Source organism: Mariniflexile maritimum, assembly GCF_009746565.1.
In the GTDB taxonomy this organism is placed as follows: domain Bacteria; phylum Bacteroidota; class Bacteroidia; order Flavobacteriales; family Flavobacteriaceae; genus Mariniflexile; species Mariniflexile maritimum.
In genome coordinates this window covers 1-106,838 of the sequence record NZ_WRPN01000011.1, presented here as the reverse complement: position 1 = coordinate 106,838, position 106,838 = coordinate 1, and the positions used below count along the sequence as shown (strand labels likewise).

The window sequence follows — 106,838 nt, the reverse complement described above, 5'->3', positions numbered from 1 at the left end:
CATGCGTAAAAAATTGAAAAATAAATACTAAATTTAACCACAAATGAATCGATTTTGAGCGCTTACTTAGCTATGCTCACTTTCATCCGCTGCAAGTGGTTCACTTTGCCCGCCCTATCCAAATTTAGTAAACATATTAGAAATTAAAAACACTTTAGAAGAAACAAATTTTGATGTTTATCTATATACTCAAGTAAAAAAACTAAACTATAATTTTGATGACCATCAAAATGAATTTCCTAATATCAAAGTTTCTTTTATTTACAAAAACACACACCTTTTTAAAGGTGGTTTTATAATTAATACACCACAAAGAAGTAGTAGTTTAAATGCAAAGCCAATAGCTATGGGTTTTTATTTAAAACATAAGTTTATGGATACTAAATAATATATTTAGTTATAGCTGTTTTATAACATTTGTAACGATTCCCCAGATAATAAAATCGTTGTCTTTAGTTACTTTTATTGGTTTGTAGTCTTTGTTTTCTGCCATTAACCAAATAACATCTTTTTCGATGTTTATACGTTTTACTGTGAATTCGCCATCAATAAAACAAACTGCAATTTTATTGGTTTTAGGCTCAAGACTTTTATCAATGATTAATAAATCGCCTTCGTGAATACCTGCATCCATCATTGAATTACCTTTTACTCTACCATAAAATGTGGTACTTGGGTTTTTTATTAGGTATTTATTTAAGTCGATATTAATATCTAAAAAATCATTTGCTGGAGATGGAAAACCTGCGCTAATGCCATTTATTACAAAAGGTAGTTTTAGTTTGGTTGTAACATCCGCTTTAAAAAACGTGATTGTATTTGTGGTATATAGTTTTCTTAATTGCATTTTACAAAGTTATAGAAGTTGACGTTTTTTTAATTGACCGTTGATAACTTTATTTGTTAATAAAATGATACTAACGGAACCCTTAAACTTTTCTACTGTTTCAATTTAGACGAAAATAATCTAAATACTACGGAATTGAGCGTGGGGGAAGTCGGATATTTTACATAATACCAGTTATAACTATCGCCCGAAATATTAGAACGCCCGATAGGGCAACCATAAAAGGGAAGTATTATAACTTGTATTATGTAACTTAGCTTTGGGTTGGTTTTTATGGCGTAATAGTTGTTTGAGCGTTGGCAATGGCTCTTTGCTTTTTTATTGTACCAATTTAATAAAAATAGACACTTTTAAATAAAAAAGGAATGTGCCATTAGAGCGTTGGGTACAAGTATTATGACATAAAAACCAACTATGCGGTGGGGCGCGGAACAACACAAAAGACAGAGGTTTTTTTTAAAAACACCACTGTTAAATTTTATTAATTGTTTTTAAAAATAACTGGGTTTTGTGTTGTGGGGAACTTCTAATAAATTATTAATAAAACTGCAACATTTATACTAAAAGAGTGGTCTATGTTGATAAGTAAAGTTTTAATCACCGATTTACTTGATTATTTTCAAGAATCATTATAGGATTTTCGATTAAAATATGTCTATTTAAATGATTCATAAAACCATATTCAGGATTAGTTGAATCTTGAAGGTTTGTGATTTCAATAGCAGTATTGTTCAAATTCAAATAATATGGGTTTGAACCTGTTTCGTAATATTTATTTTGTGAATCCATTATTTTACAAAATTAAACTAAATTTTCGTGTTTCCAAGCTTCAAAGGTTCTATTATCACTTACAGCAATCTGCCCATTCTGTAGATTTTGTTTGGTCAATGCTCCTTGACTTAAAAACACATCGCATCCACCTTCTGTACTTTCAATTAATGCTCGTCGCATAGAATAATTATAAGGATTAGAAGTTGCTAATAATACATTTGGGTTAAACGGAACTTTTAATTCCATTTCTCCTTCTATATCTTTGTAAATTGCTTTTATGACTGAATATAATTCATCATTAGGTTTTTCAATATTTAACCCTAATACTTCTTTTGCCTCTTTTCTATAAATAGTATAGTCATGACTACCTGATTCGGAGCATAAAAAATTAACAACTTTAGCAATATTTTCAGGCTTAATATCATGGTAACTGAGTAGTTTTTCTGCTAACATTTGTATTTGTGCTTTTGATTTATATACATCACCTAAAGAAAGAGGGTGAATTTTATCAGTTAACTTCAAATATACGTTACTCAAATCTTCTGGTTTTGTGATATTAAAATCTTGTTTAGCCATTTCAAGGTAACCGTTTATATGTTCAACACTAACCGGAACTCTAATATTTTGCCCGTTAATATTTATTTGAGGGTTCATTAGTCCGTTAGTACTTGGATCAATTGGACCCAATGTGCCTTGTTTTGTCATAACAATTCTATTAGCTCCAAGACTTATTAGAGTAGCTGCACTTTGACATCTGAAAGGTACGATTACCTCAAAATCTTTACAGAAACTTCTAATCAAATTTGCTAAACTCCAGCCGGCTAAAGTACTACCCCCATTTGAATAAATAAAAAGAGTGATTTTTTCAACATCTCCTATTTTGTCTAAATGGTCAGCAAAAGGCCCTAGAATGTCGCTTCCAATATTTGTTTCAGCTTTTGGTCTATCACTTGTGCAATAAACAAGCAATTTAGAATTTCTTAACTCCTCTAACTTTTTGTAATTTTCAATTCTATCTCTAAGCATAGTTTTATTTTTAAAGTATCTTGTCCGTTAAAGCAGTAACAATATACACATTTTTCAGTACATAAATTATATGAATATTGAATTGAAAATAGATATTGTCCTTAAACCCTTGATTCCTTGATATTCAAATTACAAGCCGAGTTTGTCTATTATTTCTTGTACTTTTTGTTCTGTGTTGCGTAGTTTTTCTTGACAGAGTTTTGATAGTGCTGCTGCCCTAGTAACTACCTTTTCTAATTTATCAATACTTACTTCATCATTTCTTAATTTTTCAAGAATTGATTCGAGTTCACTTGAGGCTTCCTCATAAGTTAATTCTGAAATGGGTTTATCTTCCATGATTATTCCTTTTTAACGTATTTAGTTATTATTACTGCATCTTTAAATTCTAATTTAATTTCTGTGTCTTTTGGTAATTCTTCGCCATTGTAAAGATTTCCATTTACTCTAGGTATTGTAAATCCCCTATTTAAGATTGTTTTAGGGCTACTTGATGATATTAATACAAGTGCATTAGTAAGGTAAGCTTTTTTATTATTGATAACTTTCTCAATTAAAATATAGAGTATTTCAGATTGCTTATTTATATGCTCTTTTTGATTATTAACTATGCGTTTACTGTGTTGTAATTTTTCTTGATTAATTAACGATAATTTATTATTTTCTTGATTAATCAAGACATTTGTGCTTGATAAGATACGATTCATGAGCTTATGTAATGAACCTCGACGTAATTGTGTAAAGCTATTAGAAGCATTAACAATACCTTCTGTATATAATCTTAAAACACTATTCTTCTTTTCTAATAGTTTGTGATACTTTTCAGTAATCAGTGCGTATTGACTAATTATTTTTTGTTCAAAATTATATGATTTATTGACGATGTAATTTGAAACTTCCGTTGGTGTTTTGAATGATTTATTTGCTGCAAAATCTATAACCGTTATGTCTGTTTCATGACCAATACCTGAAAATACAGGACTTTGCATTTGGCTTATTTGTTTTGATATTTCATAAGAGTTAAATATATCTAAATCGATTTTAGAACCACCACCTCTTATAATAACAACACAGTCATATTTTTTTTGATTAATTGTTTTAAGTCTGTTTACTATTTCTATTTCGGCAGTATTGCCTTGTACGGATGATGAAAACAATTCAATATTAAATTTGTAACCATATTGATTTTCAGTAATGTTCTTTACAAAATCTTGATACCCTGAGGTATCTTTTGATGCTATAAGTGCAATCGTTTTAATCACAAGCGGAATAGGAATTCGTTTATTTAAATCGATAAGACCTTCTTTTTTAAGTCTATCAATTGTTTCTTGTCGCTTCTTTTCTATGTGACCAACAGCAAATTCTAAATTAACATCGGTTATTAAAAGACTCAAACCATAAGCTAAATCGAATTGAATACTTGTGTAGCATAATATTTCATTACCTTTCTTAAGAATGTTGTCAAAGTCCTTTCCTAAAGCTTGTCTTATTTGTGGAATTTGATAATTCCATATTATTGCTTTACACTTCGCAATGGTATTACCATTTTGATTTTCAGCTAACTCAAGATAAACATGACCGGATCTATGAAAATTGATACTTGCTATTTCAACCTTTAACCAAAAACAATTACCTGCAACATTTGTATCTATAATAGTTTTTACACGATTAAGAATTTTAGATAAAGAATGAAACGGTGGTAGTGATGACAATTATAATTCCTTTTAAATATTTGACACTTATATTTTAATTAAAAGAAAATAAATGTAAGAAATAAAGGATTATAAATTATTGGTTTTTATTAAATCTATTTGTTTGAGAATTCAGTAAACATAAAATTAGGTATTTAATATTACTTATTTTTGATTTTAGCAAAATTAAGTTTGTTTTTATTGGTAACTAGATATTTAGCGAATTGTGAACAGCTTTTTCCTTTTTTTAAAAAAACAAAAATCAAATTATTAACCTTTTTAAAAAAACAATGTGCTGTATAACGTTTGGAACTGCCCACACAAAAAGATGACAGTTTTAAAATGGCGGCAGTACCATAGTATGCGCTGAAGCGTTGGCATTGTGCGGTGAGAGTGCATAAGCCATGTTTTGTGCAGTGGTTGGGTGGGATTTAATAAATTTGTGGCTTTGCCATACCTATTAAAAAGGGTGCAAATTTACTAAAATCTCGGTAAAAAACGTTATCTTTGTTGTGGCAATATTAACAAAATAAATGGATTATTCAGCACTTGCAAGGTCATACAATACACTAAGCTATACCCATCAGCTTAGAGACCTCCTTGCTGCTTTTTTCCAAACAGATAAATACAAAGATTGTAATAAATTTGAGCTTGCAAAAACGGTAAATGACGTTGTTTTTAAGAATTATGACGGTGAACAAATTTTGAAATATCAACTTGCAAAGGAGTTTATAACCAAAAAATATGTTGCGGCATTTGAAGTAAAAGCAAAAACAAGTAGAACCGATTTTTTAGTTATCAATGGAGACACCAAATCATTTGAGGTAAAATCAAAAATTGATACCCTTAATAGACTTAAAAAGCAAGTCGAAGACTATGGTGATGTATTTGAATATAACACGGTTGTAATTGATAAAACTCATCTTGAAAAAGTGATTGAATTAATACCTGATTATTATGGAATTTGGTATTATGAAAAATCTAAGAAAGTTGTTTATCGAGAAGCAAAATATAGCCCTAAAATTAATGCCTCTGAACAGCTTACTTTAATGAACAAAAAAGAACTGCAAAAGTATTTTGGCAGCACGAATAATGAACAAATCTTAAAAGAGTGTAATTCTGCACAAATCAATGATACACTAAAACAAGCATTAAAGGGCAGGTATGATAAAAGATGGTCATTCATTCAAACTAATTGGAATAGTATCTTACCAATTGATTTGCAATTCTTTTTCAATACAAATGTTAAGCCCGAAATAATTTATGGCAACTGATTATTAGTTTGATGTAATTTATTAGAATCAATATTTACTTTCATACAATACAGATAATGTTCCATAGCTATTTTTTTAAATTTAGCTTGACTTTTACCACTTTCTCCGCCCGAATTGATGTTTAATAAAGTTGAATAACCATTATTTGTTGGAGATAAATAAGGAGGTATTTCTGCCAACATTCGAGTAGTAGAATCTGAACTTAATATATCGGGGACAATTTTATTTTCAAACTGGCTTAATTCTTTTATATCAGCTCTATAACCGTAGTATTGATTTTCTGAAGCATCATAATAGATAAACCCAGGACTTATTGTACCACCAGCTGTAAGGTCATCTTTTTTAATACCCACAAAGTCACCAGTAGCATTCACTCCAAAATCAGTCATAATATCTACATCTATATGACTATTGTCTGCTTCAAATACAACTTGACCGTGATCAAGTTTAACATTTTGTATTTCAGTATTAATCGCACTACGCAAGAGGATTTTACAGCAACCTTGAAAAGCTTTAAGAGCATTTACAATTGGTCGCAAAGGCGGACTTTTTGGATATGGAGTAATTTGATCTAAGTCTATTATTATATAATCATTAGGTCTTACTAATCCTTGAACAATTGGGAAATCAACACTAAATGAAATGGGGAAAAGCCTATATGCCAATCTTTCAAAATTAGGTTGTAAAAGATTTGTTTGTCTTTCAATACTATCAGTTTCGCCTGTTTTGAATAAATAAGATGAAATAACTGGGATTGCTTTAGGGCTTGATACACTTAATCTATTGATGTACTCACTACGTTTTTCAATATCATTTATAACACTGAATGAAAATGATACCACTTCATCCTTTACTGAGCCTGATTGTTTTAAGTAAATTGGCAAGTCAATAAAAACGTGTTGAGCTGTTACTTCATTTATCAATTCATTATGAATTTCTTCAAATGACTTTTGAGTATCAGCCTTTCTTGCTCTATCGTGCTCCTTTACAATTTCTAATAAAGGGTATATATTGTTTCCAAAATCAAAAGATTTTAAAACAATTGTTTCTTGTTGCCTAACTCTTAAAGTTGGCATATATATTAAGTTATTGTCCATAAGATACTTTTAGTTGTTTTATTGATTCGATATACTCTTCAGTTGGGTCAAAATTTTCATCATAAAATGCTAAAGTTGATGTGTAGGTTTCTATAAATGAATTAAATTCATCTGCTAACCATTTGTATTTAAGAAATATACTTTCAGAAACGGAGCTGGATAATAGGTTTTCAGAAATGTAATGATTGTATTTCTCAAAAAAATATTCTTTGTCTTCTACTTTAAAAATATGATTAAAAACGTTTAAATATTGTATTTCGCAGCTGACCTTTACCAAACTTGAATTTAGGATTGATTCAATTTCGTACTCATCAATTGCAATATGGTTGCTTAACTGTTTTACAAAGTCTTTGGAAAGGATAATTCTTGGGAATACCGCAAGCGAAGATTCCATTTTGTATGCTGTAGCTAATGGAACACCTAATGCAATTGAAGCCTTATCGATAAATAAACCATGATCAATACCTCCTCTTAGAAAATAGCCTTTTTGAACAAATTCAAAATACAATTCTGAAATTACTAATAGAAGTTCAACAAGTGACTTTTCCCCATCATTACTAATGTTTTTTGCTGTAATGCAAATATTATCACTAAATAAGTAATAGCTAAATTTATCATTATCAAGTTTAGAGATAGCCTTGTTAAACGTCTCAATAAAATCAGTAGCTTTTTGAGAATAATATACCCGACCACCAACTTCATCTTCATCTGTATCGTCATCCGAATTAGCTGATACAAAATTATCATAGTATTGTAGGGCTTCATTTTCAAATTCTTTTAACTTATTTTGAAAGCCAAGAACGTCCAAAAATGCTACTGCTCTATTACCATATATGTATTGTGAAATCATAAACTAATTTGATATTGATAACATAAACATTGAAAAGGCTAAAAAGGCCATTATGCCAAATATAGCCAACCAAGTGAATGGTCTTGTGTGATTGGGTGAAAAGATTAAAGACAGCATACAGCTGAACGAAAACCAAAGGTTTCGTTCTATTCTTTGTAAAGGTGTATATCTGCTTTTTCTTGCCATATTATTACAAAACCTGCTTTATTAAACTCATTATATATTCTAAATCTTTGTCGTTTTCTATTTGGATTTGATAATCTCCATTACCTCTATGCCCAATATTTGAAACATCTTTTACTAATCCTTTTGGGTCATCAAGACTTCCTATTTTGGCATTAATGAATATTTTCAATGACTTCTTTTGAATTTCAATATCTGAAATGTTTGAACCTTTCTTAAAAGCTATATAATACTTCTGTGGTAATATTTCTATGCCATCTGTAAGGTTGAGTATTGAAGATTTAAACTTCTCGTATAACTCTATAATGTAATCCGAACCGTTATTATAATGGTCTTCCTCTGTATAAACCTTAATGTTTTCTTTTACTTCTTTTAGGTTGTCGCTGTTCTCTAACAAAGGTTTTATACTTGGAGCACCACTACTCTTTTTAATTGTGTTGATACTTATTGTATTATTTTCAAATTGCTTAATCTCCCATAATTCAATACCAAAGTCTTTAAAATCGCTTGCTGATATTTGGTTATCGGTAAAACTTGGAGAAACAAAAGCAACTCTTGATTGAGACCAGTCAACATCTTTGCTATGCAAAATGTCTTTTAACGTTTCATTGTAGGTTAGAATAAACTCTGCTTTGTTCTGGAGCATTAAATTTAAGTAGGTCAAACCTTGATCAACGACACTATAATTTTTGTCTCTCTTATACTCTATGATTATAAACGCATTTGTTTGCTTATCATAAGCTAATGTGTCAATTCGTTTATTTTTTATTGAAAACTCTGATTTCACTAATTGTAAACCCATAATCTCATAAAGATTACTTTCAAATATATTTTGAATTTCTCGTTCAAGTTTGAAAGGTTTAACTTTTACTTGGTTTAGTATATTAGAGTTATTATTATATAAAATCATAAATAATTTTTAAATATTAATACATATAAATAAATTAAGTAATATTAAACCAGAAGTTAAAAAAACAATCATCAATACATTAAACCATTTAGTGACTAAATTATATTTTTTAGAATGTTTATCACTATTATGATCAATATTCTCAATCTTATAATTAATTGCTTTCAATGATGTGTAATGCGATATAACATTAATTAATATAACAACACCAAAGCTAATCCAAGACAATAATAATAAGGCCTTATTTGAAGCTATATTAAGCTGAATAATATCTTTAATAAAAGCTAATGATATACCTAAAGCACCAGAGGCAACAAAAAGTAATTGTTTATCAAATTGTGATGCGCTTTCAAAATATGCCTTATTAAGCAATTCCAAATATTCTTTATCTTCTTCTTTCATTATTTTTTAGGAGGTTTAGGTTTACTCGGTAATTCCAATCCATCAATAATTACAATTGTTCTTTCAAAATCATCACATAATTGGTTTAAAATATCTTTTGTTTCACGTACAAAGAAATCGCCTAAGTCTTTGTTCTTGATGGTGTATTTCCTGTATAGTTTTGTGAAATCTAAATAAATCTCGTCTTGTGAAAAGGCTGAACCATCATCTTTTATTTTAGCAATTAATCTTTGGCCGTTATCATCTGTTTTGATGAAATCAAAAAAGGAGGCTATTTTCTTTTCAAACTCTGCAATCAATTCTTCAATTGCTTCTTCTTCCTGGTTACGTTTCTCTATTACTTTGAGAATATTGTATTTGTACTTATTGGGTTGGTCTGTACCTGTTGGAGATGGATTTTTAGGCTTATTCCCTTTATCTTTAGGCTCGATTGGTGCGATGATACCTATTCTGTTATCAAAATAAATTTCTACATCATCTATAACCTCAGATTGCTTATTGATTTGGTTGTAAAGCATATTGTATTTACGCCAAAACTCAATAAATAGGCTTTCACTAAATTTAGGTTCTAAGTCTATTACAAACTCAATAAGATTAAGGATTTTAAAGTACTGTAAGACTTCATCTTTGATTTTCTTAGCATCTGCCTTTGAACCTTTAATAAACGCATCTAAAGCATCCTCAATACCTATTATTAGATTAATATCTGGGTTTGAGGTGTGGTAGCTTTTGAATGTAGGGAAATGAGATTTGAAAATACTTTTGGTAGAAAGTGTTTTTAATAATTCAATTAGTTTTTCTTCATCTCCTAATGGGTCAAAATCTGATACTACCACATTACTGAAATGCTCAAACGCTGCTTTGATGTTTTTAACATTTACATTCTTATAAGAGAAATCAACTATTTTACAATCGTTCTTGTATTTGGCGGTTCTGTTTACTCTTGAAATAGTTTGAATGGCGTTAATACCTCTTATCTCTTTATCCAAAAATAACGTATGTAGTTTGGGTTCATCAAAACCTGTTTGTAGTTTATCAACTACTATGATGATACCGTTTTTGTCCTTTTTCTGAAAATTTTGAAGGACTGTTTTTTCATTTAAGCCATTATTCAAACTACTACAACTTTTATGTTCTTGACTGTCTGAATAAACGATATAAATTGGAGCTTCTGCAAACCTTTCATATTTCTTGTCCTTTACTAAATCCTTGTAATATTTGTCAATAAAACCTTTGTACTTGATAGCTGCTGGAATGGAAGATGCGGAAAGCATTGCTTTTGCTGTACCTCTGATATTGTGGTAAACACTACTTACCAAACGTTCTGCGATAAACTTTGATATTGCTTCAATACGCTGTGTGTTTAAGTAGATTTTCTTTTTCCTAATGGCATATTTTTTACCTTCTTCATCTATCCCGGTATCTGTGTTGTCTGGAATTTCATCATAACCAAAATCATTTTCAAAACCTTCTAACTCATTTTCAGGAATCTCAAAATACATTTTAGCCGAAACCGGCACTATCCCTTTTATGGGATTTAGAATATAGCCATCTTCAATAGCTTCACGCATTGTGTAACTATCAAAAGGAATCCATATTTTTTCCGCTTCTGCATATTTATTAAACTCACCGAACCTTGCTAATGTGTGGTCGCTTGGTGTGGCAGTAAAACCAACAATTAGGTTTTTCTTTGTTTGGTTTGATTGGTACTCCTTGCTATTATCAAAACTACTTTGTAGTTCGTCAAAAACGCTTATCATTTCTTCGTGTTGTGTACCGCTGTTGCTTCTATGAATTTCATCTATCAGAAATGCAATACGAAGTTTTGCCAGTTTCTTTACTGCGGTTTCATCTAAAATATTATCAACTGCTGAGAATTTTTGAAGATTGACAACTACTATTCTTTTATCGCTACTTAACGCATCAATGAAACTTTTACGGTCGTTGGCTTCTATGAACATTCCCTTTTGAATATTCATATTGTGCATTTTGGAATCTAACTGGTCACGAAGTTGCAATCTATCAACAACAAGCATTACTTTATCATAGATATACTCTCCGTCTTTTCTAAGGTCTTTGAGTTGTAAGGCAGTCCAACCAATGATATTACTTTTCCCAAAACCTGCTGCATATTGAAGTAATAAGGAATAGACTGTTTTGTTGTTTTGATATTTGAGCCTTTTATTTATCAAATCTTGGGTTTGAACGTCTCCTAATCCTTTTGCCTTTAGCTCCTTCTCCAATTTCTTGATAAAATAATCTGGGTCGTTTTCGTGAGTTAAGAACTCCTCAATCTTTGCTAATACTTTATCTGTTCCAAACTTTTGCTTTGGTCTTGGACTGATTAAGCGACCATCATTGTGTTTGTATTCTTTGGTTTTGCTTCCTTCTTTTTTGATTAGATCCCTTTCGATGAAATTATAATAAAGAATCTCTTTTTCAATCATCTTTTTATCATAAAGAGCCTTGAATACTTCTTCAAAACGCTCTGTTTTAGATGCTTCTTTGTTTCTGATTGGGTATGTTTTAAACTCCTTTATAAACTTCTTTTCGTATTGCTCAAAATCATAACTGCCGTTGGTTACTCCTGCTTTGATGTCGTCAAATAATGTTGAAATATTACGAATCACGAAAGTTTCTGAAATGTCTGTTGCTGTGATGTGGATTGCCTTTTCAAAAACCTTTAGGAAATCTTTTTTAATGGTTTGAGATAAATCGTTTTGGTCTGCTATTACTAAATACTCTTGTACTGCGTTTAGATAATCTTTAGACACTTTCTTTCTGCCGTTTTTATCCGCTGTTTGGTTTGTCCAGTTGCTTTTCAATTCGCTATATCCTAAGAATATACCATTTAGGAAAAATGAAAGGTCTGGACGAAAGGAAAAACGCTGCTTACCCTCATATTTAAAGGTATAGGGTAACTCTTGAACTACTGAAAACACATTTTGAGCAAATAGTTTATCTTCTTCCATTTCGCTACCGCTTGGGTAGAAAAGATGCAATTTTACCCCCTCAAAGGTTACTGATTTATTAGTATTGATAAAGATTGCCATATTCATAGATGATTTTATCTTTTCATCTAAGAAGTCTGTAAATGCTTCTAATAAGGCTTTTTCAGAATCAAACTTTTTGAGTAGCTTTTTGTAATTACTTTTATTTAATGAAGTTTCTGAAATGAATTGTTTTAAATCCTCCATAACAAAGAAGTTGGAAGAAACCGTATTTGCTTTTGCTTCTTTGTACTGAAGACCGTCAGGTCTTTCACAAAAGAAGTTGATTAAGTATTTATCTTGTAAGTCTAATTCTTTCATTCTACTACTTTTATTTTACCTGTAACCACATCATTAATTAATGTTTTGCGTAGCTCTTTTAAGGTGGTTATTTGGTTTTGGATATTGCCTACTATCTTGTCAATGGTCTGTGTTTTATGGTCTAAATAGGAAACTATATCAGATTGCTCATTTAGATTTTTAGGTAGATATACTTCAAAATCATTAACCTTCTCCATTTTTAAATTGATACGAGTAAACCCTTTTCCCTCAACAATTAAAATTTGTCTGTAATAGTCCGAAAGTAAAAGATAATTTAGGAAATATGGGTTGCAATGTTTCTGTTTAATTCTAAAGCCTTTACAAAAACTATTTAGATAAGTATCATCAATATTCTCAGCTAATACTGCTGATTTGCCAATATCTTCATACCCCTCTGAACTCATTAAAAAGAAAATATCACCCTCTTTTACCTTGTTCTGTTTTTCTCCATCAAAAACGACAACAGTACCTAAATGGTCTTTCTTCAAATAAGTGTTATTGGCAATATTTGTAAACGGTATAAATCCTTTGTTATTAGGGTTGTCGTCTTGATTAAAGTCATCACCACTTTTGCCTGACAAACCACTATAAAGAAAGCCTAAGTCTTTAAGTCGTTTTTTTGACCAAGTTGATGGAGTTTCAAAACCCAAATCATTTTCCTGCAATGCTGCTGATTTATCTAAACCTTTTGTAACGGTTTCATTGATGATGCTTTTTCGAAGCTCTTTGTAGTACCCAATTTTCTTTTCTAAAAGATTTGCTTTTTTATCTATGGCTTTGGTTTTGGAATCGAGGTATTGGGCTATTGCGGTTTGTTCATTTTTGGTAGGAAAACATATAAAAAGCCTTTCAAGTACGTTCATACCAATATTAGGTTGAGTACCAAACGACCAGAAAACTTTAACTTGATCTTGAAATATGGTAGATTGAAGTAAATAATAGAAATATTTTGGATGGTAAAAGTTTTGCAATCTAACCAATGCTAAAGGAGACCAAATATTAAAGTCTTTTTGTTCCTCTACTATTGCTATTTTCCCTGTTGTCGAACCCGATTTAACTATAAAAATATCTTCAACTTTTGGCTTACATTTTTTAGAATATAGATTGTCTAAGTCTTTAGATATATAACCCCTGCAATAATTAAAATCAATTCTGCTATCTTTTATTGCCTCAGCTGAGATAAATGGGACACCTTCATCAATAAATGTTGGTGTTTCGTGCGGACCATCTGTTATTTTAATTTTAACTACTCGTTTTAATGCATTAACGTTCCAATTCTCAGGTATTTGACCAACCCATTCAATTCCGCTATCCTTATATGAATCATACTTTCTCATAATCCCAATTCATTTTCAAGGTTAGCTAATTCATTTTCTAAAAACTCTATTTCAGCCTGTATGTCTGTAACCGTTCTTAGTTTTTCGGGAACATAAAACACTTTATTAAAATTGACTTCTACACCTATAACATTATCTACATACTCAAAAGGACGAGTAATGTATTTCGCCATAAAATCGTCAATGGTTTGTTGGTTTATCGCTTCATCTGGGCTGTATGGAATAATCTCATAATCTTTCTGTAAATCTTTGGTCAACTCAACCGTTATTACAATACTGGCATCTTTGGTTTTTGTGGCTTTTTTAAAGGCAGACTTGATTACAATTTTACCACAACCTAATTCGGTTTGTTCTCCTTTTATTTCCTCAATTATTGTCTCTTTGTCTTGGTCGTACCAGTAGGTTGCTTTTTTTGTAAATACCTTTACATCTTGTTCTTTGTAATCAATTGCGTTGATGGTTGGTTTGATGTCATCATTGAAATAATCTTGTAACGATTTATGTTTCGATTTATCAAAAGATGTGATTTCAAAATCTGTATAGGTAGTTGTATTGTTGTCTGAAGTAACTTCAATTTTAGTAGGAACTAACTTGATGCTTTTTTCTTCAACTGTTTCGCCTGCTCGGTTTACTTTAGTTGGCATTTCAATATACTTTCCGTTTTCATCAACATTGGTAAGCATAATACTTTGCTTGTTGTAGTAGAAATGCCATTTGTCGAACACCTTAGAAAAGGCATTGTCTTTGAAATCGGTAAACGCCTTAACAATTTCCTTACGGTTGTCAGGGTTCATTTGTTTCCGTTTCTTACCCTTGCTCTTCTTTAATGGCTCGTATAAATCACTGGCATTGATTAGGATAACTTTGTCTTTTCGGTCTGCTGGTTTATTTTTATTAAATACCCATAAATAAGTGTAGATGCCTGTATTGAAAAATTCATCCGTAGGCATTTGGATAATAGCTTCCACCCAATCATTATCAAAAAAGTGTTTACGGATATTGCTTTCTCCACTACCTGCATCACCACTAAAAAGGGTTGAGCCGTTGTGAACAACAACTGCGAAACCATCTTCATTGAGTTTGTATAAAATATGCTGTGTAAAAAGGAATTGCCCATCAGAAATAGAAGGTAAAGCGATAAATCTTTCTGTACTGTCGTTTTTTACATCTTTTTCATAACCTTTCCAATCCACACCATAAGGCGGATTTGCAACTGCTATATTGAAAAACTTATCGTAGAATTTACCAATTTCGGTAATAGTATTACCGTACTCGATATAGGTATCTTTTCTAAATCGGCTTTCAATTTTAGCCAAAGCAAATAATGTATCGTTCCATTCTTGACCATAGGTTGCTGTTGGTCTTGAAGGTAAATCCGATTTAATTTTATCTTCTACGCCAAAAAGAAGGTTTCCTCCACCACAAGTTGGATCATATATGGTTAAGAACTTGCCATTATCTTCAAACTTGGTAACAATTAACTCTGTAATCAAAGAAATAATATCATCAGGGGTATATTGCTCTCCTGCTGTTTCTGCTGAAATATCTGCCCATTTTCTTTTGATGTGTTCTTCAAGAGTTGTTATCTCGGAGTTGTCAAAAGGCGTTAAATCTATTTCACTCCATACTTTAACGGTTTCAAATAAAATACGCTTCTTTTTAAGCAGTCCACTTATTCCTGATATGTCTAGGAATTTTTCTTCTTCTGTACCTTTATTTACACCTAATAAATATTTAGTTTCTGGGTCAAAAGACTCTAAGTAACTTTGAAAATCAACATCAAATGTTTTATCGTTTTTACAGATGTCTTTTAATGACTTGTTTTTACGAATTACATAATCATTGTATCCTAAGCCCTCTAACTGGAACATTTCTACAAAGTCCTCAATATTGTCTCTGCCAATTTCTTCTTCTAATCTTTTGGCTTCTCTTATTAATCTACTTTCAACCATTAAAAGTGCAAAGTAGGGCATCATGTATTTTGGAAAATCACTTTCTTTAATTCCTGCACCTCTTAGAAAATCGGCTGTTTTCCAAATGTCTGATTCGTATTGTAATATGTTTATGTTCATTGAATTGTTAAATGTGTTTTAAAGGGGTTTAAATGTAGGAAAATTTTAATGTATAATAAATCTAAATTATAGTATATATAACTATAAAATCAAATTGAAAAGGTAAATATACAATGATACATTGATATTTTTTTTATAACATCAACTTATTAGTATCAAGTATCACGGTATCATTTTACATAGGGGATTGATACTGTTGATACTTGATACTAAGTGTTAATATTTAAGTTTTTTAGCTTAGTGTTTTGGTATCAATGTATCAACAGTATATAAGAATTGATACATTTGATACTGATACTAAAAAGGAACATCGACATCATCTTCATCGTTATCTAGATTATTATCATCTGATGACTTTTCTTTAATTCTGTAAGCTCCATTGCATTTTTCGATAATTTCGAGTTTTACTAAATTAGAGTGTGCCCTTTTTGCGGTTGGTACACTTTTACCTGTAATTTGACAAAACTCTTTAACAAAATTACCATAGTTTACTACGTTATTTTTAAAAATAGCTTCGGCTATATCAACTAATTCATTGTACTTTTCATCTTTATTATTTAATTCTGGTTTTGTTCCTAGTTCTGCTGTGGGAATTAGTTTTCCTGAATTAGTGAATAAAAATGATTCTTCGGAAAAATCTAATTGAAGAGAATTTTCCTTGTACATTTTAGGGCAATAGTTTCCTTTAACAACTGTAAAGTATCTTGTATTACCCTCGCCTTCTGATAAAACAATAGCTAACCTAACTTTTTGAACTAAACCAGCACCTCCTTGAATGTGTTCTTGCCCTGGGGCAACTCTGTAAGCCGCTTTATTAATGTGATGCACAAAAAGAACTAAACAATTATGTTCTTTACCAATTTTATCAAAGGTTTTAACAGTGTTTCTCATTGCCATGTTATTATTGCTGTCGTTACCTTGAAAAATATCGCCAAAACTATCAATTACCACTAAATCGACTGGTTGTAATGATAATTGTTCATTGAGATTTTTAATTATTTCTTCTTGATTCATTGTATCTGCAAAAATGAAGCGTAAATTTTCTACCGCTTGTTTTTCTAAACCATTAAACTGTTTGTATAATAAAAAGCGTGTAGCATCTTCATTGTCTTCTGTAGCCACATAAATGGAACGATTATGAACAGGATTAAGTTCGAAATCAATAAAATTAGTTTCACCTAATGCTATTTGAATGCATAATTGACGCGCAAATTGACTTTTCCCTGTGTCGGGTTTACCTGCTAAAACTGCTGAGCCTTTTTGTGGAAAAATGGGATGCATTAAATAACGCTGTTCGATTTCTCCTCTAGCTAATAATTCGACAGCATTATACACAGATTTTTCGATATCCAGTTCTATAGGTGGTGTGGTTTTTAGTGTTTCTTCAATTAAATATTTAAGGTTTTCTAAAGATTCACCTGTGGCAAAATAATCTGAAATATCTTTACCGTTGTTCTTGATAGTTGGAAGCACTAAACGATGTAAGCCATGAGCAACCGCTAATAGATTTGAATGTTTTAAACCTGTATCATCATTATCATATAGTACCAAGATGTTTTTAAAGCGAAGCTTTAAATTATCAATAATGCTTTTTGGCATTGTAGCAGTTTCGCTGTTTAGTGTTATAGCATTAAAGTTTTTTGCTGATAATGCCATAACGTCTTTTTCACCACCAGTAATAATAAGTAATTCGTCATTCTCTGGTAATTGTTCCCAACCAAAAATAAATTCTTGGTCTTTAGTACCTAAATAATGAAATTTATACTTTTTATCGTCTAAAGGTTTGTATAATTTTACCCAATTAGTGTTTTCATAAGCAAAAATAAAATTGTCTTGACTGCTCCTGATAGTATATGGATTACCGGATTTACTTGTAGTACTAAATTCTGCTAAGCTAGAAACATTAAACCTTTTTAGAGTGTGAACATCAATACCGTATTTTAACCAAAATTGAATTTCTATTTGATCAAAAGGTTTTGTTTTAACTCGAAAAGTTGGTTTTTCAACTACGGTATGTTTGTTAGAATTATCGAACTTTTGAGATGTATCTAGCATTAAGTTTAAATCTGAATTTATTTTTTGCAATGCCTCAGGAAATTTAAGGTTATTCAATTTCATAACTAAATCAAAGCAGCTACCTTCATCTCCAGTTGCAAAATCTTTAAAACGCCATTCACCAGAACCCATAGTTGGGAAAATATTAAAAGAAGGGGTTTTTTGGTTTTCAGCTAAAAATGGATTACTTATATTTTTACCTGCTAATAACCTGTCTGTGTTATGATATGGCTTCAAATAGTGGTTTATTATATCATAACTATCAACCTTTTTTAATAAATCTTCTTTACTAAAACTCATAACTATTTATCTATTTTAGGATTATAGTTTTCGTCTAGTAAAGCTTTTATATCTGAAAAACGATAATATATTTTATTGCCTAATTGGGAATAACCTATATAACCATTGTCTCTCCATTGTTGAGCAGTTCTTTTACTTATGTGCATGATTTGAAGGAATTCTTGATTATCAAAAAATACATCATCAGGGTTTTGGTTAAAACCACCTTTCATATTTGCTAGAACTAATGTTAATTTATCTTCTAACCTTATAAAAGCCTTTTCGGCATCGTCATAGAAATTGCTCATAGCTTACTTTTTTAATAAGGTTAAACATTCCATTAATTCGCTGCGTTTATAGTAACGTCTTGCACCGATACCATAAGCTTTTACCTTGCCTTTATTGGTCCACGCCCATAAAGTGCTTGAATCCACTTTTAGGAATTGACAGGTTTGTTCTCTGGTTAACAATTCTTCTGAATTGTCTTTGTTTTGAATTTCATTTTGAAGTTCTTGAATTCCGTTTTTAACGGATGTACCTATAAGTTCTTGAAGTTCTTCAAGCGATAGGTTTTGAAGTAAAATTGCATTGTTTTGCATGTCCTGTATTTTTTAATGTTATACAGGGCAAATGAAAGCAGGTATATTCGTGGGTATTTTTGAGGTATATACCTTAAAATACCTGAGTTTTATTTGTAATAAGTATTTAAATATTTAATGATGTTTTCATCATTTTTTGATAGTTCAATTATTACATTTTTCCAATTTTCATTAAAAAGTCTTTTAATATCAATATTACTGTTAATGTTATCTTTTAGGTCTTTAACTTGTCTGTAAAATCCTTGTCCTGAATTTTTACAACGCTGTCTGCCTATTTCTTCTATTTTAGATTTTATAAAAGCACCTTCAAAGTTTGTTGGAATATCTTTTTTATATACTTCAACTTCAATAAGATATAAAAGCGCATGCCATTTATCTGCAATTTTTTTAATTTTAGTAGTATTTATTGTTTGGGTTTTCAAATTTGATGTAATTGTATCTTTATTTAAAAAATTCGATATTTTACTTGATAAAACAACATTTTTCAAAGAAGAAACCTTTTCATCTACATTTTTATAAAACATTATAATAAATTCTCTTATATTTTCCTTTGGCATCGAATTAAAGAGGGATTTTAAATCACTTTTAGCTTCTAATGCTACATGATTTACAAATGCTTGTATATCCTCTTCACTATTAATATTCTTTGCTTCGTTTTCTAATTGTTCATTTAAATACCCAATTTCATTTTTAAGAGCAATTATATTGTAGTAAATAATTTTGTTTTTAAAGTCAATTAATATGTCTTCGTTTTCTTTTTCCCAAATATTAGCTTCTTCATTTGTGGCATTTGGATCTAATCCAAATGCGATAAGATTGTCTAAATTTAATTCAACTGTTTTTAGTGTGTTTAGTTTATCTTCTATGATATTAGCATCATTAAGACTAATATTAATTGTTTTTTTTGATAGCTCGTTTTTTCTATCGTTTAAAAACTCAATTATTTTATTTGTGCTAATACTTAATTGACGAAAACCAATAGCTTCAACTATTTTTATTAAATACAAAAAATTTTGAATGCCTGTTACAGAATAGCCATCATGTGAAGCTTCAGCATTTTCTATATCGTAAATAGAATTTTCAAAATATTCTATTTCTTCTTGAATAAAATCTAATTCTGTGGCATCATCTGTATTCGCTAAAAAATCATCTATTCGTTTATGATAATTGCTTTTATAGTTGGTGAGATTGCAGCCATAAAAAAAAGTTTTATTTTCATTTAGCTCTTTTATTTCGTTTTGAAGGATTGTATTTAATTCCTCTAAAGATTCCCTTTCCCATTCCTCAAATTCATAGTCGTGTTCATGTATAATAATGTCATTATCCGTTTTTATATGCGCTGTTCTTAATGCGTAATCTTCTTTATACTTCTTAAACTTAATATTGTATTTTGGGAAAGGGTATATATTAATTTCCATTATTAAAAATAGTTGGTTAATTCCATCGCAATATCTTTGTTGCTTTTGCCAATATAGGTTAAAAACATAGCTTCTGTAGTATGCCCAGTGATGTACATTAAAAAAGAAGTTGGAATTTTACCATAATTATTGGTTGCAAAAGAGCGACGACCTATATGCGAAGATACTAATTCCCATTTTTCATAATCTTTTTTAACTTTCTTTTTTGTTAGCTTATCAAATTTAACCCCAGGAGTTGGTTTGTTTATCTTGGCTTTTTCACAAACGTTTTTAATGTGGTCGTTATAGCGTTGGTCTGATATTTTTCTTGGAAAATCTCCATCATATTTTTTTAATATTTCAATGATTTTTGAGTGCAAAGGTATTGTCATAATCTTGCCTGTTTTGACCTGTGTAAACTCAATTAAAGGCTTTAAATCACCTGATTTATTTTTTTCATACCTTATCATAGATTTATCAAAACGCAGGAAATCTGATACTCTTTGACCGCAAAAACAACTTATTAATAGCCAATCGCGTGCATTTTCTAACCCTTCGGTTAAATCATTGTTTTTTATATTCTCAATGGCTTCAATTTCCTTTTCATCTAGATAAATATTATCGACTTTATGATATTTAGCTTTGATGCTATCTAATTGATAATGCGTTTCAACGCCATTTGCTTTTGCATGTCTGCAAAATGTTTTTATAAAACGAATATTTCTAGAAGTTGTATTTGGTGCATAACCAACTTTAATACAATACTTTTCAAAATCTAATTTAAACGTTGCATCAATATCACGAATATTTAAAACTGAATTTGTATGTTCTTGGTAACGTAATAGCAAATTTTTAATAACATTACACTTTTTAACAGTGCTGTTTTTTACATCACTTTTCTTAAATTCAATAAATGTATCAATATAATCTACCAATTTATTAGTATGCTTAATGCTTTCTTGTTTTGGATTGATGAAATCTTTTAACCATTGAGCATCTATAATTTTTTTCCCTTTACTACTGTTATACTCTTTTAATAAGTCATTTTTTAAAGTTGCTAAATCTGTATTTAAGTTTGCAATATTTATATCTTTCAACGCTTTTTTGGTAGGGCGTTGTTCTTTATCATCCCAATTTATTGGGTCAATATGAAAATTGGTTTTTGATTTGATGTCGAGATTTCGACCATCACGCAAACGTAAGTATATTGCAGCTGGACTTTTTTTGGTCTGAATAATTAAGTAAATTGATGCCATAAATTAGACTGATTTTGTTATATAAATATACAAAAACTAGCCCACATTTAGCCCACATTTAGGCAAAAACATCCAAATTTATACAAATTTATACAATGGTTTTTATGTATTATCAAAACATAAGTAATTTATAATCAATTAATTATATTAATTTTAGATTTGCTTTGGTTTGTATAGGTTTGGAAATAGCAGTCCCATCTTCTCCACCAGGGAATTTTCAATGTACGCTAAAAGCCCAAAAACAGAATGTTTTTGGGCTTTTTAAATTTTAAAATCGGGTGTTGTGTATTATTCCCCCGGAAAATCAGCTTTCCGTTTTTGAAGGAATGCTGTAGTGCCTTCAGCAAAATCGTCTGAACCAAAACAGTTTCCAAATTCCTGTATTTCAATATCATAGCCATTTATGCCGTCTTTAAAATGGGCATTAATGGCTTTAATGGCAGAGCGAATGGCAACCGATGAGTTAAGGGCTATTTTGTTCGCTATTTTTTCGCAAAGTGGCAGTAATTCTTCTTGGGCTGTAACGTGGTTTACCAACCCATAATTTAGGGCCTGGGTTGCATCAATCATGCTGGCGCTCATAATAAGTTCCATGGCGCGCCCTTTCCCTATTAATTGCGGTAAACGCTGGGTTCCGCCATAACCTGGAATTACGCCAAGCGATACTTCGGGCAAGCCCATTTTTGCATTGGCGCTGGCAATCCTAAAATGGCAAGCCATGGCGAGTTCCAAACCGCCACCTAGTGCAAAACCGTTAACTGCCGCAATAACGGGCTTTGATAGGTTTTCCACAAAATCGAATAGCAGTTTTTGGCCGTTGGCAGCTAGTTTTGTGCCTTCATTAACGTTAAAGTGGGCAAATTCGCTAATATCGGCTCCCGCAACAAAGGCTTTTTCTCCGCTTCCCGTTACAATTATAACTTTTGTGTTTCTGTCGTTTTCTAAAGTTTTAAATGCTTCGTGCAATTCTGCAATGGTTTCAATGTTTAGCGCATTGAGTTTGTTCGGGCGATTGATGGTTATGGTAGTAATGTGGTTGTTTGTATTTAAAAAAATGTTGTTGTATGTCATGATTTTATTTTTTATTTAATTGAAAAAGTGCACTTTAGGAAAGGTTACTTTAAATATGGTGCCTTTTTCTTTATTTGAAATGAACGTTATGGTGCCCTTATAGGTTTCAACAATGTTTTTTACCATGGCAAGCCCCAAGCCCATACCGCTTGTTTTTGTGGTGAATTTGGGCTCGAAAACCTTGGTTTTATTTTCTTCGGAAACCCCTATGCCATTATCGGCAACCGTAATAATGACGTTTGAAGCATCGGTGCCAACATGAATGTCTATTTTTGGTGCTTGGTTTTCTGGCATGGCCTGAATAGCGTTTTTTACCAAATTTGTAACAACACGTATTAATTGGGTGCGGTCTAGTTTTGCAATAATTTCATTCGATTCGGCAGTAAAGGCAATGTAATCTTCATTAAAAATCTCAAGTGCCAGTTTCACGATACTTACCACGTTTAAGGTTTCATTTTGTTGCGCGGGCATTTTGGCGAAATTTGAAAAGGCCGATGCTATGGCGCTCATCGTATCTATTTGCTGAATGAGTGTTTTACTGTATTCATCTAATTTTGAATGGATGTGCTCGTCGTTAGGATTAAACTTCCGCTGAAAATTTTGTACCGTTAAGCGCATGGGCGTTAGTGGGTTTTTTATTTCGTGCGCCACCTGTTTCGCCATTTCCCGCCATGCCTGTTCGCGCTCGCTTTTAGCTAGTTGGATGGCACTGGCTTCCAGTTCATCAATCATGCTGTTGTAAGAAACGACCAAATTTGAGATTTCTTCACTTATATCATCAACCACAATTTTTTGGTTGCGTTTCTCTAAACGGGTGGCAACCATTTTATCGCCAATGGTTTTTAACGATTTTGTTATGTATTTTGATAACCAAAAGGCAATGCCCATGGCCATGAGCAGCACAAAAATAAAGGCAAAGGCAATACGTTTTAAAAATTCAAACAGCTCTTTGGTCAAAAAATCGTCTTTCTCTAAATAAGGAATATTCAAAATGGCCAATTCCTTCGATTTTTGGTCTAGTAAATAGGTGTATGACGACTGGAAGGTTTCACCGTTCTCTAAACGTTTATCAACAAAACGGTGGGTTGCAGTATTTGAAATGGCATTTAAAATTTCGGCATCCAAACATTGGTCGGCCGCATTGTTTTGTATCCCTGCCTTCGAGGAAATGAGCAAGGAGCCTTCTAAATCGTATAAATTAATTTGAAGTTTATGAATGTCGGCAATATTGAAAACTTCTTCCTTAAAAATAATGGGGATGTTTTCGGTTTTTACTTCCCAAGTGTTTTGCCTGCCGTTTAAAACGCGCCTTAAATGGGTTTGGATGTTTGCTTCCTTGCTCTGTAAACGGTCTCTATGATAATTTTCGCTCTGTTCTTTATATTGGTAAATGGCAACCGTTGAAATAAGTATGGATGCCATGAATACCAGAAGGATCATGGCAATAAAAATACGGGTTCGTAACGACAGCTTTTTAAGTTTCATGCTTATTTTTGATAGTTAAATATAGCAATAATTGCACCAAAAACCCTAATTGTAAAAATCTAAAAAGAAATGAAATTCCAAATCCCAAATCCAGTATCTTGGCATTTGGTGCTTTATAATTGAAATTTCAGTTAGGCATCCGGGTTTTTGTCGCGTATGTTTTTATAAACCTTAAATCCTAGCATGATTAATATGCCCAAAACAAAAAGGCCAATAATGCCCCAAACCCAATTGAAGGCGTTCTTTAGCATCACCAAAAAAATAACGGCAAACAAAATAAAGGTGGCACCTTCATTCCAGATGCGCATAAAACTTGAGGATTTTTTAACAATGCCGTTTTGTAATTGGGTGTAATATTGGTGCGTTTTTAAATGGTAAAAAATAAGTAAAACAATGAAACCTATTTTAACTTGCATCCAATCAAAATAAATCAAACTCGGGTTTATGTAAAATAAAACCAAACCAAAAAGCAATGCTAAAATAGCCGATGGCCACGTAATGATGAACCAAAGGCGTTTGGCCATAAGTTTTAATTGCTTACCCAATATTTCCTTGTCGGGCATTGGTTTGTGGAACGCTTCAATTTGGTAAACAAACAGGCGCGGAATATAAAAAAGACCTGCAAACCAAGTAATTACAAAAATAAGATGAAACGCTTTGATGTAGTAGTAAAACTCCATATCTATACAGGTTTATTGATTAAAGTGGCCTTTACTTCTTTATTCAGAAAATATGCTGTAACTAGGGTAGAAAGCACATCGGAAATAGGGAAGGATATCCAAACCCCCAATTCGCCATAAAACTTAGGCAAAATCAATATCAACGGGATAAAGAAAATGCCTTGGCGCGTCAAGGTTAGCAAAAGGGCAGGACGCGCTTTCCCAATAGATTGAAAATACGCCGCTCCAATAAGTTGCACAGCAATAATAGGTGTTGCTGCAAATACCCAGCGCATGGCGTTTGGCGTTTGTTGGATAACGTCCAAATTGGTAGTAAACATGTGGGTTATTGCAACGGGGAATACCATTAAAATAATAAATATTACGGTGGAAAGAACCGTGGCATATTTAATGGCCTTATTGATGCTTTCCCGAACCCTTGCATAATTTTGTGCGCCATAATTATAACCAGCAATGGGCAAAAAGCCTTGTGTAATGCCCAGTACGGGAAACATGGCAAACATAAGCATGCGCCCCACAATGGCGTAGGCGGTAACCGAGGTTTCGCCACCAAGGTCGAATAAAATGTTGTTCATAAACAGGTAAGTAATGCTTACCACCGCTTGTCGCGCCAAGGTAACAAAGCCCAAGGAACCAATTTCTGAAACAATGCCCGGGTTTAACCCAAAATGTGTGAAATCAATTTTTAATTCTGAATGTTTCGATAAGAAGTACCATACTATAAAACCAAGGCACAATACATACGAAAGTGAGGTTGCCCAAGCAGCGCCTTCCATTCCAAAATCAAGTAGATTTATGAAAATGTAATCCATAAGCAAATTGCTTACCGACGGAATCATCATGGCATACATGGCAAACTTAGGTTTTCCCTCGGCCCTAATAACGGTATTTCCCATCATGCACAAGGCTAAAAACGGCACCCCGTACAATACAATGGTATAGTATATTTTAGCAGGCTCAAAAATAGCGCCTTTACCTCCAAACGAATCGATGATGCTGTTACGAAACACCAGGCCCAAAACGGCCAAACTAACGGTAAGTATTAAGGTAAGCGTAATTTGGTTGCCAAAGGTTTTAAGGGCTTTTTTTGAATTTTCGGCACCCAAAGCCCGCGATATTACCGAAGATCCTCCAATACCAATGGCCATTCCCAAAGCACCGATAAAAAAAGAAACCGGCAATACCACATTAATGGCAGCAATGGCCGTGGAGCCTATCCAATGGCCTACAAAAATGGTATCGACCAAAATGTTAAGCGACATCACTAAAATGCCAATGGAAGCAGGTACAGCCTGTTTTATTAAAATCTTTCCAATGGGTTGCGATCCTAAATCCTCTGAAGCCGTTTTTGCCATTATACCGGTTCTGTGTTTGACGTTGCCCAAGTATCTATCCATTTTGAAAGTAAGGCGACCCAGGCATCATCATCGTTCAAACAAGGGATGGTTGTAAAGTCCTTTCCGCCCATTTCATGAAAAATTTCTTCACCTTCCATGGCTATCTCTTCCAAGGTTTCCAAACAATCGCTCACAAAAGCAGGGGTTACAATCGCCATTGATTTGACGCCTTGTTTTCCTAAGCGCTCAATGGTTCTGTCGGTATAAGGTTGTAGCCAGGGGTCGAACCCTAACCGCGACTGGAACGATGTGGAATAGGTACCTTCCTGTAATTGAAGTTTTGCGGCAACCAATCTGGTAACTTCCAAGCATTGGTGCCTATAACAAAATTCATGTGCCCTACTGGGGGTTATGCAGCAACTACCATCAATTTTGCAATGCGATTTGGTAACATCGCTTTTGCGGATATGGCGTTCTGGCACACCATGATAGGAAAACAATAAGTGCTCATAATTTTTATCTTTCAAATGATTTTTTATCGCATTTGAAAGCACTTCAATATAATCGGGCTTGTTGTAAAACGCTGGCACCGATTCTATTTTCAGATTTGGAAAATGCTGTTGGCGTAGTTCTTCTGCCAATACCGTTATGGTTTCGGTGGTTGCCATGGCAAACTGCGGATAGAGCGGAAACAAAAGTACATGCTCAACGCCTTTGTCAACCAATTCCTGAAGCCCTCTTTTTATGGTCAAGCTGCCATAGCGCATGGCCAAGGCTACGGGTAAAGGCGTTTGTTTTTGTAATTTTTTTTGAAGTCTTTCCGATAGAACAATAAGGGGCGAGCCTTCGTTCCACCATATTTTTTTATACGCTGCCGCTGAAGCTTTGGGGCGTGTTTTTAAAATAATGCCTTTTACAAGAGCGGTTCTGGCAATAAGCGGTATATCTATAACGCGCTCGTCCATTAAAAATTCGCCTAAATATTTTTTAACGTCTTTTGGTTCCGGACTATCAGGAGAACCAAGATTTACTAATAAAATGCCCTTTTTCATAGTGCGAAAATACGATACAAACTTTTAAAAGCCGTTTATAAATTGCTAAAATTATTAAAGTTGAATGTTTGCGAACTGCTTCAATAGAAATTCCAATGATGTTTGAAACATGAAGTAACGCCGCATTTAACGCCGTTTATCGCCTTCGCGTTCGCGCATTTTATCCAGATTCTCTTTGGTAAGCATATAGTCTTTCATGTTTTTATCTTTCCAACGGTAATATGAAAACAATGGGAACACGATTAAAAACAGGCCGCATACGCCAAAACCTATAAGTTTTTCAGAATAGGGGCTGTTTAAAAAATAACCTGCAAGCATACTTCCAAAGGAAGCTAAAAAAAGGAGCAATATTAGGGTTTTCATTAGAAATTTGTTGTTTTTCAGGTTCACTTAACATGTTTAGAGCCGTGTTTTGTCCACAACCTAAACCTCTTTTGTAAAATTGATGAGCTGTCGTCTATAAGCTGTTAACAGTTTCGATTTTGAAATAAATCCAATATACACATTATTTTTTACTACGGGTAGGTTCCATGCGCTACTGTCTTGAAACTTCCTCATAATATCGGTCATTTTATCTTTTTCAATATCGATGATCTCGGGTGCGGGCTGCATAATATCGTGGGCAACCACCTCACCGTATAAATCTTGGTCGAACATAATGGGCCTTAAATCATCTAAAAGGATAACGCCCACCAGCTCATGTGTTTTTGCTTTTACCACCGGAAAAATATTTCGGTTCGATTTAATAACGGCGGTGTGTACAATTTCGCCCAAATTCATGTTGGATGTTATGGTTACAAAATTATCTTCAATAACTTTATCAATATCCATAAGGGTTAAAACGGCATGGTCTTTATCATGGGTTATCAATTCGCCTTTTCTGCCCAGTTCCATATTGTAAACCGAATGTGAACTGAAGAATTTTGTCAATCCATACGAAATGGTTGCGGTAAGCATTAAGGGGATAAACAGTTCGTAGCCACCTGTAAGTTCTGCAATTAAGAAAATGGCGGTTAAAGGCGCATGCAAAACCCCTGCCAATAAGCCGGCCATTCCAACAAGGGTAAAATTACTTTCGGAAACAGGGGCATTAAAGAGCCCGCAATGGTTTATGATCTTAGCTAGGCAATTGCCCATAATGCTGCCCATAAAAAGCGTAGGTGCAAAAATACCGCCAACGCCACCTGCGCCAAAGGTTAATGCACTAGCTATAATTTTAAAAATAACCAATCCAGTTAATAGCATTACAACAATCCAAATATTGGAAGTGTCCATTTGCATAAAATTGTTTTCCAGGGCTTTTTCGGCATTTCCAACAATAAGATTATTGATAACGTCAAATCCTTCACCGTAAAGTGGCGGAACAAAATAAATAAGGATACCTAAAGCAATGCCACCAATAAACAAGCGTTTAATGGGCGAACTTATTTTATCAAAAAAGGTTTGGAACTTATCATAAACCTGTGTGAAATAAATAGAAACAATGGCAGCAAAAACGCCAAGTATCATATAGAACGGCGCATCGGCAATGGAAAATTTGTCCTCAATCCTAAAAGGCAAGATTACATCGTCGCCAAAGAAAAAATACGAGGTTAAAATAGCCGAAAGCGATGCGAGTAAAAGCGGCAACATGGAGGCGATGGTTAAATCGAGGCTAAAAACCTCTATGGCAAAAATCAATGCGGCAATAGGGGCCTTGAAAATAGAGCTCATGGCACCCGCAGCAGCACAGCCAATCAATAAATTGCGGGTGGTTTGGTTCATGTGGAACATTCTTGAAATGTTCGAGCCAATGGCGGCACCCGTGGCCACTGTTGGACCTTCCAAACCCACCGAACCACCAAAGCCCACCGTTAGTGGTGCCGTTAACAACGAACCAAACATTTGGTATTGTTTTATAATGCCCTTACGTTTTGAAATTGCAAACAAGGTAGAAGGAATACCGTGGCTTACCTTATTACGAATGATATATTTTATTGAAAAATAAACAAGAGTAAGCCCAATAATAGGGAACACAAAATAAAATGCATGGTGGTAGTATTTTATAAGGTTTCCTTCCAACAGATGCTGGATAAAGTGGGTCAAGTTTTTTAAAACCACCGCGCCAACACCAGAGGTAAAACCAATAATAATGCTTAAAATATAAACAAATTGTTTATGGGAAATGTGTTTTGCCCTCCAGATAAGAATTTGTTTTAAAATTGTTTGTTTTGGCATAATGTATTTTGGTAATAAACTAATAAATTGAACGCAGATGCTTAAATCTGTCGTTCAATTTTAATGTTTTTTCAAGTGTTTAAATAATCAACCGAACGCCTCCTAAATCTTGAACGCGATAGGGAAACTTATCACTGGGCGAGCCAATAAACATAAAATTAATGGGGATGTTCCATTTTTTTGATAAGTTTCTTATTAATTCTGGACTGAATTTCCCTTGTTCAACCACAAATTCAACTTTAATATCGGGGTATTCCCTATCTAAAAAATCAATTTCTTGCGGTAGGTTTTTGGGCACAACATCATCTTTGTCCAACGCTAAAACTATTTTAAGTTTTTTTGTATGCTCGTTTCTGGTAATGTATAACATAACCTTATTAAGGGTTGCTATATTGTCGCCTTTGGTAAAGAAAACAAATTCCTGCGAATTTATTTTATTAATGGTTGAAAGTATCCTCTTGTCGGTTCTTAACACCAAACTGCGCACAGGGTCGAAAACGCTATGGATAACATTCAATAGGAAATTGAGAAGCACAATCCTGTTCAACATAATAATGATGAAAATGATGGTTGGGATAAAATACTTTAAAAACACAGAAAAGTTGCTGGGGTTACCTGGTTTTGGAGGCATGGTAATGTTTCCCACCAAAGCAATAATAACAGCCGTTATGGCAAGTAGTACTGCGCCCCAAGTGGCTTTCTCTGGTCGTGGCAACTGGTTTCTTCGCACTTTAAGCAATATGTTTCCTATGCCAAATAAAACCATGACCGATAAAAACGAAATGGTATAAACACCCGCCAATAAACTCACGTCGCCATTGGTGATAATTAATACCGAAATGCATAAAATCAAAAACATGATTATGATTCTATAAGAACTGCCTCTTGAATTTCGTTTCAAAAAAAACGGTGGCAAGATGCGGTCCAAGGTCATACGTTCCAATAAACCAGAAACACCAACAAAACTTGTTAATACCGCACCGCTTAACACCAAAAAGGCATCGATGGACACAAGGGTAGCAATCCAATTACCACCCACATGGTCGCCCATTTTAATTAATAAGGTATTTTGAAATTCACTGCCTTGCAAAACAGGTAATGTAAATAAGGCCAAAGCGAAAATGGCCATAAGCGGGTTAATAACACTTACAACCATCCACATGTTTCTAAGTGTTTTGGGAAACACGCCTTTTTCTTGTTCCTCTACAAAATTTGCAGAACTTTCAAACCCAGAAACACCAAGCATGGAGGCCGCAAATCCTAAAAATATGGCAATGGTAATGCTGCCATGTTGCGCGGGCATGTTCCAATTTTGGAAAAACACGCCAATACCGTTATAAAAAAGAAAATATATGATAAAACCACTCAATATGGCTAAAGAGGTAAGGTGAAATAAAAAAATGCCAATGGCTACTTTTGAAGACTCCTTAATACCCCCAATGGTAAGCAAAGCAAAAAACGACAGCAACCCAACCGTTACCAATATTATGGGCATTGATGGGATTAAATGATGTAAATAATGAATGGCCTCATTGCCCGAAATGACTGCCGTTGCCATATATGAAAGCAAGGTTAATGTGGCTGCAAACGAAGCCATTAGCTTACTGGTGGTATTGAGCAACGCATTATAGGCACCACCGTTTAAAGGTAATGCTCCCACTACTTCCCCATAAATTTTCCGAAACAAGAACAGGACGACAGAAACTATTAACAAGGTTATCCAAGCGTACTGACCAGCAAAAGCGATGGCCAGTGCCGATACATATAGAACCGAAGAGCTTATATCGTTGCCACAAATGGCTGTGGCCGCTAGTTGGTTTAATTTGTTATGAACCTTATTCCCCATTGTTTAAAGTTCGACCTTTAGATGAAGTTCTTGCAACTGTAAATTATCGATGGCCGCCGGAGCATCGATCATAACATCACGACCCGAATTATTTTTTGGGAAAGCAATAAAATCCCTAATGGTTTCCTGCCCACCTAAAATGGCCACCAATCTATCCAGCCCAAATGCCAACCCGCCGTGTGGTGGGGCGCCATATTGAAAGGCATCCATTAAAAAGCCAAATTGAGCTTTTGCCTGCTCGGGCGTAAACCCAAGATAGTCAAACATTAAGGCCTGAGTTTCTTTGTCGTGTATCCTAATAGAGCCACCGCCAATTTCGTTTCCGTTCAATACCAAATCATAAGCATTGGCCTTTACGGCGCCTGGGTTTGTTTTCAACAATTCCAACTGCCCTGGTTTTGGCGATGTAAAAGGGTGGTGCATGGCGTGGTAGCGTTTGGTGTCCTCATCCCATTCCAATAACGGAAAATCCAATACCCAAAGGGGCGCAAATTCGTTGGGTTTTCTAAGGCCTAATTGCTCTGCCAGTTCCATACGCAAGGCACTTAATTGACTGCGTACCTTGTTGGTGCTTTCCGCCATAATAAGCATCAAGTCGCCTGCTTTGGCTTTCATTTCTTCTGAAAAGTGCTTTAAAGCAGCTTCATCAAAAAACTTGTTTACAGATGAGGTTAAGCTACCATCTTCATTATATTTTATCCAAACTAGGCCGTTTGCGCCAATTTGTGGGCGTTTTACCCAATCGATTAGGGCATCAATTTGTTTTCGAGTATAGTGTGCACAACCTTCAACCGTAATGCCTACTACCAATTGGGCATCATCAAAAACAGGAAAACCAAAGTTCCCTTCTTTGGGGGTTAGGGGACAAAATTCCATTCCAAAACGAATGTCTGGTTTATCGTTTCCGTATAGGCGCATGGCATCATCGTACAACATTCTGGGGAATTTTTCCACTTCCACACCGTTTACCTCTTTTAATAGGTGCCGGGTTAAGCCTTCAAAGGCATTTAAAATATCTTCTTGCTCGATAAAGGCCATTTCGCAGTCTATTTGCGTGAATTCCGGTTGTCTATCAGCACGTAAATCTTCATCCCTAAAGCATTTTACAATTTGGAAGTATTTATCCATACCGCCCACCATCAACAATTGTTTGAAGGTTTGTGGCGATTGTGGTAAGGCGTAAAACTGACCCGCATTCATGCGTGAAGGCACCACGAAATCGCGTGCACCTTCGGGAGTTGATTTTATTAAATAAGGTGTTTCAACTTCAATAAACCCTTCTTTTGAAAGGTAATTTCTAACGGCCTGGGCTACTTTGTGCCTAAAAATCAAGCTGTTTTTTACGGGGTTTCGACGGATATCGAGGTAGCGGTATTTCATGCGCAATTCTTCACCACCATCGGTTTTATCTTCAATGGTGAAGGGTGGCAACAAGGCTTCATTTAAAATGGTTAATTCTGAAACCAACAATTCAATGGCTCCCGTTGGCATGTTTGGGTTTTTTGAAGCACGTTCAATCACAGTTCCTTTTACTTGTATAACAAACTCCCGCCCTAGGTTTTGTGCTTGTTGCAACAAGGTTTTAGAGCTGCGTTCCTCATCAAAAACCAATTGCGTGATGCCGTAGCGGTCGCGCAAATCGACCCAAACTATAAAACCTTTATCCCTTGATTTTTGAACCCAACCTGCTAGGGTTACTTTGGTATTGATATGTGATGCGTTCAACTCACCACAATTGTGACTTCTGTACATAATTTTATTTAATGAGAGTATCTCAGCTATGAATAATTCCCTTTATTGTATATCGTTTTTATTTTCGTTCTATGGTAACCCAAGATTTATCAAATCCAATGGTGTCAAGTATTTTTTCCTTGTTCAATCTTTCAGGTTGTTTAATTTTTAAAATCAATGTATGTTCTGGTACATGTTCGTGAATAGTACCGTGTGGTTGATACCACGTTAAAAAATTCATCAATTTTGATTATATCTATTTCGTTCAATTGGAACTTCGCCACACATAGTTATTTCACCGTATTTATAATGATAGGATAATCTATGTTTATGAACATTTTTTTGACTAATACATTTATCAGAACATATTTTGCAAATGGGATGAAAATTTCCCAAAAAACCAGAAACTCTTTCTTCGAATGAAAACTCATCAGTACACAAATAACATTCCCACTTTTCGTTCATAATGAAGACGTATAGTTGATTTGTGTAACTTGAGTTTCAATTCTCTTAAATATCAAATTACTGGCTAAAGGATTGAAAATATATTCGTGAAAAGGCTTTTCAACAAAATTTTTTACAACAAAAAGGCAAAATCGCTCGTTGTAGATTTCTGCCATTTTGAATTCTTTTTCAGTAAATAAAATATTTCCCGAAGATTTTGAAAGACCTTTAACTTCAACACAATAAAAATCGGAATCATTTGACATTTTAAAATCAAAACCGCAACCTAAATTCGTAGTTTGTTTTAACTTGTAACCATTAAAATTAGCAATAGAATTATAATTATTTATAAAATATTTTTCAGCTGCATTACCAGTTAATAATCTTTTTGCTATTGCATTCATGTTTTCGCATTCATCAGTCTGAGCTATTATTTCTTGAATATCATAATTTTCTATTGTAAAAGATTTTATTAGTTTTTGAAAAGATAAAAAATCTAAGTTTGAATATTTATCATAAACAATTTTACAATAATCTCTGAATTCTCTTTTATGCCAACCTTTTCTGTTATTCGGAAAATATGGGTCAAATTCGTCTCTATAATTTTTTATAGAAGCAGGTTTCGCTCCTATTGTATAAGCCAAAATATTAAAAGCTTCAGTAAAACTTTGTAAGCCCAAAGATTCAATACCTTTCTTGTCAAACTTTGAAAGAAACAATCCTGCGAGTATCGATTTTTCACGTACAGATTTTATCATAATCTATAAGCAGTTTGTTTTTTTGCCTCGATTATTCGTGCAATATCAAAAAAAAGTGTTCCTCTTGTATCGTCTAAACCTTTCATTTGCCCAATAATACTAAAGGGCTGACAGGGAAATCCACCGAAGAGAATGTCGTGTTCTGGAATATCATTTTCATCTATTTTGGTAATGTCGCCAAATGGCTTTTCACCAAAATTTTCTTGGTAGCTTTCTTGTGCATAATTGTCAATATCTGAAGAAAACACACAATCTGGTTGAATATGGTTTTCCTCACAAGCTTCCTCAAAAGCTATCCTAAAGCCACCAATACCGCAAAAGAGGTCAATAAATTTTAGTTTTTCTCTGTACATCTTGTAAAGATAATTATCTAATTAAATGATTTTTGTCAAATTAAAAAAATTAATCAACAGACAAATGTTAATCAAGGTATGTTAACAGCATTACAAATGCTATTGCATGGCAATTTAAACTTGCAAATTTAATGAGTTATCTGTTTAAATGTGGTATAAAACACATTATTTGTTAAAAATACAAAAACCTCCAAACCTAATGTTTATTAAGTTGGAAGTTTTTGTAGCTAAAAAAATAGGGTGCTATTTGCCTAAAGGCAACTTATCGTCTTTGGCATATCTTATTTTGGCACGGTTGGATAAATAAAACATGGCTGGAACCACTACCAGGGTGAGGAAGGTTGCAAAAATCAACCCGAAGATAACGGTCCATGCCAACGGGCCCCAAAAGATAACGTTATCGCCACCCACATAAATATTGGGGTCGAATTTGGTAAACAATCCGAAGAAATCGATATTCAATCCAACCGCCAACGGAATTAACCCTAAAACCGTTGTGATTGCCGTTAAAAGCACGGGGCGCAAACGCGATTTTCCGCCAGCGATTATAAGGTCGAAATACATTTGTTTGGTGAGGTACTGTTCGGTGTCGACACCCAATTCCTCTTTTTTGCGGTCGATGAGAATTTGGGTATAATCGATAAGCACGATGGCGTTGTTTACCACAATACCTGCCAGCGAGATAATGCCCATCATGGTCATAATAACCACAAAATCCATCTGGAAAATAACCAAACCTAAAAATACGCCTGCTAAACTCAATACCACCGCACTAAGAATGATGATAGGTTTAGAAATGGAACTGAACTGTGCCACCAAAATTAATAAAATACCACCTAGGGCAAACAATAGGGCTTTTAGTAGAAAGGCTTGGTTTTCGGCCTGTTCTTCTTGCTCGCCAGTAAATTTATAGGTGATGCCCTCGGGTGTATCGTAATTTTTTAAATCCTGTTTTAGTTCGGTTACAATTTCGGTAGCATTGTAACCACCTATAACATTGGAGTACAGTGTGATAACGCGTTTTAGGTCTTTTCGTTTAATAACGTTAAACGCTTCAATGTTTGTTTTTTGAACCAGTGGCGAAATAGGGATTTGCACCAATTGCCCTTTGTTGTTCCTAAAGGTGATGGGCTGATTTAAAATGGTGCTCTCATCGTACCTATTGGCATTGTTGAAGCGCACGTTTATTGGATAATCATCCTCACCGTCCTTAAAAGTAGAGGCTTCTTGCCCGAAGATGGAGCGACGGATGGTGTTGCCTATTTGTGCGGTTGAAACACCCAACTGTCCTGCCTTCTGGCGGTCGATGCGCAAATCGAGTTCGGTTTTCGATTTGTTCACATCAACTTTAAGTTCTTCAATACCAGCAACGCCTAGTTCTTCAATATGCGCCCGCATCCTTTTTGCTTCCACAAGCATTTGGTCGTAATCTTCACCTATAATCTCAATGTTTATGGGATAGCCCGTTGGTGGTCCCGCAGCGTCTTTTTCAACCACTACCGAAGCACCCGGAAAGCCTTTTACGGCGTGCCTTACTTCTTCTAAAACAGTGCTACTTTTTACGCCACGTCGCAACTGGAAATCGCGCATGGAAAGCGTCACTTTGGCCCGATGGGGCATATCACTTTGGTTGCCGCCATCGGTTTGCGGGTTTCCAGAACCTTTGCCCACTTGCGATACGGCCGATTCTACCATATAATTATAACCATTGGCATCTTCATATTTTTTGATGGCCTTGTAAACGCGCTCCTCGATTTTTTTGGTAAGCTCGTTGGTTTTTTCAATGGCGGTACCTTCGGGATATTCAATATAAGTGATGATTTGATTGGGTTCGTTTTCAGGGAAAAACAATACTTTAGGTTGTGCAATGCCTGTTAAAATAAACGAAAATATCAGCAAGATAAAGGTGCCAATCAACACAACATAGGCCATTTTGCCGTTTATGAATTTACTAAGGGTTCTTTCATATAAATCCTCTAATTTTTTTAGGGCATCATATTGAAAATAATCAATGGCGTCTTTAAGGAAGTATTTATAGGCCCAAAGCATGATAGCGGTTAGAATGGCCAAATTTCCAAAACCTACCAAAGCTCCGGAATTGATGCTCAATCCACTGGCCAACAATAAAACGCCAACAAAAAGCATGATCAAGCTCCACCGGATTAATTTGCGCTTGCTTAAAGGCGCTTCTTCGGTTTTCATAAAATGGGCGGTAAGCATTGCATTGATAAGCAGCGCCACAAACAATGATGAGGTTAATACCACCGATAGTGTAATGGGGAAATAAATCATGAATTTACCTATGGTTCCGGGCCATAAACCAAGCGGAAAAAACGCTGCTAACGTGGTTGCGGTTGAAGCGATGATGGGCCATGCAATTTCGCCCATGCCCTGTTTGGCGGCCTTTAACCTTGGCATGCCTTGCGACATGAGTGAATACACGTTTTCTACTACCACAATGCCATTGTCAACCAACATACCAAGCCCCATAACCAAGCCAAATAAAATCATGGTGTTCATGGTGTAACCAAACGAACTTAATATGATGAGCGACATGAGCATAGAAAGCGGAATGGCAAACCCAACAAACAAGGCGTTTCTGAAGCCTAAAAAGAACATCAATACGCCCACTACCAAGATAACCCCAAAAATGATGTTATTTACCAAATCGTTTACTTGGTTTTCGGTTTTGATGGATTGGTCGTTGGAGGTTGTAATTTGCAAACCTTCAGGGTAGTAATTTGCTTTTTCTTTCTTGATGATTTCCTTAATTTGCTCAACGGCTTCAATCATGTTCTTGCCCGAGCGTTTTTTTACATCCAGCATCACCACGGGGTCGCCATATTCCCGCGCATAAGTGGTGGCATCCTGCTCCTTAAAGGAAATCGTTGCAATATCCTTTAAATACACATTGCCGCCATCTTTTTTTACAACAATGTTTTCAAGCTCCGATGGTGAATCGATTTCACCAATAATACGGATGTTTTTTTGAAAATCGTCATTAATGATGTTGCCCCCCGAGATGGTTTTATTTTCATAATTGATGGCATTGATAATATCATCAAAGCTTACCATGGCGGCACTCATTTTATAAATATCAACCGCAACTTCCACCTCTTTATCGTCCACACCGCGTATGGTGGCTTCCTTAATTTCCGATAATAATTCTATTTTATCTTGGAGGTGTTCTGCATATTCTTTGAGTTGTTCCGACGTGTAATCGCCCGTTAGGTTGATGTTCAGGATGGGAAATTCTTCCGAAATGTTCATATCGAAGGCATTGGGTTCGGCCTTGGAGCCGTTGCTTAAAGTAGGCCAGGTAACATCGGTTTTTACTTGGTCAATTTTATCCTTAACGCGTTGTTTGGCTTCGGCTATGGGTACATCTTCTTCAAATTCTACCAAAATGGTTGAGTAATCCTGAAGGGTTTGCGAGGTAATTTCCCGCACATCGCTTATGTCCTTAAACTCTTCTTCAAGTGGTTCGGTAATGAACTTTTCGATATCTTCGGCAGAATTTCCCGGATTGAGCGTGCTTACATAAATTTTGGTTTCAACAATCTCGGGGAACGATTCCCGGGGCATGCTAAAATAGGCCATGGAACCACCAACCATCACAATGAGGATGATGACGTAAATTGTCATTCGGTTATCAATAGCCCATGTTGAGAGCTTAAAATCGTTGTAGTTGTTTTTAGTGCTCATTTGCTTTGTTTTTAGTGCTTACTTCTTGCCCATCGCGCAGCGTTCTGGCGCCTTCAATAACAATCATATCGCCTGGTTTTAAGCCATCCAACACCTCAATACTGCCATTTTGTTCTTTACCGGTTTTTATTACGGTTTGTTTTACAGTGCCCGAGTTGTTTTGCTCTGGTGTATAAATAAAGATTAAAGACTCGTTGTTGCTGTTTTTTTGAACAATGCTATTGGGGATAACAATGGTATTGTTTGAAATGTAATCGTTCAATTTTATGGTTGCTATTAAATTGGGTTTCAATATATTATCCTTATTAGGAAGTGCTACTTGAATGCTGAAGCTTCGGTTGTCTGGATTGATGTAGTTGGATACTTGGCGAATTTTTCCGGTATAGGTTTTTCCTATTGAAATAAAATCGACCAGTACCTCCGAGCCTTTGTTTACCTTGCCCAAATAGTTTTCGGGCACATCGGCCTTTACATACATGTCGCTGGTGTTTACTATGCGCATTAACGGACTTTGCCCTATGTTTACCAAGCTACCTTGGTCGGTAATAATTTGGTCGATGGTGCCATTAAAGGGTGCTCTTACGTTGGTTTTATCCAATTGTTTTTGCAACTGTGCCAACGAATTTTTTGCTGCTTGGTAATTGGTTTTAGCTTGTAAAAATTGAATTTCGCTACCAATTTTTTGTTCCCATAAACGCGATTGGCGCTCAAAGGTGGTTTCGGCCAATGCCGTTTGCGCCTGTACTTGTGCCAATTGGCTTGAAAGGCCGCCATCATCAATTTTAGCGAGTAGCTGCCCTTTGCTTACGGTTTGGCCTTCTTTCACGTAAATTTGTGTTAGGGTACCCGAAAACTGTGGGTAAATGATGATGTTTTGGTTGGTTTCCACATCGCCCTGTACTTCAGTATAATGCTTGAAAATAGTATCTTTAAGCGTTAAGGTTGTTACAATGGTTTGATGTTTGGTTTTATCCAGTTCGTTAATCTTGTTTTCAATGATGCTTAACTGGCGTTTTAACTCGGTTTGCTGTTGGCCCAAGGCTTGTTTTTTAGCCCGCAATTCGGGCAAATTGCCTTTTGCCGCTAATTCTTCAACAGACATTTCTTTTTTTCCGCAAGAAGAAAAAACTAAAGCAATACCGATGATGGTTATTATTTTTTTCATAGGTTCAATTTTTTTATTGATTTTAAAAGTGTTATGCAATTTGCAAATCATTACTGGTTTTTTCCAATTTTCTGAAATGCTCATTTCATAGGGCTAGTTGTTTATGGTGATGGTGTTTAATATGGTTTCCAAAGCGGCTTTTTTGTTAATAACATCCAGCATCGCTTGTAAAAATTCTTGTTGCGCCGTATATAATTGTGTTTGTGCCTGCCTTAAATCGAAACTCGATGAGAGGCCTTCAAAAAACTTGGTCTCGTTTTTTTGTTCAATGCGTTCGGCAAGGTTTAGGTTTTGTTTTTTATTGTCGTAATCTTCAATGGCAAATTGGTAATCGCTTTTTGCCGATGCCGCTTGTAGTTGTAATTTTTGTTCGGTTTCCAATAAATCGTTTTCAGATTTTTGAAGATTGATTTTCGCGCGTTGTGTGGCGGCGCTTCTACCTAACGAGCTAAATATAGGAATGTGCATATTGACTCCAAATAGCGAAGAGCCAAACCATTTTTGGTCCTTGTTTGTAAACTCAAACTTGTTGCCAAACGCATTGTAGCCACCGTTAATAAAAGCGTTTAGGGTAGGTAGGGCTTTGCTTTTTTCGAGCTTGAGCAAAAGTTCTTTGGAGCGTTTGTCGTTTTCGGCAATTTGGTAATCGATGGAATTTTCAAGGTTTAACTGCGCGTCAACAAGTTCCAACGTTATATTTTGTACCGTTAAGCTTTCGAGGCTATCGGTTAAAACGGTGCGGTTGTAAACATCCAAACCTAGTGTTATATTTAGCATTTGGTAGGCTAGGGTTTTTAATCGAACGGTGTTTTTTAATGAGCTTTCAACCCCCGATAAAGTAATTTGTAGTTGCTCCACGCTTTCTTCTTCATCCAGCCCATTTTCATACATTTTTGTGATGTCGTTTAGGTTTTTTTCAAGGATGGCCCTGTTTTTTTCAAGAATGGCTACACTTTCTTCGGCAAGCAATACATTGCCGTAGGCATTTATTACCGCTTTTCTAATTTCCAAATCGGTTTTTGTCTTGGCGTTTTTCGAGATTTCCAGAAACACTTTCGCCGATTGCAAACCAACAAGGTACGAGCCATCAAATAGTTTCTGGCTTAAGGTAGCCGTGGCGTTAACGCTTTGTTTGGTGCCAAAGGCAATTTCGGCAAACTCGCCAGGGTTGCCTCCAAAAAACTCGGCAGGAATTAAGGACACCTGTTGCTTTAAGAAATTTTGGTAGCTTATATCGGCCGAGATTTGCGGCAGGCCCGTAGAAGTGGTTTCCCATTTTTGCTGTTTGGCGGCTTCAATATCCAAGGAAGCGTTTTTGGCGGTTCGGTTGTTCTGCAAGGCAAAATTAATGGCTTCCTGTAAACTGAAGCCTTGTTGGTTTTCTTGGGAAAATCCTACGATTGACAACAGAAAAGTAAAAATTATAATTAGTTTGTACTTCATATTTATGATTGATTTGTTGTTATAAACGTGTTCAATACCAAAAGCCCTTTTTCGGTAACAATGGCCCTTAAATGGTATTCTAGGTAGCTTTCCATCAAGTACTCGGTAGCGTATAGGGTTTTAGGAAAATACTGTTCGTCTTTTATCCCTATCATGCCGTTAAAGTACATTCTTGAAATAAAATCGACATTAATGGTTGGGCGAAACAATTCGAGCTGGATTCCTTTTTGAAGACTTTCCTTTACCGATTCGTGCATTTTTTCAAATTGTTTCATGTGCAAACGTTGGTAAATTTGCGGGTAATATTTTTTTAGCTGGTATTGTGGCGAGGTTTTTTCATCTTTCAAATGCTGCATCACAAACATTTTTATGTCGTATAGCTGTTCTATGGGGTTTAATGAGGTGTTGCTAATGCCATCAATTCCTTCACAAATAGTTTCAAAAACCTCGAATGTTACGGCTTCCACCAATTTGGTTTTGTTTGGAAAATGCACATAAATGGTTTTTTTCGATATGGCCATTTCGTGGGCAATATCGTCCATGGTAACGCTTTTAAAACCTAGGTTTAAAAAGAGTTCGGCCGATTTCTGTAAAATTTTTTTTCTCATAACAGGGTGCAAATATACTCAGGAAACTTTAAAAACCAAAAAAGTTTCCGCAGTAGAGCCAATTTTCTTATTAAATTTTATTTTCAAACTTATAAATAGACGCAATTAACTTATTTTTGTTTCATGCAGTCCATAGAAACATATCAAAAAGCCTTTGTTGCTTACCTTCAAGCGTATGCAACGGTAAAAGAACCCTTGGGTTTGTACCAACCCATACAGTATATTTTACATTTAGGAGGCAAGCGTTTGCGCCCGGTGTTAACATTGTTATCGGCCGAAATTTTTAATGCCGACTATAAAAATGCCCTAAATGCAGCGTTAAGTGTTGAGGTGTTCCACAATTTTTCGTTGGTGCACGATGATATTATGGACGATGCACCCTTGCGAAGAGGCCAAAAAACCGTTCATGAAAAGTGGAATGTGAATACCGGTATTCTGTCTGGCGATGCCATGTTAATCATGGCCTACCAGCTTTTTGAAAACTACGAACCCGCAACGTTTCAAGCGTTGGCTAAACTGTTCAGTAAAACCGCTTTGGAAGTATGCGAAGGGCAGCAATACGATGTCGATTTTGAAACCAGAACCCATGTTTCGGTAGCAGAATATTTAAAAATGATTGAATTTAAAACCGCTGTTTTGGTGGGGGCTGCCATGAAAATGGGCGCTATTGTTGCCAATGCTTCGGAAGAAGATCAAAACCACCTTTACGAATTTGGCAAAAATTTGGGCATTGCGTTCCAGTTGCAAGACGATTATTTGGATGCCTTCGGAAACCCCGAAACGTTTGGCAAACAAGTGGGAGGCGATATAATTGAGAACAAAAAAACCTATTTGTACATTAAAGCTTTGGAGTTTTCAAATGAAGAAAACAGGTTGAAACTTATAAAACTTTTTAGCGAGACCCCTAAAGACAAGCATCAAAAAATTGAAACCGTAAAGCAAATTTTTGTTGAAAGTGGTTCGGCCCTTGCTACAAAAGAAGCCATTCAAAACTTTACCGATAAGGCATTTTCAGGGTTGGCTTTTTTAAATATTTCAGAAGAAAAAAAGCACTTGTTACGGGCATTTGGCACTAATTTAATGAACCGAACCGTTTGATGCAGTTGCCAACCACTTTTGAAGCCTTAATTGATGAAGCCCATGAACTGGAGTTATATAAAAAACTCATCCACCAACTTAACAAGGATTTTTTGCTAGCAAACATCAATCTTGGGTTTGATGAAGAAATTCTTCCAACAAGCCTAAAATATTTGCTTCATGAAACCGTTTTTAAGCTCATTCAAGAAAAATTTACCGATTACCTAAACCTGCTTTACATTATTGATGTTTCAGAAAAAAGCATCAAAGCCTTGGATGGGAGCGATTTGCTTAAACTATCAGAAGAGGTTACGTTCTTGATTTTAAAGCGCGAATGGCAAAAAGTGTGGTTACGAAATGCCTATAAATAAATAGAATAAATTTAGACACGAATTATATATTTCTTTGATTGAAAGTCTTTGGGATTTTATAGATTTGTGTTGTACCTATGTTGTAAAACATTTGAGAGAAACCAATGAGTAAAGTTTATGATTACGTTTTTTTTAGTATTTATAGAAATACGAGCATAACAAATAAATCTATTCCTGACTGGTCAACGATTATTGCCATCTCAATGATTTTAGCTTTTAATATTTTTTCTATTCTGATTTACATAGAATACGATATTGAATCAATTGGGGAAAAAGGATTTGGAGCTATACCATTGATTTTGATTGGAATAAATTATTTTTATTTTTTAAAAAACAATAAATATGAGATTATCTTAAACCGATTTGAAAACCACCAGAATAAATTATTTTTGGACTCAATAGTTTTGACCTATGCTTGTGTTTCTGTTATGACTCTGTTTTATTTTTTGAAAATTGAATTAGAAACGACATTGTTTATGACTGGATTTATTGCTTTGAGTGGTATAATTCCTTATCTGTTTAGGAAGAAAAAAGAATGAAAAACGTTTTACAACACCGTGTAAAAAACATTGCTTATTTTAGTTCAACCGTTTGGTCGTTGCTTTGTTTGCACATAAACGTTTACCATAAATTTAACAAAACGCTGATTTTTCAGAACATAAAATTCATGGTCGGCTCACATACATCAACGTTTCCCCATAAAACATCAAATTTATACATTCGTGGCGCATTAAAAATTAATTCGGATAAATTTGTCTTAATTAAAAAATAGTTGTATATTTGCATCAAATATTGAGATTTTATGTTTTCAAAAGCTTGTGAATATGGCATCAAGGCCGCCATTTTTATCGCTATCAATTCGTTTGAGGGCAAACGGGTAAGCCCCAAGGAAATTGCCGAAGAAATTAATTCGCCACAAGCCTTTACCGCCAAAATTTTACAGGCTTTGGCAAGAAACAACATTGTTTACTCGATTAAAGGAGCTCATGGTGGTTTTGAGTTGGATAAAAAAACCATTGGGGCCATAAAATTGGCGCAAATAGTAAAAGCCATTGATGGCGATAGCATTTATAACGGTTGCGGTTTGGGCTTGCAAAAATGCGATGAAAACCACCCATGTCCTGTACACGACAAGTTTAAATTGGTAAGGGACGAGCTTAAATTTATGCTAGAAAACACAAGTCTTGAAGAGTTGGCGCTCGACATTAAAGCGGGCGGCTCATTTTTAAAGACCTAAAAAAATTTGAATATAAATAGGATAAAAATATCCGAAATAAATTGTTTAATAAAAAAGAAACACCTTTTTTTGAAAAAGGTTAGCAGATGACCATGGAAACATTAGAAAAAGATTCACAAAAACAAATCGGACAATTTGTGGCCGACGATTTTAGAACCGCTGCCGTATTTAACAAATATGGTATCGATTTTTGCTGCAAAGGCGACAGAACCGTTGCAGAAGTATGCGATAAAAAAGGTCTTAGCCCACAAACGCTAATAGATGAACTGGAAGCCGTTTTGAACTCAAAAACAGACCAATCTATCGATTATAAATCATGGCCCTTGGATTTGTTGGCCGAATATATCGAGAAAAAACACCACCGTTATGTAGAAGAAAAAGCACCGGTATTGAAACAATTTTTAAGCAAATTGTGTGCTGTTCATGGGCAAAGGCATCCGGAATTGTTTGAAATAAACGAACTTTTTACGGCATCTGCCGGCGAACTGGCTTCACACATGAAAAAAGAAGAGCTTATTCTATTCCCGTTTGTAAAGCGCATGGTAAAGGCAAAATTGGACAACGTAGCCATTCAATCGCCCCAATTTGGAACGGTTGGAAACCCCATTGCTATGATGATGGAAGAACATGAAAATGAAGGTGAACGTTTTAGGAAAATTGCTGAATTAACAAACAACTACAACCCACCTGCCGATGCTTGTAACACCTACCGTGTAACCTTCGCAATGTTGGACGAATTTGAAAAGGATTTGCACTTGCACATTCATTTAGAAAACAATATTTTATTTCCTGCGGCTATTAAATTAGAACAGCAATTTGGTTAATAGCAAACATAGATTGATTTTATATTTCCCTATTTAACAGCCAATAAAATTCCAGGAGCATGCTTTTTTGTCTTCTGGAATTTTTAATTTTGAACCATCACTAGCAGTCAATGCCATTTTTTTTAAACTGCGAAGTTTCATATAAACCATTTATAATGCCTAAAAAACTTGTTTTGGTATGCTTGCTCAACTTTTTTGTGGCAGCCCTTTTGGGTTTGGCGTTGCGCTATTTTTTTGTACAACCAGCAGCTTATAATTACAGGTTTTTAACGCATGCCCATTCGCACGTGGCCATGTTGGGTTGGGTGTATTTAATGCTTTTTGTGCTTATTGTACATTATTTTGTTCCAGAAAAAAAGCCCCTATACAATAGGTTGTTTTGGCTTACCGAATTGGCGGTTTTAGGCATGTTGCTCAGTTTTCCGTTTCAAGGCTATGCGGCGGTTTCCATTACTTTTTCAACCTTGCATATTTTTTGCAGTTACTATTTTGCCTACCTTATTTTTAAAAATCACAGCACACCATCCAAGGTCACCAGCTATTTGTTAAAAACCGCCTTGGTTTTTATGTTGGTTTCCACCGCAGGTGTTTGGTGTTTAGGGCCAGCAGTAGCAACGGTTGGGCAAGCCTCGGCATTTTACCAAATAGCCATCCAGTTTTTTTTACATTTTCAGTTTAACGGGTGGTTTTTAATTGCGGTTCTTGCTGTATTGTGCCATCAATTGCAACTGCATGATTCTAAAGAATTCCGTTTGTTTTTCGGCCTTTTAATTGTTGCCACGGTTTTAACCTTTGCTTTGCCCGTAAACTGGTTTGTACCGCACGTTTCGTTACTGTGGATAAATGGTTTGGGTGTTTTGTTGCAACTAGCAGCCTTGTTTTATTTTTTAAAAATGGCAAAACCGGCACTACAGGTTTTACTTAAAACACAATCACAAATAACCCAATGGCTCTATTGGTTTGCGTTGCTGTGCTTTATTTTGAAAATTGCATTGCAATCAGCATCCTTATTTCCTGAAATTTCAAATATGGCTTACCAATACAAAAATTTTGTTATTGGGTTTATCCATTTAACCATGTTGGGCGTGGTTTCGGGGTTTTTATTTGCTTTTTTACTGCAAAACAATTTAACAAAAACCAACAAAACCGTTGTTTTTGGGCTGTATGCTTTTCTTTTGGGTTTTGTTTTAACAGAAGCTATTTTGTTTGTTCAAGGCTGTTTTTTTTACTTCGGAAAAGGGTTTTTGCCAAATTATTATGTTCTGTTATTTTTATGTAGTATCTTATTGCCATTAGGCATTGGATGCTTTATACTTTCAATTTTAAACACCAAAACCCATGTCGCATAAACCCATGAAACGCCATAAAGCGCTACAACCATTAAGTAGGGAACATCATCACGGATTGTTATTGTCTTGGAAAATCAGGGCAGGTTTTAGCAAGAATATTGAACCAAATCGAATAAAAACCTACGCCGATTGGTTTTTTAAAAATCATCTTATTCCTCATTTTGATATGGAGGAACAGCATATTTTTACCATTTTGGAGGCCGACAACGAGTTGGTAAAACGCGCCTTGGCAGACCACAGACGTTTAAAACGCTTGTTTTTGGTAGATGAAGATATAGCAGCCGCATTAAGCAACATTGAAGAAACGCTGGATGCCCATATAAGGTTTGAGGAGCGTGTGCTGTTTCCGGAAATACAGAAAGTGGCCACCGAAGCGCAATTGGAATATATAGAAAAAATACATCAGGAGGCTGATTTTGTGGACAAGCTGGATGATGAATTTTGGAGATAAATACGGTAACTAAACGGCATGTGCGTTAGGGATTGAAGCGGCATCCTTTTTAAAACTAGGGAGAACAAACTTTGGATGGAACTGAATATTGGCAGATTGCTTCGTGCTTCGTACTCGCAATGACGTTTTAAAAAGATACAGCGTAAAGCCCGACCCTTGGGTAACGCCCAAAAAAGAGTTTGAGGGCTACTTAATGGCCCATACTATAACCGTAAAAAGCAGCACAAACCCAACAACCATCACCTTCCAAAAGGGGTTTGCTTTTTTTAGTTCCATAAATTGAAACGCGATTGCTATAAACTTGAATACGGCGAGCAGCAAAATAAGGAGCGCTACATACGGTGTGCCCAATTTTGAAAGTAACGCCGATGTGATGGTAAGCGCTATTAATATGATATAGGCGATGGTACTTGTTTTGTGCATGCTAAAAAAGTAAATAAATGATGGGGAACAGTAAGATCCAAATTAAATCGCACATGTGCCAAAATGCGGCACTGGCCTCGACATCTTCAAGGGTTGTGGTGCTGTTTTTTTTGCTAATGCCGAAGTAAACCGAGGTTAGAATAACCAATCCAACCAGCACATGGATAACATGAAATAAGGTAAGCATCCAGTAAAAAGTGAAAAATGTGTTGTAACCAATAGCAAAGCCCTCGTGTAGTTTTGTGGCATATTCGAAGCTTTTTAAACCCAGAAAGCACAACCCAAAAAACATGGTTACTAGGAGTAGTTTTTTAAATTTATCTGTGTTTTTTAGCTTTAATGCTTCTACAGAAATAGCCATAAAATAACCACTGGTTAACAGAAATAGGGTGTTTACCATACCAAAAGTGGCATTTAATTGAAGCCTTGAGGCATGAAATATTTCAACCGCTTGTTTGCCATAATAAACCATGGCAACAAGAGCTGCACCAAAAGTGAACAGTTCTAAAAATATGATAATCCATATTAAGATGCCACCGGGTGGGTAAAAAATATTTTTATAGTTTATTTCTTGTGTTTCCATGCTTTAATCCCAATCTAATAGTCGTTTTTCGCCTTGTAGTTTTTGAATGTCTGTAATATCTTGCGACATTTCAATCACGCCTTTGTATTGCTTGTTGTTATCGCGAATGGCAAAATACCGAATATGGATAATCTGACCTTTAAAGTTGAACCAGAATTCGGCAACATCTTTGGTGCCCGCCCTAAATTCATCTACAATACGCAATACCATATCCACACTTTTTGGCGGATGGCAAAAACGCACTTCACGGCCAATAATACCTTTGCTACGTGCAAAAACACGGTCGTCGCCACGGTTATAAAAAATAACTTTGTCGTTTTCGTCAACATAGGTGATATCGATGGGCAGGAAACGGAGTAAAAGGTTAACCTGTTCGGGGGTCATGTAACCTTCATCGTAATGGAAGGTGTTTTCTAGTGAAAACGATAGATCGCGGGTTGAAAAATCTTGACTTGGGTGCACATAAGTTGCTTCAACGGGCGGGTACGGACATGGTTTTTCGGGAAGCATCCAGCCAATTTCCTCGTCGCCTATATAAAATTCTTTCCATTCATCTTCCGAAATTAAATCCATGGCATTTGGAAACAAGCGGCCATCTTCAATGGTAAGCAAACGCGTTATGCCTTCAACCAAATAAGGAATGTTTTCCGTTATTTTTGCGGTATTCTTTTCTGAATTATAGCCGTTTAGCAACCGTATTTGCTCGCGTAAATTATCGTGAAACGACCACATGCCTTGCGATGGCCCGTGCCAATTATGTTTTTCTAAATAGGGAAACAATTGGTTTTCTTTTCGTTTGAAACGTTTTTCGATGGTGGTTAATTGATTGAAAATGTTGAAATATTTCTGAAAGTCTTCAACAGGGTTGGAATCGTTTAGTTCTAAAATCAAATCTTGTATTAAGGCGCTTTCCTGGTAATATACTTTTATAGGATGCCCTTTTGGTAATTGTTCTACTGTGGGTAAAAATGAGTTCATTTTGATGGGATATTATGCTAAAATTTTAATTTATGATTGATGCTTAATTTTTTCATACAACTTCACCATAGACTGTAACAGTTCAACGGGCGTGGTAAGAATTTGATAGTGGTTTTGCCCGAACATTTGGGGCAAATAGTATTTGGCTTGTGCCTCAATGGCCAAAGCATACGAGTTTATTTGGCGTTCGTTAAGTTCGCGCAAGGCTTGTTTTACATCGTTAACACCGTATTTGCCTTCGTATTTATCGTAATCATTTGGTTTGCCGTCCGATATTAAAATGACCCATTTGTTTTTGGTTTCGCGCTTATCCAACAAGGCTCCAGAATGGCGCAGTGCCGCACCAATACGGGTATAACCACTGGGTTCTATGGCGCCAATGCGGTATTTGGCGGTATCCCAATGCTCGTCAAAGTTTTTTAGGCCTAAATAGGATGAATGGTTGCGTGTTTTAGAATAAAAACAATCAATAGAGAAATCGATGTTAAACTCATTTAAAATTTCGCCAAACAAAATGGACACTTGTTTCTCGACATCAATAACGCGGTTTCCGGCGGCGTAACCATCGCTAGAAAGGCTAATATCCAACAGCAATAAAATGGACAGGTCTTTTTCCTTTTTACGTTTGGACAGATATATTTTTTCTGAAGGAGTATGGCCGGATTTTACATCGATAAACAAATCGGTTATCGCATCAATATCAAACTCTTCACCCTGTGTTTGCCTGCGTTGTTGCTGGTATTTGTTGTTTACCGTGGTAAGCATTTTACGCAAACCTACCAATGTGGAGCGGTTTTCGTTAAGTGTTTTTTTATAATAGGAAACATCTGTTTTTAGCTGTGTTTTTGGATATACTTTGCAAAAATCGTTTTTGTAGGCACGTTTGGTATAATCCCATTCATCGTAATGGATAAAAGGGCCGTTGCTCTCACTTTCTGCACTTTCCAAGATGGTTGTGTTTTCGGTAAATTCGGCTTGATACACCGAGTGTGCCGTATCGTCCACCCGAACGGTGTGCTTCATTTGAACCTCGTCGAGCGCGTTGGAATGGTCCTCCAAATCGTCGTCACCGTCCATATCCCTAAAATTACCCCCAAACTCTTCGGCAGTTTCCACTTTTTCAAATCGGTGTTGAAGCACAGAGTCCTCTATTTGTTTTTGGTCTATTTGAACCGAGATGATTTCTTCAACGGCTCTCGATTTGATAGTAGTTTTTGGTTGTTCTTGATTTGCCGTTTTTACTTTTTCCGAAAAGTTTTTAAGTTGGTTTTCGGCATCGTCTTCTGGCGTGTTTTTCATCCATTTTCCATAAATAAACGAGAGGTCGGCCGGTTGTTTTTCGGTGGCCTTATTTTTATAGAAGGAAACGAATTTTTGATGGTATTTCTCGGTTATGGGAAATTGATTGAACAGTTCTTTTAAAACTTCTTCTGAAGTTTCTTGAGCTTTTTGCTGCGATTCGGAGGTGTTGTGCTCTGCGGAATCGTTCCAATTAAAATCTAAATTTTTTTGAATGGCGAGGTAGAGGATCCTGAAGAGATAAAACGAGAGGTTTTCTTCCTCGGTTTCAAAATCGGAAAATTTTGTTGGTAAAAAAAAGTTATTGTTTTTATAGCCACCTTCACGTTCGGCCTCAAATAGTTCAATGGGTTCACCGGTAATGGCACGGGCAAAAATGGAAAGCCTGGGTTTGATGTCGCTTAAGTTTACGGCATGTTCGAGTGCTGCCTCTTTTTTCTTTTTCCGTTTTTTGAAGAAAAAGGCAAACTTGGTAAATATGTATTCATCTGGCTCGAATTCAAACATTCTTTTCAGTTTATGGTTTCAAGTTCAAAGCTTCGCGCCTTTGCGTGAAAAAAACCTTTTCATATCATTAAATCGCTTAAATCTTTAAGTGCTTGAACCACTTCCAAATCGTCGGTTAAAGGCTCAATAACGGCCACATGCACCGCTAAACGTTTTGGCAGCCCAGTATGGATTAATTTTGCGGCATCTACCAATAAGCGTGTTGAAACCGTTTCGGTAAGCCCAAGTTCGGTAAGGTTCCTAATTTTTGTGGCTATGTTTACCAATTTTTTAGCAACATCCATGGGAATGTTTGTTTCTGAAGTTAAAATTTCAGCTTCAATTTTTGCTTCAGGATATGCAAATGAAAGTGCGACAAAGCGTTGGCGCGTTGAAGGTTTCAACTCTTTAAACCCGCGTTGATAGCCGGGGTTGAAGGATGCAACAAGCATAAAGTTTTCATGTGCTTTTACGGTTTCGCCCAACTTATCAATAAACAGCTCGCGCCGGTGGTCGGTTAGGGAATGTATGGCAACAATAACGTCGGGTCGCGCTTCGGCAATTTCATCAAGATAGAAAATAGAGCCATTTTTAACGGCGGTAGTTAAGGGGCCATCCAGCCAAACGGTTTCGGCACCTTTGATAATGAAGCGCCCTATTAAATCGGTTGATGATGTTTCCTCATGGCAGGAAATGGTAATTAAACCTGATTTTAATTTATGTGCCATGTGTTCTACAAAACGCGACTTTCCGGTGCCTGTGGGCCCCTTTAGCAAAAGCGGGATTTTACAGGTATGGGCATGCTCAAAAACATCTAATTCCTTATCGATGGCGTAATAATACGGTACATTCATTTGTTGCTTATTTTAATAAAAAACCAGAGCTAAGAATCTGTGTGAAAGTTAACCCTGGTTTAGTTTATTTGAATTAATTTAATGAGGTGTTGTTTCTAAGGCTTCATCGGTTGGTGTTCCGTGTTTATAGAAATCTATCATGTACATAATGATTCCGGTAGTAAATAACGTAGCGCAGATTATTAAAACAATGAAGTGGATTTCAATTTCCTTTTGAACTGCCATAAACTCCATTTTCAATTTCCGCTCCAAATACACTTGAACAACGCCAGCAACCCCAAAGGCAACCGTCATTCCTAAAATTCCAATATTAGAGAACCAAAAAGCCATTCGACCTAACGAACTGTCGTATAATTTTCGCCCAGTAAGGTTAGGCAAACTATAACTGATGATGGCCAAAACGATCATGGCATAAGCGCCCCAAAACGCTAAGTGACCGTGCATGGCGGTAACCAACGTACCGTGCGTATATAAATTGGTTTGTGGCAACGTATGTGCAAAACCTAACAGGCCAGCGCCTATAAACGATACGATGGCAGCACCGAGGGTCCAGTATAAAGCCAAGGTATTTGGGTGTTTTTTTTCACCTTTTCGGTACATATTAACCGCAAATAGTGCCATGGCCAAAAAGGCTAAAGGCTCTAACGCAGAGAAAATACCGCCCACGATTAGCCAAATTTTGTTTACCCCTATGTAGTAGTAATGGTGGCCAGTACCTAGAACACCCGATAAGAAAGTTAACCCAACAATAACGTACAGCCATTTTTCAATAACTTCCCTATCAACCCCTGTAAGTTTGATTAAAAGGAAAGATAAGATACCGCCCATAATAAGTTCCCAAACGCCTTCAACCCATAAATGCACTACCCACCATCTAAAGAATGAGTCTTTAACTTGGCTGTCAAAAGGGAGCATTCCCGGTAAGTATAAAAGTGCCGCGAAAAGAAGCCCCATAGAAAGCACCAAAGCGGTGGTGGTTCGTCGTTTTCCTTTAAAAAGCGTTACTAAAATAAGTCCTAAAAATAAAAGAACGTTTACAACCACCAGGTAATCCAAAGGTCTTGGGATTTCTAAAAACTTGCGTCCTTCCCAATAGTTAAAATGATAGCCAACAATGGCGACCACGCCCACAACCGCTAAACTTATTAACTGTACATAAGCCAATTTTACGCTTACCAATTCGTGTTGCGCTTCTTCTGGTATTATATAGTAAGCAGCACCCATAAAACCAGACAATAACCAAACCACCAATAAATTAGTGTGTACCGCCCTTGCTGTGTTAAACGGAATAACATCGTGCAAACCATCCATACCGGCGTGTGCAAAACCCATTATAAAACCATATACTATTTGAAGCCCAAACAATAACATGGAGAGCGCAAAAAACCAATACGCTACTTTTTGTGATTTATATTTCATTTGTATAATTTTTAGTTTAGTTTTCGTCTTTTGATAATGGTGATACTACGCGGTCGAAGCCATTTAGGTCAATTTTGCCAATCCATTCAAAAAAGGCAATCAGGTCGTTGGCTTCTTCTTTTGAAAAGCCGTAGGCAACCATTTTCCGTCCGTTAGGCTCCCAAGAAACGGGGGTCATTAAAACGGCTGTAACGTAACCTGCACCTCGTCGGTCGATTACTTTTGTCAATTCTGGAGCATAATAGGCTCCTTCGCCTAATACGGTATGGCACCCCATACAGTTATTGGCTTCCCAAAGATCTTTTCCGCGAACAACTGCTTCCGTTATTTCTTCATCATTTGATTGGTCTTGGGCTTTACTGAACGAGTAAATGGTAAGGCCAATAAATATTAAAAAAGTAACGACAGTTCCCCCAAGAAAAAAGGCACGTGCTTGTTTTTTTGATAACATATTTATTTAGATTTGATTAGTATTCTATGTTTTTGTTACGTCCAGGATGGTATGTACGGTTGTTTCGTTGTTAACCCCCAAACCTTCCTGTTGGTGCACCAATTCACCTTGTGGGTTAAACACGCTGATGATGTTTGAATGTGAAAAATCGATGGGTGAAATTTCTTTGTATTTTACCGATAGCACGTTTGCAAACTCACGAACACCGCTTTCGGTACCTTGCAAGAAGGTCCATTGTTCACCATCCATAGCGTTTTCTTTGGCAAAGGCTTTTAGTTTTTCTGGCGTATCAACTTTTGGGTCGATACTAACCAATACAAACTGGATGTTCTTTATTTTTTCATCTGGAATTTGTGCCTCAATGTGGCGCATATCTGCGGCCAACCGTGGGCACGCCGCTTTACAGGATGTGTAAATCATCACCATTACCAAGGTTTTGCCCTTTAAGTCTTTAAGCTGAATGGTTTTGTCGTTTTGGGTATGCCATAGAGAAGTTAAATTGAATATGGATTCTTCGGAAATGGCACCATCATTTTCTACTTTTGAAGTTTTTTCAACCGCTTTTAAGTCCATGTTACAAACGGGGCAACTTCCGGGTTCAGTATAGGTTTTTTCGCCTTCACATTGCATGGGGCATTGATAGACTTCAACAGTGTCGCCTTTCGATTTTTTTTCGGAATTGCAACTTTGAAATGTAAAAACGGTGATGAATGTTAACAGAATGTATTTTATGTAGTTCATTGTTGTTGGGTTGTTGGGTTATTGAGGTAGTAAGGCATCACCTTAATAACCAATAACTATTTCACTAATTTACTATCCTTTACACATCTAAAACCAAGGTTTTTCATGGAATATTTGGCTTTCAAACTACCCCGAATGGCATAACGCATAAAGGCGGCGTAATTCATTAAATTGGTGGCGTTTAAGGAAGCGCTTCCACAAAACAGCTTACTGTCCTTGTCGGAATCTTTTCTGGATTCGCCCGTTATGAGAACCGAATTGAAATCTTGTGTCCATTCCCAAACCAGTCCGTGCAAATCGTAAACGCCCCACACATTTTTTGGATGGTTCCCAATTGTGTTTTCGTTAGATCGGGGCGCTTCGTACCACGACAAGATTTGTGCATTGTAGGAAGGTTTGATGCGTGCATCTTTGGTGGTTTCATCGGCCATGGCAGCATATTCCCATTCATCGACCGTGGGTAGGCGTTTGCCTTGACATTCGCAGTATTCTTTAGCCGCAAACCACGAAACATAGGTTACGGGGCTGTTTGGTTTTTCAGAATCCTTCAATTCTAGGTCGTTTTTCCAGTTGGACAAATAACTGTTATCGGCAAATAGTTTAATAACTTTCGATTTGCGCCATTTTGGATATTTTTTTACAAAATCTACATAATCCTTGTTGGTAACAGGATAGGCGTCCATTTCAAAATCCGAAACCTCAACTACCGTGGAATCGCGACCGTAAAGCGGGATATACCGACTTCCTTTAATGGAAACCATGCCTTTAGACTGCGCGAAAAGTAGTGGTTGAAGCACTAAAAAAGCAACTAAAAGTTTAAAGGCGTGGGTTTTCATTGGTATGATTTATTTTTTGTTCTTTACTTTTTCAACCATATCGGTAGTTACTACTTTTCCTGAGTTGCCCCAACTGTTATAAACATAGGTCAATACATTGGCGATTTCAGCCGAAGAAAGCATTTGTTTGGTCATTACACTATTGTATTTTTGACCATTAACGGTGATTTCTCCTGTTTTTCCGTGCAAAACAATGCCAATGGCTCTATCAACATCAGCATTCAAATAATCTGATTTTGCCAATGGAGGAAAGGCGTTCGGTATGCCTTGGCCTTCTGCTTGATGACAGGCAAAACAGGTTTGCATATAAATATTTTTACCAAATTTTATTTGCTCTTCAATCGATTTGGCGGGTATTTCAGAAGCTACAACTTCACCTGTGGTAGGCATGGTTTGGATGCCTGGGCCTTCTGGTAAATAAACGTCGTCGCGCAATTCACCTGAATAAATTTTCTTGTCTTTTTCGCCTTCAACCTTCAACATACCCAAGGCTCCTTTATTGAAGGCTCTAAAAATAGCGTGATCGACTAAAATGAAGGTGCCCGGAACTTCAACACGAAACTCTACAATGGCTGCGCCTCCTGGGGGGATGACGGTGGTTTGTACATTTTCGTTTATTTTATCGCCACCTTCAATGTGAACTTTATCGAATATTTCCCCTATAACATGAAAGGCCGAAGTTAGGCCAGGGCCACCGTTACCAACAAAAAGCCTAACGGTTTCGCCCACTTTTGCAGTAATGGCATTATCGCCGGTTAAAGCACCTACTTTTCCATTAAACACTACATAGTCTGCTTTTTCATCCACGGCTTTTTGCATATCGAAAGGTTGCAAACCACGTTCGCCATTGGCACCTTTGGTATAAAAATCGCCTTGCATGATGTAGTATTCTTTGTCAACTGGGGGCAAACCACCTTCTGGCTCAACTAAAATTAAACCGTACATGCCGTTTGCAATGTGCATACCAACCGGAGCTGTGGCACAATGGTAAACATACAAACCAGGATTTAAGGTTTTGAACGAAAAGGTTTTTTCGTGCCCTGGGGCTACAAATGATGATTCTGCTCCACCACCTGGGCCGTTTACGGCATGCAAATCGATGTTGTGCGGTAATTTATTATTTGGGTGGTTCTGTAAATGGAACTCTACCTCATCGCCCACGCGGGTTCTTATAAAACTTCCCGGAACCGTGCCGCCAAAGGTCCAATATACATATTTAACGCCATCGGTCATCTCGCCTTCTTTTTCAAGAATTTCCATTTTAACGATAAGTTTTTTTGCTTTTCTTTTCCCAACGGGGGTAGGTACATGGGGTGGCGAGGTTAACTCAGCAATCATTTCTTTGTTTACGGGAATATCTTCGGCATTTTCATATTTTTTTTCCTCATTATTAAAACATGATGTAAAAAAAAGCATGAAAGCCACCGATAGTCCGAGTGCATATTTTAACTGTTTCATTTTAATTTTTTGTTTTAGTGTTATTAATTGGTGCATTGGTTTTTAAATAAGACAAAAATATCTTTTTTACAGGTCAAAAATATATGTTGCGCCAGTTTAAGAATATGATATTTGTCATATAAATTGAAATATCAATAAAATTAAAACTTTTGAATTAGAAATCCCAGAAATGTGGGTAGTTTAAAGTTTCTTTAAGATTTTAAAACCGATAAAAACAGGTGGTTTTATGCTTGTTAGTGCTTACTATGGCAATAATTTCACTACAATTGAGAATGTAGAAAATCGGCAGTATCTTTCAACCCCCTATTTCTTAAAATATCCAAAACTTGAAATTCATCCAAATCTGGATTTCTTCTATTTAGTACCAATTGCTTAAAAGCTTTGACTGCTTGCTCTGGATTTAAATCAATTATGTCTGTTAAAAAATCATCAGCCGTTTTCACTGTTAATCCAAAAGAAGCTAAATAATTTTTTGGAAAATCTTTAATATTATTAGTAACAATGACATTTGCGTTTGTCTTAATTGCTGCTGCAAGAACGTGTCTATCTTTAGGGTCAGGTAATTCCAAACTATTAATCAAGCCAGAATAATTGCTAACTAGAGCATCTGGAAAAGCTATATTTGCTTTTTCAACTCTTTTATTAGCTTCATCTTCGCTTATACCCTTTCTTATCATTACATCTCTCCACTCATCAAAAATATGTTCACTCCATTTTGGAGTGAACAATTCATAATAAGCAAACCAAAATAATAAATCCCTAATTTCGATTGGATAAATTACATTAGTATCTAAAACACATTTAAATCTTACACTATGAATCATAAATTCCTAATTCTTCGTCCGACTTCATTATATCAATAATATTTTGTTTCTGAATTTTCTTCATTCTCCTTTTATATCTCATAACATCTTCAAACTTAACCCTTCTATGTTTTCCAACTTTAGTATATTCTATTTCACCTTCTTCAAGTAACTTAACTAAATGAGGTCTTGAACAACCAATTATTTCTGCGGCTTTTTGAGTTGTAACTTCAGTAGCTACAGGAACTAAAGAAAATGGTTTTCCTTGGCTCATTGTCTTTAATATATCACCCAAAAATTTTAAAGCACTTAAAGGGATTTTAATCCTCTCCTCTGTCTCTTCGATTTCAATCTCTGGGTTTTCTGACTTCAACTGTTCAATTACAGAAGCTAAGGTATCATAGGATTCTAGAGCTAGTTTTTGCTCATCTTTTGATGGTTTATTAATATTATTATAAGTTTCCATTGTCGCTGTTTTTAGTTAACTCTATACAATATTAAACGAAATAAACGAAACGACCTTACAATTTGATGTTAAATTTTAAAAACTATTGCCGTATATAATTTATTGCTTGGTTCTAGCCTAATTACGAGAATCCTCGTGGATTTTCTAATCGGTTTTTATTTGCTACATTAGGTTCTTAATCTATGCAAAAAACCGTATACAAACACGTTATGGCAGCAAAAAAGCCCAACAACAATGGCACGAAAAGCATTTGGTGTTGGGCGTTAAATTTTTAGTTGCAAAGCGTGATGCTATGGCAAAATATACGATAGGTTTATATAAAAATTGCGTCCTTGTCGCGGAATATTGTTCCAATCGGCATAACTGGAATAGTTGGTGTCCAAGAGGTTCTCTACCCCATATTTTAGCACTATTTTATTTGTATGATTATAAAATACGTTGCCAAAATTTGCATTGATTACGGCGTATCCGGGTGTTTCATCTTCACCATAAAAACTGCTATATTGGCTTTGGTTTCCGTTGCCTTCCAGTTGTAAAGCCGCATTAAAACGGATTGTAGCATAGTTTATTTCGGTTAGATACGAAAACGGTTTAATAAAGGGCAGCGGTTTATTATTACTTCCTGTTCCATAATTGTAACCCAAGCTACCATTAATTGAAAATGGTTTTGATAGTTGGTAGGAAGCATTGAGATACACATCGAAAATAGAGGCGTGTGCCAGTGCGCCATACATTTTTACGCCATTGGCACCAATTGTCATGGTACTTAATGCGGGGTTAATAGTGCCAATTATATAATTCATGATATGAAAATAGGACGTTTCAACCCCTAAATGAAGGTTGTTTTTATGAAAGTTGGCGTTGAAATTAGCTTCCAAGGCTTTTTCGTTTTTTAAGTTAGGGTTGCCTATATAGTCGAAATTTTCAAAACTATTGAAAAGATAGAAGCCATAACCTTCGCTTACGGTGGGTGCTCTTTCGCCGTAACCTACACCCAACGCCACATCGAATAGTTCTTTTTTAAGTTGGTAATTACCTGAAAAACTGGTAAGTAATCGGTTTTTGGAATCGGTGATATTTGGATAGAAAATTTGCAGACTTTCCACACCTGCCGCTTTGGCAATTTTGTTTTGATGGAATCCCATACGAATGGATGCCGACAGGGTTTCAAGGGCATTTATTGCTATGGCATCCTTCACATAGAGACCAGTGTAAAGTGTACGGATATCTGGCCATGTGTACATAAACATTGGGGATTCGTTGGGATTGTTGGGGTACATGGTCATTTCTGCCAGCGATTTGTTGTAAAACCCGTTAAGGTTTACCAACATGTTATGGTTATTCTTTTTTATGGTCGCTTTGCTATAAAAACCGTAAGTATCGCTCCACCCCGGCATATCCATGCGAATGGGCACTATGGGGCGCTTTGAATCGTCCATGATGTGGGTGATGGTATTAAAGTACAATTTGGTTTCCAACGATTTTATAAAGGTAGAATCGTTTTGGTAATTATGGGAAACCGAGGCAATCAACGCTTCCGCCAGCGAAACGTCCATGGGCAAAGCGGGGTAACCTACATCGGTAGCTCTATCATATATAACGTTGGCGTCCAACGATTCATTTTCGTTCAGTTTATAACCGCTTTGTAAAGAGATGTTATACTTTTCAAATTGCGAGTACAAGACTTCCTTGTTGCCGCCAGCATCGTAATTATCCGATTTTCTGTAAATACCATCGGCATTGATGTAAAATGTGTTGCCACTGTATGCCATATCCATACCTGCAGTTTTATAGTTGCCGTTGGTTTCGTAACCCAAATCGGCGGTGGTTTTTAAACCACTTCCATTAAAGGACGGGGTTGGCAATTGCAAATCAATACCGCCGCCTAGGCAATGCCCGTTTTCAGTACCTTCTTGCCCCGATTGAACAGTGACTTTTTCCAAATTTGACACATCTACATACGAGGTAATGGGGTCCATTTTGTCGGTACAGGCTCCAAAGATTTGCATCCCATCAATGGTTACAGATAATTGGTTGCTGTTCATATTGTTCATAGAAGCTTCCCAAGCATAGCCACCACGTTTTATCATGGTTATTTTATTCGATTTTTCTAAATAATCATCAATGCTCGACAGGGTTTTTTCTTGCCTGTAATTGCTTAATGTGTGCCTGCCCAAAACAGTAATTTCACTAAGTTTTGTGGTGTCTTTTTTAGTAGTATATTCTGGTTCTTGGGCATTTAGTAAGATACTCGATAAAACACAAACCCCAAAAATGATAAACTTTTTCATTGCTATGATTTTTTAAACAGATACGTTGAAAATTGCCAATCAACGTACCTGTTGTGATAATGAAAAAAAGGCTTTAAAACTCCAATTCTAAATACAGCGAGCTTTTAACGGTTTCCAGGGTTATATTCTCGCCTTTTAACACCTCGTTTTGGGCATTTAGAAGTTTTAAATTTAGTACCCAATAGCCCGTCATGGTAAGCGATAGGTTGCCATGGTACATGGTATCATCAGCCTTATAAGTTAAATCGGTGTTATTTGGCGAGCTGTGGTTTTCCATACTTGGCATTCGTGGGTCTAGGGTAATGGTATAGTTTTCAACCACGGGGAACGACATCATGTTTTCCATTTTGTACAAACCAACAACCATTTTATTGTTGCCTATTTTGGGCATTTTTGGCTCTAATAAGGCTATAATATAGCGTTTGTTATCGCTACCCATAAAGCTGGTTACGTTTTGTTTGGCCGCCTGTTTAACTACAATGGTACCGGTAGCATCATAACTTACGCCATTTACGGTATAATTTACGGACAAGGACCAACCTGAACCATCTAAATTTGCCATTTGATAAATGATGTAGCCTTCATAAACCGTTGTTTTCCCTGAAACTTTTGCAACGGTTGATTTTGGGCAGGAATGTTGCATAGTGGGCATTTGCATCACCGGGTTCCAAGTAAGCGATGCATTTTCGATGTACGTGTTTGAAACGTTATCCTTAATACGGATGCTTATGGCATTATAGCCTGTTGAAAATTGTCCGTTTGCAGTATATAGTTCAATAGAATGTGTATTGTTTGATAGTTCCTGCACTTTTGTAAGTCCTTCCAGTTCGTTTACATCAGTATCATCGTCGGTTGAGCACGCTACTGAAAATAGTGAGATGATTAAAATGGGAATGATATATTTAATTTTCATGGTAATTATTTATTGATTTTATAAAATGATTTGCAATGGCACACCATCCATCCATCGGCCTACTGCGAAAAATTAATGGTGCCCCTTGGTTTATAGAATGGGTGTAGCTTTTCTGTTCCGATTGTAACTTCAGAAAAAAAATGGATAGTGCTAAACGACCATCAAAAAGCTAAAAAATCAAGAAATAATAGGGGGTGGCGTATCTATATCAAAATAGGTTACGATAAGATTTGCCGAATTTTTGGTTAAGCCGAAACGCAAATCTTTATAAATAGAATGGTTGCTTTCCATACTTTTAATATCGAACAGGCAGAACGCATCCAATGAAAAACGGCGGGTTTCCTTAACGGGAATGGTGGTTTTGGAATCGGTATCGCTGTCCTTTAATTCTTTCATTAAATGACATTTGCCATTACAACCCTGCTGATTTTCTTTTTGTACGCACAAGTTTTTTGCAATAAAATCTTGATTTACAACAAATTCACCAATAATAACGAGCGTGCTTATATTTTGTGCAAATAATATAAACACAAAAACAAGTGCAGTTATTTTATGGGCTAATGCTGAAATCATGCCTCAAAATTAGAGTTTTTTTATTTATGAAATATGACCAAAATCAAATATTGTTTCTATTAGAAATCTTTTCGTTTCGACTTAAATATGATTCTCATTAAAGGGGAAACAACCCATAATACCAACATGCCGAACGAAATAACGAGCCCAAAATTGGTGCCAAAAAACTGTTTAAATACAGCGCCTGTATAGCCTAACAGTGCTGAAATATCCAGTTTTAAAAGAATGAGCGTGCGCGATAAATCGATGGGATTGAGCATGGTGCCTATGAGCGAAATTTTATCTAACGGATAATCTTCAAATAAAACGAGCGACATTAAAAACAAACCATCGTAAATAATCCCTAAAAACAGCCACATTAAAATGGCATAACCAAACCCTTTAATCTTATTTTCGTTTGAAAGGGCAATATTAAAGGCCAATGCCGTAAATATAAAAGTTAAAAAAGTACCGGTAACGAGCAATAATGAAAAGTCCCAAATGGCCGTACTTTTAAACAACCCATAAAATATAAACGGAAGCCCCAAACCTAAAATCAAGCTCATGGAAAGCGATAAGGCCACACCCAAGTACTGACCCAAGAATATGGACGATCGTTTTAATGGCTGTGCGAGCAAAAGTTCGGTAAATTCCTTGGAATTATAATAGTACATCACGCCAAAAATAGTGCCTATAAGCGGTACTAAAACGATAATAACGTTCATTAAAGTAATGACCGCCTTTGATAAATCGTTGTTTAAAAACAAAAGTACAACGCCCAATAATAAATAAAAGGCAAAATACACGTAGCTCCAACGGCTACGCATTAAATCGTAAAAACTGTATTTTAGTATTTTAAGCATGGTTTTCGGTTAAAATGGATGCAATGGCGTGTTCAAAATCGGGTTGGCTGGTTTTGGTTTTCAATTCGGAAACGGTGCCTTTAAAATAAATTTTACCTTCTAAAATGAACACGATTTCATCGGAAATCTCTTCAACAAAACTCATAATGTGCGAGGTTATCAAAATGGTTTTTCCCTTGGCTTTTTCGGCCTGTATCAAATCTTTCAAACGAAGGAGCGAAATAGGGTCGAGCCCCGAGGTGGGTTCATCTAAAATTATAAGCGGACTGTTAAACATAAACGTTAGCACCAAATTTACTTTTTGTTTGGTGCCGCCAGAAAGCGTGCCCAGTTTTTTGTCCAAAAAAGGCTCTAGCTTGAATAATTGTATCAACCGTTCGTCCTCGGTTGTTTTTCCACGCAAATCCTTGATCATCTTTATCAATTCCTTCACTTTTAAATTGCTTGGGAAGTTGGCAATTTGTGGTAAATAATCAATGTGTTGCCTATAGCTTGAATTGTTTTTTATGTGCTTTCCTTGAATGGAAATGCTGCCTTTGTTAGGGATAACCATTCCTAAAATAGATTTTATTAAAGTGGTTTTTCCCGAGCCGTTTGGCCCTAGAACCGCAAAAATCCCTCCTTCCTTAATGGATAGGTTAACGCCGCTCAACACCTGGTTTTTGCCAAATGCTTTATGTAGATCTTGAATGTTTACCATAGGTTTTTTTTCATTAAAGGGTTGTTGTCCATTAAATTATCGGGTGTGAAAACGGGCGATACTTTTTCGGAAAAATCAATAATATCTATAAACAAACTGCGCAATAGAATGATGGTTTCGGGCGTTCGGTTTACGATGTACGAAAACAATTTAACTGGGCGGTACGGCACATCGCCAATGCCATCCTTATTCAAATCATAACCCGTATAGTTGCTCCAATAATTGCGGTCGAACACATTATCGTTCACCTTGCTGTTATATGAAATATCAAAGGAATTGTAAAGGAAATTGTTCGCCAAAAAACGGTTGGTATAGCAGGCGCCACGTACCTTGATGGCCCAACCATTATTGGTAAAATTATTGTTTTTGTATAAAATGCGGTTTGAACCTTCTATATTGATTCCGATGGTGTTTTCCTCAAAGGTGTTGCCCCTAATTTCGGCATCGTTTATTTCCTTTAGCAACAGGCCGTATGATGCCGTTCCCCAGTTTTCGCGAAACACATTATTAAGCATTTTTATTTTTTTTGAAAACATGACCGCAACCCCGGCACCGTTGTTTTCAAAGGTGTTGTCGCTATATTCATCGTTGTTTGAAAACATAAAATGAAGGCCATAGCGTATGTTTAATGCGCTTACATTATTTTTAATCAGGCAGTTATCCGAAAATTCCAAATAAATACCATCGCGCACATGTTGCACATAATTATGTTCAATAACAATGTGGTTACTGTACCATAATTGAATGCCGTTTCCAGAGTTGTATTCTTCAACCGCATCGCCTACTATTTTGTTGTGATACACCTTTCCGTAGCTTGATTTTTCCAAATAAATGCCAAAGAACAACTTTTCCAGAACCAGATTTTTTATGGTAAAATGTTTACTCCGCTTGATGCGGATGGCAGCATAATCTTCCGTATAACTGGTGCCTACATTGATGATGAACAAACCGTCAACCGTTACATTATCGGAAATAACGGTAATAATCTCGCCCTTTCTTTCCCCATCAATAATTGGGTAATTTTCCCCAATGATGGTCAAGGGTTTGTCAACAATAATGCCATGTTCTTTATAAGTGCCTTTTTTAACAATAATGGTATCGTACGCCTTTGCCGCAGCGATGCCTTTTTTTAATGAGGGTATAGCGCAAGTACCGCATACCTCAATTTTTTGGGCATAGCTTGGATAAGCCATTAAAATGACTGCTAAAAAAAGCACTATTTTGTTCATGTTTATTGTTTTAAATGCGCCAGTAGCTCTTCCCAGTTATAAAGTGTTCCTTCTTTTTCTGCTTGCACCTTTTTAGCCTCAGCTTCTGTTTTAAATGCCGTTAGGAAAGCGCCCATGGGGCTTGGTACATTTTTGCTTATTAAAAAAGTAGCTTTGGTGGCATCGATTAAGGCTTCGGGCTCATTGTAGTCGTTAGATAGGTAAAGTTGTACTTCGTTTGCGTCGAATTCATTCATAAAATGTACCATACATTCCGATGAATCGAACATATATACTTTGCCCTTTTTGGTTACAATTTCTGCGGCATGCACTTTATCAACAATAGTCATTTTACAAAAATGGCAACCATCGCTACCATAGTTTATGGCCTTGGGGCCAACGTTGCAACTGGAAAGGAAAAATAAAAATCCTATTGCCAAACTTTTCCAAAGGAAAGAGTGCTTAAATGCTTTAAAATGATTATTTGGTGTTTGCATGATTTTAGTGTTTAGGGTGTTAATTTCTTCAAACTTGCCTTTTTGCCCAACCAAAATGCCACGAGTGTTAACGACATCCCTACAAACATAAGGTATCCGCCAATATGCGGCAAGGAAGTAACATCAAAGTTAAGTAATTTTTGGTGACCAAATAATGGTGGTTTGTAGGTCATGGGTGAACCATCGGGATTAGATATTTTTAAAATGGCATGAGGGTCGAGGTCGCTGCCATATTCCGTTAGCCAATTATTAAAGTCGTACATGCCCAAGACGCCCAACACCGACATGAGCAAAAACCAGCCTAAAAAGAATTTATAGCTTATTTTGCCAGCAAAAGCCAGTATGCCAATAAGAACACCCAGTAGGATCATTCCCAGTACTACTTTTGGGAATATGGCAAATTCCCACATTTCTTCTGCCTTTGGAATGGTTTTCATCCCAATATAGTGGTTCAATCCATCAATATTTTGAAGATCAAATTCTTTCACGCCTTCAATGCCATTAAGGTGTATGTTCATTCCCAATGGTTCAGGATATTGTGGTGCCCCTAACATGATGTTCCATAAAGGGAATTTAAAAAGGCCTAACAACAAAAGCGATCCTATTATCATTATAATACCAGCTTTCTTCATTTTAATTTTATTTTGAATTAACCATTTAGTTAATAGCGTTTTTAACAAAAGGCGAGAGCGATACTTCAACTCTCGCCTTCACAGGGAAATAAACACTAAATAAAACCTCCCTGTTTTACTTTAAAAATCTTCGCCCAAGGTCCAGGATAATGGAATGGTTGATGATGCAGGCGATACGCGTACATAACCTTGCATTTCTTGGTGCAATGCTGAACAGAAATCTGTACAGTAAAATGGCCATACACCTACTTCTTTAGGTTCCCAAACAAAGGTTTCGGTTTGTCCTGGCATAATAAGCAGCTCCGATGTATTGGCACCTAACATGGCAATGCCGTGTGGCACATCATAATCTTGCTCTAAATTGGTAACATGGAAAAACACTTTATCGCCCACTTTAACGCCCTCAATATTGTCGGGGGTAAAATGGCTTCGTATCATGGCCATTTGTATGTGCACTTCGTTACCATTTCTGGTTACTTTGGTAGCAGCGTCACTTGTAGCGGCGTAAGGGTGTTTGTTGTCTTCTAGTTTATAAAGTTTTTTAGAATTTCCTTCAATTAATGAGGCAGGACAGCCCGCAGCGTAATGAGGTTCGCCAATGGTTGGAAAATCCAACAACAGTTCCATTTTATCGCCGGTTATGTCGTATAATTGAGCCGATTGTGTTACCTCAGGGCCTGTTGGTAAATAACGGTCTTTGGTAATTTTGTTCATGGCAAGTACATATTTGCCAAATGGTTTTCTGGAATTTCCACCGGGAATCATCAAGTGGCCAACAGAGTAATAGGTTGGTTTTCTGTCTATAACTTCCCAAGTGCCTAATTTCCATTTTACAACTTCCGAGGAAATGAAGAAGGTGGTATAAGCGTTGCCTTTGCCATCAAACTCTGTATGTAAGGGGCCTAAACCTGGTTGAACCACAGAACCTGCCAAAACATCTTCAAATTTTAAAATTGGAATGCCATACGCTTCACCATCAAATTTTTTGTTCTTGATGGCTTCTTCCATTTTGGTGAAGGAATGTACGGTAAGGTTTGCTGAAAGTTTTCCGTTACCAACAATGTATTCGCCTGTTGGGTCAACATCACAGCCATGAGGCGATTTTGGTGTTGGCAAGAAATAAACAGCACCCGGAACATCCAGTGGGTTAACCGTAAGCACTTCTTTTATCATGGTTGAGGTAGCCGTGTGGGTTTCATCGCTATACACGTTATGGGCATAGTTTGTTGGCATTTTGGTGCCACCACCGTTGTTCACGTATTCCTCAATTTTTTTCCAGTTAATGGCCGCAATAAAATCTTTATCGTTTTGCGATGCGTTAACCTCTAAAAGCGAATTGGCCTCTTCGGTGTTATAAGTGGTAAAGAAGAACCAACCATGCGATTTTCCTCGTCCGGGATGGGATAGGTCATAATTAAAACCAGGCATCATGAGTTGGAATTTAATGGACATGCCCCCATCTTTTGGATCTACTGAAATAAAAGACAGCGCGCCTTTAAAGTTACCTTTGTATTCTTTAATAGGCATATCTTTTTGAGGAACGGGTACAGAAAAACGGGTTCCTGCAACAACATATTCGGTATTTTCGGTTACAAACGATGAACTATGGTTTCCGGCACTATTGGGTATTTCAATAATTTCGGTAGTTTCAAAAGTTGTTAAATCTATTTTTGCGATACGAGGGGTGTTATTTCCGTTAATGAATACCCAGCGTCCATCCAATTCGCCAGCGGTTTGCGAGATGTCTGGATGATGCGAATCGTCCCAAGGAATAAAACCGTGGGATGTATTTAACATGGGTTTGGTTTCTTCGTTATAGCCATAGGCTTTTTCAGGATCTTGTGAAAATACTGGGATTACTTTAAACAAACGTCCAGATGGTAAGCCATAAACAGCCAATTGGCCACTGAATCCGCCAGAAACGAAGGCATAAAACTCATCATGTTCGCCAGGAGCCACATACACTTTTTCGGCAGCGTTTGAACTTAGCGCGCTTTTCGATTTTGATTCGCCGTTATTGCAACTTGTAAACACCAGTGCAATAGCTAAAAATCCGGTAACGGTTTTAAATATTTTTTTCATAATTTAACATATTAAAATAATTAGTTTTCGGGTAATATAACTTTGTCAACCACATGCACAATGCCATTGCCTGCTGGAACGCTTGCAATAATTTTTGCGCCACCAACAAACACATCATCGCCTTTTACTTCAATGTTTACATTTTTGCCGTTGGCTTGACCTAGTTTTTTGAATTTTTTCAAGAAATCCTTCGAGTAGTTGCCCGGAGTTACATGGTACAACAAAATGTTTGCTAGGGCATCTTTGCTTTCTGGTTTCAATAAATTTTCAACCGTTCCTGCGGGTAAAGCTGCAAAAGCGTCGTTTGTGGGCGCAAAAACCATTAAAGGACCAGCATTTACCAACGCATTTTCTAAGTTGGCCGCTTGTACTGCCGTTACAAGGGTTGTGTGATCTTTGGAGCCTATGGCTATTTGAAGCACGTTTGGAGCAGAAGCATCATCTTTAATAAATGCTTGTCCTTCTTTTTTCTCAGTTGCAGTTTCAACTGTACCGTTCGTTGGTCCTACTTGGTCTTGTTCTTTATTGTTTTTACAATTAAAGAACAAGACAACAAGTAAAACAGAAAGTAAATAGTTAAAGTTGGTTTTCATCTGTTTATAATTGTTTTGATTGTTTTCTGTACAAATAGAAGTTGGTTAAGCTGCTATTTTAAGGTTCTAAAGTATTCTAAAACCGCTCTGGCCTCAGCTTCAGTAAGGTTTTGGTTTGCCATAGGCGCGCCATTGAATTCCTTTAATAAATCCATGGCTAAAGGATCTTTTTGGATCATGTCCTCAGGGTCTAAAATCATGTTCATTATCCATTCAGGTGTTCTGCGTTCTAGGATGCCTTTTGGGGCTGGACCAATAAATTTTTTGTCTGGTCTGTGGCAGGCAGTACACATTTTTTTATAAATTTCCTCGCCTTGTGTTGCCATAGCTTGATCAATATCGGCAGGAAGCACCAATTCCTTTATAGGGCCAACGCCCTTGTTTGTTAGGTCAACCCGTTGTGAAGGTGGAGCGGCTTCTGCTGTGGGTGCAGCTTGTTCAGTAGTTGATGGTTTTTCATACGAAAAATTCTCTTTTTTCTTTTCTTCTTTACCGCCACAGCTTATTAGAAGCGATACAGATAATACCATTAAATAATTTAGTGCTTTTTTCATGAGTGTTAATTAATAAATTTGCACAAAAGTATAATGTTTGGGTCGAAATTAATATGACAAAAATCATATTTAAGACAAAAATATCTTTTTTAATTGCATCCATAAAAATTTATAATGAGCTATGCTTTCCAATTCAGCAAAATATGCCATTAAGGCCGTATTGTTTTTAGCGATTCATTCCAATAAGGAACATAAGGTTATGGCAAAGGATATTGCCGAACCCATAAACGTGCCGCAGGCCTATATTGCTAAATTATTACAAATCTTGGTTAGGAAAAATTTGGTGTCGTCCAACAAGGGGCCTAAGGGCGGGTTTTATCTTGAAGAAGAAAATTATAATACGTCCATAATGCGTATTATTAACACTATTGATGGTGAAGACTCCTTAAACGCTTGTATGTTAAGTCTTGAAAAATGTGATGCCGATAAACCCTGTCCATTGCATATAATCTTGAGTGCTTCAAGAAATCATATTGTGGATAACTTAAACCACAAAACCGTTAAGGATTTGGTTTTAAGCGTTGAGGCTGGTGAGACTTTTTTGCCGCTTTAGCGTTAAAAATAAAACCTTACAAATGGTGCCCAAGCATCGGCATAGATACTCTTGTTTTTATCGAACAGCAAGTCGTATCGAATGCCCAAGGTAACATTGCCACTTCTGTACCCTGCACCTACAAATAGTGCTGGCGACCAATAAGTGTCGTCCTTTAAATTCAAATAACTATCATAACGCCTGTTTACATGTAGTTCCTCAAATTCGGCAGAAAGTTGAATTTCATTTATAGGGTTGAACAAACCAATGAGGCTACCTCCTAAAATGGTCGATTTGTACAAGTCTTTTTGTGTGTTGTAGGTGCCGTTTAATCCAAGTCCAAGAGCTACTTGTGGGTTAAATTGGTAAATGGCACTAGGGGCTAAGGTACCGCTAAAAAAACCGTCGCCAAAACTTAGCCCTACACCACCGCCAAAACACACATGGCTCCAAAAATTGGTAGGGCTTTGTTGCGCGTTTAAGGGGGTTATAAAACTAAATGCCGTCATAAAAATAACACATGCCGTTTTAATGATTCGAGTAAATGTCTTCATATAATTGGAAATCTTTAAAAAATTAACATAAAAAATCAGCGTATTGTTGAAACAGCTTCAAATAATTTATAAATATAGTTAAAGAATCTTCTTATTTTACTAAAAGTTGTATTTTTGCTGCCCCGAATGTTACAGGTTTTTTTGATTAAACTTAAGTGATTAATAATAATAATGGATAAATTTTCCTTTTTAAACGCAGCGCACACATCGTATTTTGCCGATTTATACGATCAATATTTACAAAATCCAGATGCCGTAGAGCCAAGTTGGAGAGCCTTTTTTCAAGGGTTCGATTTTGGTAGCGAAAGTTATGGAACGCACGACGACATTGTGGAAAGAAATGTGCCTGCCCAGGAAGTGCCAGAATCGCTTAAAAAAGAATTTCAAGTTGTAAAGCTTATTGATGGTTACAGGATGCGCGGACATTTGTTTACAAAAACAAATCCGGTGCGCGAACGCAGAAAGTATGAGCCAACTTTAAACATCGAAAATTTCGGTCTTTCCGCAAACGATTTAGATACGGTTTTCAATGCCGGTGAGGTTATAGGTATTGGGGCACAAACACTGCGGGTAATCCTCGTTCATTTGGAAAAAATTTATTGTAGTTCCATAGGTGTAGAATACATGTATTTGCGCAACCCAGAGGTAATTAACTGGTGGCAAAGTCAATTGAACGTAAACGACAACCAGCCCAATTTTGATAAGGACACTAAAAAATACATTCTTTCCAAGCTCAACCAAGCCGTTACCTTCGAAAACTTTTTGCAAACAAAATATGTGGGCCAAAAACGCTTTTCTTTAGAAGGCGGCGAATCGCTCATACCCGCATTAAGTAACACCTTGTACATTTCCGTTGAAAAATATGGCGTTAAGGAATGTGTTTTGGGGATGGCACACCGCGGTCGTTTAAGTACGTTGGTAAATATTTTTAGAAAACCGGTTCATGAGCTTTTTAGCGAGTTTGATGGTAAAGATTTTGAAGAATTGGATTTTGATGGCGATGTAAAATACCACTTAGGCCTTACACTCGATAAAACTTTTCAAAACGGAAAAAACATCAAGATGAACTTGGTCCCAAATCCATCGCATTTGGAAACCGTAGCCTCGGTTGCCGAAGGTATTACAAGAGCTAAAATTGATACCGATTATCAGGGCGACGATTCAAAAATATTGCCCATTATCGTTCATGGTGATGCAGCTATTGCAGGTCAAGGCATTGTTTACGAGGTTGCCCAAATGAGCCAGCTTAATGGCTATAAAACAGGAGGCACCCTGCACATTGTTGTAAACAACCAAATTGGGTTTACTACCAACTATCTGGATGCGCGCTCAAGCACCTACTGTACCGATGTGGCCAAAGTAACCCTGTCGCCCGTACTTCATGTGAATGCTGATGATGCCGAAGCGGTCGTGCATGCCGTTGAATTGGCCCTAGCCTACCGAATGCGCTATAAAAAAGATGTTTATATCGATTTGTTGGGGTATAGAAAATATGGCCATAATGAAGGTGATGAACCCCGTTTTACACAACCAAAATTATATAAGGAAATTGCCAACCACGACAATCCGTTTAAAATATATTGCGATAAATTAATTGCTGAAAACACAATAAACCTAGCCTATTGCGATGGTATTGTTGATGAATTTAAAGGTGTTTTAGAAGCTGCCTATACAAAATCCAAAGAAGATAAGTCGTCTAAGGTTAGGGAATTTATGCAAGAACGTTGGGAAGGGTTTACCCGAAAAGGCGTTGAAGCCATGCTTGAAACCGAAAATACCACTTACCCCAAAGAAAACCTGGAAAGCATCGCTAAAGTGGTATCAACCGTCCCAAAGGGTGTTAAGTTTGTGCGTAAGGCCGAAAAAATATTGGAGGGTAGGGCAACCATGGTTTTTGAAACCGATACCCTAGATTGGGGTATGGCTGAAACCCTCGCTTACGGGTCGCTGCTTGAAGAAGGCTTCAATGTACGCATATCAGGGCAGGATGTTGAACGCGGCACTTTTAGCCACCGCCATGCCATTCTGCGTGATGAAATTTCGGAAGACCGTATTAATTTGCTTAATACCAACGCGCTGAACAAAGGGAAAATGGATATTTTTAATTCCTCTTTATCAGAATATGCGGTACTTGGTTTCGATTATGGTTATGCATTGGCAAACCCCAACACCTTAACCATTTGGGAAGCACAATTTGGCGACTTCAGTAATGGGGCACAAATTATTTTCGACCAATATTTATCGGCCGCTGAAGACAAATGGAAATCGCAAAACGGCATCGTAGTTCTTTTGCCACACGGGTATGAAGGCCAAGGTTCTGAACATTCATCGGCTAGAATGGAACGCTATTTACAATTGTGCTCTGAAGATAATATGATTGTTGCCGATTGTACCACGCCCGCCAACTTTTTCCACTTGTTGCGCCGTCAAATGAAACGCGATTTCAGAAAACCGTTAATCGTATTTACGCCCAAAAGCTTATTGCGCCATCCCAAAGCCGTTTCATCATTAAACGAATTGGCAACAGGTACTTTTCAAGAAGTCATTGACGATACTTTAGAACCTAAAAACATAAAAAAATTAGTATTTTGTACCGGTAAATTTTATTATGATTTGCTGGCTCAACGCGAAAAACTTAACAATACAACCGTGGCGCTTATAAGAATAGAACAACTTTTCCCGCTACACGAAGAAAAAATTAAGGAAATTATTGCGCGATACCCTCATGTAGAAAAGTATATTTGGGCACAAGAAGAACCCAAAAATATGGGAGCATGGAGCTACATGGTACAGCGTTTCGATTTTGTAAAGCTGGAAGGTATAACCCGCCCTTACAGTTCGGTGCCCGCACCTGGGTCAAGCACTCGCGACAAAAGAAGGCAGCAACGGGTAATTGACGACGTTTTTGATATGGCCTAATGACATGGATTTGGCATTCAAACTAAGGGCAGCTAGAATCAACAATTTAGAGATGTTTCAGAAGCTATAAATTTTTTGCTTCAAAAAGACAAAAAAAATAAAACAACCAGAACGCAAACCAATAGGTTATAAATAAAATTAAAAAATGATTTTAGAAATGAAAGTGCCTTCACCAGGCGAGTCTATAAAAGAAGTTGAAATAGCAACATGGTTAGTTAAAGATGGCGATTATGTTGAAAAAGACCAGGCCATTGCCGAGGTTGACAGCGATAAGGCAACCCTAGAACTTCCTGCGGAAGCCAGTGGCACCATAACGCTTAAAGCCGAAGAGGGCGATGCAGTGGCGGTAGGGGCTGTGGTGTGTTTAATAGATACCAGTGCAGCAAAACCAGATGGTAAGGAAGCCCCAAAGGAGGAAAAGAAAGTTGAAGCACCAAAGGCAGAAACTCCAAAAGCTGAAGCACCAAAAGCAACAGAAATAAAAACCTATGCCACAGGTTCTGCAAGTCCTGCCGCAAAAAAGATTTTAGCAGAAAAGGGCATGCAAGCCTCAACAGTTTCTGGAACAGGAAAAGACGGACGTGTTACTAAAGAAGATGCCTTAAAAGCGGTACCTTCTATGGGTACGCCTACTGGTGGCGCACGTGGTACCTCCAGAAATAAAATGTCGATGTTGCGCCGTAAAGTTGCAGAGCGTTTGGTGGAAGCAAAAAATACAACCGCTATGTTAACAACGTTTAACGAAGTGGATATGTCGGCCATTTTTGCTTTACGTGAGGAATATAAGGAAACCTTCAAAAACAAACATAATGTTGGTTTGGGCTTTATGAGTTTCTTCACCCTAGCGGTCGTTAGAGCCTTAAAAATGTATCCTGCGGTAAACTCTATGATGGACGGAAACGAGATGATAAGTTACGATTTCTGTGATATTAGTATAGCCGTTTCTGGCCCAAAAGGGTTGATGGTTCCTGTAATTAGGAATGCCGAAAACTTAAGTTTTAGAGGTGTTGAATCGGAAGTGAAACGGTTGGCGCTTCGTGCAAGGGATGGCCAAATTACGGTTGATGAAATGACGGGAGGCACCTTTACAATTACCAATGGCGGTGTTTTTGGCAGCATGTTATCAACGCCCATTATTAATCCACCACAAAGTGGCATTTTAGGGATGCACAATATTGTCGAGCGTCCTGTTGCCGTAAATGGTAAGGTTGAAATTAGGCCCATTATGTATGTAGCACTATCATACGACCACAGGATTATTGATGGAAAGGAAAGCGTAGGGTTTTTGGTAGCTGTTAAAGAAGCCCTGGAAAACCCCACAGAACTGCTAATGGATAACGACGTTAAAAAAGCCTTGGAAATGTAATAATCCTTATTGGATGAATAAAAAAAGGTGACCAGATAATTATTATTTGGTCACCTTTTCTGTTTTAGGGTGCATTAACTAATACAATATAAAATATTTATGGTAATAACAATAATCACTAAAAAAGCAAGTCCAATAATGAAGCATTTATCAAGTATTTTATTGTTTTTTTCCATGGTTTAGGTACTCAAAAAAATTGGCAAAACACTACGATTTGATTTCGTAGTGTTTTTATAGTTATGCTCTCCCTTGAGAATTAATTAATAGCATGGTAAAGATAGGTTATATGGGGTTTTTAAAAAATACGCACTTCTACGTATTTTTTAGTTATAAACAGGAATGTTTACAAAAGCAGAAAGCCTTAAACATAACATTTAAGGCCTTCCTATAATTCTCCCTAAGAACTAATTAATAGCACTGTAAAGATAAGCGGAATAACTAACATAAAAAATACGCACTTCTACGTATTTTTTAAAGATGCTCTTTGTTTACACTGGCCCAAATGGAAAGTGAGGTGGGTTTATTGTCCAATCCTAGTTTAGCTACGATATTGCTGCGGTGTTTATCAACGGTGCGAACGGATATAAAAAGTTCATCGGCAATGTCATGGCTTGATTTGCCTTCGGAAACTAATTTGATAATTCGCAGCTCGGTTTTGGTAAGTAGCTCTAACTTTTCCGATTTATTAATGGGACTGTGGTTTAGGTAGGAAGCTATTTCATCGCTAAAATAAGGTTTGTTATTTAAAACGTTCTTTATGCAAATTTCAATTTCTTCAATAGCAAATTCCTTTAAAATATACCCGTAAACGTTAAACGCTTTTGCTTGGTCGTATAGGGCTTCTTCCTTATCGAACGTTATAAGGATAATTTTCGTGGGCAGGTTGTTTTTTTGGCAAGCTTCGGCAATTTCAAGGCCGGTTTTATGGGGCATTCTAATATCTAAAATGGCAATTTTAGGTTTTAACTTCACAATAAGATGATATGCCGAATTGCCATCGGGAGCGCTTCCTACAATATTGAAGCCCTTAGAGGTTAAAAAGTCTGTCAAACCACGAAGCATCAACGGATGGTCGTCCGCAATAACAATGGAGGTGTTCATTTTTTAGGGCGTTAAGGTGCTATTAATTGAATGGTTAAAGATAGTGAATTTACGGTTTCAAGTAAAGCTGTTTTTTCTCATAATCGATAATAGCATGCGATTTCTTCAATATATCGGCTCCAATAATACCATCAACGGGTTTTGATTTATGGTCTATAAGTGCCGTATTAACATGTGTTAAATTAAATAGTACCAAAATAATTTTATCCGATTGCCATTTGCCAATTTTTACGCTGTTTTTTTTTGACATTTTGGTTTCCATGTTAATGGCCCCAGCACCGGCGGCCAAAACTTTAGAATCTTTTACTTGAAGATTAAAGGTGTCAACCGCTTCAAAACCCACGCACGAGCTTGAGGCACCGGTATCTAAAATAAAACGTCCTTTTACACCATTTAATGTGGCTTTAATCTCAAAATGGTTTGTTTTTGTTAGCTTTAGTTTAATGCCAACATAGCCTTTGTTAAGAAGAAATGTTTCAAGAGTCTCTGCCATGGTTTCTATTTTTCAAGACTAAAAGTAACACAATCAAAACTAGTAAGCTGCCAAAAATTATATAAAAATTGAAACCATTTGTTTTTGCCGCATCAAGTTGGCCATAATAAACAAAAGCACTCCAATAATAGGGCGATTTTTTGGCGTTGCCAATTGTTTCGTTTTTTAAATAATCGATTTTTGAACGGTTGTTTGCCAAATATGCCGATTGTAAATCTGCATAGTTTTCATAAAACGACTCCATAATCTGCGAGGTTGATAAATCGTTTATTTGCCACAAAGTAAACAGCAAATTTTCAGCCCCGGCATACTGAAATCCGCGGGCTATACTCATGGCACCCTCGCCTTTGTAAAGTTTGCCAACGCCTGTTTCGCAAGCACTTAAAACCACCAAATGGGCGTTTAGATCTAAGCTGTACAATTCGTTTAAATACATGGTATCATCGAAAAACGATATGTTGGCAGGCGTTACAAAATTGCCGCTGCTGGCATGGGTTGAGACATGCAAAATGCCAAAATTAGGGGCATGTTTTATAAAGTTTCCTTTCGAGGCTTGGGCATTTAAAAAGATGGTTGAAGGCATTTCCTTTTTAATAGCCTGAGCTTCATCAATGGAGTAGGTTAGTTTTTGGTTGCTATGTTCAAACACAGGGAAAAATCCGAGAAGTTTGTTGTTGTTAACAATGGTACTTTCGGTTAAAAAAAATTGCACGCTGGAATTATAGGCAACTGTTTGGTTTTTAACAACAAAGGGCATGTTGGCGAAAACTGTTGAAGCGGTTTTAGAGGAAAGGAGCGCTTCAAAAGGAACGAAATTCAATAGGCCATCGGGAATGATGACCACGTTTCTGTAAGAAGCCGTTTGGTTGAATTTTAGCAAGTTGTAAACACCAAACGCCCTAGTGGTATATTGGTTAATAGCGTTGTTTATAATGGAAGCATTATCAAATAAATGGATGAAATCAATAATGCTTTCTTTCGTTTCGTTGGTTAAAGGTATGGTCTCTACGCTAATATTGGTTTCAGAAATAACAAACTGATAAATGGCGTTCCTTCCGTAAAAATAGGCTACTAAAACGGCTTGGTTTTTTGCTAGTTTTTGCTGAATGGCTTTTAAGCTATAAAGGGTTTTGTTCTGAGGGTATTTTTTTTCAATCGCTGTTTTTAATGCTTTTAATTGAATGCTTATGTGGCTTAATTGTGCGCTCAAGGCATTTACTTTTGAAGCTTTATTTGTGCCAAGTTGCTCTTTAATCAGCAAATTGGTGTACCGTTCCTGTTCTTTAATCAGGCGCAATTCCTGTATCAATAAAGTATCGGTGGGATGTTTTTGCAATTGCTTTTTTTTCAGGTGAACCGACTTTAAAACCGAGGCTTTGTGGGTTTCAGCATATTGAAACGCTTCAAACAAAAGGGTTTTGTTTTTGGTTTGCTTGTAGGTGGTTAACAGTAGCTCTATACAGTTTTCGCTCCGTATGCGGTTATTGGTTTCGTTTAAAATCTTTGCCTCTTGCGAGGTCCAGTTATCTTGCAACAATCCTGAAACATAAAAGCTTAAATCGTAACTTTTTAATGCTTGTGCAGCATCTGTTTCAATGGCAGCGTGTAGGTCGAAAATATCTACAAATGTGTTTTCGGCATATAAATCTTTCTTTGAAGGCAACCTCTCACTTTTAAAATTTGGAATTAATAATTTAATCGCTTTTTGCAGACTTTTTAAAGCGCCGTTTTTGTTTTTAAGAAGGAATTGAAGTTGTGCTTCTTCAACATAAAATTTGGCTAAATCTCTTGAGGAAAACTCGGCGCTATCAAGATGTTCTTTTGCTTTTTCAAATGAAACAAGGGCTTTTTTATAATTGCCTTTTTGAAACGCTACAAAATAATCGTTCTTAAAGCGTTGAAATTGGGAAGCTGCATTATTTAAAAGCGAGGCATCTTCATAGTTGTTTAAAGCAATTAAGCTAGAGTTTTTGATGCCTTGGAGAAGTGCTTTTTGATTTGTACTTGCGTTTGAAAGCTTCAAGGCATCGTTAACAATTTTTAAAACCGTTTCGTGCTTGCCTATGGTTTGGTACAGCTTCGCCAAATTTATGGCACCGCTTATTTGATGTTTGGTGTTTTTGTTTTTTTCGGCTAAATATAGATATTGGTTTATGGTGCTTACGGCGTTGGTATAATCGCCCGTTTTGGTGTATAGGTTGCCAAGGGGTTTAAAGCAGCTTTCAATAATATCGAAATCGGAAAGTCTTGAAAGGGCGTTGTCGTTAAAGCGTTTTAAGGCTTCTTCGTAAGTTGCAATCGCTTCTTTTAATTTTGAACGGGTCTCTAAATAATAGGCTTTATGGCATTGTAAAAAAACAAGTGCCAATTGTTCGTCTTTTGTTTTTACAAGCGATTTAAAGTTGGCTTCCTGGGCATTTAATAGATTGAAAGATGCTTCATTGTTCTTGCTTATAAACGTTTCGGCAGCAGTATAAATGGCTTCTTCCAGATTTTGGGAAAAGGCCATTCCGCAGATGAAGTAGATTAAAAAAATAATGCTTCTTGCCATATGCAATGTTCCAGCAGGGTTTTTAAGACCATGCAGGTGTTTTTTGTGTTAAATGACGCTATGTTTCAAAACTTCCAAATGGCGTAAAATTGGCAATAATTAAAATCGTTTTCAAAATCCATAACGTAGCGTGCGCCCAAACTGGGGCCAATGCGCGCAAAACCAGCGGTAGTCTCAAACAACAAACCCGTTCTTAAATTGGTAAACGCATTTGTTGTGGAAGCTTGCGATTTGGTAGCGCTTATAATGGGCGCATCGGGTTTTAAGCCTTCAAAACGCTCGACCAAGATGCGTTCATTTTGTTTTTCACTTATAGAAATGGTGTTTTGCAAACCCGCACCCAAACCTATATAATTGTTGATGTTGTAGCGCAGTAAAACGGGCACGTCCCAATCAATATTTTCAAACGAAAAAAGAGTTGTGGTGCGTTGCAAAAAGCGTTCGCCTTGTGCACCTTGAATAATTTCATCAACCACATTGGTGCTAGAATCGTAATTATGGAAATTATTCATTAATTCCACCTGCCAATACCAACGGTACGATTTATAGGGTGAAAGCGTTGCGCCAAAGAAATAACTTTCGGAATTGTTCAAGTTTGAAAAAGAATTAACGCCCACTTTTGCACCTATCGAGATACCCGGTAAAAAGCGCGTTGTTGAATAATTGGTAATGATGGGGTCGTTTTTATCAAAAATGATGGCTGTTCTACTTTTTGTTTTTTGTTTATGAAAATCTTTGGCAAACTTAATACTGTACTTAACAAACCCTTTGGTGGAATCATATTCCTTAACGTTTTTTTGCTCGCTTCCGGGAAGATAAATATTCTTAAAGGTAAAAATGGCTTGTGTTTTTGTAAACGTGGTATCCAAACAACTATAAATCACCTCTTGTTTTGGGCAAATATCGCATTTTGGGTACATGTCTAAAATTTTGATGGTCGATTTATCCAACATATCAGGAATATCGGTCTCCAAACGAATGGTGCGCGCGGGCCCTTCGCCATTATTTTGAAACTTGATTTTATATTTCAAAGTTTTAAAACGGACGAAGCGGTAGTTCATAAACGTGCCGTTTGACGACATTTTATTGGGATCGTGCGAAGTAACTATTTCCATTTCCATATCCTTTACCTTGTGATTGTCGTAATTGGCATCGGGCACATAAATGCCGCGAACGGAAATGATGGCACTGGTATCTTTTACCATTTCGGGCGTTGTTTTTAAGCTGAAAAAGATGTTGCGTTCTTCTTTTGGTTGTAAATTATCGAATTCTAAAAGGGTCCAGTTTTTATAAAATGCTTTCGATTTTTCGATGGTTAGGGGCAAGTTGGTTTTTTCGGTGGAATCTTGCAAAAAGGTCCTGGTTTCAAAGTAATTGGTGTTTGAAGATGCTAAATACATGCCGTCATCATCAATAGTTCTTGTAAAAGCAAAGCCTTCCGTATTGCTGTTTTTTTCATTGTGATAAGTTCTGGTTTCCAACAGTTCAAAATTAGCTGCCTTGTATTGGTGTTCGTTGTAAAACAGATACAGTTTTCCGTTGGTAACATAGTCTTTTGGGTTTTTATAGCTTACCACCAGCACCATTTCTTCATCTGGAACGGGTTCTCGGTTGCGTTTTAATGTAAAATCCTCATCCATTAACGCTATATCATCAGCTGTTGAAGTTACTTCGTTAATGGCAATTTTTTTTGGTCTGGTAGTTGGCGGTTTTCCAGTGTCGTAATTATTGGTTGCCCATAAGCGTACTTCGTATTCACCGGGTTTTTTATAAATGTGTTTTGGTGTAGGTTCGGTACTATAATGGCCATCGCCAAATTCCCAGAAATGGGTATAAAACGCTTTTGGTGCTCCCGCTATTTGGTTTAAAGTGGGTGTTTCTGGCGTGAAAAGCACCATATTTCCGGTAGCGTTTGTTTTTATGGTTGCCGTTCTTGTTATGGTATCGTTAACCAGTTTTTGGGCAGAAGCAGCTAGTGCACTTGCCACGAATAAAAAAAGGACGATGAATTTCTTCATGATACATTACAGTTTAGTTGTTCATAAATATACAAAAAGCGTTCACTTATCCTAATATCTATATAAATGGGCTGCAATCATAACGAGGTTTGCCCATATAACAAAAAGGACAAACATGATTAGAATGATTATAACGGCATTTTTCTTCATACCATTATATCAATCGGAAGTGCTTTTTGTTACCCTTAAAAATGAAAAAAACCAGAAACAAAAGCCTCTGGTTTTTAGTAAGTAGGTTAAGTACGGGGAAACCAATACTAAGTAGGTAATTAATTGTGTAGATTATTTAAGGTAAACCGTTAATGATGGCTGTAAGTTGCGCTTCGGTAGCAATGGCCATGTCGCTGGTTGTAAATGTGATAATGCCGTTCGCAACAATGGTTACGGCCTTTATGGCGTATTTCCAGTTGCCATTAACTTCCGATACAAAAATGGCATGACATTCTAAACCAATAGGGATTTGTCCGTAATGCTCGCTAAACAATCCGGTTGCAGGATCGTAAGTATCTAATTGGGCCAAACCGGTTGTTTCACCGTCATACGACAAATAAACGGCCGAGTTTTTGTTGTCATTCCCTTCGGGAACAGCAGCTAAAATGGTTGTTTTTGGTCTGGGGTCGTTATAAAATCTATCTACGTTGCTCCATCCAAAGTTACCTATAAAGGCATAATAGTTGGAACCTTCAGCAAACACACCTCCTTTACCGTTGGCGCCATCGCGTTTTGCTTCTTCCCAAACTAGGTCGCCATTATCATCAATGAGGCCATTCCATAAGATCATGTTAGTATCGGTGCCGCCGGTTAAATTAGCTGGGATAATGAGTTGAAGTTCACAATTGGTGGCCAAGGCAACACCATTTTGAGAGGCTTCCAAAAAGAACTCGCCACCTGTTAGCAATAAGGCTTTATCGCCGTTTGGCATAAGGCCCATGGTAGGTTTGTTGGTAGTTAACATGTTGCCTTTGTTGAATATCTCAACATATTCCAAATCGACGTTACCTGTTACGGCATTGCCGTTTTTGGTTAAACAGTTTCCGTTGATGGTAATTTTTACACCTTTTTTTGAGGTTAGGGTTACCGCGCCATCTTCGGCCTTAAATTGAAATTTTTGGGTCATTTCTTCAAGGGCCTTTTCTTTTATGCCATCAAACGCCTCGGCGGTTGCTACACTGCACAAGTCATCGCAATCATCATCGATGCCTTCCGATTTGCTACAGCCTGTAAGCAGTAAGGCCGTTATTAAAAGGGTTCCTAAAATGTGCTTTAAATGGTTGCTCATGTTTTTAAAATTGTTTGAGTGTTCTTGAAATTGATTTGTTGTTTTCATGATAATTTGGGTTTTTAATTGTTATTTGATGGTATATAAACAGGGCAACTTTTTTGTTACCCTGTTTTGGTACTTATTTTTATTGTTGCGGTTGGCTGATGATGATTTTTGATACAATGGCGTCACCAGAAGCCACTAAGGCAATCATTTTATTGGCGTAATCTTCAGTAGAGGCATAACCTTTTGCCGATCCAGTTTCAGTTTCAACTTCCCAGAAATAGTTTCTGTTGGTGTTCATTTCGCTTTTTAATACGAAGTAACTTGTAATTTGCGTTCCTGTTACAACTTCGCCAGAGCTTGATAGTTTCATCATTTCCTTGGCACTTTCAAGTGATAGTGAAGTACCGGAGTAAACCCCTTTTGTGGTTTCAACTTGCCACTCAAAAATTTGGGCGATGTTATCTTTTGAAACAGTTCCAATTTCAGTTGAAGCGTTAAGTGTTTTGTTTTCATTGGCGGCATTTACATTTAACATTGATAAAGCTACGGTTGCGATAATTAAAATTGATTTTTTCATGATTTCTAGTTTTTATGGATTAATTAAAATTTGATTTGTAATTTTTGTTGTTACACCCTTATATCAAAACCATTTATATTTTGTTACCCATTTATTTTAAACTTTTTTTAAATTAGCAGTAAATACAAGGGTTAATGAGCGAAAAAAAATTACACGACGACCAAAAATATATCGATGGATTGGTGCAAAACAATGCCTTTATTATAGAGGCCATTTATGATAAATTCGCGCCCAAGGTTATCAATTACATCAAACAGAACAGTGGCGATAGCGACCAAGCGCAGGACATTATTCAAGACACCTTAATAACCATATATAATCAAGCAAGCGAAAAGAAGCTGGAATTAACCTGCCCATTCGATGCGTATTTCTTTTTACTGTGCAAGCGCAAATGGTTGAACGAACTAAAAAAAACGTCGAATAAAGAGGTAACAATTAAGGAAGACATTTTATATAAAGGAGAAGACGCTCATGAACTAGCTTTTGAAACCGATTTGTACGGCGAAAAACACGCCTTATTTACAGAAATGTTCAATAAACTAGGAACCGCTTGTAAAGAATTATTGGCCGCAACCTTTAAAATAAAATCGATGGAAGAAGTGGCCGAAAGTTTAGGTGTAACATACGCTTATGCCCGAAAAAAGAAATCTTTATGTATTGGTAAATTAACAGAGCTGGTTCGCGAATCACCAAAATTTAACCTACTTAATAAGTAACCATTATGGACGAGCAAGATTATACATTATTTGAAGATTACCTTTTAAAAGCACTATCAGAAACTGAAAAAGAAGCTTTTGAAACCCGTTTGAGCACCGACCCCGCATTTAAGCAACGTTTTAATACCTATAAAGAACTGTCTGCGTTTTTAGAGCATACATTTGAAAATGAAGCAGCTTCAACAGACTTTAAAAATAACTTAAAAGCTATTTCAAGTAAACATTTCAAGAAACAACAAGCTACAAAAAAAGGCATTCAATTTAAACCTTGGCAATATGCCATGGCGGCAAGTATCGCATTATTAATTGGCATAACGTTGTTCAATAAGCTGTCCCATCCGGTTTATGCCGATTATGCCAATTACGACAGCATCAGTTTAACCGTAAGAGGCAATGAAGATGGGCTACTGAAAACCGCCGAAAACGCCTTTAACAAAAAGGATTTCGCCAAGGCGGAAGTAGCCTTCAAGGAATTGTTGCTTACCGATGAAAAAAATTCAGAATTACAATTTTATAGAGGCGTAACAAATATTGAATTGAATAATTTCGCCATGGCCGATTGGTTATTAAAAGGTTTGAAGGACGGCCATTCGGTTTATAAAACCAAAGCAACGTATTATTTGGCGTTAAGTAAATTAAAACAAAAACAATACGATGCGGCTGTTGAAATTTTAAAAACCATTCCAGATGAGGCCGAAGAGCATAAATTGGCCCAAAAATTAATTAAAAAGTTGGATTGACACTCGACCTGCAAGGTTTTTAAAACCTTGTAGGCCTCAAATTCATAATATCTATTGTGAAATAGGCATTCAACCCCATAGGTTTTAAAACCGTGGGGTTTTTTCATTCGTGAAAATTCTTCAAATTTACTTAATACTTTAATTTCTTCACTATTTTTACCCTATGATAATTACCGATACACACACCCATCTGTACAGCGAAGCCTTTGATGACGACCGATATGATATGATAAACCGTGCCATCAACCAAGGCGTTTCGCGTTTTTTTGTTCCTGCCATCGACTCAACATATACGCAAGCCATGTTCCAACTAGAACACGATTTTCCAGATCGGGTGTTTTTAATGACGGGCTTGCACCCAACCCATGTAAAGGAAAATTATAACGAGGAATTGCGTCATGTAGAAACCATGCTCGCAAAGCGGAAGTTTTATGCCATTGGAGAAATTGGTATCGATCTGTATTGGGATACTTCAACCTTAGCAATCCAAAAGAAGGCATTCAAACATCAAATACAATTAGCAAAAAAGTACAAATTGCCTATTGTTATCCATTGCCGTGAGGCTTTCGATGAAATTTTTGAAGTACTGGAAACAGAACGGAGTGCCGATTTATTTGGTATTTTTCATTGTTTTACCGGCACCTTAGCACAGGCACACCAAGCACTGTCTTTTAATATGAAGTTAGGGATAGGTGGTGTAGTAACCTTTAAAAATGGGAAAATCGACCAGTTTCTTAATCACATTGACATTAAGCACATTGTTTTAGAAACCGATGCCCCTTATTTGGCGCCCGTGCCCTATCGCGGAAAACGCAACGAAAGTGTATATATAATGAAGGTATTGGAAAAGTTATCACATATATATAAGGTATCTTTAGAGGAAATAGCCAACATCACCACCCAAAACTCAAAAGATGTTTTTGGAATTTAATAATTCAAAAAAAACGTAAATCAAATGTCAAAGCCCAACATATTGCTAATTTATACAGGCGGCACCATTGGTATGATCAAGGATTTTAAAACAGGGGTGCTAAAAGCCTTCGATTTTAAAACCCTTTTGGATAAAATTCCCGAGCTGCACCTTTTGGAATGTACCATTGAAACGGTTTCTTTAAATGAACCTATCGATTCAAGCAACATGAACCCGCGCTATTGGGTGCAAATTGCCGAAATCATAGAGTCAAATTACGCTTCATGCGACGGTTTTGTGGTGCTTCACGGCAGCGATACCATGAGCTATACCGCTTCCGCACTAAGTTTTATGTTGGAAAATTTAGCAAAACCCGTTGTTTTTACAGGGTCGCAATTGCCCATTGGCGATTTAAGAACCGATGCCAAGGAAAATTTAATAACCTCCATTCAAATGGCATCATTACAAGAAAACGGGAAACCCTTGGTAAAAGAAGTTTGTTTATATTTTGAATACAAATTGTACCGCGCCAACCGAACCACGAAATTAAATGCTGAAAACTTTAAGGCGTTCGCTTCCTTAAATTATCCCGAACTGGCAGAATCTGGGGTGCACTTAAAAGTAAATTATGAACATTTATTCAAGCCCGATTTAAAAAAACCATTGCTTGTGCATAAAAATTTAAGCACCAATATTGCACTTGTAAAACTGTTTCCGGGCATCTCGCTAGCGTTTTTAAAGAGTGTTTTGGCGACACCAAACCTAAAATCGGTGATTTTGGAGACTTACGGCGCCGGAAATTGCACTACCGAAGCATGGTTTATTGCCCTTCTTCAAGAAACAATAAACAAAGGCATCCATATTATAAATGTTACGCAATGCGCTGGCGGAAGCGTGATGATGGGGCATTACGAAACCAGTAACCAACTGAAAGACATAGGAGTAATATCAGGAAAAGACATCTCAACCGAAGCGGCAATAAGCAAACTCATGTTCATGTTAGGGCAAAAAACAGCCCCTGAAATTTTCAAGGCCATGTACGAAACCTCTTTACGCGGAGAAATGTCTCAAAATTAACCTTTAAAATTTTATGGATTGAAGATTTTTTCGTTATTTGAACCCCGTAAATAAGTACAATTGAAATACAGAGAGGTGGCCGAGTGGTCGAAGGCGCACGCCTGGAAAGTGTGTATACTCCAAAAGGGTATCGAGGGTTCGAATCCCTTCCTCTCTGCTGTAATTTTTATTTTTTTATTGTATTTTTTTTATATCTTTAACACTTTAATTAACTAATAAAATTAAGATTTAGAACATGAAAAGATTATTTTCTATCCTTGCCATTACAGGAATGATGGCATTTGGAACTGTTAATGCAACAACCAATGCAAGCACAAACACAGCTACAACAACGGTAGCAACCATGACACAAGATGAAGCGGCAGCTCCTGCCGAAGAACTTGGTTTTCATCAAGAATTAAAAAAGAGGTTTATTGAGGGTGGCCCTGGATTTATGGGCATCGTTCTATTATGTTTAATTCTTGGACTAGCAATAGCTATCGAGAGAATTATCTTTTTAAACCTTTCTACCACAAACACAAAAAAATTAACCCAAGAAGTTGAAGACGCTCTTGCTTCTGGTGGCGTTGCTGCTGCAAAAGAAGTTTGCAGAAACACAAAAGGCCCCATCGCTTCTATCTACTACCAAGGATTGGACAGAACCGACGAAGGTTTGGACGCTGTTGAAAAAGCGGTTATCGCTTACGGTGGAGTGCAAATGGGCCAATTAGAGAAAAACGTATCTTGGATTTCATTGTTTATCGCTTTGGCACCTATGTTAGGGTTCATGGGAACAGTAATCGGGATGATTCAAGCGTTTGATAAAATTGAGGCTGCCGGCGATATGCAACCATCACTTGTTGCGGGTGGTATTAAAGTAGCACTTTTAACAACGGTATTTGGTCTTGTTGTGGCAATGATCCTTCAAGTTTTCTACAACTATATTATTGCTAAAATCGATAGTATCGTTAATGATATGGAAGATGCTTCCATCACGTTAATGGACTTATTGATTAGAAATAAAAAGTAATAATTTTAATAAAATATTAATCATGAATTTACACAAAATACTCAAGTATTTGGCTTACGCCCTTGGTATTATTGGAACTATATTTGCTTTGATGCTGATGATGACAGATTCAGATAGCATGATCGACAATATCTTGATAGTTACCTATGTAGTACTTTTTGTTGTAATAGCCTTAATTCTTGTATATGTTATCAAAGGCTTATTTGCTGGCGACATCAAAAAAACCTTGATAACTGTTGGTCTGTTTTTAGCTGTGATATTAATTTCTTATATGATATCCTCGGGTACAGACCTGGACTTAAAACAATTTAACGACAAAGGTTTGGGCATAACAGAAGGTATTTCTAAAAATGTAGGGGCAGGTCTATATGCTTTTTATATTCTTAATAACCGTTGCAATTATCGCAACCTTCCTATCAAGCTTGAAAAAACTTTTAAATAAATAAATTATGGCAAAAAGAGCAGCACCAGAAGTAAATGCAGGCTCCATGGCCGATATCGCGTTCTTACTATTGATATTTTTCTTGGTAACAACCACTATTGAGACTGACTCTGGTATTAACCGTAAACTGCCTCCAATTGAAGATAATAACGAAAATGTGGTTATCAAACAAAAAAACATTTTTACCGTACTTTTAAACGGTAGAGACCAGTTGCTTGTTGAAGATGAACCCATGGAACTTAAAAATTTAAGAAAGGCAGCTATTGAATTTTTGGATAATGGCGGAGATGGCACTTGTACTTATTGTAAAGGTAAGAAAGACCCAACATCTTCCGATAATCCGGATAAAGCCATCATATCATTAAAAAATGACCGTGAAACATCCTATAAAATGTATATAGCCGTTCAAAATGAATTGGTGGCAGCATACAACGTTTTAAGGGATGCAAGAGCACAATCATTATACGGCAAGTCATTCTCCGAAATGGAAGCAAACCTTAATGATGTGAACTGGCCAGGAAACAAAACAAAGTTAAAGGAACAACTTGAAAAAATAAAAGTAGAGTATCCCCAAAAACTTTCAGAAGTACAATAATTAAAATTTAACACATTATTATGGCTAAATTTAATAAGAAACCAGGAGGCGAAATGCCAGCTATATCAACAGCATCGTTACCAGATATTGTGTTTATGCTATTGTTCTTTTTTATGGTTGCTACCGTGATGAGAGAGAACACCCTAATGATCGAGAATAATTTACCTTATGCAGATCAAGTTGAAAAGCTTGATAAAAAGGACTTGGTTATGTATATATATGCAGGAAAGCCAAGTGCAAATTACAAACAATATGGTAATGTAGCCCGCATTCAGCTTAACGATAAATTTGCCGATGTAAACGACATTGCCGCTTTTATTGCAGCAGAGCGCGCCTCAAAAAGAGAAGAATTAATACCATTTTTAACGACCGCTTTAAAAGTGGATAAAGATGCCAATATGGGTTTAATAGGTGATATTAAACAGGAATTGCGCAAGCAAAATGCCTTAAAAATTAATTACACAACCAAAAAAGGTAGTGTATTTGGTAGAGATTAATTTCTAAATTCTTAATTTTATAAAAAGGCGCGCTGAAATTTCAGCGCGCCTTTTTATTTTTAATACCTTCACAACGTCATTTAGTGTTACCGGTTTATTCACCACAAATTGTCATTTTAAAATGAAATGTTTATTAAGGGTATGGTTTGTTTTGTTTAGTGTTCATCTGTGTTATTCACAAGAGGATAGTTTGGTTGTTGCAGATGCCCATTATAAGGAAGATCAATTTTATATTGGAATAAGCTATAATTTATTGGGAAACAAGCCCAAGGGAATCAAACAAAGCGGGTTTTCAACAGGGCTTCACTTTGGGGCGATAAAGGACATGCCGTTAAACCAAAACAGGAATATTGCCCTAGGCATTGGGCTTGGTTATTCATTAAACACCTACAACCAAAATTTACTTATCAATAAAGATGCCACTGGCCGCGTGGTTTATGCCATAATAAGCGATACTAATTTTTATACAAAAAACAGGTTCACCACCCAATCGGTCGAGCTTCCCATTGAGTTTCGTTGGCGTACCTCAACCCCAACAGAATATAAGTTTTGGCGCGTTTATACGGGCTTTACGGTGGGCTACCAGCTATTTAATTCCGCTAAGGCAAAAGGAGATTTTGGGAATTTGAAAATCAAGAATAGTACCGATTTTAGTAAATTCCAATATGGTTTAACGCTTTCTGCGGGGTACAACACCTGGAATTTATATGTTTATTACGGCTTAGACCCTGTTTTTTCAAACAAGGCAAAACTTTTAAACAATGCTGTTGAAATGAATGCCATTAAAGTTGGCTTAATGTTTTACGTGCTTTAAATGCTGGTTTAGGGCGCGCAATTACAACCAATAGGTTACCAAGATCAATTGTGGGATGGTGCCTATAAAAACACCTGTAAGCAATTCGGTATAGGTATGGGCTTTTAAATGAAGGCGCGATGTGGCAACCGCTCCCATGATGATACTCATTAAAACCAATGTTCCAAGAATATTGATGCTGAAGTGGATGCTTAAATTTATAAAGAACATGAACAATCCAGAAATGGAGATCATGTGGATGCTGGCCTTAAATTTGAATACAGCAAGCATTAAACACGCCATAGTTGATATTAAAACACCCACGAAAAAGTAATAAAGCTCAATGATTTGTGAGGCTGTGATGATGCGTTGCAATATGATTAGAACAATTACGCAATTTAAGGCCAAAGGGAAAATACGCTCGTTGGTTGATTTTAAATGAATGGATTGCACCTTGTTCAAGGTTTTTAGTAGAAAGTAAAGTAGAATGGGCAATACCAATGTTAATATGAACAGCGATATTAATTTGGCCTGAACAATTTCTTTGGGAATAAACCGGGGTGATTTTGAAAAATAAAACAGCACGCCCAACAAGGGCATGATTAGAGGATGAAAAATAAACGAGATACTCCTTAAAACACGATCCATCATATCTTTTTGCGTAACCGCGCTACCGGAATATCCAGTTGTTCTCTATATTTTGCTACGGTACGTCGTGCAATGGGGTAACCTTTATCTTTTAATATAGAAGCCAAGGTATCATCGGTTAAGGGTTTTCGTTTTTCCTCTTCCTCGATAACCGTTTCCAATATTTTTTTTATTTCACGGGTTGAAACGTCTTCCCCTTGGTCGTTTTTCATCGATTCTGAAAAGAACTCTTTAATCAATTTTGTTCCGTATGGGGTATCCACATACTTACTGTTTGCAACTCTTGAAACGGTTGAGACGTCCATGGAAATCTCATCGGCAATATCCTTAAGGATCATGGGCTTAAGGTTGCGTTCATCGCCCGTTAGAAAGTATTCCGATTGGTAGTGCATAATGGCACTCATGGTAATAAATAACGTTTGTTGCCGCTGTTTAATGGCCTCAATAAACCATTTGGCGGCATCTAGTTTTTGCTTGATGAAAATAACAGCATCTTTTTGCGATTGCGATTTGTCCTTCGACTCTTTATAGCCTTTCAGCATGTCGTTATATTCACGCGACACATGAAGCTCGGGGGCGTTACGTCCATTAAGGGTTAGTTCCAGTTCACCATCCACAATTCTAATAGCAAAATCGGGCACCACATGCTCAACAATACGGTTGTTTCCAGAAAAGGAACCTCCAGGTTTTGGGTTTAAATGTTCAATTTCATGTATGGCATCCTTTAGTTGGATTTCAGAAATATCGAACTTTTGAATTAATTTGTCATAGTGTTTTTTGGTAAATTGGTCGAAAGCCTCATCAATAATAGCAATGGCCAATTCGGTATCGGGTGTTTTTTCCTTTCGGTGCAATTGGATGCTTAAACACTCTTGTAAGTTTCTGGCACCAACGCCGGCAGGATCTAACTGGTGCACTATTTTAAGTACTTTATTTATTTTTTCTTCGGAAGTATAAACGCTTTGGGTAAATGCCAAATCGTCCATAATATCCGATAAAGAACGACGTATATAACCGCTTTCATCGACGCTGCCTACTAGAAATTCGGCAATTTCACGTTCCTCCTCATCCAGTCTGTAAGTGTTTAACTGACTGATGAGATGTTGCGTAAACGAGGTGCCCGATGCATAAGGCATGGTTTTTTCTTCATCGTCGCTACTATAATTGTTGGCTTGTGTTCGGTAATCGGGAATTTCATCATCGCTTAAATAGTCATCTACATTAATATCGTCGTTCCCAATGGTTTCAGAGTCGTCATACTCATCATTTGAATTATCAAAATCGGTGTCAAAATCGTTTTCTAATTCTTCTGAACCCCCTTCAAGCGCAGGATTTTCTTCCAGCTCTTGCTTTAAACGCTGCTCAAAGGCTTGTGTGGGCAACTGGATCAATTTCATTAATTGAATTTGTTGCGGCGACAGCTTTTGCGATAATTTGAATTGTAAATGTTGCTTGAGCATTTTTTGATTTGGTTTCTGTAAAAATAATAAACTATTTCTAATAAAAAGACCTCACAGGTTTTTAAAAACCTGTGAGGCCCGATGGATCCTTGTTTATTTTAAAATTCAGCATTTTGGGGTGTTCTAGGAAACGGTATCACATCACGAATATTGCTCATACCGGTTGCAAACATAACCAATCGCTCGAACCCAAGGCCAAAACCGGCATGTACCGCGGTGCCAAATTTGCGCATGTCCAGATACCACCACAACTCTTCCTCGGGGATGTTGATGGCTGCCATTTTTTGCTTTAACACATCCAAACGTTCTTCACGTTGGGCGCCACCCACAATTTCACCAATGCCGGGAAATAAAATGTCCATGGCGCGAACGGTTTTGCCATCGTCGTTCAAGCGCATGTAAAACGCCTTGATGTTGGCAGGATAATCGAACAAGATTACGGGGCACTTAAAGTGTTTTTCAACCAAATAGCGCTCGTGCTCGCTCTGTAAATCGGTGCCCCATTCGTTAATGATGTATTTGAACTTCTTTTTCTTGTTGGGGGTGCTATCGCGCAGAATATCAATAGCTTCGGTATAGCTTACACGTTTAAAATGGTTGTCGGTTACAAAGTTTAGTTTTTCAATCAGGGTCATCTCGCTGCGTTCGGCCTGTGGTTTTGCTTTGTCCTCTTCCTGCAAACGCGCATCTAAAAAGTCTAAATCTTCACGGTTGTTTTTTAGGATGTATTTCAGCACGTATTTCATAAAATCCTCTGCCAAATCCATATTGCCTGCCAAGTCCATAAAGGCCACTTCGGGTTCAATCATCCAAAATTCGGCGAGATGGCGCGAAGTATTGGAGTTTTCAGCCCGAAACGTAGGCCCGAACGTATAGACTTTCCCTAAGGACATGGCGTAGGTTTCGGCTTCCAACTGCCCAGAAACGGTTAGGTTGGTTTCCTTTCCGAAGAAATCCTTGGTATAATCAACGGTACCTTCATCGGTTAAAGGCGGTTTTTTTGCATCTAAATTGGTTACCCGAAACATTTCGCCAGCGCCTTCGGCATCACTTCCGGTAATGATGGGCGTGTGCACATAATAAAAACCGTTGTCGTTAAAATATTTATGGATGGCAAACGATAGGGCGGAACGCAAGCGCATCACCGCGCTAAACGTGTTGGTGCGGGTGCGCAAATGGGCATTTTCCCTTAAAAATTCAAACGAGTGTTTTTTGGGTTGGATGGGGTAGGTTTCGGGGTCGGAGTCGCCCAAAATTTTAATGTGGTTAACTTGTATTTCTACTTTTTGGCCTTTCCCCTGGCTTTCAACCAAATCGCCTTTAATATGGATGGCAGCCCCTGTGGTGATGCGTTTTAAGAGGGCTTCGTCGAATTTCTCGAAATCGACCACACATTGGATGTTGTTTATGGTGGAGCCATCGTTTAAGGCAATAAAACGGTTGGCGCGAAAGGTTCTAACCCAGCCTTTTATATCAACTTCAGAACTTACAAAATCTTGGGACAGAAGTTCTGAAACGGTACGTGTTTTCATAAGCATAAAAATTTATGATGCAAAGATACTGGTTTCATGTTTTAAAAATGAAATTGTTGATTTCAAAAAATCAATATTATTGGGAATTTGGAATTTAGTTTTAGGAATTTCTATTTGTTTAGAATACACGCTAACATGCTTTGGCAGGCAAGGAAGCATATTTAATCTTGCAGAATAATATATTCAAGTCTTGATAAAGCTAACAGCGCAAATAATACTGCTGAAATGGCATATAATCTTTTCTTTAGTGATTTACAACTTTCATCTTTTTTAGAAAACATAGTCTTAAAAAGAAGAACCAGATTATATAACATGCCTATAATAAATAGAATAAATATAAATATGCGCCACATAAACATTGAAAATTTTAGATTAACAAATTTTGGAAAAGCCACTTCATCGCCACCACTAACGTTCGTTCGCAACGAGTGCTGGAAGCGTTTCTTTAAAGTACCTCTATATTTTAAAAGTTATCAAACAAAAATAGATTTTATTTGATATTAATTTTTAGCAAACCACTTTTATTTAACTATATGGTATTCGTAGAAACGATTGCAAGCGAGATATTGAAAATTAAATTCCAATTCCAAAAAAGTTGGTATTATTCTGAATTCAAAATTCAGAATTTGTATCGTCTTCATCAGGAATAATATTTATCGCCGGCTCTTTCAATACTTCTTTATTGGCAATGCTACGTTCCAACGACAATAATAAGGAAGGCAGCAGCAGCAAATTCGATAACATGGCAAACAACAAAGTGGCCGAAACCAAGGCGCCCAAGGCCACCGTGCCACCAAAACTGGAAATGGTAAACACCGAAAAACCAAAGAATAAAACAATGGACGTGTAAAACATACTAACGCCCGTTTCACGCAGTGCGCCATATACCGAGGTTTTTATTTTCCAGTTATTGGCCTGCAATTCCTGCCGGTATTTTGCGAGAAAATGAATGGTATCGTCCACCGAAATACCAAACGCAATGCTAAACACCAAAATGGTGGAAGGTTTTATGGGAACGCCCAAATAGCCCATTAAACCGGCGGTTACCAGCAAGGGGATAAGGTTTGGGATTAGTGAAATAACAATCATTCTACCCGACCTAAACATGTACGCCATAAACAAGGCTATTAAAAAAATGGCCAATGAAAGTGAAATGGCTAAATTTTTAACCAAATAGGTGGTGCCTTTTTGGAACACCAGCGCCTTGCCCGTCATGGTTACGGTGTATTGTTCCTTGGGGAAGAGCTTGTCTATTTTGGTTTGGATGTTTTCTTCGATGCGCGCCATTTTATCGGTACCAATATCTTTCATAAAGGTGGTAATGCGGGCGTATTGGCCGGTGCTGTCCACAAAGTTTTTCAGTAAATCGATGTTGGAGGTTGAGTTTTTGGCATACGATAAAATAAAACTATTTTCTTGCGAGGTTGGCAGTTGGTAAAAATTGGTATTGCCATTATAATAGGCCTGTTTGGAATATTTTACCAAATCGACCACCGAAATGGGTTTCGAGAGTTCGGGCGTTTCATGGATGAGTTCCTGCAATTCGTCCATACGTTTTAGCGTTGCCAATTTCATAACGCCTTGTTTGCGCTTGGTATCAATAACAAACTCTAAGGGCATGATGCCGTTAAATTCGCGTTCAAAAAAGCGGATGTCGTCAAAAAACTCGGTTTTCTTAGGCATGTCTTCAATTAAACTTCCCGAAATCTTTATCTGGTAAATGCCAATAATGCTAACGATCAGCAATACCAAAGCGGTGGAATAAATGGCGATACGCTCGTGTTTTACCATGCGTTCTATCCAGTTTACAAAGCCACCAATCCAACGTTTGTTTAAGTGCTCCAAATGCCTATCCTTAGGGTGCGGCAAAAATGAATAAAGAATGGGAATGATAAGCAAACACAGCATAAAAATAGAAAGAATGCTTAGTGATGCTACCACACCAAATTCCTTTAAAAGCGAACTTTGGGTTAGTATGAATGTTGAAAAACCACAAGCCGTAGTAACATTGGTCATTAAAGTAGCGTTACCAATTTTTGTGATAACCCGTTGCAACGATTTTACCTTATTGCCATGAAGCTGTACTTCGTGCTGGTATTTATTGATTAAAAAGATACAGTTTGGAATACCTATTACAATAATAAGCGGCGGAATAAGTGCTGTTAAAACGGTAATCTCGTAGTTTAAAGCGCCCAAAATGCCTAAGGTCCACATAACCCCAATGCACACAACCACCAACGAAATGAGGGTTGCCCGAAACGACCTAAAAAAGAAAAAGAAAATAAGCGAGGTTACAAATAAGGCCGCCAAAACAAACCATACAATTTCATCAACAATCAATTGGGCGTTTAGCGTTCTTACATACGGCATGCCCGAAATATGCACCTTTAAATGGTTGGTTTCTTCAAACGCCTTAATTTTGGGTTCTAATTCATTAAGTACAAAATCCTTTCTGGCCGAGGTGTTCACTATATCCTTATCCAAATAAATGATGGTTCTAATCGTTTTGGTTTTCTTGTTGAAAAGAAAATTATCATAGAACGGATATTTGTTGAAAAGCTCATATTCCAACTCTTCAATTTGGGCCATTGAAGCAATGGAATCCTTAATGAAAGGTTTAAGGATGAATTTTTGGTTGATGGTGTCCTTTTCAAGCTTTTGAAGGTCTTTAACGGAAATAACGGCATCAACTTCCTTGAATTTTTTTAAATTTTCCGATAGTTTGTTCCAGGCATTCAGCTTGCTTACCGTAAGCAAAGTACTGTCCTTTACCCCAATAACCACCAGGTTGCCCTCTTCGCCAAAAATTTCCAGAAACTTATTGTAGTCAATATTTGCTTCGTGGTCATCTGGTAACAGGTTGGCTTCGGTATATGTAAAACGCATATTTTTCCATTGCGTGCTGAACAAAATGGTAATGATGGCGATAGTGACCAGAATGGTAATTTTATTGCGCAGAATCAATCGGGCGATCACACCCCAAAAATCTTTGGTAAAAAGTTTAAACATGCCTTAAATAAAAGTAGGGCAAAGGTAGGGAAAACCGCTATAATACATCACAAACTCAGGTTAAAAGTAAATTTAAAAGCAACATTGTCATCAATTTGCGGCAAATGGTATGCCCCATACCGGTAAGTAAAGCTTAGGCCGAAGCCAAAAAACAGCTTGTTTATCTCAAAACCAGATTCAGTATATCCTTTTTTTAGCGACCCAAAGGTTACATTTTCATGTCTTTCGGGGTGCTTGGTATCGCCAATGGCGTAACGCGAAATTAAAACCAGTTGGGGTTTGTAGCGATTGCTGATATAAAAGGGCTTTAAAAAATGTTTGAATTGAAGCGTTGCGAACCTATCGGAAAAGAACTCATTAAAAAACATGGTTTCAAAACTATTGATGCCCGCCACCGAAAAACGCTGCATTACGGTTTCTTTGTTGATATTGTTGGGGTAGGCGTGGTATAGATGTGTTAACGGAATATCGCCACTGGCAACCCCAGCAACCAAGGTAATTTCTGAAATATGCTCCTTTCCTGTTTGGTATATGGTTCTAAAATCCCATTTTGAAAAGGCCAGATCGCTGTTTAAAAGATTCTTAAAGCTTTTGGTGTATTGCAACGTTATGATAGGGAACTGTTCCTTTGGCTTGGAATGGGTTTCCAAAATTTCAGTAGTATTTAAAGGTTGCCATTGTACTGCTATTTTAGCGGTACTCAATCGAAACGCATGCAGTAAACCGTTGTTGGTAACAAAGTTATAGTTGTAGGTGGGGTCGATATCGCTTAGCGTCCATTCGGTTTCCGTTTGAATGTTAGGTGTTATTGCGTGCCCCAGGGTTAGGGCTTTTGTTATGTGTTTATGAAACAGATTGATGTTCAACAGCCGTGGTTCAAAAAATTGGAAAAAGCGTTTATCGGTTAAAAATTTGGTGCTTCCCGTTTCCTGTAAGTCGTCGGTATAAGAAAGGCCCAACCATGTGTTTGTAGGCTCGTTTAACCGTGCACTTCCACCAACACTGTATTTAAAACGGTGGTCCCTAAAGCCATAAACGCCATAACCGTTTACACGGAATTTTTCAGAGAACGCCTCGTTGGTTATGCCGCCAATACCCGTTCTTATGCCTTCGTACTGGTTGAATTTTATAAGATACCTTAAATCGAAGTTGAAGTATTTGGTTGGAATGTAGCCATTTCCCAGATTTTTAACAAAATGGGTCTTTACCGAATCTTGCGCTGGTTGGGATGGTGTTTCAGATGAAGCTTGCCCTTGAACAACAAACGTACAAGAAAAAAACAAAAAAAACACATAAGGTTTTAGCATGTGTACGGGATGTTGCGCAGTAAGGTTATAAAAAACATCCCGTCCCGATTGGTATCGGGAGGTGTTGGGATGGATTGTTTCATTAAAATTAAACCGTCATGATTTCCTTTTCCTTGGCATCGAAAAGTTCGTCAATTTTTCTAACATAGGCATCAGTTATTTTTTGAACATCCATCTCTGCATTTTTTTGCAAATCTTCCGAAACATTCTCTGTTTTCTTAATGTCGTTGTTGGCTTCTTTTCTGGCAGCGCGCACGCCAATTTTGGCATCTTCGGCTTCTGCCTTAGCTTGTTTGGCCAAATCGCGACGGCGTTCTTCGGTTAACGGCGGCACGCTAATAATAATCATGTCGCCATTGTTCATGGGGTTAAATCCAAGGTTAGCTATTTGAATCCCTTTTTCAATTTCCTGAATCATCTTTTTTTCCCATGGTTGCACGGTAATGGTTCGTCCATCGGGGGTATTAATGTTGGCAACTTGGGTAATGGGGGTTTGGGCGCCATAATAATTTACCATTACGCTTCCCAACATGGCAGGACTTGCTTTGCCCGCCCGAATGTTTACAAATTGCTTTTCCAGGTGCTTGATGGCACTATCCATCGCTTCTTTTGCTGTATCAAGTATAAATTGTATGTCTTCGTTCATAATATCAAACTTTTACGATCAATTATTGAAAAAATAAGTGAAATTTAGATGTTTACTTCGGTGCCAACTTTTTCGCCAGAAACCACTTTAAGCAAGTTTCCTTTTTTGTTCATGTCGAATACAATAATGGGCAGTTGGTTTTCCTGACTAAGGGTAAATGCGGTGGTATCCATAACTTTCAAGCCTTTTCGCAATACGTCCTCAAATGAAATAAAGTTGAATTTAACGGCATTGGTATCTTTTTCAGGGTCTGTGTTGTATATGCCATCAACGCGCGTTCCTTTTAAAATCACGTCTGCTTCAATTTCAATAGCCCTTAAAACAGCGGCAGAATCGGTAGTGAAATAGGGGTTTCCGGTACCACCACCAAAAATAACAACCCGTCCTTTTTCCAGGTGGCGCATGGCTTTTCGGCGAATAAAAGGCTCTGCCACTTGGTTAATGTGTACGGCCGATTGCAAACGGGTTGGCAACCCAGCATCTTCTAAAGCGCTCTGTAATGCTAAGCCGTTTATAACTGTGGCAAGCATGCCCATGTGGTCGCCCTGTACACGATCCATGCCATTACTTGCGCCGGCGACACCTCTAAAAATATTGCCGCCACCTATAACAATGGCCACTTCTACGCCTTTATCGGTAATGGCCTTAATATCTTGTGCATATTCTGATAAGCGTTCTGGGTCGATACCGTACTGGCGATTTCCCATGAGGGCCTCACCTGACAGTTTTAAGAGAATTCTTTTATATTTCATTGTTGTTTTTGAAAGTTTAGCAAAATTACATAAATTTTTGTAGTTATATGAAGCCCCATTTATGAAAATATTAAGAGCTAGAAAATATAACCATTTTTTGGTTTGCCATAGCCCATAACCTTTCCTACATTCTTTGTTACCCTGCGTTGTCGTTCACGGTATCTATTATGGATATGATGTGACGAACATCGCTTTCATCATCAAAAACACCCATAATACCGGCGTCGTGGGCTTCGTTGAATGGCGGTTTTACCAAGAGCGATTTATCCAACGTGCCATTAACGTTCAGGTAGTTTATCAAGGTTTTTATGAAGGTGATTTGTTCGGGTCTTAGATTTTCCTTGGAAATGTAATCTGCAAACAACCCGTTCACAACTTCAATATCCAAACCAATAACACTGCGGATAAAGTTGCCTAGGGGCATGTTGCCATATTCCCGTTGATAATCGGCTTTGGTGCCAATGGTGTCTTCAAATAAGAATGTTTCAAGAAGTGCCAGTTCCTTTTCGGTTATGGGTATGTTTTTGTGCAGTTTGTTGACTACCAAATGCGATTTGTTTTTTCGGATAAACGATTCCACACGGTCTTTATAGCTTTGCAGATTGGTGTAACTTGGCATGATGTGCACATCTTCAACCCTGTCTTCATACAACATATCCTCAAAATCGGTGTAAACGGGCTTTACATGCTCAATGTCAATAAACTTGATGAGTTCCCTTAATTCGGTCCTGATATGCTCTATCTGGGTTAAACTAATGGCGCTCCAAAACGACTGGTCCTTTACTTGGTTTATGGTGCCCAATTTTGTGTGTACTACGGGAATGTTCCTTTTTTTATAGAGGTTTACCCCAATATTATAGATTTGCTGAATGTATTGTTCCTGTGATTTTGAGGCGTTTAGCACTGCCCATTGCAAACGCAAACACAACAAATCGAAACGTTTGGCCAGTTCGTCATCATCCTCCTTGTAAGTGGGCAAATGGCTTAAATGATTGCAAATATCCGAAACATCGCCAACTGTTAAGTTGTTCCAGCGTTCCCTAGCTTTGAAGGCCTTTACAAAGCGCAACGATTTTCTAACTTCAAAGCGATCTTCATCCAACGCTTCAATAGCCTTATGTAGTTGATGGGTGTAGTTTACGGCCAGGGCATCATCCTCGGGCGTAGCAAGCTGCAGGTTTCTTATGGCGGTAATAAGCTGCAATTTGGTTTCAAACACTTGCTGCGACAAGGTTTTGGAAACACTGTTTTTTACACCATCTGGAAATTCATCAAAAAACTCAAAATTGCCACAAAAATCAAATATTAAAAAATGTTGTTTATCCTGTCCCGGACCAAATAAGTGAGGGCGCAATCGGGTGCCCCTGCCAATCATTTGCCAATATTTGGCATACGACTTCACTTCCTTAAAAAACACCAAATTGACCACCCGTGGGGCATCAACCCCCGTATCCATCATATCGACCGATACCGCTATTTGGGGCTCCTGTTCCTGCTTGTCATCACAAAATCTTTCCAGTAAATCCTGTGCCTTCGATTCGTAATTATCAATAACCCTTAAAAACGAACCGGCATATTCGGGATAGTTTTTATTAAAGCGTTTTTCAATAAATTGGGCATGCGTATGGTTTTTGGCAAAAATGATGGTTTTGCCCAGTTTATCGCCACCTTCTACTTTAATGCCTTGGTTCATTAAAAAATCCAATACCACATCGACGGTTTTTGTGTTGAATAGAAAGGTGTGGATCTGGCTTTTGTTTATCTGTACCGCATCGTCATCGGGCGTTGTTTCAAAACTTCCAAACTGTTCTTCAAACTTGCGTTTATCAGCTTCCGAAAGGTCTTTATATTTTACCCCTTCACGCACAAACTTAACAGGTACTTTTTTCGCTTTTGGTGGTACCAGATGTTTGTCTTTCACCGCTTGGTTTAGTTCGTAGGCAAAAGTGGGATTATCATCCTCAATGCCAAATAGATTATAGGTATTGTGGTCTATATCCTTTTTGGGTGTTGCGGTTAACCCAATAAGAATGGCGTCAAAATAATCGAAAATAGCCCCGTATTTTTGGTAAACCGACCGATGTGCCTCATCGATAATAATCACATCAAAATGCCCAACCCCATAAAAGCGTTTGGTATCATCTTTCAGGTTATCAATTTTATTCATAATGGTAGGATAGGTTGAAAACACCAAACGGGTTTTGTTATCCTCCTTTTCCTTGGTTAAATCGATGGCGCTTAAATGGGGCAGATGTTCCTTAAATGAATTTTTGGCCTGTGTTACCAGCGCATTCCTATCTGCCAAAAACAGGATGCGTTTGGCCCAATTGCATTTGGTAAACATATCAACCATGGCCGCGGCCGTCCTGGTCTTTCCGCTACCCGTAGCCATAACCAAAAGGGCTTCGCGCTGTTTGCCCTTTAAACGCCCTTGGTGGGTGGTTACCAAAGCTTCGGCAACCCGTTTGGTAGCTTCTATTTGATAATCTCTGTTTATTATAGATTTATTCACCTGAAACGGCCTCATATCCATCCTGGAGTGGCGCTGTTCAATTAAAAAATGAAGTTCATCCTTGGTATAAAACCCGTGTATTTGGCGTTCAGGATAAAAGGTATCGTCCCAAATATAGGTTTCAAAACCATTGGAGTAAAATATTACCGGACGTTGCCCTGTGGTATGCTCCAAACAATTGGCATATAACACCGCTTGGTGCTTTCCTTTTTTGGCGTCGTGCAGCGTTTGTTTGGCCTCAACCACGGCAAGTGGCAGGCCGTTATCGCCCCAAAGCACATAGTCCACATAACCCTTGCCAGAAGGATTGGTAGCCACCGGCATGCCCGTTACCGCAAACTCAATATCGGTGCCCGGTTTTAGGTTGTCCCAGCCTGCTTCTTTTAGCAACACATCAATGTACAGCTTTCTGGTTTCCAGTTCGGGGGTTAGCGCCGGTATTTCCAAAGCTTCGTTAACAACTTGCTTACGTGCCTGTTTGCGTTCCAACAATTGCTGTTGCTGGTTTTCAATTTGGCGTTTTAAAAGGGCATTTTCCTTTAGCAATTCTGCTTGTTTTGCCTGTTGTGCTTTTAGGTCTTTTAATTGTTTTTCGGCCTCATCAACAACACGCTGCAATTCCTTGGCGGTACTATCTTTTAACTGTGCATCTGGCTGCGGCAGGTAGGCTTCCTCAAAATCAGGGATTTCTGGGTTGGCATGGCTGTAATATTTACTGATGTACGATGCAAACCTAAAAACACTGCGCAAACAAATAAGGGCTTCGCGTTGGGTTACTTTTTTGCCATGCGCCGCTTGGTTGCCTATGTGCCTTACCAAGTTAAGCTCCTGAAACATGCTGGGCTTTATGGCATTTTTAAAATCATGATGGTGCATCAAGGCGTTTAGGGTACTATCATAAGGCCTGGTAAATTCGGGGTCGTTATCATACAGCCATGCCACGCCCAACTCCAATACAATCCTACTTTGCAAAGCGGCATACTTGGGCTTGGTAAACACATGGCTTTCGGCCTCTGTGGCCTCTTGGTATAATTGCAGAAACTCTTGCTTTAGGAAATTGAAATTGCTCATTTAGGAAAATACCGTTTAAGGTTTTAAAAGTAAGGATTTTCTATTGAATTTCTGCTTCGTTTATAAAAATTAGAATTTCTTTACATGTTTTGTTTTCAGGTAAAAGAAAAGGTGTTTTTCTTTATATGAATAAACAATAAAAATATTTTTATATCAACATTTTAGTACTTATTTCATGGTTTTATGTCGATAAAAAGTATTGAAATACAGTGATTTAACAAAAAACCCATTCATTATATCAACATTTATATCAACATTTTTATGTTTATTTCATGTATTTATGTTGATATCATATATTTCGTTCCTTTCTTTTCTCCCAATTTTACTAATAATTCTTTTTCAATCATTTCATCCAATTTGGCTTTAAGGGTGCGTTGGTTAATTTCGCTACCAATACGTTTATTAATCTCACTTATGGAACTTTCAGGATAATTCTTTAAATCTTCATAAATTAATTCTTGAAGTCTATGTGGTTCAATACGTTTTAAATTGGTTTTCTCGATAAAATCTGTAGTTCTTAAAAATTCTGGATTCACATAATACAATGTACCTTTTGTTTTTCCTTTAGATAGTATAATTTCTAAATTTAGTAAACGCCCTAACCAATGTTGCAACTCGTTTGGTTTAGAAGCGTTTAATTCTTTAGACAAATCTATTGCGGTGATTCCTTCTTTTTGAGCTATTAAGCCTAATGCTATTAATTCCTTTTGACGTAATTGAAGTTCCTTTGAAGCTTTATCCATAAGCTTTAAAACATTATTACTAATAATTTGCTTTTTAACAGTTACTACAACACGGTCGTTTCCTTCAATAACTTCTGGCACTTCTTTACCGTTACCAAGAAGCACTTCATAAACCTTATCATAACCACTGCCTTCTTTTTCCATTAGCTTTAAATCGTAAAATAATTTGGCAAGTAGTTGATTGCGCTGTACAGATTTAGTTAAAATATTATCTGGTGTTACACCAAGTGGTAATAGCCCAGGGCTATGAATTTCCAATCGGTCTGGATATAAATTAATAAAAATATCACCACGCATGGTGTAATTTCTATGTGCAAAAGCATTGGCAATAAGTTCCCTAATAACCTCTGGTGGGTAGTTGTAAATGTTTTTCCTAAAAATACCATCGGAAACCTCTATAAACTCGTTCCAATCTGGAATTTGCGTAATAATATCTGAAATTAACTCTTTAGGGTTATGTGAGTAATCATCCCAAACCTTTTTATATATTTTATTTCCATCTTCATTATACTTAATAAACTGAACCGATGGTGCATAATGCAAGGTTGCTCTATCTCTGCGCTTACCTATCCATAAAACCCCCAAATTTGTTAAAAACCCGTTGTGGGTTAAAAAATAATAATCGGTAATTTCTTCTGTGGTCATGTCTTTAATAAAACCACTAACACGCTCTGAACTTTTTACGTCTTTTAAGAAGGTATTGAACTTTTCAATATCACAATCTGCCAGTACAATTTTTTTAACTGTTTTTTCTTCCCAAACAAAGGCATTTTTCTCTGAAAACAAGCGTTCAATTTGGTCTGGCATTACGGGCTTACATTCGTCTGAAACCCTAATGTAATATCTGCCATCGGTAGTACTGGCAATAGATTGTGCGCTTCTAAAAACAGTAAGCTCTATATACTGCCCCCCGTTATCTGCTGTAACTATTTGAGGCGCAATACCAACATTTAATGCCAAGGACGGAATGCGCTTGTTAATTTGTTCAATAAGTTGTTTAGATATTTTTTGTGAAGCTTTAGGCACATCTTCATCATCTTCAATGCCAATAAGTATTTTACCGCCATAGCCATTGGCAAAACACACACAGTCTTTAGCCAACTCTTTCCAATTGGCAGCATTGCCTGAAATTAAGGTTAATGATTTTTTATCTAAACTACTATTTTCCTTCATGGAATAAATATATTAATTTTTTTCGCTTTATGTGGTTGATTTGCTGTGTTTACAATAACGACATTCCAAAGGAGACGCGACTGAAGTAATTTGTTAATTATTTATCGTTTCATTTCATGAGATTGCTTCGTGCCTCGCAATGACGTTACAACGCCCCTTTAAATGCCCTTTGCAACAAACTATTAAACAACTGCTCGCTTTTTTGTAAGGCGTCTTGGGCCTGTTGTTTTTGTTGTTCTATAAGCTGTACGCGCTCTGCGAATTGGGTTTGGAGGTGGATTGGGGGATTTAAAACCGGAAAGTTCCTCATAGTTTTTAATGAAACATTTTTTATAGTACTTCCAGTAGCTTCTCCTGTTGCATATCTTAAAAAATAATCACTATCAATCAAATAATATAAATAGATTTTATTAATTTCATTAGGAATTATATTGAAATAGCAAGCACTTTTTCCTAACATAATTTTCTCATTATTGTAAAACGCAACCTTCCCAATAGAACCATTTATTGAAACTAAGAAAGTATATTCATTTAAGTCCCTATGATGTTTTAAAGCCTCACCTTTTGTTACAGTTTTTGTTTTTGAATTAACCATTATTGACCCTTTTTCAAGATTATTTCCGTTAACAAAATAATATGTTCCATTTTCATCATAAACTGGTGTACCATGAATACCGTCGCCTAATTTAGAAACAAACTTTGCTAATTTCTTTTTCTCCCACCCCATCGGGTTCGTAACAGGGTCTCCAAACATATCCAAAAAGAGGCTTTGGGTTAGGGCGTCGTATTTGGCGATAAGTTGGTGGTTTAGTTGGCGCAGGGTGTCGGCTTCATCTAAAATGGCGGCGATGCGCTTTTGGGTTTCTAGAGTGGGGAGGGGGATTTTAATTCCTTGGATTTTCTTTACTGAAAGATGTTTTACTGTTGCAAAAGATGTTGTATCTTCAAGAAGTTTCAGTTCTTTAGGTAAGAAATATAGTAAATACTTATCATCAAGAGCCTTTCTATTCTTTGACCAAATTTTACAAACCCGCTGATTTAATAATGCCTTTCCGCCTTGCCATTCCGATAACCTAAAATCACCATCCATCCCGATTAAAAAATCACCATCTTTCACAATAAATTTCTCATTATATTCTCCTGGATAATAAGTATTAGAAATATTTTTGCCTACATCCCTAATTCTAATGAGTGGGACACCGTCGCCTTTATCATTAAAAAGATTAGAGTCGAAGGCGTAGCCAGACAAAATTTCAATATAACCATCTAATTCAACTAATTCCATACTTTTTCAATTAACAGATTGCTTCGTACCTCGCAATGACGGTGGCGTCGTGTGTTTCAATTAACAGATTGCTTCGTGCCTCGCAATGACGGTTTGATAATGTGTTTCATTTATATTACAAATTGTCTATTTGGTTAAACCGCTCTGCTTTGTCAAGCAATTTCTGAAATTCCAAGTCGCCAATTATGGGTGCTACAATGGTGTATTCATCTACCAGTTGCCAATCTTGGGGTAGGATGGTATTGAGGTGGTCATTGGTTATGGCAATGAGTTTTTCGTTTTTTTCAAATAAGATAAAATCATATTTTTTTATGATGCACGGGGTAAGATTGGTAATGAGTTTCAATATTTTAGGATTCTCGGAATCGCCGTTCGATTGCAATAGGTTGCCGTACTCGTAGTCGGGTAGGTGATAGTTAATCTCCAATATTTTGCGGTGCAAGTTCTCGGAAAATTGTTCATCAGGTTGGTGGCGGCTCATTTTTTCCAAAAGATTTCTTCCAATGTTTACTTCCCGGATGGGACCAAACAGCGTCATGGGGTCGCCACTATGGTTTACGAGGGTTCTTATAAGCTTGGCATCCGATAGAAACTTGTTATGCATTTGAGCCTCATCAAATAAAGGCATTGGGGTTTCAAGATATTCTTCTGATGCGTCTTCAAGTTCTTCATCATAGTCGTCATTATCCTTATAAACTTGTCCGTGACATAAATTGCAGATGGTTTCTGCCAGTTGGTTGGTCAGTTCATAATCGGCATGATTGGCGCAAGCTGTATTTCGCAGCTCCAACCAAAGAGGTTCTTCAATAGTTAAGTCCACACCTCGTGTAGATGCGCCATGTATCCAAAAATAGCACAGATTTTCTGCACGTTGCTCGTATGCCACATGGCTTACCTTGGCTTCAATGGTTTGACAAAGCAAATCAAAATCAAGGGGTTTTGATATTTTTATATAATGTAAAATGCTCATTTTAGTTCATCATTTTCTCCAAATTCAACAACGCTTCTGCGCGTTTGTTATCCAAGGCTTTAATTTCTTTAATTAAAGTTTCGGGTTTTTCGTAGGCTACTTCTTCGTACACAATTTCTTTGTAGCGGTTTATGGAAAGGTCCCAATCGTTGGCGATAATTTCTTGTTTTGGTACTAGGAAGCTGGGTTGGGTGCGGAGCCTTTCCGCCCCGTCCTGAGGACACCTTTGTGGCGTAGGGGTAATTGCCACCCCGTCCTGCGGACACCCCTCCGAGGGAGGGGAATTTACCACCCCGGTCTTCGACCACCCCTCCGAGGGAGGGGAATTTAGGATGGATTGGGCCTCTAGGAGTATGTGGGCAATGTCGCATTTGCCTTTTACTTCCTCAACGATGTTTTCTGGTTGGGTAAAACATTGCTCGAAGGCTTCTTCGCTAAGTAATGGGTTGCGCTTGTCATCTAAACTTAAACCATCGGCTTTCATGTCGTAAAACCAAACTGTATCGGTACCCCCGGAATTGGTCTTGGTGAAGAACAAAATGGCGGTACTTACCCCTGCATAGGGCTTGAACACCCCACTTGGCATGCTAATAACGGCTTGCAGCTGCTGGTTTTCTACCAACTCCTTACGGATGCTTTTGTGGGCATTGCTGCTGCCAAACAACACGCCATCGGGCACAATAACCGCGGCACGCCCGCCTACTTTTAGCATGCGCAGCATAAGGGCCAAAAAGAGGAGCTCGGTTTTTTTGGTTTTGGTTATGGTAAGGAGGCTGCTTTCAACCTCATCATAATCCAAACTGCCTTTAAAGGGCGGGTTTGCCAGAATGAGGGAATATTTGTTTTCAATATCGGCATTGGCTTCACTAAGGGCGTCTTTACCTATTAGGGTCGGGTTTTCCATACCGTGCAGTTGCATGTTCATGGCGCCAATGCGCAACATGGTGGGGTCGAACTCTACGCCATTGAACATCTGGTTGTTAAAATGCTCCCTAAAGGTTTTTTGGTTGAACCAATCTTTGTGCTTATCGTAAATGTATTGGCCTGCCGCCACCAAAAAGCCCGCGGTACCGCAACTGGGGTCGCAAATAACATCGTCTTGTTTGGGTTTTACAATTTCTACCATCATGCGGATGATGTGGCGCGGGGTGCGGAACTGCCCGTTGGTGCCGGCCTCGGCAATTTTAGAGAGCATGTATTCGTACAGGTGCAAAAAACGGGCATAGTATACCACCCACAGCGGATTAAAGTGAGCATAGTGCGGCGGGTGAAAGTGAACCACCTACAGCGGATGAAAGTGAACCACTAAAAATCGATTCTATTTGTAAAG

The 106,838-nt window shown here is 36.9% G+C and carries 94 protein-coding genes and 1 tRNA gene; 21 read left to right on the top strand and 74 right to left on the bottom strand.

All coding sequences use genetic code 11. The features are described 5' to 3' along the window. Positions 1-397: 397 nt before the first annotated feature. From GQO80_RS13630 to xseA, 4 genes are all read right to left on the bottom strand, one after another. On the bottom strand, positions 398-847 hold the full coding sequence (locus tag GQO80_RS13630; RefSeq protein WP_157208918.1) for a LexA family protein: 450 nt from the start codon (positions 845-847) through the stop codon (positions 398-400). A gap of 801 nt (positions 848-1,648) precedes the next feature. Continuing rightward, complete coding sequence (locus tag GQO80_RS13620) at positions 1,649-2,644, bottom strand: SDH family Clp fold serine proteinase (RefSeq protein WP_157208916.1); 996 nt, start codon at positions 2,642-2,644, stop codon at positions 1,649-1,651. 129 nt (positions 2,645-2,773) lie between these two features. Continuing rightward, complete coding sequence (gene xseB / locus GQO80_RS13615; protein WP_157208915.1) at positions 2,774-2,983, bottom strand: exodeoxyribonuclease VII small subunit; 210 nt, start codon at positions 2,981-2,983, stop codon at positions 2,774-2,776. 2 nt (positions 2,984-2,985) lie between these two features. Continuing rightward, positions 2,986-4,356, bottom strand: a complete 1,371-nt coding sequence (gene xseA, locus GQO80_RS13610; protein WP_157208914.1) for an exodeoxyribonuclease VII large subunit — start codon at positions 4,354-4,356, stop codon at positions 2,986-2,988. 512 nt (positions 4,357-4,868) lie between these two features. On the opposite strand from xseA, the gene GQO80_RS13605 reads away from it, so the two are divergent. Then, on the top strand, positions 4,869-5,609 hold the full coding sequence (locus tag GQO80_RS13605) for a sce7726 family protein (protein WP_157208913.1): 741 nt from the start codon (positions 4,869-4,871) through the stop codon (positions 5,607-5,609). Here GQO80_RS13605 and GQO80_RS13600 read toward each other — a convergent pair. From GQO80_RS13600 to GQO80_RS13465, 28 genes are all read right to left on the bottom strand, one after another. Next, positions 5,597-6,706, bottom strand: a complete 1,110-nt coding sequence (locus GQO80_RS13600) for a beta family protein (RefSeq protein ID WP_157208912.1) — start codon at positions 6,704-6,706, stop codon at positions 5,597-5,599. The genes GQO80_RS13605 and GQO80_RS13600 overlap by 13 nt on opposite strands. Then, positions 6,696-7,556 (bottom strand): hypothetical protein, encoded by an 861-nt coding sequence (locus tag GQO80_RS13595; protein ID WP_157208911.1) that lies wholly within the window; start codon positions 7,554-7,556, stop codon positions 6,696-6,698. Before GQO80_RS13595 ends, GQO80_RS13600 begins: the two co-directional genes overlap by 11 nt. Positions 7,557-7,746: 190 nt before the next feature. Beyond that, on the bottom strand, positions 7,747-8,649 hold the full coding sequence (locus GQO80_RS13590; protein ID WP_157208910.1) for a DUF5655 domain-containing protein: 903 nt from the start codon (positions 8,647-8,649) through the stop codon (positions 7,747-7,749). 9 nt (positions 8,650-8,658) lie between these two features. Further along, positions 8,659-9,051, bottom strand: coding sequence for a hypothetical protein (locus GQO80_RS13585; protein ID WP_157208909.1), 393 nt, complete (start codon positions 9,049-9,051; stop codon positions 8,659-8,661). Beyond that, positions 9,051-12,362 carry a type I restriction enzyme subunit R domain-containing protein gene (locus GQO80_RS13580; protein WP_157208908.1) on the bottom strand — a complete coding sequence of 1,104 codons (3,312 nt, stop codon included), beginning with the start codon at positions 12,360-12,362 and terminating at the stop codon, positions 9,051-9,053. The genes GQO80_RS13585 and GQO80_RS13580 overlap by 1 nt, the downstream gene beginning before the upstream one ends. Further along, a complete protein-coding gene (locus tag GQO80_RS13575) occupies positions 12,359-13,699 on the bottom strand; it encodes a restriction endonuclease subunit S (protein WP_157208907.1) in 1,341 nt (446 codons plus the stop codon). Before GQO80_RS13575 ends, GQO80_RS13580 begins: the two co-directional genes overlap by 4 nt. Next, positions 13,696-15,771, bottom strand: a complete 2,076-nt coding sequence (locus GQO80_RS13570) for an HsdM family class I SAM-dependent methyltransferase (RefSeq protein ID WP_157208906.1) — start codon at positions 15,769-15,771, stop codon at positions 13,696-13,698. The genes GQO80_RS13575 and GQO80_RS13570 overlap by 4 nt, the downstream gene beginning before the upstream one ends. A gap of 297 nt (positions 15,772-16,068) precedes the next feature. Beyond that, a complete protein-coding gene (locus GQO80_RS13565) occupies positions 16,069-18,126 on the bottom strand; it encodes an AAA family ATPase (protein WP_157208905.1) in 2,058 nt (685 codons plus the stop codon). A 2-nt stretch (positions 18,127-18,128) separates the two neighbouring features. After that, positions 18,129-18,413, bottom strand: a complete 285-nt coding sequence (locus tag GQO80_RS13560) for a helix-turn-helix domain-containing protein (RefSeq protein WP_198037786.1) — start codon at positions 18,411-18,413, stop codon at positions 18,129-18,131. Between the two features lie 3 nt (positions 18,414-18,416). Continuing rightward, entirely contained in the window at positions 18,417-18,704 is a 288-nt protein-coding gene (locus tag GQO80_RS13555) for a helix-turn-helix domain-containing protein (RefSeq protein ID WP_157208904.1), read from the bottom strand. Between the two features lie 89 nt (positions 18,705-18,793). Continuing rightward, a complete protein-coding gene (locus GQO80_RS13550; RefSeq protein WP_157208903.1) occupies positions 18,794-20,122 on the bottom strand; it encodes a hypothetical protein in 1,329 nt (442 codons plus the stop codon). A gap of 2 nt (positions 20,123-20,124) precedes the next feature. Next, entirely contained in the window at positions 20,125-21,357 is a 1,233-nt protein-coding gene (locus GQO80_RS13545; RefSeq protein ID WP_157208902.1) for a tyrosine-type recombinase/integrase, read from the bottom strand. A 288-nt stretch (positions 21,358-21,645) separates the two neighbouring features. Next, the gene (locus tag GQO80_RS13540) at positions 21,646-22,428 is read right to left on the bottom strand and encodes an enoyl-CoA hydratase/isomerase family protein (RefSeq protein WP_157208901.1); all 783 of its coding nucleotides are present in this window, start codon (positions 22,426-22,428) and stop codon (positions 21,646-21,648) included. Between the two features lie 15 nt (positions 22,429-22,443). Further along, the gene (locus GQO80_RS13535) at positions 22,444-23,913 is read right to left on the bottom strand and encodes a sensor histidine kinase (protein WP_157208900.1); all 1,470 of its coding nucleotides are present in this window, start codon (positions 23,911-23,913) and stop codon (positions 22,444-22,446) included. Positions 23,914-24,044: 131 nt separating this feature from the next. Then, the gene (locus GQO80_RS13530) at positions 24,045-24,593 is read right to left on the bottom strand and encodes a CopD family protein (protein ID WP_157208899.1); all 549 of its coding nucleotides are present in this window, start codon (positions 24,591-24,593) and stop codon (positions 24,045-24,047) included. A gap of 2 nt (positions 24,594-24,595) precedes the next feature. Continuing rightward, positions 24,596-25,948 carry an MATE family efflux transporter gene (locus GQO80_RS13525; protein WP_157208922.1) on the bottom strand — a complete coding sequence of 451 codons (1,353 nt, stop codon included), beginning with the start codon at positions 25,946-25,948 and terminating at the stop codon, positions 24,596-24,598. Beyond that, the gene (hemH, locus tag GQO80_RS13520) at positions 25,948-26,982 is read right to left on the bottom strand and encodes a ferrochelatase (protein WP_157208898.1); all 1,035 of its coding nucleotides are present in this window, start codon (positions 26,980-26,982) and stop codon (positions 25,948-25,950) included. The genes GQO80_RS13525 and hemH overlap by 1 nt, the downstream gene beginning before the upstream one ends. Before the next feature lie 126 nt (positions 26,983-27,108). Then, on the bottom strand, positions 27,109-27,345 hold the full coding sequence (locus tag GQO80_RS13515) for a hypothetical protein (RefSeq protein WP_157208897.1): 237 nt from the start codon (positions 27,343-27,345) through the stop codon (positions 27,109-27,111). Positions 27,346-27,405: 60 nt separating this feature from the next. Continuing rightward, entirely contained in the window at positions 27,406-29,199 is a 1,794-nt protein-coding gene (locus GQO80_RS13510) for a chloride channel protein (RefSeq protein WP_157208896.1), read from the bottom strand. A 79-nt stretch (positions 29,200-29,278) separates the two neighbouring features. Further along, complete coding sequence (locus GQO80_RS13505; protein ID WP_157208895.1) at positions 29,279-31,045, bottom strand: APC family permease; 1,767 nt, start codon at positions 31,043-31,045, stop codon at positions 29,279-29,281. Between the two features lie 3 nt (positions 31,046-31,048). Beyond that, positions 31,049-32,797, bottom strand: a complete 1,749-nt coding sequence (gene aspS / locus GQO80_RS13500) for an aspartate--tRNA ligase (RefSeq protein ID WP_157208894.1) — start codon at positions 32,795-32,797, stop codon at positions 31,049-31,051. A 58-nt stretch (positions 32,798-32,855) separates the two neighbouring features. Further along, on the bottom strand, positions 32,856-33,017 hold the full coding sequence (locus GQO80_RS13495; RefSeq protein WP_157208893.1) for a hypothetical protein: 162 nt from the start codon (positions 33,015-33,017) through the stop codon (positions 32,856-32,858). 220 nt (positions 33,018-33,237) lie between these two features. Continuing rightward, positions 33,238-33,978 (bottom strand): protein NO VEIN domain-containing protein, encoded by a 741-nt coding sequence (locus GQO80_RS13490; protein WP_157208892.1) that lies wholly within the window; start codon positions 33,976-33,978, stop codon positions 33,238-33,240. Then, positions 33,975-34,331 carry a DNA (cytosine-5-)-methyltransferase gene (gene dcm / locus GQO80_RS13485; protein WP_232333188.1) on the bottom strand — a complete coding sequence of 119 codons (357 nt, stop codon included), beginning with the start codon at positions 34,329-34,331 and terminating at the stop codon, positions 33,975-33,977. The genes GQO80_RS13490 and dcm overlap by 4 nt, the downstream gene beginning before the upstream one ends. 243 nt (positions 34,332-34,574) lie before the next feature. Then, the gene (locus GQO80_RS13480) at positions 34,575-38,036 is read right to left on the bottom strand and encodes an efflux RND transporter permease subunit (RefSeq protein WP_157208891.1); all 3,462 of its coding nucleotides are present in this window, start codon (positions 38,034-38,036) and stop codon (positions 34,575-34,577) included. Then, on the bottom strand, positions 38,026-39,201 hold the full coding sequence (locus GQO80_RS13475; protein WP_157208890.1) for an efflux RND transporter periplasmic adaptor subunit: 1,176 nt from the start codon (positions 39,199-39,201) through the stop codon (positions 38,026-38,028). Before GQO80_RS13475 ends, GQO80_RS13480 begins: the two co-directional genes overlap by 11 nt. A gap of 93 nt (positions 39,202-39,294) precedes the next feature. Next, a complete protein-coding gene (locus tag GQO80_RS13470) occupies positions 39,295-40,644 on the bottom strand; it encodes a TolC family protein (RefSeq protein ID WP_157208889.1) in 1,350 nt (449 codons plus the stop codon). Between the two features lie 2 nt (positions 40,645-40,646). After that, complete coding sequence (locus GQO80_RS13465; RefSeq protein WP_157208888.1) at positions 40,647-41,252, bottom strand: TetR/AcrR family transcriptional regulator; 606 nt, start codon at positions 41,250-41,252, stop codon at positions 40,647-40,649. Positions 41,253-41,375: 123 nt separating this feature from the next. Here GQO80_RS13465 and GQO80_RS13460 point away from each other — a divergent pair, with 123 nt between their 5' ends. From GQO80_RS13460 to GQO80_RS13430, 7 genes are all read left to right on the top strand, one after another. Next, entirely contained in the window at positions 41,376-42,350 is a 975-nt protein-coding gene (locus tag GQO80_RS13460) for a polyprenyl synthetase family protein (protein WP_157208887.1), read from the top strand. Continuing rightward, the gene (locus GQO80_RS13455; RefSeq protein WP_157208921.1) at positions 42,350-42,700 is read left to right on the top strand and encodes a hypothetical protein; all 351 of its coding nucleotides are present in this window, start codon (positions 42,350-42,352) and stop codon (positions 42,698-42,700) included. The genes GQO80_RS13460 and GQO80_RS13455 overlap by 1 nt, the downstream gene beginning before the upstream one ends. Positions 42,701-42,804: 104 nt before the next feature. Beyond that, positions 42,805-43,239 carry a hypothetical protein gene (locus tag GQO80_RS13450; protein ID WP_157208886.1) on the top strand — a complete coding sequence of 145 codons (435 nt, stop codon included), beginning with the start codon at positions 42,805-42,807 and terminating at the stop codon, positions 43,237-43,239. A gap of 263 nt (positions 43,240-43,502) precedes the next feature. Further along, positions 43,503-43,937, top strand: coding sequence for an RrF2 family transcriptional regulator (locus GQO80_RS13445; protein ID WP_157208885.1), 435 nt, complete (start codon positions 43,503-43,505; stop codon positions 43,935-43,937). A gap of 92 nt (positions 43,938-44,029) precedes the next feature. Next, entirely contained in the window at positions 44,030-44,761 is a 732-nt protein-coding gene (gene ric / locus GQO80_RS13440) for an iron-sulfur cluster repair di-iron protein (protein ID WP_157208884.1), read from the top strand. Positions 44,762-44,916: 155 nt separating this feature from the next. After that, a complete protein-coding gene (locus tag GQO80_RS13435) occupies positions 44,917-46,110 on the top strand; it encodes a hypothetical protein (protein ID WP_157208883.1) in 1,194 nt (397 codons plus the stop codon). Continuing rightward, positions 46,100-46,561, top strand: coding sequence for a hemerythrin domain-containing protein (locus tag GQO80_RS13430; RefSeq protein ID WP_157208882.1), 462 nt, complete (start codon positions 46,100-46,102; stop codon positions 46,559-46,561). The genes GQO80_RS13435 and GQO80_RS13430 overlap by 11 nt, the downstream gene beginning before the upstream one ends. Before the next feature lie 186 nt (positions 46,562-46,747). Here the strand turns inward: GQO80_RS13430 and GQO80_RS13425 are convergent, their stop codons facing one another. From GQO80_RS13425 to GQO80_RS13315, 23 genes are all read right to left on the bottom strand, one after another. After that, positions 46,748-46,984 carry a cytochrome C oxidase subunit IV family protein gene (locus GQO80_RS13425; RefSeq protein ID WP_157208881.1) on the bottom strand — a complete coding sequence of 79 codons (237 nt, stop codon included), beginning with the start codon at positions 46,982-46,984 and terminating at the stop codon, positions 46,748-46,750. 1 nt (position 46,985) lies between these two features. Further along, on the bottom strand, positions 46,986-47,567 hold the full coding sequence (locus tag GQO80_RS13420; protein ID WP_157208880.1) for a cytochrome c oxidase subunit 3: 582 nt from the start codon (positions 47,565-47,567) through the stop codon (positions 46,986-46,988). Between the two features lie 3 nt (positions 47,568-47,570). Beyond that, on the bottom strand, positions 47,571-48,545 hold the full coding sequence (locus tag GQO80_RS13415; protein ID WP_157208879.1) for a DUF438 domain-containing protein: 975 nt from the start codon (positions 48,543-48,545) through the stop codon (positions 47,571-47,573). Between the two features lie 30 nt (positions 48,546-48,575). Further along, positions 48,576-50,351 carry a nitric oxide reductase activation protein NorD gene (locus tag GQO80_RS13410; protein ID WP_157208878.1) on the bottom strand — a complete coding sequence of 592 codons (1,776 nt, stop codon included), beginning with the start codon at positions 50,349-50,351 and terminating at the stop codon, positions 48,576-48,578. A 59-nt stretch (positions 50,352-50,410) separates the two neighbouring features. Continuing rightward, positions 50,411-51,184 carry a CbbQ/NirQ/NorQ/GpvN family protein gene (locus GQO80_RS13405; RefSeq protein WP_157208877.1) on the bottom strand — a complete coding sequence of 258 codons (774 nt, stop codon included), beginning with the start codon at positions 51,182-51,184 and terminating at the stop codon, positions 50,411-50,413. 78 nt (positions 51,185-51,262) lie between these two features. Next, the gene (locus GQO80_RS13400) at positions 51,263-52,603 is read right to left on the bottom strand and encodes a cbb3-type cytochrome c oxidase subunit I (protein WP_157208876.1); all 1,341 of its coding nucleotides are present in this window, start codon (positions 52,601-52,603) and stop codon (positions 51,263-51,265) included. 16 nt (positions 52,604-52,619) lie between these two features. Further along, positions 52,620-53,054 (bottom strand): c-type cytochrome, encoded by a 435-nt coding sequence (locus GQO80_RS13395; RefSeq protein WP_157208875.1) that lies wholly within the window; start codon positions 53,052-53,054, stop codon positions 52,620-52,622. Positions 53,055-53,078: 24 nt separating this feature from the next. Further along, positions 53,079-53,795 carry an SCO family protein gene (locus GQO80_RS13390; protein WP_157208874.1) on the bottom strand — a complete coding sequence of 239 codons (717 nt, stop codon included), beginning with the start codon at positions 53,793-53,795 and terminating at the stop codon, positions 53,079-53,081. A 56-nt stretch (positions 53,796-53,851) separates the two neighbouring features. After that, positions 53,852-54,631: a formylglycine-generating enzyme family protein gene (locus GQO80_RS13385; protein WP_157208873.1), complete on the bottom strand. Its 780-nt coding sequence runs from the start codon at positions 54,629-54,631 to the stop codon at positions 53,852-53,854. A 9-nt stretch (positions 54,632-54,640) separates the two neighbouring features. Next, entirely contained in the window at positions 54,641-56,089 is a 1,449-nt protein-coding gene (nirK, locus tag GQO80_RS13380; RefSeq protein WP_157208872.1) for a copper-containing nitrite reductase, read from the bottom strand. 260 nt (positions 56,090-56,349) lie between these two features. Next, positions 56,350-56,913, bottom strand: a complete 564-nt coding sequence (locus GQO80_RS13375; RefSeq protein WP_157208871.1) for a PIN domain-containing protein — start codon at positions 56,911-56,913, stop codon at positions 56,350-56,352. After that, complete coding sequence (locus GQO80_RS13370) at positions 56,903-57,358, bottom strand: helix-turn-helix domain-containing protein (protein ID WP_157208870.1); 456 nt, start codon at positions 57,356-57,358, stop codon at positions 56,903-56,905. The genes GQO80_RS13375 and GQO80_RS13370 overlap by 11 nt, the downstream gene beginning before the upstream one ends. A gap of 290 nt (positions 57,359-57,648) precedes the next feature. Further along, positions 57,649-59,649 (bottom strand): TonB-dependent receptor plug domain-containing protein, encoded by a 2,001-nt coding sequence (locus tag GQO80_RS13365; protein WP_157208869.1) that lies wholly within the window; start codon positions 59,647-59,649, stop codon positions 57,649-57,651. 73 nt (positions 59,650-59,722) lie between these two features. Beyond that, complete coding sequence (locus GQO80_RS13360) at positions 59,723-60,562, bottom strand: hypothetical protein (protein WP_157208868.1); 840 nt, start codon at positions 60,560-60,562, stop codon at positions 59,723-59,725. A gap of 177 nt (positions 60,563-60,739) precedes the next feature. Further along, positions 60,740-61,135 carry a hypothetical protein gene (locus tag GQO80_RS13355; protein WP_157208867.1) on the bottom strand — a complete coding sequence of 132 codons (396 nt, stop codon included), beginning with the start codon at positions 61,133-61,135 and terminating at the stop codon, positions 60,740-60,742. A 59-nt stretch (positions 61,136-61,194) separates the two neighbouring features. Then, a complete protein-coding gene (locus tag GQO80_RS13350; protein ID WP_157208866.1) occupies positions 61,195-61,977 on the bottom strand; it encodes an ABC transporter permease in 783 nt (260 codons plus the stop codon). Further along, positions 61,970-62,677, bottom strand: a complete 708-nt coding sequence (locus tag GQO80_RS13345) for an ABC transporter ATP-binding protein (RefSeq protein ID WP_157208865.1) — start codon at positions 62,675-62,677, stop codon at positions 61,970-61,972. Before GQO80_RS13345 ends, GQO80_RS13350 begins: the two co-directional genes overlap by 8 nt. Continuing rightward, on the bottom strand, positions 62,671-63,906 hold the full coding sequence (locus GQO80_RS13340; RefSeq protein ID WP_232333187.1) for a nitrous oxide reductase family maturation protein NosD: 1,236 nt from the start codon (positions 63,904-63,906) through the stop codon (positions 62,671-62,673). Before GQO80_RS13340 ends, GQO80_RS13345 begins: the two co-directional genes overlap by 7 nt. 2 nt (positions 63,907-63,908) lie before the next feature. Beyond that, positions 63,909-64,382, bottom strand: coding sequence for a nitrous oxide reductase accessory protein NosL (locus GQO80_RS13335; RefSeq protein ID WP_157208864.1), 474 nt, complete (start codon positions 64,380-64,382; stop codon positions 63,909-63,911). Positions 64,383-64,393: 11 nt separating this feature from the next. Then, positions 64,394-65,014: a hypothetical protein gene (locus GQO80_RS13330; protein ID WP_157208863.1), complete on the bottom strand. Its 621-nt coding sequence runs from the start codon at positions 65,012-65,014 to the stop codon at positions 64,394-64,396. A gap of 120 nt (positions 65,015-65,134) precedes the next feature. Further along, complete coding sequence (nosZ, locus tag GQO80_RS13325) at positions 65,135-67,096, bottom strand: Sec-dependent nitrous-oxide reductase (protein ID WP_157208862.1); 1,962 nt, start codon at positions 67,094-67,096, stop codon at positions 65,135-65,137. A 20-nt stretch (positions 67,097-67,116) separates the two neighbouring features. Next, complete coding sequence (locus GQO80_RS13320) at positions 67,117-67,689, bottom strand: fasciclin domain-containing protein (protein WP_157208861.1); 573 nt, start codon at positions 67,687-67,689, stop codon at positions 67,117-67,119. Between the two features lie 53 nt (positions 67,690-67,742). Beyond that, on the bottom strand, positions 67,743-68,243 hold the full coding sequence (locus GQO80_RS13315; protein ID WP_157208860.1) for a c-type cytochrome: 501 nt from the start codon (positions 68,241-68,243) through the stop codon (positions 67,743-67,745). A gap of 121 nt (positions 68,244-68,364) precedes the next feature. Between GQO80_RS13315 and GQO80_RS13310 the strand changes: the two genes are divergently transcribed. Further along, positions 68,365-68,796 (top strand): RrF2 family transcriptional regulator, encoded by a 432-nt coding sequence (locus GQO80_RS13310; protein WP_157208859.1) that lies wholly within the window; start codon positions 68,365-68,367, stop codon positions 68,794-68,796. A gap of 2 nt (positions 68,797-68,798) precedes the next feature. Here GQO80_RS13310 and GQO80_RS13305 read toward each other — a convergent pair whose 3' ends face one another. Continuing rightward, entirely contained in the window at positions 68,799-69,329 is a 531-nt protein-coding gene (locus tag GQO80_RS13305; protein WP_157208858.1) for an alpha-ketoglutarate decarboxylase, read from the bottom strand. 171 nt (positions 69,330-69,500) lie between these two features. Between GQO80_RS13305 and GQO80_RS13300 the strand changes: the two genes are divergently transcribed. Both GQO80_RS13300 and odhB read left to right on the top strand, forming a co-directional pair. After that, on the top strand, positions 69,501-72,248 hold the full coding sequence (locus tag GQO80_RS13300) for a 2-oxoglutarate dehydrogenase E1 component (RefSeq protein WP_157208857.1): 2,748 nt from the start codon (positions 69,501-69,503) through the stop codon (positions 72,246-72,248). 145 nt (positions 72,249-72,393) lie between these two features. Next, positions 72,394-73,614, top strand: a complete 1,221-nt coding sequence (gene odhB, locus GQO80_RS13295) for a 2-oxoglutarate dehydrogenase complex dihydrolipoyllysine-residue succinyltransferase (protein ID WP_157208856.1) — start codon at positions 72,394-72,396, stop codon at positions 73,612-73,614. Between the two features lie 471 nt (positions 73,615-74,085). On the opposite strand, the gene GQO80_RS13290 is transcribed toward odhB, so the two are convergent. The 6 genes from GQO80_RS13290 to GQO80_RS13265 all read right to left on the bottom strand — a co-directional run bounded on the left by GQO80_RS13290 (position 74,086) and on the right by GQO80_RS13265 (position 81,621). Beyond that, a complete protein-coding gene (locus tag GQO80_RS13290) occupies positions 74,086-74,715 on the bottom strand; it encodes a response regulator (RefSeq protein ID WP_157208855.1) in 630 nt (209 codons plus the stop codon). 49 nt (positions 74,716-74,764) lie between these two features. Beyond that, positions 74,765-75,208: a retropepsin-like aspartic protease gene (locus tag GQO80_RS13285; RefSeq protein ID WP_157208854.1), complete on the bottom strand. Its 444-nt coding sequence runs from the start codon at positions 75,206-75,208 to the stop codon at positions 74,765-74,767. Continuing rightward, entirely contained in the window at positions 75,192-77,759 is a 2,568-nt protein-coding gene (locus GQO80_RS13280; protein ID WP_157208853.1) for a CHAT domain-containing protein, read from the bottom strand. Before GQO80_RS13280 ends, GQO80_RS13285 begins: the two co-directional genes overlap by 17 nt. Before the next feature lie 65 nt (positions 77,760-77,824). Further along, positions 77,825-79,777 carry a PKD domain-containing protein gene (locus GQO80_RS13275; protein ID WP_157208852.1) on the bottom strand — a complete coding sequence of 651 codons (1,953 nt, stop codon included), beginning with the start codon at positions 79,775-79,777 and terminating at the stop codon, positions 77,825-77,827. Between the two features lie 286 nt (positions 79,778-80,063). Further along, on the bottom strand, positions 80,064-81,104 hold the full coding sequence (locus GQO80_RS13270; RefSeq protein WP_157208851.1) for a hypothetical protein: 1,041 nt from the start codon (positions 81,102-81,104) through the stop codon (positions 80,064-80,066). Positions 81,105-81,183: 79 nt separating this feature from the next. Beyond that, entirely contained in the window at positions 81,184-81,621 is a 438-nt protein-coding gene (locus GQO80_RS13265) for a hypothetical protein (RefSeq protein WP_157208850.1), read from the bottom strand. 134 nt (positions 81,622-81,755) lie between these two features. Here GQO80_RS13265 and GQO80_RS13260 point away from each other — a divergent pair, with 134 nt between their 5' ends. From GQO80_RS13260 to GQO80_RS13215, 10 genes are all read left to right on the top strand, one after another. Beyond that, positions 81,756-82,337: an RNA polymerase sigma factor gene (locus GQO80_RS13260; protein WP_157208849.1), complete on the top strand. Its 582-nt coding sequence runs from the start codon at positions 81,756-81,758 to the stop codon at positions 82,335-82,337. 5 nt (positions 82,338-82,342) lie between these two features. Continuing rightward, positions 82,343-83,077 (top strand): hypothetical protein, encoded by a 735-nt coding sequence (locus GQO80_RS13255; RefSeq protein WP_157208848.1) that lies wholly within the window; start codon positions 82,343-82,345, stop codon positions 83,075-83,077. A gap of 163 nt (positions 83,078-83,240) precedes the next feature. Next, on the top strand, positions 83,241-84,008 hold the full coding sequence (locus GQO80_RS13250; RefSeq protein WP_157208847.1) for a TatD family hydrolase: 768 nt from the start codon (positions 83,241-83,243) through the stop codon (positions 84,006-84,008). 24 nt (positions 84,009-84,032) lie between these two features. Then, a complete protein-coding gene (locus GQO80_RS13245; protein ID WP_157208846.1) occupies positions 84,033-85,064 on the top strand; it encodes an asparaginase in 1,032 nt (343 codons plus the stop codon). 69 nt (positions 85,065-85,133) lie between these two features. Continuing rightward, positions 85,134-85,221: transfer RNA gene (locus GQO80_RS13240), tRNA-Ser, on the top strand. 78 nt (positions 85,222-85,299) lie between these two features. Further along, a complete protein-coding gene (locus GQO80_RS13235; RefSeq protein ID WP_157208845.1) occupies positions 85,300-86,073 on the top strand; it encodes a MotA/TolQ/ExbB proton channel family protein in 774 nt (257 codons plus the stop codon). 22 nt (positions 86,074-86,095) lie between these two features. Next, positions 86,096-86,515: a hypothetical protein gene (locus tag GQO80_RS13230; RefSeq protein ID WP_232333186.1), complete on the top strand. Its 420-nt coding sequence runs from the start codon at positions 86,096-86,098 to the stop codon at positions 86,513-86,515. Between the two features lie 7 nt (positions 86,516-86,522). Then, positions 86,523-87,110, top strand: coding sequence for an ExbD/TolR family protein (locus tag GQO80_RS13225; protein ID WP_157208844.1), 588 nt, complete (start codon positions 86,523-86,525; stop codon positions 87,108-87,110). A gap of 20 nt (positions 87,111-87,130) precedes the next feature. Continuing rightward, a complete protein-coding gene (locus GQO80_RS13220; RefSeq protein ID WP_157208843.1) occupies positions 87,131-87,607 on the top strand; it encodes an ExbD/TolR family protein in 477 nt (158 codons plus the stop codon). Between the two features lie 121 nt (positions 87,608-87,728). Further along, positions 87,729-88,421, top strand: a complete 693-nt coding sequence (locus GQO80_RS13215) for a porin family protein (protein ID WP_157208842.1) — start codon at positions 87,729-87,731, stop codon at positions 88,419-88,421. Between the two features lie 21 nt (positions 88,422-88,442). Here the strand turns inward: GQO80_RS13215 and GQO80_RS13210 are convergent, their stop codons facing one another. The 12 genes from GQO80_RS13210 to GQO80_RS13155 all read right to left on the bottom strand — a co-directional run bounded on the left by GQO80_RS13210 (position 88,443) and on the right by GQO80_RS13155 (position 106,742). Next, positions 88,443-89,051: a hypothetical protein gene (locus GQO80_RS13210; protein ID WP_157208841.1), complete on the bottom strand. Its 609-nt coding sequence runs from the start codon at positions 89,049-89,051 to the stop codon at positions 88,443-88,445. Continuing rightward, positions 89,048-90,508, bottom strand: a complete 1,461-nt coding sequence (gene rpoN / locus GQO80_RS13205; protein ID WP_157208840.1) for an RNA polymerase factor sigma-54 — start codon at positions 90,506-90,508, stop codon at positions 89,048-89,050. The genes GQO80_RS13210 and rpoN overlap by 4 nt, the downstream gene beginning before the upstream one ends. A 98-nt stretch (positions 90,509-90,606) precedes the next feature. After that, positions 90,607-92,040, bottom strand: coding sequence for an asparagine--tRNA ligase (gene asnS / locus GQO80_RS13200; RefSeq protein WP_157208839.1), 1,434 nt, complete (start codon positions 92,038-92,040; stop codon positions 90,607-90,609). Positions 92,041-92,652: 612 nt separating this feature from the next. Beyond that, positions 92,653-95,049: an efflux RND transporter permease subunit gene (locus GQO80_RS13195; protein ID WP_157208838.1), complete on the bottom strand. Its 2,397-nt coding sequence runs from the start codon at positions 95,047-95,049 to the stop codon at positions 92,653-92,655. A 47-nt stretch (positions 95,050-95,096) separates the two neighbouring features. After that, positions 95,097-96,356 (bottom strand): hypothetical protein, encoded by a 1,260-nt coding sequence (locus tag GQO80_RS13190; protein ID WP_198037785.1) that lies wholly within the window; start codon positions 96,354-96,356, stop codon positions 95,097-95,099. Positions 96,357-96,444: 88 nt separating this feature from the next. Next, positions 96,445-97,002 (bottom strand): ribosome recycling factor, encoded by a 558-nt coding sequence (frr, locus tag GQO80_RS13185; protein WP_157208837.1) that lies wholly within the window; start codon positions 97,000-97,002, stop codon positions 96,445-96,447. Positions 97,003-97,046: 44 nt separating this feature from the next. Next, positions 97,047-97,754, bottom strand: a complete 708-nt coding sequence (gene pyrH / locus GQO80_RS13180) for a UMP kinase (RefSeq protein ID WP_157208836.1) — start codon at positions 97,752-97,754, stop codon at positions 97,047-97,049. A gap of 136 nt (positions 97,755-97,890) precedes the next feature. Further along, positions 97,891-101,337 (bottom strand): DEAD/DEAH box helicase family protein, encoded by a 3,447-nt coding sequence (locus tag GQO80_RS13175; protein WP_157208835.1) that lies wholly within the window; start codon positions 101,335-101,337, stop codon positions 97,891-97,893. 278 nt (positions 101,338-101,615) lie between these two features. Then, positions 101,616-103,253, bottom strand: a complete 1,638-nt coding sequence (locus tag GQO80_RS13170; RefSeq protein WP_157208834.1) for an ATP-binding protein — start codon at positions 103,251-103,253, stop codon at positions 101,616-101,618. A 145-nt stretch (positions 103,254-103,398) separates the two neighbouring features. Continuing rightward, positions 103,399-104,538, bottom strand: coding sequence for a restriction endonuclease subunit S (locus GQO80_RS13165; protein ID WP_157208833.1), 1,140 nt, complete (start codon positions 104,536-104,538; stop codon positions 103,399-103,401). Positions 104,539-104,653: 115 nt separating this feature from the next. After that, positions 104,654-105,508, bottom strand: coding sequence for a hypothetical protein (locus GQO80_RS13160; protein WP_157208832.1), 855 nt, complete (start codon positions 105,506-105,508; stop codon positions 104,654-104,656). Position 105,509: 1 nt separating this feature from the next. After that, a complete protein-coding gene (locus GQO80_RS13155; RefSeq protein ID WP_262885578.1) occupies positions 105,510-106,742 on the bottom strand; it encodes an HsdM family class I SAM-dependent methyltransferase in 1,233 nt (410 codons plus the stop codon). Between the last annotated feature and the right edge of the window lie 96 nt (positions 106,743-106,838).

Coding starts and splice junctions, on each gene's coding strand:
- GQO80_RS13545 (WP_157208902.1), bottom strand. CDS start 21,357: ATGGCATCAATTTACTTAATTATTCAGACCAAAAAAAGTCCAGCTGCA.
- GQO80_RS13455 (WP_157208921.1), top strand. CDS start 42,350: ATGCAGTTGCCAACCACTTTTGAAGCCTTAATTGATGAAGCCCATGAA.
- GQO80_RS13175 (WP_157208835.1), bottom strand. CDS start 101,337: ATGAGCAATTTCAATTTCCTAAAGCAAGAGTTTCTGCAATTATACCAA.
- GQO80_RS13225 (WP_157208844.1), top strand. CDS start 86,523: ATGGCAAAAAGAGCAGCACCAGAAGTAAATGCAGGCTCCATGGCCGAT.
- GQO80_RS13575 (WP_157208907.1), bottom strand. CDS start 13,699: ATGAGAAAGTATGATTCATATAAGGATAGCGGAATTGAATGGGTTGGT.
- dcm (WP_232333188.1), bottom strand. CDS start 34,331: ATGTACAGAGAAAAACTAAAATTTATTGACCTCTTTTGCGGTATTGGT.
- GQO80_RS13390 (WP_157208874.1), bottom strand. CDS start 53,795: ATGAACTACATAAAATACATTCTGTTAACATTCATCACCGTTTTTACA.
- hemH (WP_157208898.1), bottom strand. CDS start 26,982: ATGAAAAAGGGCATTTTATTAGTAAATCTTGGTTCTCCTGATAGTCCG.
- GQO80_RS13315 (WP_157208860.1), bottom strand. CDS start 68,243: ATGAAAAAAGCACTAAATTATTTAATGGTATTATCTGTATCGCTTCTA.
- GQO80_RS13405 (WP_157208877.1), bottom strand. CDS start 51,184: ATGAATGTACCGTATTATTACGCCATCGATAAGGAATTAGATGTTTTT.
- GQO80_RS13170 (WP_157208834.1), bottom strand. CDS start 103,253: ATGAAGGAAAATAGTAGTTTAGATAAAAAATCATTAACCTTAATTTCA.
- GQO80_RS13300 (WP_157208857.1), top strand. CDS start 69,501: ATGGATAAATTTTCCTTTTTAAACGCAGCGCACACATCGTATTTTGCC.
- GQO80_RS13195 (WP_157208838.1), bottom strand. CDS start 95,049: ATGTTTAAACTTTTTACCAAAGATTTTTGGGGTGTGATCGCCCGATTG.
- GQO80_RS13535 (WP_157208900.1), bottom strand. CDS start 23,913: ATGAAACTTAAAAAGCTGTCGTTACGAACCCGTATTTTTATTGCCATG.
- rpoN (WP_157208840.1), bottom strand. CDS start 90,508: ATGCTCAAGCAACATTTACAATTCAAATTATCGCAAAAGCTGTCGCCG.
- GQO80_RS13290 (WP_157208855.1), bottom strand. CDS start 74,715: ATGAACACCTCCATTGTTATTGCGGACGACCATCCGTTGATGCTTCGT.
- GQO80_RS13355 (WP_157208867.1), bottom strand. CDS start 61,135: ATGATTTCAGCATTAGCCCATAAAATAACTGCACTTGTTTTTGTGTTT.
- GQO80_RS13530 (WP_157208899.1), bottom strand. CDS start 24,593: ATGGAGTTTTACTACTACATCAAAGCGTTTCATCTTATTTTTGTAATT.
- GQO80_RS13385 (WP_157208873.1), bottom strand. CDS start 54,631: ATGAAAACCCACGCCTTTAAACTTTTAGTTGCTTTTTTAGTGCTTCAA.
- GQO80_RS13365 (WP_157208869.1), bottom strand. CDS start 59,649: ATGAAAAAGTTTATCATTTTTGGGGTTTGTGTTTTATCGAGTATCTTA.
- GQO80_RS13335 (WP_157208864.1), bottom strand. CDS start 64,382: ATGCAAACACCAAATAATCATTTTAAAGCATTTAAGCACTCTTTCCTT.
- GQO80_RS13480 (WP_157208891.1), bottom strand. CDS start 38,036: ATGAGCACTAAAAACAACTACAACGATTTTAAGCTCTCAACATGGGCT.
- GQO80_RS13265 (WP_157208850.1), bottom strand. CDS start 81,621: ATGAAAAAATCAATTTTAATTATCGCAACCGTAGCTTTATCAATGTTA.
- GQO80_RS13210 (WP_157208841.1), bottom strand. CDS start 89,051: ATGATGGATCGTGTTTTAAGGAGTATCTCGTTTATTTTTCATCCTCTA.
- nosZ (WP_157208862.1), bottom strand. CDS start 67,096: ATGAAAAAAATATTTAAAACCGTTACCGGATTTTTAGCTATTGCACTG.
- GQO80_RS13605 (WP_157208913.1), top strand. CDS start 4,869: ATGGATTATTCAGCACTTGCAAGGTCATACAATACACTAAGCTATACC.
- GQO80_RS13255 (WP_157208848.1), top strand. CDS start 82,343: ATGGACGAGCAAGATTATACATTATTTGAAGATTACCTTTTAAAAGCA.
- GQO80_RS13510 (WP_157208896.1), bottom strand. CDS start 29,199: ATGCCAAAACAAACAATTTTAAAACAAATTCTTATCTGGAGGGCAAAA.
- GQO80_RS13555 (WP_157208904.1), bottom strand. CDS start 18,704: ATGCAAAACAATGCAATTTTACTTCAAAACCTATCGCTTGAAGAACTT.
- GQO80_RS13160 (WP_157208832.1), bottom strand. CDS start 105,508: ATGAGCATTTTACATTATATAAAAATATCAAAACCCCTTGATTTTGAT.
- GQO80_RS13215 (WP_157208842.1), top strand. CDS start 87,729: ATGAAATGTTTATTAAGGGTATGGTTTGTTTTGTTTAGTGTTCATCTG.
- GQO80_RS13580 (WP_157208908.1), bottom strand. CDS start 12,362: ATGAAAGAATTAGACTTACAAGATAAATACTTAATCAACTTCTTTTGT.
- GQO80_RS13490 (WP_157208892.1), bottom strand. CDS start 33,978: ATGATAAAATCTGTACGTGAAAAATCGATACTCGCAGGATTGTTTCTT.
- GQO80_RS13375 (WP_157208871.1), bottom strand. CDS start 56,913: ATGATTCATAGTGTAAGATTTAAATGTGTTTTAGATACTAATGTAATT.
- GQO80_RS13475 (WP_157208890.1), bottom strand. CDS start 39,201: ATGAAAAAAATAATAACCATCATCGGTATTGCTTTAGTTTTTTCTTCT.
- GQO80_RS13340 (WP_232333187.1), bottom strand. CDS start 63,906: ATGAACAAAATAGTGCTTTTTTTAGCAGTCATTTTAATGGCTTATCCA.
- GQO80_RS13275 (WP_157208852.1), bottom strand. CDS start 79,777: ATGAAGAAATTCATCGTCCTTTTTTTATTCGTGGCAAGTGCACTAGCT.
- GQO80_RS13560 (WP_198037786.1), bottom strand. CDS start 18,413: ATGAGCAATTTCTATGACGATGCCGAAAAGGCTTTTATAAGGTTAGAA.
- GQO80_RS13345 (WP_157208865.1), bottom strand. CDS start 62,677: ATGGTAAACATTCAAGATCTACATAAAGCATTTGGCAAAAACCAGGTG.
- GQO80_RS13420 (WP_157208880.1), bottom strand. CDS start 47,567: ATGGAAACACAAGAAATAAACTATAAAAATATTTTTTACCCACCCGGT.
- GQO80_RS13305 (WP_157208858.1), bottom strand. CDS start 69,329: ATGAAGACATTTACTCGAATCATTAAAACGGCATGTGTTATTTTTATG.
- GQO80_RS13465 (WP_157208888.1), bottom strand. CDS start 41,252: ATGAGAAAAAAAATTTTACAGAAATCGGCCGAACTCTTTTTAAACCTA.
- GQO80_RS13470 (WP_157208889.1), bottom strand. CDS start 40,644: ATGAAGTACAAACTAATTATAATTTTTACTTTTCTGTTGTCAATCGTA.
- GQO80_RS13270 (WP_157208851.1), bottom strand. CDS start 81,104: ATGAAAACAACAAATCAATTTCAAGAACACTCAAACAATTTTAAAAAC.
- ric (WP_157208884.1), top strand. CDS start 44,030: ATGGAAACATTAGAAAAAGATTCACAAAAACAAATCGGACAATTTGTG.
- GQO80_RS13570 (WP_157208906.1), bottom strand. CDS start 15,771: ATGAACATAAACATATTACAATACGAATCAGACATTTGGAAAACAGCC.
- GQO80_RS13350 (WP_157208866.1), bottom strand. CDS start 61,977: ATGCTTAAAATACTAAAATACAGTTTTTACGATTTAATGCGTAGCCGT.
- GQO80_RS13400 (WP_157208876.1), bottom strand. CDS start 52,603: ATGAAATATAAATCACAAAAAGTAGCGTATTGGTTTTTTGCGCTCTCC.
- GQO80_RS13310 (WP_157208859.1), top strand. CDS start 68,365: ATGCTTTCCAATTCAGCAAAATATGCCATTAAGGCCGTATTGTTTTTA.
- GQO80_RS13360 (WP_157208868.1), bottom strand. CDS start 60,562: ATGAAAATTAAATATATCATTCCCATTTTAATCATCTCACTATTTTCA.
- GQO80_RS13165 (WP_157208833.1), bottom strand. CDS start 104,538: ATGGAATTAGTTGAATTAGATGGTTATATTGAAATTTTGTCTGGCTAC.
- GQO80_RS13370 (WP_157208870.1), bottom strand. CDS start 57,358: ATGGAAACTTATAATAATATTAATAAACCATCAAAAGATGAGCAAAAA.
- GQO80_RS13600 (WP_157208912.1), bottom strand. CDS start 6,706: ATGGACAATAACTTAATATATATGCCAACTTTAAGAGTTAGGCAACAA.
- GQO80_RS13525 (WP_157208922.1), bottom strand. CDS start 25,948: ATGGCAAAAACGGCTTCAGAGGATTTAGGATCGCAACCCATTGGAAAG.
- nirK (WP_157208872.1), bottom strand. CDS start 56,089: ATGAAACAGTTAAAATATGCACTCGGACTATCGGTGGCTTTCATGCTT.
- GQO80_RS13235 (WP_157208845.1), top strand. CDS start 85,300: ATGAAAAGATTATTTTCTATCCTTGCCATTACAGGAATGATGGCATTT.
- GQO80_RS13620 (WP_157208916.1), bottom strand. CDS start 2,644: ATGCTTAGAGATAGAATTGAAAATTACAAAAAGTTAGAGGAGTTAAGA.
- GQO80_RS13415 (WP_157208879.1), bottom strand. CDS start 48,545: ATGAACTCATTTTTACCCACAGTAGAACAATTACCAAAAGGGCATCCT.
- GQO80_RS13425 (WP_157208881.1), bottom strand. CDS start 46,984: ATGCACAAAACAAGTACCATCGCCTATATCATATTAATAGCGCTTACC.
- frr (WP_157208837.1), bottom strand. CDS start 97,002: ATGAACGAAGACATACAATTTATACTTGATACAGCAAAAGAAGCGATG.
- GQO80_RS13330 (WP_157208863.1), bottom strand. CDS start 65,014: ATGAAGAAAGCTGGTATTATAATGATAATAGGATCGCTTTTGTTGTTA.
- GQO80_RS13285 (WP_157208854.1), bottom strand. CDS start 75,208: ATGGCAGAGACTCTTGAAACATTTCTTCTTAACAAAGGCTATGTTGGC.
- GQO80_RS13595 (WP_157208911.1), bottom strand. CDS start 7,556: ATGATTTCACAATACATATATGGTAATAGAGCAGTAGCATTTTTGGAC.
- GQO80_RS13430 (WP_157208882.1), top strand. CDS start 46,100: ATGTCGCATAAACCCATGAAACGCCATAAAGCGCTACAACCATTAAGT.
- GQO80_RS13250 (WP_157208847.1), top strand. CDS start 83,241: ATGATAATTACCGATACACACACCCATCTGTACAGCGAAGCCTTTGAT.
- GQO80_RS13445 (WP_157208885.1), top strand. CDS start 43,503: ATGTTTTCAAAAGCTTGTGAATATGGCATCAAGGCCGCCATTTTTATC.
- GQO80_RS13245 (WP_157208846.1), top strand. CDS start 84,033: ATGTCAAAGCCCAACATATTGCTAATTTATACAGGCGGCACCATTGGT.
- asnS (WP_157208839.1), bottom strand. CDS start 92,040: ATGAAAACACGTACCGTTTCAGAACTTCTGTCCCAAGATTTTGTAAGT.
- GQO80_RS13220 (WP_157208843.1), top strand. CDS start 87,131: ATGGCTAAATTTAATAAGAAACCAGGAGGCGAAATGCCAGCTATATCA.
- GQO80_RS13550 (WP_157208903.1), bottom strand. CDS start 20,122: ATGGAAATTAATATATACCCTTTCCCAAAATACAATATTAAGTTTAAG.
- GQO80_RS13435 (WP_157208883.1), top strand. CDS start 44,917: ATGCCTAAAAAACTTGTTTTGGTATGCTTGCTCAACTTTTTTGTGGCA.
- GQO80_RS13230 (WP_232333186.1), top strand. CDS start 86,096: ATGAATTTACACAAAATACTCAAGTATTTGGCTTACGCCCTTGGTATT.
- GQO80_RS13190 (WP_198037785.1), bottom strand. CDS start 96,356: ATGCTAAAACCTTATGTGTTTTTTTTGTTTTTTTCTTGTACGTTTGTT.
- xseB (WP_157208915.1), bottom strand. CDS start 2,983: ATGGAAGATAAACCCATTTCAGAATTAACTTATGAGGAAGCCTCAAGT.
- GQO80_RS13450 (WP_157208886.1), top strand. CDS start 42,805: ATGAGTAAAGTTTATGATTACGTTTTTTTTAGTATTTATAGAAATACG.
- GQO80_RS13515 (WP_157208897.1), bottom strand. CDS start 27,345: ATGAAAACCCTAATATTGCTCCTTTTTTTAGCTTCCTTTGGAAGTATG.
- GQO80_RS13540 (WP_157208901.1), bottom strand. CDS start 22,428: ATGACATACAACAACATTTTTTTAAATACAAACAACCACATTACTACC.
- GQO80_RS13280 (WP_157208853.1), bottom strand. CDS start 77,759: ATGGCAAGAAGCATTATTTTTTTAATCTACTTCATCTGCGGAATGGCC.
- GQO80_RS13630 (WP_157208918.1), bottom strand. CDS start 847: ATGCAATTAAGAAAACTATATACCACAAATACAATCACGTTTTTTAAA.
- odhB (WP_157208856.1), top strand. CDS start 72,394: ATGATTTTAGAAATGAAAGTGCCTTCACCAGGCGAGTCTATAAAAGAA.
- GQO80_RS13460 (WP_157208887.1), top strand. CDS start 41,376: ATGCAGTCCATAGAAACATATCAAAAAGCCTTTGTTGCTTACCTTCAA.
- GQO80_RS13565 (WP_157208905.1), bottom strand. CDS start 18,126: ATGAGTTTTAGTAAAGAAGATTTATTAAAAAAGGTTGATAGTTATGAT.
- GQO80_RS13585 (WP_157208909.1), bottom strand. CDS start 9,051: ATGAAAGAAGAAGATAAAGAATATTTGGAATTGCTTAATAAGGCATAT.
- GQO80_RS13260 (WP_157208849.1), top strand. CDS start 81,756: ATGAGCGAAAAAAAATTACACGACGACCAAAAATATATCGATGGATTG.
- GQO80_RS13590 (WP_157208910.1), bottom strand. CDS start 8,649: ATGATTTTATATAATAATAACTCTAATATACTAAACCAAGTAAAAGTT.
- GQO80_RS13320 (WP_157208861.1), bottom strand. CDS start 67,689: ATGAAAACCAACTTTAACTATTTACTTTCTGTTTTACTTGTTGTCTTG.
- GQO80_RS13495 (WP_157208893.1), bottom strand. CDS start 33,017: ATGAATTTTTTAACGTGGTATCAACCACACGGTACTATTCACGAACAT.
- GQO80_RS13395 (WP_157208875.1), bottom strand. CDS start 53,054: ATGTTATCAAAAAAACAAGCACGTGCCTTTTTTCTTGGGGGAACTGTC.
- aspS (WP_157208894.1), bottom strand. CDS start 32,797: ATGTACAGAAGTCACAATTGTGGTGAGTTGAACGCATCACATATCAAT.
- pyrH (WP_157208836.1), bottom strand. CDS start 97,754: ATGAAATATAAAAGAATTCTCTTAAAACTGTCAGGTGAGGCCCTCATG.
- GQO80_RS13410 (WP_157208878.1), bottom strand. CDS start 50,351: ATGTTTGAATTCGAGCCAGATGAATACATATTTACCAAGTTTGCCTTT.
- GQO80_RS13505 (WP_157208895.1), bottom strand. CDS start 31,045: ATGGGGAATAAGGTTCATAACAAATTAAACCAACTAGCGGCCACAGCC.